The following is a 101,262-nucleotide window of genomic DNA, read 5'->3' as shown; positions in this document are numbered from 1 at the left end:
CGGCGTCGGCCGTCCGAAATAATAGCCCTGGAAGCGGTTGCAGCCCGCCGCCTTGGCCAGCGCGAATTCTTCCGCGGCCTCACCACCGGCCAGAAGCTGACCGCCGGCGCCGTGGGCTTGGGTGCGGCCGCGCTGGCGACCAAGGTGGCGCTGCCGGCTGTCCTGCAGAAGAAGGAAGCCACGCTCGCCAAGCAGAACCCCGGCGGCCTGCCAGTGAAGCCAGGGCGGGGCAGCCGGCAGCCAGGCGGTTCCACGCCGCTGTCGAAGCCATTGCCTGCCGACAGGCTGACAGGTCATGCCTTGCCCGGCGCCGACGGCAAGACGCTCCCGCTCGTCAATGGCAGGCCGGTGCTGAATGGACAGAATCTGCCCAACCCGAACCTGCCAAACAACAAATCCAGGAAGCTCTTGAACAAGCAGGGCACGGCAGGTGGAAACGCCGTGACCGGCAACGCTGTGGTGAATGGACAGAACCTGCCCAACAACCCGAACCTGCCCAACAGCAAGTCCAGGAAGCTCTTGAACAAGCAGGGCACGGCGGGTGGAAACGCCGTAGCCGGCAACCCTGCGGTTAATGGGCAAAACCGGGCCAATGGGCAGGGCCAGAACAGTACTGGCCAGAACGAAACAGGCAAGAATGGCAAGTTCCGCAGGGTCCCGGGTGCCAATGGCACGCCTGTGGCGAATGGGACGAACAACCCCTCGGCGCTCAAGGGCCAGAATTCAGGCCAGACCTCGCCCAACGGCAAGTTCAGGAAGCTTCACAATCAGAGCGGTGGCCAGACGAATGGCCAGGCCAATGGGGCTCAGGTCGATGGCAGCGGTCCCAAATTCCACAGGCTGCCCGCCAACGGAAGCGGTGGTGGCGACGTCCAGCAGAAATTCAAGGTCAACAATGGCAATCCGCAGCTGAAGGTGCAGGGTCAGCCCAGGCCGCAGAGGCCGGAGTTCCACGCCCAGCCGAAGCAGCAGATGCAACCGCAGGCACAGTCACGGCTGCCGCAGCAGCAGATGCAAGAGATGCGCCGGCAGCCGCAAGCGCAGCCAAGGCCGCCGAAGCAGCAGATGCAAGAGGTGCACCGGCAGCCGCAGGCGCAGCCAAGGCCGCAGCAGCCGCCAGCTGTCAAGAAGCCGTCTTGCGGGCACCCTAATGAGCCTGCTTGCAAGCAATAGTGCATATGGTCCAGAGGGGGCCCGGCTTGGGTCGCGACAGGCATAAGACAAGGCTCGAAACGCCTCGCCGGTCGCGTTGTGTGAGATGACACGGGCTGTGCCGGGCTGGCAGCAAACATGGTGAGGCCACGGCGGCAACCCGCGAACAGATCACATCTGCGTGGTTGGCCGCTGCCAAGATTGCGCAGTGCCCCGGCTCGCTGTTACCCAATCAGTGCAGGGGGTCAAAAAAGGAGTGAGCATAATGAGGATTGCAAGCGTTCTGACATCTGTCGCCCTGGCAGGGTTCATTGCGACGGGAGCCGCCGCGGCGACGAAAGCGGCGACCACGACGGCGCCGGCCACCACTACGACGGCGCCCATGAAGAAGGCTGCGCCTGCCATGACGCCGCAGCAAACGGCGATTTCGAAGCAATGTTCCGCGCTTGCAGATACCAAGAAGCTGCACGGAAAGGCGCGCGCGAAGTTCCGGGCCGACTGCAAAAAGAACGGCGGCAAAGCCAGCTGATCTTCGGCTGTCCGCGGCGTGTTATGCTGCCAACTGCCCTGCTTGGAGAGGCTGGCAGCAATTCTGGAGGTGAAGCGGTTCTCTGTCCTGGACCACTTCAAACCTGAACCACTTCAAAAGCCGCAGAGGAGGCGATAGTACCGGAACAAGCCGGGCCTCAAACCCGGGTGCCGCCCACCGTCATCTGGTTCATGCGCAGATGCGGCTGACCGACGCCGACCGGAACCCCCTGGCCAGCCTTGCCGCACATGCCGATGCCATTGTCGAGCGTCATGTCGTTGCCGACCATCGAAACGCGATGCATGGCATCGGGCCCGTTGCCGATCAGCATCGCGCCCTTGATCGGCTGCGTCACCTTGCCGTTCTCGATCATGTAGGCCTCGGTGCAGCCGAACACGAACTTGCCTGAAGTGATGTCGACCTGACCGCCGCCGAAGGAGACGGCGTAGATGCCGTTCTTGACCGATGCGATGATCTCGTCCGGATCCATGTCGCCTGCCGTCATGTAGGTGTTGGTCATGCGCGGCATCGGCTGGTGCGCATAGCCTTCGCGCCGGCCGTTGCCGGTGGCCTTCATGCCCATCAGCCGTGCGTTCTGCCGGTCCTGCATGTAGCCGACCAGCTTGCCGTCCTCGATCAGCACGTTGCGGGCCGACGGCGTGCCTTCGTCGTCGACGGTGAGCGAACCGCGCCGCTCGGGGATGGTGCCGTCGTCAACCACGGTGACGCCCTTGGCGGCGACCTGCTGTCCCATCAGGCCGGCGAAGGCCGAGGTTTTCTTGCGATTGAAATCGCCTTCCAGCCCGTGCCCGACAGCCTCATGCAGCATGACGCCCGGCCAGCCGCTGGACAGCACGATGTCGAACGTGCCGGCCGGGGCAGGAACCGCCGCGAGATTGACCAGAGCCTGCCGGAGCGCCTCCCTTGCGGCATGCTTCCAACTGTCCTCAATCAGGAAATCGCCAAAGGCCTTGCGCCCACCCATGCCGTAGGAGCCGCTTTCCTGGCGGTCGCCATCTCCGACCACGACGGAGACGTTGATACGGACCAGAGGCCTGATATCGCGAACCATCTGGCCGTCGGCGCGCACGATCTCAACATGCTGCCAGGACGCGGCGAGCGAGGCGGTCACCTGGCGCACGCGCGGATCCTCCGCGCGCAGCCAGGCATCGATTTCCTGCAGCAGCTTCGCCTTGGCCTCGAAGGAAGGCGAGGGGATCGGGTTCTCGTCGCCATAGAGATGGCGGTTGGTGCGGGCGGGCGCGGCGGCAAGTGTCCCGGAATAGCCACCCTTGACGGTCGAGACGGCATTGGCCGCGCGCAGCAGCGAGGCCTCGGACAGGTCGCTCGAATGGGCATAGCCGCTGGCTTCGCCGGCGACGGCGCGAAGACCAAACCCCTGATCCGTATTGAAGTTGGCGGTCTTGAGCCGGCCATTGTCGAACATCAGCGCTTCGCTTTCGCTGTATTCGAGAAACAGCTCGCCGTCGTCGGCGCCATTGATGGTGTCGGCGACGATCTGCTTGATGCGATCATCTGAAATGTCGAATTGGCCGATCAGGCTGTTCATGGCGTCCATCCGTGGAAAGAATTGTTTCCACGATGTAGGCGCGAAGATGCGCCTGCACAATCTGCAATGAAGATCGGGCTCGACGAATGGCAGCGGCCAGCCGACCCAAGTCAGGCTTCGGTGCGGCAAAATCGCGTCAGGACCGGGCTTTGCGCCAGGGGCGGAATCAGGGCAGCGCCGCGAACCCTTCGGCAAAACCCTTCAGGTCGACGGGAATGCCGATGCCTTCTTCCGGCGTCTGGAAGACGATGAACGTTGCCGACGTGCCGGTCTTCAGCGTGTCGAGCAGCGGCTTTTCGAGGATGACCTCGGCGTAGCATCCATCCTGGAAACAGCGCACGAAATAGGCGCGGCCAATGTCCTTGCCGTCGACATTGAGGCCGAGCCCGTTGGGCAACAGCACGCCGAGCGGCGCCAGCACGCGCAGAATCTCGGCCTTGTTGTCGGCGGTGCGCAGCACGACGACCGACAGTCCCATCTCCGGACGGTCCTCGGCAACGACGTTCTGCATCATCACGCATTGTTCCGAGGTGGCGCCGGCGGGCGTGTCGCAGATGATCGACCAGGCGCCATGCGTCGAGCGCACCGTGCCGCTCGGCTGGGCGGCATTGGCCTGACCGGCCACGAACAGACCGGCCGCGGACAGGGCGGCAACAAGCATGGCCTTGACCAAAGGGCTCGAAAGCCCCGGTCTCGTATGCCCCAGTCTTGTGTGCCCCAGTCTTGGGTGCCCAAGTCTTGAAAGCCAAGAGTTCATGACGGCTCCATTGCGAATCACGGCACTTTAAGCCGCGCCAATGCCAAGTAAAGGACGAGACCGCGGCCGAACTGTCCCGATACAGGCAATAGAGCGCTTTTTCCTGCCAAATTCGCCTGAATTACGACGCTTCGCGCGCCCGGCCGGCATGAGGCAGCGGCCTGCCGGACATACGCGATTCGCCGCCATTGCCGCCGCCCCGGAAGAGCCGTGCCGGCTTGCGCGCAAAAATGCCGCACAGTTTCCTCCGCTCCTTTCTTGCGGAGGGAAAAAGAGTATGGTTTGAACCACCTTGAGACTGTCCGGGATTCCCGTCCCGGCATTGTTCGTTATTCTTGCGGGCACAGCCGTGAGAGACTGGGAGACGAAGAGGGCGATGAGAAAATTCCTAGCAAGCACCGGTGCTGCTGCCACGTTCCTCGCCTGCGGATCCGCTCATGCGGACCAGCCCAAGGCGTGGGAGACGGGCTTCCAGGCGCCTGCGACCGACATGATGCGGCAGATCGAGTGGTTTGGAAACTACACGATGTGGTTCATCATCCCGATCACCGTCCTGGTGCTGTTCCTCCTTATCTATTGCATCGTGAAATTCCGCGCGAGCGTGAACCCGATTCCGTCCAAGACCAGCCATAACACGCTGATCGAGGTCATCTGGACCGTCGGCCCCGTCGTGGTCCTGCTTTGTCTCGCCATTCCCTCGTTTCAGCTTCTGACCGCGCAGTATACGCCGCCGGAGGAGGCCAAGCTGACCGTGAAGGCGACCGGCAACCAGTGGAACTGGGACTACGAATATCAGACCGACAACACGCTCGCCTTCAATTCGGCCATCCTCCAGGACGGCGACCGCGCCAAAGCCGGCAAGGAAGACCGCACGGTTTATCCGCGTCTGCTCGCCGTCGACAATGAACTGGTGGTGCCGGTCAACACGATGACCCGCGTGCTCGTCACCGCGACCGACGTGATCCATTCCTTTGCCATGCCTTCCTTCGGCATCAAGATCGACGCCATTCCCGGTCGCACCAACGAGACCTGGTTCAAGGCGGAGAAGGAAGGCCTCTATTATGGCCAGTGCTCGCAGCTCTGCGGCAAGGATCACGCCTTCATGCCGATCGCCATTCGTGTCGTCTCGGACGCGCAGTTCAAGACCTGGCTGGCTGCGGCCAAGACCGATCTGCCCGGCGCCAACAAGACGCTGATGGCCGAGGTCGATGGCCAGAACAAGGTAGCGGCCGCCGGCAATTGATGCCGCGGCCAGGAAAGATCAGGGAACGGAGCGGAACATGGCAGACGCTGCAGCTCACGACGGGCACGACCACAAGCCTTATCACGGTTGGGTGCGCTGGGTTTATTCGACCAACCACAAGGACATCGGTACGCTCTACCTGATCTTCGCGATCATAGCCGGCATCATCGGTGGCGCACTGTCGGTTGCCATCCGCATGGAACTGCAGGAGCCGGGCATCCAGATCTTCAGCGGTCTTGCGCAGATGGTCTACGGCATGAACGGTGATGCGGCGATCGATGGCGGCAAGAGCATGTACAACGCCTTTGCCACCGCGCATGCGCTGATCATGATCTTCTTCATGGTCATGCCGGCGCTGATCGGCGGTTTCGCCAACTGGATGGTGCCGATCATGATCGGTGCTCCCGACATGGCGTTCCCGCGCATGAACAACATCTCTTTCTGGCTGCTGCCGCCTGCCTTCATCCTGCTGCTCACCTCGATGTTCATGCCGAGCGCGCCGGGCGCCTACGGCGTCGGCGGCGGCTGGACGCTCTATCCGCCGCTTTCGACCTCGGGCCAGCCTGGACCGGCGATGGATCTGGCGATCCTGTCGATCCACATCGCCGGCGCGTCCTCGATTCTCGGTGCCATCAACTTCATCACCACTATCTTCAATATGCGCGCTCCCGGCATGACGCTGCACAAGATGCCGCTGTTTGCATGGTCGGTGCTGGTCACTGCCTTCCTGCTCCTGCTGTCCCTGCCGGTTCTGGCCGGCGGCATCACCATGCTGCTCACCGACCGCAATTTCGGCACCACCTTCTTCGCTCCCGATGGTGGGGGCGATCCGATCCTGTTCCAGCACCTGTTCTGGTTCTTCGGCCATCCGGAAGTGTACATCCTGATCCTGCCGGGTTTCGGCATCATCAGCCATATCGTGTCGACCTTCTCGAGGAAGCCGGTGTTCGGCTATCTCGGCATGGCTTACGCCATGGTCGCGATCGGCGCCGTCGGCTTCATCGTCTGGGCGCACCACATGTACACGACCGGCCTGTCGCTCGACACGCAGCGGTACTTCGTCTTTGCCACCATGGTCATCGCGGTGCCGACGGGCGTGAAGATCTTCTCCTGGATCGCGACGATGTGGGGCGGTTCGATCTCGTTCAAGCCGCCGATGCTGTGGGCGCTGGGCTTCATCTTCCTGTTCACCATCGGTGGCGTCACCGGCGTGCAGCTGGCCAATGCCGGCCTCGACCGCTCGCTGCATGACACCTATTTCGTCATCGCCCACTTCCACTACGTGCTGTCGCTGGGCGCGGTGTTCGCCATCTTCGCCGGCTGGTACTACTGGTTCCCGAAGATGACCGGCTACATGTACTCGCCGGTCATCGCCAACACCCATTTCTGGGTGATGTTCGTCGGCGTGAACCTGATCTTCTTCCCGCAGCACTTCCTCGGCCTCGCCGGCATGCCGCGCCGCACCATCGACTATCCGGACGCGTTTGCGGGCTGGAATATGGTGTCGTCCTACGGTTCGTACATTTCGGCCGTCGGTGTCGCGATCTTCCTCTATGGCGTGTTCGAAGCCTTCCAGAAGAAGCGGATCGCCGGTGCCAACCCATGGGGTGAGGGTGCCACCACGCTCGAATGGCAGCTACCTTCGCCGCCGCCGTTCCACCAGTGGGAGCAGCTGCCGAAGATCAAGTAAGGCGGCAGCCCCGGAATCGAAACCGCCGGTTAACCGGCGGTTTCGGCCAAAACGGATGGAATTGAGTACGCATGGCCCTAGTCGACGAAACCAGCATTGACGAAGCGGGCTTCCGCATGTCGGAAGCCACGGCGGGCGATTTCTTCGCCCTGCTGAAGCCGCGCGTCATGTCGCTGGTGGTGTTCACCGCCTTTGTCGGGTTGGTCGCGGCGCCCGTGACCATCAACCCGCTGCTTGCGGTGATCGCCATCCTGTCGATCGCCATCGGTGCCGGCGCCTCGGGCGCGCTCAACATGTGGTACGACGCCGACATCGACGCGGTGATGACCAGGACGGCCAGCCGTCCGGTGCCGTCCGGCCGCATCCAGCCACACGAGGCGCTGAGCTTCGGCCTGGTGTTGTCGGTGCTGTCGGTGATGACGCTCGGCGTGCTGGTGAACTGGCTGTCGGCGGCGCTGCTGGCCTTCACTATCTTCTTCTATGCCGTCGTCTACACGATGTGGCTGAAGCGCTGGACGCCGCAGAACATTGTCATCGGCGGCGCGGCGGGTGCGATCCCGCCGGTCATTGGCTGGGCCGCCGTGACCGGGTCGGTCAGCTTCGAAAGCATCATCCTGTTCCTGATCATCTTCCTGTGGACGCCGCCGCATTTCTGGGCGCTCGCGCTGTTCAAGTCCGAGGACTATGGGCGCGCCGGCATCCCTATGATGCCGAACGTCGCCGGCCATGCATCGACCCGCCGCCAGATTTTCGCCTACGCGTTGGTGCTGGCCCCGGTCGGTGTGCTGCCCTGGCTGCTCGGCTATACGACACCGATCTATGGCGTGGCCGCGCTGCTGCTGGGCGCAGGCTTTGTCTGGTATGCCTGGAAAGTGCTTGGCATGCCCGACAGCGATCGCGCGATGAAGCCGGCCAAGGCGTTGTTCGCCTATTCGCTGCTCTATCTCTTCGCCATTTTCGCCGTCTATCTCGCCGACAGCGTCATCGGGCGTCTACTCGCGGCTGGTGGAGCATGAGCATGGCCGAAGACAAGCTCGAAACGGTCACCTTGACCGAGCGTCAGAAAAAGGCTCAGCGCAGCCGTTCCATCGCCATCGGCGTGGCGCTCGCGGTGCTGGTCGTCATTTTCTACATCGCGACGATCGTGAAGTTCGGCCACAATTTGTCGGGCACGATGTGATGAGCATCGAGTTGCCCAAAAAGACGGCCGGGAAAAACAGCAACCGCATTGTCGCGGTTGTCTGCCTAGCCTTCTTCACCGGCATGATCGGCATGGCCTATGCGGCCGTGCCGCTCTACAAGATGTTCTGCCAGGCGACTGGTTATGGCGGCACGACGCAACGGGTCGAGAAACAGTATGCCGGCCGCGTGCTCGACCGTGAGATCACGGTCCGCTTCGACGCCAATATCGCCGGCGTGCCCTGGGAGTTCCAGCCGGTCCAGCGCTCGATGACCATGAAGATCGGGGAGACGGTCCAGGCGCATTATCGGGCGACCAACAAGTTCGACCGCCCCGTCACCGGCCGCGCCACCTTCAACGTGCAGCCGGAACTGGCAGGGCCCTATTTCAACAAGGTCGAGTGCTTCTGCTTCACTGATACGTCGCTGAAGCCCGGCGAGACGCTTGACATGCCGGTCCTCTTCTACGTGGACCCCGATATCGTGAATGTGCCGGAACTGAAGGACGTGAAGACGATCACTCTGTCCTATACGATGTTCCCGGTCGAGAAGAACAAGCCGGTCGCCTCCTCGGAGCCGGCCCAGGGCAATAGCAAGACAATTTCAAATACCGAAGGAAATCTCGGGGGTTGATATGGCAGACGCACACGCAAAACCACACCACGACTACCATCTCGTCGACCCGAGCCCGTGGCCTTTCCTGGGATCGGTCGGCGCGCTGGTCACCGCTTTCGGTGGTGTCTGCCTCATGGAGTACCTGAAGGGCGGCTCCGTCCCGATCTTCGGCTTCAACATCGCAAATCCGTGGCTGTTCTTCATCGGCATCGTGATCGTGCTCTACACCATGTTCGCCTGGTGGTCGGACACGATCAAGGAAGCGCATGAGGGCCATCACACGCGCGTCGTGTCGCTGCACCTGCGCTACGGCATGATCATGTTCATCGCTTCGGAGGTGATGTTCTTCGTCGCCTGGTTCTGGGCCTATTTCGATGCCAGCCTTTTTGCCGGCGAGGCGCAGAACTACGCGCGCCACACCTTTACCGGTGGCGTCTGGCCGCCGAAGGGCATGGAGGTTCTCGATCCCTTCCATCTGCCGCTCTACAACACCGTCATCCTGCTGCTGTCGGGCACCACGGTCACCTGGGCGCACCATTCGCTGCTTCACGGCGACCGCAAGGGGTTGATCAACGGTCTGGTGCTGACCGTCGGCCTCGGCATGCTCTTCACCATGGTGCAGGCCTACGAGTACATGCACGCTCCGTTCGGCTTCAAGGATTCCATCTACGGCGCCACCTTCTTCATGGCGACCGGCTTCCATGGTTTCCATGTCATCATCGGCACCATTTTCCTGCTGGTCTGCCTGATCCGGGCAATGAGGGGCGACTTCACCCCCAAGCAGCATTTCGGCTTCGAAGCGGCCGCCTGGTACTGGCACTTCGTCGACGTGGTCTGGCTGTTCCTGTTCGCCTCGATCTACGTCTGGGGATCGGTCGGCGCGGTGATCGAAGGCCACTGATCCAGGCCTGAGGATTTAGATTTCGGGAAGGCGGCCGCGGCGACGTGGCCGCCTTCTCCTTTTCGGCGCAATGTTTCGGCTGGTGGGGGTGGCTGCTTCAATTGGTCGACTGGACCGACGGCTGCATTGCCGTTAGGGATTCCGACATGGACGAAATCTGGGCGATGGTGGCCGATGGGACACCAATCGAGATCGAGAAGTAACCATGGGTGACGATAAGGCGATCTGGCCTCCGATCGATCCGATTTCGGCCGGCCTGCACGGCCGCTGTCCCCGCTGCGGCGAAGGACGGCTGTTTTCGGGCTTCCTCACCGTCGGAAAACGCTGCGCCAATTGCGGCCTCGACTATTCCTATGCTGACGCCGGCGACGGGCCCGCGGTCTTCGTCATCCTGATCATCGGCTTCATCATCGTCGGCTTGGCGCTTTGGGTCGAAGTGACGCTGAGCCCGCCGCTCTGGCTACATCTGCTTATCTGGATCCCACTAGCCCTGGTGCTGTGCCTGACTGCGCTCCGATTGATCAAGGGCGTCCTGCTCACCCTGCAATATGCCAACAAGGCGGCCGAAGGCCGGCTGGACCGCGGCGAATGAGCGAGGCATCCGTCAAAGTCGGTAGCCGTTCGCGGCCGCGATCGGCATTGCTGCTCGGCCTTGGCCTTGCGCTGCTGCTCATCCTGCTGGCGCTCGGCACCTGGCAGGTGCAGCGCCTGCACTGGAAGGAAGGCCTTCTGCAGACCATCGACCAGCGCACCCACTCCGCGCCGCTGCCGCTGGCCGATGTCGAGAAGGAATTCGCCTCGACCGGCGACGTCGACTACACGCCGGTGACGGTTTCCGGCACTTTCCTGCATTCCGGCGAACGGCATTTCTACACGACCTGGGAAGGCGACGCCGGCTTCAACGTCTACACCCCGCTCGCCCTCGACGATGGCCGCTTCGTCCTGGTCAATCGCGGCTTCGTACCCTACGACCTCAAGGACGCCGCCAAGCGCGCCCAGGGACAGGTGACGGGCAGGGTCACCATCACCGGGCTCGCCCGCAATCCGCTGCCGGGAAAGCCCTCGATGATGCTTCCCGACAATGACGTGGCGAAGAACATTTTTTACTGGAAGGATCGGGACGTGATGGCGGCGAGCGCCGGTCTGCTGGCCGGGTTCAAGCTGGTGCCGATCTTCATCGATGCCGACAAGACGCCGAATCCCGGCGGCCTGCCGATCGGCGGCGTTACCATCATCGATCTGCCGAACAGCCATCTGCAATATGCTGTCACCTGGTATGGGCTTGCTGCCGCGCTCGCTGTCGTGCTCGTCCTGCGGCTTCGCCGTCCCGCGAAGGACGGCTGAACGCGACCGCCCCCCTTTCTACCGATGCTCTTGACAGGGTAGGGGTAGGCACCTCATTTCGGCGCTGACGAACCGGCCAGGAATTTAATGCTTCAGACAATCGCCAAACCTCCTCTGACGATCCGGCTCTGCCAGCCGCGCGGTTTCTGCGCCGGCGTCGACCGCGCCATCCAGATCGTCGTGTTGGCGCTGAAGAAATACGGCGCACCGGTCTATGTTCGCCACGAGATCGTCCACAACCGCTATGTTGTCGAGGGCCTGCAAAGCCTTGGCGCCGTCTTTATCGAGGAGCTTTCCGAAATCCCGGCCGAACACCGGCAGTCGCCGGTCGTCTTCTCCGCGCATGGCGTGCCGAAATCGGTGCCGGCGGATGCCCAGGCGCGCAATCTGTTCTATCTCGACGCCACCTGTCCGCTGGTCTCGAAAGTGCACAAGCAGGCGATGCGCCATCAGCGGCTTGGCCGCCACGTGCTGTTGATCGGCCATGCCGGACATCCCGAGGTGATCGGCACCATGGGACAGTTGCCGGAGGGCGCGGTAACGCTGATCGAGACCGAGGCCGACGCCGCCGGGCTTGAGCCCGCCGATCCGCGCGCGCTCGGCTTCGTCACCCAGACCACCCTGTCGGTCGAGGACACCGCCGGTATCATCCGCGCCCTGCAGGACCGTTTTCCAGACCTGCAGGCGCCGGCGGCGGAATCGATCTGCTATGCCACCACCAACCGCCAGGAGGCGGTGAAGGAAACAGCGGCCGGCGCCGATCTCTATCTGATCGTCGGCGCCCCCAATTCCTCCAATTCGCGCCGCCTTGTCGAAGTGGCGGAGCGTGCCGGCGCCTCGATGTCGCTTCTCGTGCAGCGCGCCGCCGAAATTCCGTGGAATGACATCGGCAACATTTCTACACTCGGCCTGTCGGCAGGGGCATCGGCGCCGGAGATCATCGTCGACGAGATCATCGACGCGTTCCGCCAGCGTTTCGATGTCACCATCGATCTGGCCATCACGGCCACAGAAACAGAGGATTTTCCGGTCATGCGGGTATTGCGCGATGTCGAACTGACGCCGGCTGACATGGCCTTCGTCAACGGAGCCGCGTAAGGCACATGGCGGTCTATACCGACGTTGCGGAGGGCGAACTCGGCGCTTTCCTGAAGCACTATCCAGTCGGCGATCTCCTGTCCTACAAGGGCATCGCAGAGGGCACGGAAAACTCGAACTTCCTGCTGCACACCTCGACCGGCTCCTACATCCTGACGCTCTACGAGAAGCGCGTGGAGAAGGCGGATCTGCCGTTCTTCCTTGGGCTGATGGGCCACCTCGCCAACAAGGGGGTGTCCTGTCCGCTGCCGGTGACCGCGCATGACGGCAGCGTCATCGGCACGCTGGCCGGCCGTCCGGCCGTCATCATCACGTTCCTCGAAGGGCTTTCGCTGCGCCGGCCGATGGCAACGCACTGCGCCGAAGTCGGCAAGGCGCTGGCCGCCCTGCACCTTGCCGGCGCTGATTTTCCGATGACCCGCCCCAACGCTCTTGCCATAGACGGCTGGCGCAAGCTTTGGGACGCGTCCCGCGACAGGGCCGACGAAGTCGAGCCGGGACTGGCGGCCGAGGTGGATGCCGACTTCGCCGATTTCGATCGCAACTGGCCGAAAGACCTTCCTAAAGGCATCATCCATGCCGATCTTTTCCCCGACAATGTCTTCTTCCTCGGCGAAAAGCTCTCCGGCCTGATCGACTTCTATTTCGCTTGCGACGACCTCTACGCCTATGACGTCGCCACCTGCCTCAACGCCTGGTGCTTCGAGAAGGACTTTTCCTTCAATCTCACCAAGGGCAAGGCACTGCTCGAGAGCTACCAAAGCGTGCGGCCCCTGAGCGCCGAGGAGAAGGCGGCGCTGCCGATGCTGGCACGCGGTTCAGCGCTGCGCTTCATGCTGACCCGCCTCTATGACTGGCTGACCGTTCCCAACGGCGGGCTGGTGATGAAGCGCGATCCGACGGAATATATCCGCAGGATGCGGTTCCACCGGGCAATCAAATCTCCTTCGGAATATGGATTGGCATGAGCAAACAGGTTGAGATCTTCACTGACGGCGCCTGCTCGGGCAATCCTGGCCCTGGCGGCTGGGGCGCCATCCTGCGCTTCAACGGCACCACCAAGGAGCTCTCCGGCGGCGAGGCCGAGACGACCAACAACCGCATGGAATTGCTGGCGGCCATCTCTGCCCTGAACGCGCTCAAGGAGCCTTGCACCGTCGAGCTTCATACCGACAGCAAATATGTCATGGACGGCATTTCCAAGTGGATCCATGGCTGGAAGAAGAACGGCTGGAGGACCGCCGACAAGAAGCCGGTCAAGAACGGTGAGCTGTGGCAGGCACTGGACGACGCCAACAGACGCCACAAGGTCACCTGGAACTGGGTCAGGGGCCATGCCGGCCACGCCGAGAACGAGCGCGCCGACGAATTGGCAAGGGAAGGCATGGCGCCGTTCAAGAAGGGCTCCTTCAAGCCAGCGGTTTCAGCGCCAAAGCCGGATGTCCAGGCAAAACAGCCGCCGACGACGAAGGCACGTCGCTCGACGCAGAGCTATTGAGTTCCAGCCTTGGGGCTTCCGATCGACGGGAGCCCTCTGCCATGCCGACTCTTGCTGCTTGCGCTGAGCGGCAAGCAGATAAGCCGCGACAGGGATCAGCCGCCTGGCGGCGGCAACCACTTCGCCTTCGATATCGCCACGCGTCGCGTTCTCTACGGATGGCGGCCGATCGACAGTCTGGAGCAGCTCTAAGCCCTCAGCGGATCAGTAGCGCGGTGCCCCAAAGCCCAAGCGCGAACACCGTGTGCGAGACCAGGTTGAGCGCCCGGATCTGCATCGGGTTGGGCCGTTTCGATGCTGCCCATCCGGCGCCCATGCCGGGCGCCAGCAGGAACCAGCCGGCGCCGACGGTGACGATGCCAAGAATGAAGGCTGGCAGGAAGGTCGGCGCGGTAAGCCAGCCTGCTCCAGCCACGACGACCAGGATGATGCCGTAGACAATGCCGACGAAGTAATGAAAGGCCCAGCCCAGCGCCACTTCATGTGCATAGGGCGCCGCATCGCCGATATCGTCGTGAAAGACCTTGTCGCCGAGGTGCCGGACCCAGCGGCCAACCGGTCCCCAGTTCGGCCGTGGCTGGCCAAATGCCTTGTGGAGGAAGAGCGCCCAGATATCCATCAGCACGGTGGCGCCGATGCCGATCGCGATGGCGCGCCAGAAGATGTCAAGCATCGTTGGGATCCCCGAAAGCCGGCAGTTCTGGAGCGCAAGTGGTTGTCGGGCAAGCAGCGGCCATTGCGGTCTCGCCCGATGCGACCGTTGAAGCTCAGAGCTGTCCGAGAATATGAGCGGCGCCGGATTCGTCGACGCCCGGCTTGGTCTCGACATTGAGCGCGGTGACCTTGCCGTCGTCGATGATCATTGAAAACCGCTTCGAGCGCAGCCCCATGCCGCCCGCCGAAAGGTCATTGTCGAGGCCGACCGCCTTGGCGAAATCGCCATTGCCGTCGGCGAGGAACAGGATCTTGCCCTCACCGCCGGTGAAGCGCGCCCAGGCGCCCATGACATGGACGTCGTTGACCGAAACGACGGCGATGGTGTCGACGCCACGCGCCAGGATGGCGTCATGGTTTTCGAGATAGCCGGGCAAATGGTTGTTGCTGCAGGTCGGCGTGAAGGCACCGGGAACGCCGAACAGAACCACCTTTTTCCCCGGGAAAATCTCGGCCGACGTGATCGCCTTGGCGCCGTCGGTGGTCATCGTCTTGAAGGTCGCTTCGGGCAGCATGTCGCCGACGGAAATGGTCATGAGTTCCTCGCTTGGGGATGGGAAGCATGCTTGCGTAGCGAACTCAGCGGCTTCCCGCAACCGCAGCATCAAGGGAAAGGTAGCAGCCCTTCGACGGCCCCCGCCGAACTCGTCAGCGTGTAATGCAGCCCGCCATCCGTGGGCGTCGTCGAGGGGCGGTCGAGGATCGGCACGGTGAAGATCAGCTTGCCGTCCTTTTCCCGGCGGGAAGGGGGGCCGAACATGTAGTCCCGCTCGCTGGCGACAAAGAAATCCGCTGCCTCCGGGGCACCGGGAAAGCTCGCCTCGACAACCAGCGTCTCGTGATCGCCCGGCAGCACAGTGATGCCGAAGTCAGGCTTTGCCGGCGCCGGCAAAGCCGCGAAACTCGCCTTCACAAGGGCTGCATCGCCGGCATTGTCGGGATCCGAAGCGGGGTCGACGGTCAGCCGTGTCTGCACCGGGATGCAGATCGTTTCACAAATGCCGAGGAAGATGTCGGCGTCGATGACGGCCGGCTGGTTCGGCGTCGCCAGCGTGAATGTGACAGGCAGCGAAACTGGATAGTTGTAGCCGGCCCATTTGCCATAACCATCGTCGTGGCGTTGGGGTGGAGGAAACGAGAGCGAGGCATCGGCAATGTTGGTGCTGGCCGAGATATCGAGCTGCGGCGGCACGCCGGCGTCGCCTGGGTCGCGCCAGTAGGTCTTCCAGCCGGGCCTGAGCGCTATGTCGAGAACGCCCTGGATACGGCCGGCATCGTCCGGCTTGCCGCTCGTCACCAGCCGCACCTTGCCGCCTTCGCTGTTGTACCAGGCGGACGAGGAGGCGGAGGCGGGGACTACGGTCGCCGAACCGATGGCGGCGCCGAGCAGCAGGATTTTCAAGCTTTGCATGGCAATGATTTGATCGTCCGTTCGTGGCCGCGCAATGATTTCATGGCCCTGCCGATATCATATTTGCGTGACCTTCGCGGGCAAGCAACTGCTGGCTTGGCAACATGGGCTTTGGTCGAATCCGGCGCTGCGCATCTTTTCGGCGCCCGGGAAACACGTTACCCTCCTTGTCATGGATTTGTTACGCCACAAGAAGACAACCGCTGGCCGCGGTTTTCTCGATGATCAATTCCTGATTGCCATGCCCGGCATGAAGGACGATCGTTTCACGCGCTCTGTCATCTACATCTGCGCGCACAGCGATGAAGGCGCGATGGGCCTGATCATCAACCAGACCCAGCAGATGCTGTTCCCGGACCTTCTGGTGCAACTCGGCATCATGAACGAGCAGGAGGCGATCCGCCTGCCGGCGCAAGCGCGCGATTTCGTCGTCCGCAATGGCGGCCCTGTCGATCGCAGCCGGGGCTTCGTGCTGCATTCCGGCGACTATCGCGTGGAATCGTCGCTGACCGTTTCCGACGACATCTGCCTGACCGCGACGGTCGACATATTGCGCGCCATCTCGTCCGGCCGCGGGCCCCGTCACGCGCTGATGGCGCTGGGTTATTCGGGCTGGGGCGCCGGCCAGCTGGAAACCGAGATCGCCGAGAATGGCTGGCTGACCTGCCCGGCCAGTCCCGAGCTGCTGTTCGACGCCGACATCGAGCGCAAATACGATCGGATACTCGCCTCGATCGGCATCGATCTCGCCCATCTCAGCCTCGCTGCCGGACACGCCTGAGCTTCTTCTCACGCCTGCGTCAACGGATACTGCTCTTTCAGCGTCCTCAGCACCTGGTCGCCGGGCATCGGCGCGCCGAACATGAAGCTCTGCACATATTCGCAGCCCATCTGGCGCAGTTCCAGCGCATCGCGCTCGTCGGCGATACCCTCGGCAACCACCGAAAGACCGAGCTCATGCGCCATGTTGACCATGGACTTGAGCAGCACGGCGCGCTTGGGCGTGTTGTCGTCGACAAAACTCTTGTCGATCTTGATCGTATCGAAAGGGAAACGCGTGAGGTAGGCGAGCGAGGAATAGCCGGTGCCGAAATCGTCCAGCGACAGGCCGATGCCGAGCTGCTTCAGCTTGGTCAGCACGTGGGCGGTCTGCTCGGGATTGTCCATTACCAGGGATTCGGTGAGCTCGAGCCGGAAGCAGCGCGGCTTCAGATTGGCCCGCGCGATGACGGAGCGGACATCGCTGACCAGGTCGCGGCGGATGAGCTGGCGGCTGGACAGGTTGACCGAAACCGACAGCGGCGCATCGCCGATCTGCTTTTGCCATCCGGCGAGATCCTCGGCGGCCTGCTGCATGGCGAACAGCCCAAGCTGCACGATTAGCCCGCAGCTTTCGGCGACCGGAATGAAATCGGCAGGCGGGATCATGCCGCGACGCGGATGGTCCCAGCGCAGCAACGCTTCGAAGCCGGCAACGCTGCCGTCTTCTAGGCGCACGATCGGCTGGTAGGCAAGCGTGAATTCGCGCCGTTCGATGGCGCGCCGCAAATCGGATTCAAACTGCAGCCGGTCGGTGCCGACGGTTCGGAAAGCCGGGCGGAACGGCTCGATCCTGTCGCCGCCGAAGCGCTTGGCCTGGTGCATGGCAAGCTCGGCGTCCTTGACCATGTCCTCGGCCGAGCTCTGGGCCGATGTCCAGGTGATCAGGCCGATCGAGGCGGTCAGCACGATCTCGCGCTTGGCAAAGGTGATCGGGTTGTTGATCGCATGCTTGATGGCATCCGCCACGCCGGCGATGCGGGCAGGGTCCTGCTCGGACAGCAGCATCAGCGCGAACTGGTCGCCGGCAAAGCGCGACAGCGAATCCTTCGGTTTCAGGAGCCGGTGCAGGCGCCGCGCTATGGTGAGGAGGATGGTGTCGCCGGCCGAGATGCCGAGCCCGTCATTGACCTGCTTGAAGCGGTCGATGTCGATGACGAACACGGTCGGACGCACCTTCTCTTCGGTGCGAGCGATCGAGATGATCGCCTCCAGCCGGTTCATGAACAATTCGCGGTTGGGCAGGCCGGTTAGATTGTCGTGCACGGCGTCGTGCAGCAGCCGCTCCTCGGACTTCTTCTGCTCGGTGACGTCGACCATGGTGCCGACGCAGCGGATGACCTCGCCGTCCGACCCGATCACCGGGCGGGCGCGCAAGGCAAACCAGTGATAGTGCCCGTCGGCGCCGCGCAGGCGGAAATTCTGTGCCACCCGGCCACGGCGGTGCTCCAGCACCACGTCGAGCGTCGTGCGGAACGTGTCGCGGTCATCGGCATGCAGCACCGGCAGCCAGTTGCGCGCCGCACCACCCAGGCTGTTGGGCGCCAGCCCGAGCTGGATGCTGACATCAGGCTTGGTGACGACGCGGTCGCGCAGCACGTCCCAATCCCACACTGTGTCGCCTGATCCCGCGACCGCCAGCGCCTGGCGTTCAAGATCGGAGAACAGGCCCTGGTGCAGGGCGCCGCCGGCAAAGGCGTGCTGCATGACGGTGAAGCCAATCAACAGGATGATGAGGATCAAGCCACCGCCGAGCGCCGGCTGGGCGATGTCGTTGTCCAGCATACCGGTGATCGCCATCCACGATCCACATAGCCACAACAGCACCATGACCCAACTGGGCACCAGCATGATGGCGCGGTCATAGCCGCGTATGCCGAGGAAGATGATCAGGCCCAGCCCTGTCAGCGCGGTGGCCGCGAAGGACAATCTGGCGATGCCGGCGGCGACCGCCGGGTCGACAATGGCGACGCCGGCGATCAGCAGCAGCCCCAGTATCCAGACCAGCGCGCCATAGCTGAAGTGGCCGTGCCATCGGTTGAGGTTGAGATAGGCGAACAGGAACACCACGAAGGTGCCCGCCAGCGCCACCTCCGTTCCCGCTCGCCACATCTGCTCATTGCCGGGCGAGATTTCGATGATCTTGTTGAGGAAACCGAAATCGACGCAGATATAGGCAAGCACCGCCCAGGCGAGCGCCGCCGTCGCTGGGAACATCGAGGTGCCCTTGACCACGAACAGGATGGTCAGGAACAGCGCCAGAAGGCCGGCAATGCCGATGACAATGCCGCGAAACAGCGTGTAGGAATTGACTGAGTCCTTGTAGGACTCCGGGTCCCACAGATAGACTTGGGGCAGCTTCGGCGAGGCGAGTTCGGCGATAAAGGTGATCACCGTGCCGGGATTCAGCGTTACCCGGAACACGTCGGCGTCGGGGCTGGTCTGGCGGTCTAGCGCGAAGCCTTCGCTGGGCGTGATGGCGGCGATGCGTGTCGAGCCGAGATCAGGCCAGAAGATGCCGGAATTCACCAGCCGGAAATGCGGCGCGACGATCAGCCGGTCAAGCTGCTGGTCGGTGGTGTTGGCGAGCGCGAAGACCGCCCAGTCGCCGGTCGAACGGGCATCGTTGGCCTCGACCTCGATGCGCCGCACGATGCCGTCCGGCCCGGGCGCGGTCGACACCTGGAAGTTCTCACCCTGGTTGCGGTAGATCTCGACAGCGCCTGAGAGGTCGAGCGCGACATCGTCGCGGGCAATCTTGATCGGTTCGACGGCAAAGGCCGACGAAGCCGCGCACAGCGTCAGGATTGCCGCGAGGACAAAGGCGAAGAGCGGCCCGTTTCGCAGGAAATTCGTCAAAAATCAGTCCTTCGTTCCAGCGCCCGGCGGATCGTCAGCGATCCGGGCGTAGAGGTAGTGGTCCTGCCAGGTGCCGTTGATCCTGAGATAGGATCGCAGAAGTCCTTCGCGCCGGAATCCGGCTTTTTCAAGCACGCGGATCGACCTGATATTGTCGGGAATACAGGCGGCTTCGATCCGGTGCAACCTCAGCGTATCGAAGGAGAAGCGGGCCACCACCTTGACCGCGTCGGTCATCAGGCCGCGGCCGCCGAAACGCTCGCCGATCCAGTAGCCGACATGGCCGCTTTGCGAGACACCGTGGCGTATGTTGCCGAGCGTGATGCCGCCCGCCAGCTTGCCGCTCGATTTCTCGAAGATGAAGAAGGCGATCGCGGTGCCCTGCGCATAGTCTTCGCGGTAGCGGCTGATGCGCAGGCGCCACGCCGTGCGGTCGAGCTCGTCAGGCGTCCAGCGTGGCTCCCACGGCTCCAGGAAGGTACGGCTTTCGCCGCGCAGCATCGACCATTCACGGTAGTCATTGGTGAATGGCACGCGCAATGTGACGAGATTGCCCTTTAGTGCCGGCAGGTCACGGCGAAAGAAAGGGAGCGCGAACACGGCGCTTGTGCGGACTTAGACGGCGAGCCTGCGGGCCGTGGTCTGCGTACCTGGAAGCGAATCGAGGATCGCCTCGTATGGTGCCAGCGTACCCACGGGCCCGACAGCGGTAAGCGTCGGCTTGGTCGAGAACATGCGCGCCGACAGGTCGGTCAACCTTTCGACCGTCAGTGCCGACAGCCGCTCCATCAGTTCTTCCTTGGCGATCGGGCGGCCGAACAAAAGCAGTTGGCGCGCGATCTGCGAGGCGCGGCTGGCCGGGCTTTCGGCGGACATGATCAGTCCGGCGCGATATTGCGCGCGCGCCCGGTCGAGTTCTTCCTGCAGGATGCTTTCGCCGGCCTTCTGCAGTTCGTCGATGATGACAGGCACCAGTTCGGCGATGTCGCTCTGGCCTGTCGCGGCATGGACGCCGAAAATGCCTGTGTCGGAAAAGCCCCAGTGGAAGGCATAGACGGAGTAACACAGGCCGCGCTTCTCGCGAACCTCCTGGAACAGGCGCGATGACATGCCGCCGCCGAGGATCATCGACAGCACCTGCGAGGCGTAGAAGTCGCGCACATGATAGGCGCGGCCCTCGAAGCCCAGCACGATCTGTGCGTCCATCAGGTCGCGGTCCTCGCGGAAGTCGCCGCCGACATACTGCGCGTATTGCGGGATGGTGCTGTCGGCCTTGCTGCGGAAGCCGCCGAGCTGCTTTTCGACCTCGCGCACGAATTTGTCATGCTTGATGTCGCCGGCAGCCACGATCACCATCCGCTCGGCGCCATATTGGCGCTCGATGAAATCGTGCAACTGCTTGGAGGTGAAGGATTTCACCGTTTCCGGCGTGCCCAGGATTGAGCGGCCGATGGTCTGGTGGCGAAAGGCTGTCTCAGTGAAACGGTCGAAGACGATATCGTCGGGCGTATCGTGTGCGGCGCCGATCTCCTGCAGGATGACATGCTGCTCGCGTTCGAGCTCCTGCGGGTCGAATTCGGATTCCTGCAGGATGTCGGCAAGGATGTCGACGGCCAGCGGCACATCGCCGGACAGCACCCTTGCGTAGTAGGAGGTGGTCTCGACGCTGGTGGCGGCGTTGATCTCGCCGCCGACGTCCTCGATTTCCGAGGCGATTTCGAAGGCGCTTCGCCGCTTCGTGCCCTTGAACGCCATGTGCTCGAGCAGATGGGCCATGCCATGCTCTTCGTCACGCTCATTGCGGGCGCCGGACTTGACCCAGGCACCAAGGGCAACCGATTCGATACTTGGAAGGGTTTCGGTGGCGACTGTCAGGCCGTTCGACAGACGGCTTACCTCAACACCCATATGGCTCTTACTCCCTAACGCGCCGCTCGCGCACGGCGGCCGACGTAATCTTCCACCATTTTCAAGTCGGATGGAAGTACCGTGTATTTTTCCTCAAATGTCATCAATCCGCCAAGCCAAGCGGGCAGGGCGGGCGAGACCCCGCTGGCGGCCTCGACGGCGGCAGGGAACTTTGCCGGGTGAGCGGTGCCCAGCACCACCATTGGCGTGGCACCTGCAGCCTTGCCCGACGCCACATGCACCGCTGCCGCCGTGTGCGGATCAAGCAGATAGTCGCTGCCCGCCAGCGTCGAGCGGATAGTGGCGGCGACCTCGTCCATTTCAGCGCGGCCGGCGTCGAATTCGGACCGCATCCTGGCGATTTCCGCCGCTTCGATGGTGAAGGCGCCCGATTGCTTGAGGCCTGCCATATAGCGCCGCACGGTCGCCGCGTCGCGGTTGGAGGCCTCGAACAACAGGCGTTCGAAATTCGACGATACCTGGATGTCCATCGACGGCGAGGTGGTGGCGAAGACGCCTTTGGTGCGGTATTCGCCGGTCGCGAAGGTGCGGGCGAGTATGTCGTTGTCGTTGGTGGCGATGACCAGCCGTTCGATCGGCAGGCCCATCTTCTTGGCGGCGTAGCCGGCGAAGATGTCGCCGAAATTGCCGGTCGGCACCGTGAACGATATCGGCCTATCCGGTGCGCCGAGAGACAGCGCCGAGGAGAAATAATAGACGATCTGGGCCATGATGCGCGCCCAGTTGATCGAATTGACCCCCGAAAGCGCCACCCGATCCCGGAAGGGGTGATCGTTGAACATGTCCTTGAGCAGGCCCTGGCAATCGTCGAAATTGCCCTCGATTGCCAGCGCGTGGACGTTTTCAGCCTTGGACGTCGTCATCTGCCGCTGCTGCACGGGCGAAACCCGGCCATGCGGGAAAAGGATGAAGATGTCAGTGCGGCTGCGTCCGGCAAAGGCGTCGATTGCCGCGCCGCCGGTATCGCCCGAAGTGGCGCCGACGATGGTGGCATGCCGGCCGCGTTCGGCAAGCACGTGGTCCATCAGCCGGGCGAGCAGCTGCATCGCCACGTCCTTGAACGCCAGCGTCGGTCCATGGAAGAGTTCGAGGACAAACGTGTTGGGCCCGGTCTGGACCAACGGACAGACAGCCTCGTGGCGGAAGGTGGCGTAGGCTTCGCGGACCAGGCGTTCGAAGACCGGCGCCGGGATGTCGCCGCCAAGGAAGGGCGACAGCACGCGGATGGCGAGGTCTGGATAGGCAAGGCCGCGCATGGCGCGGATCTCGGATGGCGAAAACTGGGGCCACTCGCGCGGTACGTAAAGCCCGCCATCGCGCGCCAGTCCCGCCAGCACCGCGTCAGAAAATCCAAGCGCGGGCGCTTCCCCGCGGGTACTCACATATTGCATGTCACAGATCCGTTGCCGCTTGGCTTTTCCGTTCACCACAAGGTGGTTAATTTCTGTGCTGGCTCAGTCGCATTTTTGCCGCGCGGTTGATATACGTCACCAGCTTTGCGAGAGGGAAGAGCAGTTTCATGGCGTTTCATACATTCGGCGGTCGCTTTGTGGCGGGTCTTGCGTTCACCGGCTTTATGCTCGCCGCCGCCGGTTGCCAATCAAGCGACAACGGCATCCTGAACCTTGGCTTCGGCAAGAAGGATCCGACAGCGCCACCGCCGCCGCAGGATCCCAAAATCCTGACCAGCCAATTGAACGCCTATTGCCCGAAGGTCACGCTGCGTGACGGAACGGCCTTCTTCAACACCTACGTCAAGGATGTGCAGAAGCCCAAGCCGAGGCTCAAGAAGACCGGTGATGCCGCGCAGGATGCCGCGGCCCAAGCCGCGGCTGACGCAGCAGCCGCCACACCGCCCGACGATTCGGCGAGGATCATTTACCAGGCGTCGATCAGCGACGTGACCCGCGATTGCAGCCGTGCCGACGGGCAACTGACTATGAAGATCGCGGTCGCCGGCAAGGTCGTTCCAGGACCGAAATTCGCGCCCGGCACCATCACCATGCCGATCCGCACCGCCGTGATGCACGGCACCGACGTGCTTTATTCGCAGATTCATCAGTATCAGGTCCAGGTGACCGATCCCTCGGTCGCCACCCAGTTCGTCTTTACCGATTCCAATATCGTGGTGCCCGCACCGACGGCGCCGGACTATCAGGCCTATGCCGGCTACGACGAAACCGCGCCGAAGGCGACGACGGACAAGCCGAAGAAGACCCACAGGAAGAAGGCCGCGGCGATAAACTAGACGTTGCTCAAGCGTCGGCCGACCATTCCGACAGCGCCGCGATCACGCTTTTCAGTTCCGCCCAGCGGCGGATGACCGTCTCGGCGCCGGCCTCCGTCAGCGCGTCGGCATGGCCGGGATAGGTGTGGCTGGCGCCGGTGAAGCCGATCACCCGCATGCCGGCCGTCCTGGCACCGGTGACGCCGTGCACGGAGTCCTCGATGACGAAGGTGTTGGCCGGCTTGGCGTTGAGTTTTTCAGCGGCGAACAGGAACACGTCCGGAGCCGGCTTGGTTTTGCCGGTGGGCGTTTCCAGCGCCGAGAAGATACGGCCGGCGAAAAACGGCAGCAGATGCACTTTCTCCAGCATGAAATCGATCCGCTCCGAGCGGGAGTTGGAGCAGATGCAGCGTTGCGCCGTGACGGAGGCGACCGCTTCGCGCACGCCTTCAATGGCACGCACGTCGCTGCGCAGTTTCCTGTCGACCAGGTCCTCTGCACGATCGATCAGCGACACCTGGAACGGGATCTTGGACTTCTCCTCTATCCGGATAAGGATGTCCTTGAACGTCAGGCCCGCATAGGTCTCGGCAATCTCTTCCGCCGAGATTTCGTATCCGGCCAGGGTTATCAGCTCAGCCTCGACCCGTGCGGCGATGATTTCGGAATCGACGAGAACGCCGTCGCAATCGAAGATGACAAGGTCTGGCTGGGGCATGGTGATCCGGAACAAGGAGGAGGAGGAATGGCCGCTCAGGGCTCAAGCGGCGCGGCATACACCAATGGGCCGGCCTTCGCAAACCTGACCGGCCATCCGGCGGGCCTTCACCGAATATTTACGCTGATCGGTAACCATAACGGGGAGTAAACAGTAACACGTGCCTTGGGTGTAAGAATGTCTGCCGTGCGTCTTCTCGACGAGCTTTCCCATGCTCCCCAGCAGTCCGAATGGCTGGACACGATCCTCAAGGGCGACTGCGTCGCAGCCCTCGACCGGCTGCCCGAAAAATCCGTTGACGTCATCTTCGCCGATCCGCCCTACAATCTGCAGCTCGACGGCGACCTGCACCGGCCCGACCAATCCAAAGTCGATGCGGTCGACGACGCCTGGGACCAGTTCGAGAGCTTCGAGGCCTACGACGCCTTCACCCGCGCCTGGCTGCTGGCGGCGCGCCGCGTGCTAAAGCCGAACGGCACCATCTGGGTCATCGGCTCCTATCACAACATCTTCCGCGTCGGCGCCAAGATGCAGGATCTGGGCTTCTGGATCCTCAACGACGTGGTCTGGCGCAAGACCAACCCGATGCCGAATTTCCGTGGCCGCCGCTTCCAGAACGCGCATGAGACCATGATCTGGGCCTCGCGCGACCAGAAGGGCAAGGGCTATACCTTCAACTACGAGGCGCTGAAGGCGTCCAACGACGATGTCCAGATGCGCTCCGACTGGTTGTTCCCGATCTGCACCGGCGCCGAGCGCTTGAAGAACGACAATGGCGACAAGCTGCACCCGACGCAGAAGCCGGAGGCCCTGCTCGCCCGCATCATGATGGCCTCGACCAAGCCCGGTGACATCGTGCTCGATCCCTTCTTCGGCTCCGGCACGACAGGTGCCGTGGCCAAGCGCCTCGGCCGTCATTTCGTCGGCATCGAGCGCGAACAGGCCTATATCGACGCCGCCAATGAACGCATCGACGCGGTGCGACCGCTGGAAGGAGCCGATCTCACGCTTCTCACCGGCAAGCGCGCCGAGCCGCGCGTGGCCTTCGTCAGCCTGATCGACACCGGGCTGATGGCGCCAGGCGTAACACTCTACGACGCCAAGAAGCGCTGGGCGGCCAAGGTGCGCGCCGACGGCACGGTGGCGATCGGCGACAGCGCCGGCTCGATCCACAAGATCGGCGCCGAGGTGCAGGGCCTGGACGCCTGCAACGGCTGGACCTTCTGGCACTACGAGCGCAGCGGCGGTCTCACCCCGATCGACGAACTGCGCCGCATCGCCCGTCTTGGCATGGAGCGGGCAGGGGGCTGACCCCCGCCGCGCTTCCGCGATGATTCAAAATCGGAACGGATCGCTGGAAGCGATTCAGATCACGCCTTTATTCCGTGGCGTTCAAGATCTGCTTGAAGCGTCTTGGCATCGGTGAACAGCACGGCTTGCCAGCCGGCCGCCCTGGCGCCGTCGACATTCTTCTGGCTGTCGTCGATGAACAGCGTCGCGGACGGTTCGAGGCCGAACGCAGCAACGTGATGGTCGTAAATATCACGATCCGGCTTGATCTTGCCGATCTCGCCGGAGATCGTCACACCACGTGGACGATCGAGGAAATCGAAGCGTTTGCGGGCTTCGGCCAAGGTGTCGGCGGCGAAGTTGGTCAGCATGGTCACGTCATGGCCGCTCTCGATCAGGCCGAGCATGATGGCGACGCTGTCGTCATAGGCATGCGGCACCATGTCGTGCCAATGCCTTCGGAAATTGCGGATGTTTTCCGCGTGATCGGGATGCTCGGCGATCAGCAGCGCCTCGGCCTCTTCCCAGGTCCGGCCGCGATCCTGCTCGACGTTCCAGTCATGCGTGCAGACATTGTCGAAGAACCATTTCCGCTCCGTCTCGTCGGGGATCAGCCGGCTGAACGGAATGCTGGGATCGTAGTGGAGCAACACTTTGCCGATGTCGAAAACGATGTGGCGGACTTCAGTCATGGGGCCTCGTTGCACTCAATGGTGACGGCTTTTTCGTCGCGCCGGGTATCGCAGCCTCGATTGCCTTTTTCATGACAGTCGGCAGGGCCTCGCCGGAAATCTCTCGGCCAGGCGACCAGAAATGCCCTTCCGGGGCATCACCTTTGATGTGGGCATGAAAGACGTCGAGTTCGAGAGCGAAATGGGTGAAGACATGTGTAATTGTTCCGGCCCGCCGCCATTCGCCGGGAAAGGGCGCCGCCGCCGGCGTGGTGGCTCCATCCACCCGTGCCGTCCAGGCGGTGGTCGGCACCTCGGTCATGCCGCCGAGCAAACCTTTCTCCGGCCGTTTGCGCAGGAGAATGGCGCCGTCCTCGCGCACGGCGACGAAAGCGGCGCCGCGCCGCAACGGCTTGTCTGCCTTCGGCAGGCGAACCGGGAAATGTTCAGGGTCGCCCGACAGGATCGCGGTGCAATCCTCGCGCAGTGGGCACAGCATGCAGCGCGGCCGGCGCGGCGCGCAGATCGTGGCGCCGAGATCCATCATCGCCTGGGCGAAGTCGCCCGGCCTTGCCGCCGGCATCATCCCCTCGACATGGGCGCGTATCTCGGCCTTGGCGTCGCTGAGCGGCATTGTGATCGAAAACAGCCGGGAAATGACACGCTCGATATTGCCGTCCACGACGGCCGCGGGACGGTCGAAAGCGATCGCCGTGATGGCCGCCGAGGTGTAGGCACCGATGCCGGGCAGGTCTCTCAAGGCGGCCTCGGTGTCGGGAAACCGGCCGCCCCGTGCCGCCACCAGATCGGCGCAGGCCTTGAGGTTGCGCGCGCGGGAATAGTAGCCGAGCCCCGCCCAGGCTTTCATCACGTCCTCGGTTGGCGCGGCGGCCAACGCCTCGACATCAGGCCATTTCTCGACAAAGGCGCGGAAATAGGATTTCACCGCCTCGACGGTGGTCTGCTGCAGCATGACTTCGGACAGCCAGATGCGGTAGGGGTCGGGCCGCACGCCGCGGGCATGGTCGCGCGGCGAAACCCGCCAGGGCAGCTCGCGATGATGCACGTCGTACCAGGCGAGCAGGCGCGACGCGGTATCGCCTGGCGTTGCCCCAGCGGTCTGGGCCTTGCGGGTCTGGTCTGCTGGTGCCATTGATCTTGTGTTGGCCTGGCCGATATCGGGTGAGGTCGTGGCTGGAGAACGCACATGGCAGGGAAAAGGCCCTTCGGCAATCCTGTTCCGGTGAGCGATCTTGCCACCGAGATCCTCGATCCGGTGCTGCGCAAGCGGGCAGGCATCTCGATTGGTCTCGTCCAGTCCTGGGAAGAGATCGCCGGCCCGCGCCTTGCCAGCCGCTCGCGGCCCGAGAAAATCCAGTGGCCGCGCCGCCTGCATGAAGATGATCCGTTCGAGCCGGCCGTGCTGGTCATCGCCTGCGAGGGCATGGCGGCGCTCCACCTGCAGCATGAGACGGGTGAGATCATCAACAGGGTCAACGCTTTTCTCGGCTTCAATGCCATTGGCCGCATCAGGATCGTGCAGAAGCCTGTAATATCAGGCAAAGTCCGGTCAAAGCCGGCCCTCAGGCCGCTGACCGAGGCCGAAAAAATGAAACTGTCCGATACTGTCGGGCTGATTGAAGATGACGGGCTGCGCGCCTCCCTGGAAAGGCTGGGTGCGACAATTCTTGGCGGGAGGAAAGTCTAGTTCCCACTGGAAAGAGTCACAGGTTTGTCGTTAATCTCGCGCATTCGTGATCACCCTTGTCAGGTTTCGCGATTGGATTGGGGACAGGGATGCCTTAATTCGCGCCAACTCTCGCTTTTTCGTGCTTTTGCATTGCAAAATCCAACCCTTGTCAGGTGATTCGTATGAGCCGTTCCTCGTTTGGCCCAAGCTTGTCTCGCAGAAACGTCCTGTCTTCGCTGGCCGCCATTCCGGCGGTCGCCCTGCTCGCCGCCTGCAGCGACTCCGGCGAACAAGCCAAGGCCGCGGATGTAAAGCCCGCCGATCCGGCCACTCCCGCGAAGCCTGCCACGCCGGCGGCGGTTCAGGTGCCGGAAGCACAGGGCACCGTCGACATGGCCGAATTGCTGAAGCCGGGCGCACTGCCCGACGAGCAGCTTGGCAAGGACGATGCGAAGGTCACCATCGTCGAATACGCTTCGATGACCTGCCCGCATTGCGCGCATTTCGCCGAAACGACCTTCCCGGAGCTGAAGACGAAGTATATCGACACCGGCAAGGCCCGCTACATCCTGCGCGAATTCCCCTTCGATCCGAGCGCGGAAGCCGGTTTCATGCTGGCGCGCTGCGCCAAGGACAACTATTTCCCGATGGTCGACGTGCTGTTCAAGCAGCAGGCCAACTGGGTTGGCGTGTCGAACACAAAGGATGCGCTGCTGCAAATCTCGAAGCTTGCCGGTTTTACACAGGAGTCCTTCGAGGCCTGCTTGACGGACCAGAAACTTCTGGACGATGTGAGATCGGTCCAGAAGCGTGGCGCCAATGAATTCAAGGTCGACTCGACACCGACCTTCTTCATCAACGGTAAGACCTACAAGGGGGCGATGTCGATTGAGGAAATGTCGGCCATCATCGACCCTCTGCTCTGACATCGGCTCAGCGCTGAGGCGGCAGCGTTTCGGCGCGGCCCGCCTTTATGAGGCGCGTGAATGAAGTTTTCGCGCCTTCGCCTGCTCGGTTTCAAGTCCTTCGTCGAACCCGGCGAGTTCGTGATCGAACGCGGCCTGACGGGTATTGTCGGGCCGAACGGTTGCGGCAAGTCGAACCTCGTCGAGGCGTTGCGCTGGGTGATGGGCGAAAGCTCCTACAAGAACATGCGCGCGTCCGGCATGGACGACGTGATCTTTTCCGGTTCGGGCACGCGGCCCGCACGCAACACCGCCGAAGTCACGCTGTTCCTCGACAACAGCGATCGCTCGGCGCCGGCCGCCTTCAACGATGCCGACGAGTTGCAGGTGTCACGCCGCATCGAACGCGAGGCAGGCTCCCTTTACCGGATCAACGGCAAGGAAGCGCGCGCCAAGGACGTGCAGCTTCTGTTTGCCGACCAGTCGACCGGCGCGCGCTCGCCGTCAATGGTCGGGCAGGGCCGTATCGGCGAATTGATCCAGGCCAAGCCGCAGGCGCGTCGCGCACTTCTCGAAGAGGCCGCCGGCATTTCCGGCCTGCATACCCGCCGTCACGAGGCGGAATTGCGGCTGAAGGCTGCGGAACAGAATCTCGAACGCCTGGACGATGTCGTCGGCGAACTGGAAAGCCAGATCGAGAGCCTGAAACGCCAGGCGCGCCAGGCTTCCCGCTTCAAGAACCTGTCGGCCGATATCCGCAAGGCCGAAGCGACGCTGCTGCATCTGCGCTGGACATTGGCCAAGACCCAGGAAGGCGAGGCGCGCTCGGCGCTGGCGAACGCCACGGCACTTGTCGGCGACCGCGCCGCCGCGCAGATGAACGCCGCCAAGGAACAAGGCATCAGCGCACATCGTCTGCCTGAGCTGCGCGACGCGGAGGCCGCCGCTGCCGCCGCCTTCCAGCGCTTGTCGATCGCCAGGTCGCAGATCGAGGAGGAAGCCGGCCGCATCCGCGCCCGCCAGACGGAGATCGAGCGCCGGTTGCAGCAGCTCGATGGCGACATCGCCCGCGAGGAGCGGATGGTGCGCGACAATGCCGATGTTCTCGAACGCCTGCGCACCGAAGAAGCCACGCTGAATTCCGAAAACGCCGGCGCCGCCGAGCGCGAGGCCACCACCCGCGCGGCATTCGAACAGGCGGCATCGACGCTTGCACGAAGCGAAGCCACGCTTGCCGCGCTGACCGCTGAACGGGCCGAAGCCGCCGCTTCGCGCCATCAGATCGAACGGACGCTGCGCGAAACCGCCGAGCGTCGCGACCGCTTTGCCCGCCAACTCGCCGAGGTGGACCGCGAATTGTCGGACATCCTCTCGAAGATAGCCGGCCTGCCGGATCCTGCCGAGAAGCGGATACTGGTCGAACAGGCCGTCGCGCTGCTTGAAGAATCCGAGGCCGCGGTGGCGCAGGCCGAGCAGTCGGTCATCGATGCCCGTGCCGCCGAAAGTGCCGCTCGCCCACCGTTGCAGGACGCAAGGGCGGAACTGGCGCGGATCGAGACCGAAGCCCGGACGCTGGCCAAGATTCTGAACGCGGCCAGCGGCGATCTCTTTCCTTCCGTGCTGGAGCAGATCAGCGTCGAGCGCGGCTTCGAGACGGCGCTGGGTGCGGCCCTTGGCGAAGACCTGGACGTGCCGCTCGACCGCAGCGCGCCGGCGCATTGGGGCGAAAGTCAGATCCAGCCTGGCGACGCTGCCCTGCCGGAAGGGACCAGAAGCCTCGCCAGCGTGGTTCGCGCCCCGGCGCAGCTTGCCCGCCGCCTGGCGCAGATCGGCATCGTCGAGGCCGCCGATGGCCGCCGGCTGCAGGCGCTGCTCGCGCCCGGCCAGAGACTGGTCAGCCGCGAAGGTGCGCTCTGGCGCTGGGACGGCCTCACCGCCAGCGCCGATGCGCCGACGGCCGCGGCGCAAAGGCTGGCGCAGAAGAACCGGCTTGCCGAACTCGATGCCGAGGCGGTGCAGGCGACGCTCACCCTGCGTCAGGCCGAGGAGGCGCTGGCGCAGGCTGAACAGGCGCTTCGCCAGGCAAGCGAGGCCGAGCGCAACATGCGTCAGGCCGGGCGCGACGCCCAGCACCGACTGGACGCCGCCCGCAATGCGCTGGTCCAAGCCGAGAAAGCCGGCGGCGAACTATCGAGCCGTCGCGCCGCTCTGGACGAGGCGCGTGCCCGCATCGTCGACAGCCATGAGGAGACCTCGGCGGCGTTCGTCGAGGCCGAAATGCTGCTGCAGGACGCGCCCGATCTTGGCGACCTGCAATTGCAGCTCGAACAGTCCTCGGCCAATGTCTCCCGCGACCGTGCCACGCTTGCCGACGCGCGCGCCGTCCATGAAGGGCTGCGGCGCGAAGCCGAAGCACGCACGCGCCGGCTCGATGCCATCGGCGCCGAACGCAGCAACTGGTTGGTGCGCGCCGAGAACGCCTCGACGCAGATCGCCTCACTCGGCGAACGCAAGGCCGAGGCCGAGGCCGAGCGCGAGCGATTGGCCGATGCACCAGACGAGATCGACGCCAAGCGGCGCGCCTTGCTGTCGCAGCTCACCGAGGCCGAGACCTTGCGCAAGGCTGCTGCCGACCGGCTGCAGGAAGCCGAGAACAGACAGGCCGAACTGGACAAGGCGGCCACATCAGCCATCCAGTCGCTGGCCGAGGCACGCGAGACCCGTGCCCGCGCCGAGGAGCGGCTGACGGCGGCCGACGAGCGCCGACTGGAGGTCGAGGCGCGCATCCAGGAAACGCTGAACATGCCGCCGCATCTCGTCATTCGCCATACCGGGCTGGAAGTCGACGATCCGATGCCTGAAATGGCCGACATTGAACGCCAGCTCGATCGGTTGAAGATCGAGCGCGAACGGCTCGGCGCCGTCAATTTGCGCGCCGAGGAAGAGCAGAAGGAGCTTTCCGACCGGCTGGAGACCATAGTTTCGGAGCGCGAGGACATCATCGAGGCGATCCGCAAGCTCAGACAAGCGATCCAGAGCCTCAACCGCGAGGGCCGCGAGCGGCTTCTCGCCGCTTTCGATGTGGTCAACAGCCACTTCCAGCGGCTGTTCTCGCATTTGTTCGGCGGCGGCACGGCGGAATTGCAGCTGATCGAATCCGAGGATCCGCTAGAGGCGGGGCTGGAAATCCTTGCCCGCCCGCCCGGCAAGAAGCCGCAGACCATGACGCTGCTGTCGGGCGGCGAGCAGGCGCTGACGGCGATGTCGCTGATTTTCGCCGTGTTCCTGACCAACCCGGCGCCGATCTGCGTGCTCGATGAAGTCGACGCGCCGCTCGACGACCACAATGTCGAACGCTTCTGCAATCTCATGGATGAGATGGCCAAGACCACCGAGACTCGCTTCGTCATCATCACCCACAATCCGATCACCATGGCACGCATGGACCGGCTGTTTGGTGTGACCATGGCCGAGCAGGGTGTCAGCCAGCTCGTTTCGGTGGACCTGCAGGCCGCTGAAGCCATGCGCGAGGCGAGCTGAGCCGCCGGCCATAGGTCTTGCGCGACGTGCCGGCTGGCCGGTCGGGGGCGCGGCTTGGTTCAGACATAGGTCTTCGGCTCGACAAGATTCTTCATCTGGCGAAGGTAGAAACAATAGAAGCCGAATGCCGCGGCGAACCACATGAAGGCCTCGCCCATGGCCAGCCGATTGTTCGAATTGCTGAGGATGGTGATGGCGAAGAAGACCAGCGTCGAGATGTAGCACGACCATGCGGCAGGAGCGATGAGCTTGGCCCGCATGGCCAGCAGGACCTGCCTGGACGACCACATGTAGAGAAAGGCATAGAACGCCAGCCCGACCAACCCATAGCGCACCGCTATCTCCAGATAGCCGTTGTGGAAGACGTTGAAGATGTCGGGATGATAGGTCCTGTTTTGCCATTCGGTGAGCCAGCTGGAACTGGCTCCGAAGATCGGGTGGCGTTTCAAGATCTCGATCGCGTCGGCCCACAGCATCAGCCGTTCCTTGGCCGCGGCCGGCACCGTATCGCTCGCGATGGCGTGGTCGAAGGCCGATAGCATGCCATGGCTCAAAACATCAGATACCAGGGTCCTGATGAAGACCATGGTATCGCCGGCGGTGGACCAGAAGATGTCGTATGTGGCGACAACGCCGGCGGCCACGATCGCCAGCACTCCGCCCGCTATCATCAGCTCGCGGCGATGGCCTCGTGCCAGGGTCATAAGCGCCAGCAGGAGCAGGACGGGCGCGAGCGCAAGCCAGACGCCCTTCGACCGCAACGCAATGATGTTGGCCAGGGCAAATACCAGGACAGCCGCCGACAGCGCCCAGTGCAGGCTCCTGGCAGTGGTGGTCAGATCCGTTCTTTGCGCCGTGTATGCCATGAACTGCAGCGTGCAGAGGAAGAGGAAACCGGCCGCCACAGACGCGTGAATGGAATTGTTGAAAAGCCGCGGTTCCGGTCTGATGCCGTGAAGGATCTCCGAATAGCCGGTACCCGCCGCCAGGGAGACGAGACTGAGGATCATGAACCAGAGGACGAGCCGCGCTGGCTGCCTGACGAACAGCAAGAGAGAGAAGCCGGTCGTCGCATAAAACGCCGGAAACAGGTAGATGCCTTCGGCGCTGCCCAACTGGCCGGTGCCGAAATAGACGATCGCCATCCGGATGAAGACATAGGCCGACCAGCCCAGGCATAGACAGCCGACCCATCCGATCAGCGGTTTGCCGTAGGTCCACAGGTCCATCCTGAGCCAACGGGCGGCTGCAACAGCGACGAGCGCCAGCCCTGCATAGCGATAGGTATCGGCCTCGCGCCAGGCCGAGGAGACCAAGGCGAGAATGGCGAGTGCCGCAAGTACCAGAATGAGGTTGTTGCGCGGCCAGTCGTCCCTGGCGTAGTCCGGGATCTCGCGCGGCAGGGGCGGTCGCAGCAGCGTGTGATGCAGGCGGCACAGCTGGTCCTTGGCCCGGAACACCGCGGCGCCCCAGCGGTGCGGCCAGGGAAACCGCGCGAATTTGTAGCTGCCGGAAGGGCCGGCTATGCCTGAGATAGCGCTGCTGGCGCCGAAGCCAAGCACGTTTTGGCGGACCGAATAGACTTTCAGGCCAGTATCCCAAAACCGTTCGAGTGCGACGTCCCACGGCACTTTCATCACCGCTAGCGCCGACAACAGGCCCTGGGCACCCTCCCGGGTCACCAGATAGGCGGCGGCCGAACCTTGCGGGCCATGCAGTGCCCGGCCGATCTCATCGCCTTCCGTCGTCACTACGGCGCGCATGAACAGGCTCATACGATGGTTAGTCAGCTTGATGACGTCGAAATCCGGCACCGCGGCGATGACGGCCTCGATGCGTCGTCTGGTGTCTTCGCCGAAGAGCACGTCGTCCTCGATGATCAGGCCGTAGGCACTGCCGCTTGCCAGGAGCGCTTCCAGCGCATGGATATGGCTGCGGTAACAGCCATACTCGCCGGGCAGGATGTCACGTCCGCTCAGTTTGCGCGCGGTTGGAAGATCGATCTCCGTCCAATCCTTTTCAGCCAAGACGCGGCCATCGACGGCGGCAATGCGCTGCAAGGTCAGGCCGGACGTTTCGGCGCTGGCGAGCAATTCGCGCCAGCGGCCGGTCTCGCGACCGAGGTTGATGGCGAAGATAGGAAGGTTCATTAAAATTTCGGCCGATCTTGTATGGAAAGAGGGAGATGTTCAAGGCGATACTGCTCAGACCATGTGCAAAGTAGCGCCCGATTTGCCGCGATTGCGTTGGTTCTACTGGATTTATGGCGTCGTGGAATTGTTAGCCAATCAGCTCAAGGGAAGATCGTGAAGATGCTCTGGGGTCCCCCTGCGTCCGGAACGGATCTTGATCGTCTGGCTGGGGCGCCAGGATTCGAACCTGGGAATGTCGGTACCAAAAACCGATGCCTTACCACTTGGCGACGCCCCAATAGCCATCAGAGTCGCTTGTGCGGCGCGTTATTAGCAGAGCAGCCGAAAAGCACAATGCTTATGAGCAATCGCGGGAACACTCAATCGACCAGCAGCGCGGTTGGCGCTAGGTGATCCACAAAACGGACTATTCGGACCACACGGCCAACTCATTGCCGGCCGGATCGACGAAATGAAAACGTCGGCCACCCGGAAACGGGAAGATCGGCTTGACGATCGTGCCGCCAGCGCTTTCGACAGCGCCGAGGGTTTCCTCCAGATTCTCGCTGCAGAGCACGGGCAGCGGCTTTGCCGATGCTTCCGCGGCATCGGCCTGAAAACCGCCGTCGAGGCCTTCGGCAAAGGCTGAGTAGGTCGGCCCGTAGTCGGTGAACGACCAGGCAAAGGCGGCACTGTAGAAAGCCTTCACCCGGTCCAGCGTGCCGCCGGTCGCCGGCATTTCCAGATAGTCGAGTTTTCCATTCTGTTTCATGAGGTACCTCTCGTTCCCTTTATGTTCTAGACGTCGAACCGTAAGGTGGCAAGTCTTTTTGCCGCATGCCTCGGAAGGGCTTTTCTTAATCGATTGTAGCGGCCAGCCGGCTTTTCCGGCGCTTGCCTTTCGCACTGCAGCATCATATCGCTCCAAAGTCGGACACGGGCGGAACTTTCCGTTTCGCCAATCTTTCCAATCTCCTGCAACCGGAGAGCAAAGCATGACCAAATGGGTTTTCACCTTTGGCGATGGTGCGGCGGAAGGCCGTGCCGGCGATAAGAATCTGCTGGGCGGCAAGGGCGCCAATCTGGCCGAGATGTGCAGCCTGGGCCTGCCGGTGCCGCCGGGCTTCACCATTACCACCGAGGTCTGCAACGCTTATTATGCGAACGGCCGCACCTATCCCGCGGGACTGGAAGCCAATGTCGCGGTCGCGCTCGATCATATCGGCCGGCTGACCGGCCGCCGCTTCGGCGATTCGTCAAAGCTGTTGCTGGTGTCGGTGCGCTCCGGGGCCCGCGCCTCGATGCCAGGCATGATGGACACCGTTCTCAATCTCGGCCTGAACGACGAGACGGTCGAGGCGCTGGCCACCGATTCCGGCGATGCGCGCTTCGCCTATGACAGCTACCGCCGCTTCATCCAGATGTATTCCGATGTCGTCATGGGCCTCGATCACGAGGTGTTCGAGGAGATACTGGAAGACCAGAAGGCTAGCCTCGGCCACGAGCTCGACACCGAACTGACGGCCATCGAATGGCAAGGCGTGATCGCGCTCTACAAGGCCAAGGTCGAGGAAGAACTCGGCAGGCCGTTCCCGCAGGACCCGCACGAACAGCTCTGGGGCGCCATTGGTGCTGTGTTTTCAAGCTGGATGAACAACCGCGCCATCACCTACCGGCGCCTGCACGACATCCCCGAAAGCTGGGGTACGGCGGTCAACGTCCAGGCCATGGTGTTCGGCAATATGGGCGAAACCTCCGCCACCGGTGTCGCGTTCACCCGCAATCCCTCGACCGGCGAGAAGCAGCTCTATGGCGAGTTCCTGGTGAACGCGCAGGGCGAGGATGTCGTCGCCGGCATCCGCACGCCGCAGAATATCACCGAGGCGGCCCGCATTGCCGCAGGCTCCGACAAGCCGTCGCTGCAGAAGCTGATGCCGGACGCCTTCCAGTCCTTCGTCACCATCTCCGACAGTCTGGAAAAGCACTACCGCGACATGCAGGACCTCGAATTCACCATCGAGCGCGGCAAGTTGTGGATGCTGCAGACCCGCTCCGGCAAGCGTACCGCCAAGGCCGCGCTCCGGATCGCTGTCGAGATGGCGAGGGACGGTCTGATCACGAAGGAGGAGGCCGTCGCGCGCATCGATCCTGCCTCGCTCGACCAGTTGCTGCACCCGACCATTGACCCGAAGGCCGCGCGCGATGTGATCGGCGTTGGCCTGCCGGCGTCGCCCGGAGCCGCCACCGGCGAGATCGTCTTTTCCTCCGGCGATGCCGAGGACCTCAAGACACAAGGGCGCAAGGCGATCCTGGTGCGCATCGAGACCAGTCCCGAAGATATCCACGGCATGCATGCCGCCGAGGGCATCCTGACCACGCGTGGCGGCATGACCAGCCATGCGGCGGTCGTGGCGCGCGGCATGGGCAAGCCCTGCGTCTCCGGAGCCGGCTCGCTCCGCGTCGACTACAAGGCCGGCACGCTGCTCTCGATGGGGCAGACCTTCCGCAAGGGCGATGTCATCACCATCGACGGCGGCAACGGGCAGGTGCTCAAGGGCGCCGTGGCGATGCTGCAGCCGGAATTGTCCGGTGATTTCGCCGCCATCATGGAATGGGCGGACGCGGCACGGCGCATGAAGGTGCGCACCAACGCCGAAACGCCGCTCGATGCCCGCATGGCCCGCTCCTTCGGCGCCGAGGGCATCGGGCTTTGCCGCACCGAACACATGTTCTTCGACGGCGCCCGCATCGTGGCCATGCGCGAGATGATCCTCGCCGACACCGAGAAGGACCGGCGCGCGGCCCTTGCCAAGCTTCTGCCCATGCAGCGCTCGGATTTCCTGGAGTTGTTCGAGATCATGGCCGGCCTGCCGGTGACGATCCGCTTGCTTGACCCGCCGCTGCACGAATTCCTGCCCAAGACCGAGGCCGAAATCGCCGAGGTCGCGTCCGTCATGAACGTATCGCCAGACAAGCTCCGGCAGCGCACCGAGGCCCTGCACGAATTCAACCCGATGCTCGGCCATCGCGGCTGCCGGCTGGCCGTCTCCTATCCCGAGATCGCCGAGATGCAGGCGCGCGCCATTTTCGAGGCGGCCGTCGAGGCCGGCAAGAAGGCCGGCGCGCTGGTGGTGCCTGAGATCATGGTGCCGCTGGTCGGCCTTGTGAAGGAACTCGATTACGTGAAGGCGCGCATCGATGCGGTCGCCAAAAGCGTCATGGACGAGAGCGGCGTCAAGATCGATTATCTCACGGGCACGATGATCGAACTGCCGCGCGCCGCGATCCGTGCGCATGTCATCGCCGAATCGGCCGAGTTCTTCTCCTTCGGCACCAACGACCTCACCCAGACCACCTTCGGCATCTCGCGCGACGATGCGGCTTCATTCCTGGAGACCTACCGCCAGAAGGGCATTATCGAGCAGGATCCGTTCGTCTCGCTCGATATCGACGGCGTCGGCGAACTGGTGCGCATGGCCGCGCAAAAGGGCAGGGCGACCCGGCCTCAGATCAAGCTCGGCATCTGCGGCGAACATGGCGGCGATCCAGCGTCGATCCGTTTCTGCGAGGAGGTTGGGCTCGACTACGTGTCGTGCTCGCCCTATCGCGTGCCGATCGCCAGGCTGGCCGCCGCGCAGGCTGCGGTGCAGGTGGCGAAGAAGGGGCGTGGCTAAGCCGGTCAGGCTCTATCAAAGCTTACGGTTTTGTATGAAAACTCACGCGAACGTGCTGACGGCATCGCGTAATCTCGACATTGTTCCTGCCCAATTTGCGGGCGGCCCGCCAATTGTCTTCGGAATCAGATGTTGCAGATCTCGCCCGTGCCGTTCCGCTCGATCCTGATCATTCAAACGAAGTTCATAGGTGACATCGTTCTTGCCTCGGCGCTGGCAAGGAACCTGCAACTCGAATTCCCGGATGCAAGGATCGTCTTCCTCTGTGAAGCGCAATTCGAGAACTTCGTGGTTGCGCATGGCATCGCCTCCGAGGTGGTCGCATTCAGGCGGTCCCGCATGCGCGGCACCACTCTGGAGCGCGTAAAGGAGCTTTACGCCACGGTGCGGGCGCTGCGTGGCTTCCGCTTCGACCTGACGATCGACCTGACCGATTCAAAAACCTCACGCATCATTAGTGGGCTCGTCACCGCAAAGACGCGCGTCGGCTACAATCCATCCGAAAGGCCGCTGCGGCTGCTGGAGAGGCAGCCTGCCAATGTGCTTGCCAAACCGTACGGGTTTGGCGGCCAGCATTTTGTCTATCGCTATCTTTCGCCGCTTGAAGCACTTGGGGTCGATCTGCGCGTGACCGTGCCAAGCATCCAGCCGCTGCCGTTCGAGACCGTGAAAGCCCTGACGCTTCTGGGCAAGCATCATCTTCACCCGAACGCCTTTGTCGCCGTCCATGCCGGCGCCAGTTTCAAGGGCCGGCAATGGCAGCCGGAACGGTTTGCCGAGGCGATCGACGAAATTGCAACCGACACCGGATTGGGCGTCGTCCTGGTGGGAGGGCCGGACGAACGCGAGACCGCCGCGCAGGTCCTGGCCAAGACCGCAACCCCGGTCGTCGATCTTGTCGGCACGCTGTCGCTCGAGAGCCTGATGGCGGTCCTGAAACAGGCCCGGCTGTTTCTCGGCAATGAGAGTGGCCCGATGCATATGGCAGCTGCCGCGGGCACGCCGGTTGTCGGGCTGTTCGGCCTGACGCATCCTTCGCGCTGGGGACCCGTCGGGGTGCCCAGCATCGCGCTTCGGCCGCCGATGCCGTGCGACTGCGTGGCCAAGGACTTGTGCCGCCGGACGGACCCCAGCAAGGCGTGTTGTGTCTGGCGCCTGGAGGTCAAGCCTGTCGTCGAAGCGGCCCGCGAGGTTCTCGCGCGCACCGAGATGAAGCGCGAAGGCGCTGTCTGAGCGGCTGTTTTCGGTAGGTTCGTTCACCAGGCTAGCGGTCAAATTGCCGCGCCAGGCATTTTTCTGCTACCCATCGTCCCGATTTCCGCCTTCATGCGGGTCTTGGGATACCGGCTTGAAATCGCCAGTCAGGAATTGGGTGTGATGCGTCAGCTGCAAGGACATCTCTGCACGATCGCCATGTCGTTGGCGGTCATATGCAGCGGCCATGCAACGCCGCTGGTCGAGCCCACGCTGCACATCAAGCCCGCGGTTAGCGGAGCGGGCCACGTCGCGCTCACGCTCGATGCCTGCGGCGGACAGACCGACACGCGGATTCTCTCGGCGCTGGTGGAAAACAAGATACCAGCCACCATTTTTGTCACCGGTATCTGGCTGAAGCGCAACGCTGCGGCCGTCGCCATCATGCGGGCACATCCGGACCTTTTCGAATTGGAAAATCACGGCGGGCGCCATATTCCGGCGGTCGACACGCCGCAGAAAATCTATGGCATACGCAGCGCCGGCAGCCCTGACGCGGTGCTCGCCGAGGTCGAATCGGGTGCCGCTGCTCTTGTCAGGACGGGTGAGCCGGCGCCGAAATGGTTCCGTGGCGCAACCGCCGAATACAGCCCCTCGGCCATCGCGATGATCCGCAAGCTCGGCTTCAAGATTGCCGGCTTCTCGATCAATGGCGATGGCGGCTCGCTGCTCGGCGCCAAGGAAGCCGCCAAGCGCATCGCCGCGGCCAAGGACGGCGACGTCATCATCGCCCACATCAACCAGCCGACCCACGCCGCCGGCGAGGGCGTGGTGCAGGGCCTCCTGGCCCTCAAGGACAGGGGCATGATCTTCGTGCGCCTCGACGATGCCGATGGCACAGGCGATCACGGCACCACCGACTGATTGCGCGTTGATATTAAGGTGATGCCGGCCTGCAAATGGCTGATGCGAAGTACTCAGCCCGGCTTGGCTTCGATGCTGACCTTGCTGGCGTAGAACGCGCCGTGGTCGCGGATATCGGTCATTTCGTCGAAAGGTTTCCGATAGGCCCACATCGCGTCCTTGCCCGCCTCGCCAGCCGGCAGCACGCTCCAATAGCTGGCATCGCCCTTGTAGGGGCAATGGGTCGAGTGTTCCGTGCCGCCCAATTTGTCGAAATCGATGTCGGCGAACGGAATGTAGAAGGCGGCCGGATAAGGCGCCTCGGTCAGCACCTTGGCCTTCGATGATGAAGCGATAACCGTATCGCCGACGCGCACCGTGACAGTGCCGACATAGGGCTCGATGGTGATGATCTTGTCGGGATTGCGCTGGAAGCCGGGTGCCGGGTTGGCGATCTTGTCCATGCTGGTTCCTCCTTGCCTGGCCTTAAGGTGTGGCGGACACAGCTGTTGCGCAAGGCCCCTTGGCATCGAACATGGCAGCCGCCAGCAGCCTAGGCGCGGCACACCAGCGCTGTCCGCTAAGGCTCAGGCGGCGGTTTTGAAGGCATCCAGCAGGCCGGCATAGGCGGCCGCGATGCCCGCCACCGGATTGCTGCTTCTCGAAACGGTCTCGACTTTCAGCGAGCCGCCGCCGGTCGGCAAGGTGAGCAGCAGGAACTGGCGATTGCCGCCGTCGCCGACGGATGCCGCCGCCACGTGCTGGCCTTCCCCTTCGTTCTGGACGCACATCTTGAACAGCAGCGTGCCGCCGACCGCTTCGAGCGCGCCGCCGACAACTTCAACAAATTCTTCTTCGGAAACAGTCTTTTCGTCTGGCACCAAATCGGCCAGGCTTTCCGCAAGTGTGCTCTCCAGGGCCTTGTCGTCAAGCTGCGCGTCCATGCGAACCTCTTTCAGCCGCCAATCGCACCCCTTTGCCCGTTAACGAAACTTAACGCGGACGATGGCCGGATTGTGGCGGATTTACTCGTGATTTCGTCCAATACGACGCCGTTTCCAACACGACGATTTTGACCCTCCTGCCATCTCGTCGGCATGAGCATTCAGGAGCCGAAGGCCCAAAACCCGTCAAAATTCAACCGGTTGCCGATTTTGCACGGGCTCAGAAAGTCGTCCGCCATGCAAGCGAGTGACTGGACAATCCTCCGGTTCGCTTCACAATGAACCAAAGCTACAATGCAAAAAACCTAGGGGAGGAACGAGATGCTGGGGCTGATGCAGGAATGGCCACTGCTGTGCCACAAGCTGATCGATAATGCTGAACGGCAGCATGGCGTGCGCGAGATCGTGTCGCGTTCGATCGAGGGGCCGATCGTGCGCACCACCTATGCCGACATCCATCGTCGTTCTCTTAAGGTGGCCCAGCGGCTGGAACGCGACGGTTATCGGTTGGGCGACCGCATCGCCACGCTGGCCTGGAACACCGCTCGCCATATCGAGGCCTGGTACGGCATCATGGGCATCGGCGCGATCTATCACACGCTCAATCCGCGCCTGTTTCCCGAGCAGATCGTCTGGATCATGAACCATGCCGAGGACAAGGCTGTCTTCGTCGACCTCACCTTCATACCGTTGCTCGAGAAGATCGTCGGCGCCATCAAATCGCTGAAAAAGGTGATCGTGCTCACCGATAATGCGCACCTGCCGAAAACCGCGTTGCCCAATGTCGTCGCTTACGAGGAGTGGCTCAACGAGGTCGATGGCGATTTCGCCTGGAAAACCTTCGACGAAGGTACTGCCGCGGGCATGTGCTACACATCTGGCACGACAGGCGATCCCAAGGGCGTTGTCTATAGTCACCGTTCGAACGTGCTGCACGCCATGATCGCGGCCATGCCCGATGCGATGGGCCTGTCGGCACGCGATACGATTCTGCCGGTGGTGCCGATGTTCCACGCCAATGCCTGGGGTCTCGGCCAGAGCGGGCCGATGATCGGCGCCAAGCTGGTCATGCCTGGCTGCAAGATGGACGGCGCCTCGATCTACGAATTGCTCGACACCGAGAAAGTGACCTTCAGCGCTGCCGTGCCGACGGTCTGGATGATGCTGCTGCAATATCTGGAAGAAACCGGCAGGAAGCTGCCTCATCTGAACAAGGTCGTCATCGGCGGCTCGTCCTGCCCGCGCGCGATCATGACGAAATTCCAGGACAATTTCGGTGTCCAGGTCATCCATGCCTGGGGCATGACCGAGATGTCGCCGCTCGGCACGCTGTGCACCTTGAAGCCCGAATATGTCGGCCTTGAGGGAGAAGCGCGGCTCGACATCCAGGGCAAGCAGGGCTATCCGCCCTTTGGCGTCGAAATGAAGGTGACCGACGACGAGAACAACCCGCTACCCTGGGATGGCAAGACCTTTGGTCGGTTGAAGGTGCGCGGTCCGGCTGTTGCCCGCGCCTATTATGGCGGCGCGGGCACGGAGCAATTCGACGAGGACGGCTGGTTCGATACGGGAGATGTCGCTCATATCGATGCCGGCGGCTATATGCAGATCACCGATCGCGCCAAGGACGTCATCAAGTCCGGCGGCGAATGGATCTCGACCATCGAACTCGAGAATCTGGCCGTCGGCCATCCGGACGTGGCGGAAGCGGCGGCCATCGGTGTTCATCATTCGAAATGGGGCGAGCGGCCCCTGCTGGTCGTCGTCGCCAAGCCGGGCAAGGAACCGACCAAGGCTGACATTCTCGGCTTCATGGATGGCAAGCTGGCCAAATGGTGGATGCCCGATGATGTCGCTTTCGTCGGCGAAATACCGCATACCGCCACCGGCAAGATCCAGAAGATCACCTTGCGCCAGCAGTTCAGGGATTACCGCTTGCCGACGGATTGAGGGGATGTTGCGTGTTTCGGCTTCAAGCCGTCGCAAAAAGGCACTAAACCTCCGTCCGGGTAGGGACAGCGCAGAGAACAATGGTTAGCATTCTGGAACGGCAAACGTCGAAGGCTGCCGGCTGGTCGCGGCGCACGGGCGCATTTTCAGCGGTGCTTTTGCTGACCGACTTCGTCGGCCATCGCTTCGGTCTCGTCGAGACGCCCGTATTCCTGTGGGTGCTGGGCATTGTCGCGCTGCTGGCGGCGCTGGCGCTGCTTTTTGCCGGGCTGGCCTTTTCCAGGCTATGGAATTTCGGCGACCGTGGCGGCCGCGATCTGACCGTTGGCGCCTTGCTGGCCCTGCTGGTGCTTACCCCGTATGGCGTCGCTGCCTACTGGGCGACGATCTATCCGCCGCTGAGGGACATCTCGACCGATTTCGACGATCCGCCCGCGCTCGATGTCACTGACCGCACGAAGGACATGAATGTGCTGTCTCCGTCCACGCCGGGCGAGCAGACGTTGCAGACCGACAGCTATCCACTGGTCAGCGCACGCAGCTATGACCTTCCGTTCGAGACCGTCGTCAATGCCGTCGAAACCGTGCTCGACCGGCGCGGCTGGGACCTTTCGCAACCCTATCCCGACCTCGCTGGGCAGAGAGAAGTGACCATTACCGCCGTCGCCTCGAGCTTCGCGCTCGGCCTCCCGGCTGATGTGGCGATCCGCGTGACCGATAACGGCGATATGATCATCGTCGACATGCGGTCGGCTTCGCGCTACGGCCGCCATGACCTTGGCGACAATGCCGCGCGCATCACCGAGTTCCTGGCGGAACTGGACCAGGAAGTCGCCGGACAGGTCGGGGCGGCGCCAGCCGAATAGTCATTTCCCAGCTGAACTGGCCAGCGAGAAACCGGTGAGGAGAGGCCGGGCCAGGTGCACCTATCGAGCTGGCGTGAAAATGCCGTCGATGGCGGGGGCGGCGTCTGTCGAGATCATGCCGCGCGCCACCAGATCCTCGAGATGGGCAAGCACGGACAGGCCGGCCGCACCGTGCAGCCGGGGATCGGTGTCCCGGTAGATCGCCTTGACCATGTCGGGAACCGTCCGGTCGCCGGCCCTGACCCGCTCCAGTATGGCCCGCTCGCGCATCTTGCGATGCGTCTTCAGTCCGCGCATGAAACTGCGCGGCGCCGTCACCGGCCCGCCATGGCCGGGCAGCAGCAGGTGGTCGTCGCGCCTGATTAGCTTGTCCAGCGATGCCATGTAGTCTGCCATAGCCCCGTCCGGTGGCGCGACGATGGACGTCGCCCATCCCATGACATGATCGGCCGAAAACAGGATTCCGGTTCCTTCCAGCGAGAACGCCGCGTGATTGGCGGTGTGGCCGGGGGTGAGAACCGTCCGGATCGCCCAGCCGTCGCCGGCGACGATCGCATCGTCCGGCAGCGGGATGTCGGGAAGGAAGGCCATGTCGGCGCTGGCATCGAGCGCATTGGTCTCGCCAATGTGCAACGGCCTTGCTGGCCGGTGCGGTCCCTCAGCGAGCACCGTGGCGCCGGTGCGCTCTTTCAGCCGGGCCGCCAGCGGAGAATGGTCGCGATGCGTGTGGCTGACGAAGATATGGCTGACCGGCCTGCCGGCGATCACGTCGAGCAGGGTCTGAAGATGCGCATCGTCATCGGGACCCGGATCGATCACCCCCAGCGTCTCGCGCCCCACGATATAGCTGTTGGTGCCATAAAAGGTGAAGGGGCTCGGGTTTCGGGCCGTGACGCGCTGCACGTCAGGCGCCACGTTCGCGCCCTGGCCGTAGTTGGGATCGAAGCTGGTATCGAATTTGAGGGCCATGTCGCCACATTGTTCCTGGAATGGCAAAAGCGATTGCCGCATAGCACGCAAGCCAATATAGGAAAACGCAAGAGCGCGATTGTTGGATCGCGGCAAATCGGATTGGGGAAGTGACCATGGCAACTGCAACGACGATGCGCCCGCTTGTTTCTCTGGCCTTGCCGCAGGAAGGCGCGGCGCGGCTGGCAACGCAGTTTTTCCTGGCGATCGCCGGAACGCTGCTGCTGACCCTGTCGGCCAAGACCAAGGTCATGCTGGGGCCTGTCGATATGTCGATGCAGACACTCGCCGTCTTCCTGATCGCCGCCGCCTTCGGCATGCGCCTAGGCGTCGCCACTCTCCTGCTCTACATGGCGGAAGGCGCGATGGGCTTCCCGGTCTTCCAGAGCACGCCGGAGAAAGGCATCGGCATTGCCTACATGCTCGGCTCCACCGGCGGCTATCTCGCTGGCTTCGTGGTCATGGCGGCGATTGTCGGCTGGGCCGCCGATCGCGGCTGGGACCGTCACCCGATCAAACTTTTCAACGCGATGCTGGTTGCCGAGGTGGTGATGATGGCGATGGGCTTTGCCTGGCTGGCGCTGCTCATCGGTCCGGAAAAATCCTGGCAGTTCGGCGTCGTGCCGTTCATCGTCGGCGACCTGATCAAGGTTGCGCTTGCGGCAAGCCTGGTGCCGGCCGCCTGGTCGCTGCTCAAGCGCTCCTGAGTTTAGCAAGAAGCTTGGGGTTGCATAGACGTCAGGGGGTCAAGTCCCGAGGACGGGCGGTTCGGAAGAAGGTTCTGGTCACAGGGTTGCGGGCTTCATAGGCTATCACGTCGCCAGGCTGCTCCTGGAACTCGGCGACGAGGCTGTCGGCCGACAGCATCAACCTTGCTACGATCCGGTTTCTTCACCGCGTATGGCTCTTGGGGCGTCCCGACATGGTGCCGTTCCAGTTCACGAGGAGCATCCAGGAGTGGCACCAGGCGTATTTTGGTAACGACTCTACGATATATGCGAGCACTGGCAGCTGCTTTTCAGGGTTCGTATGGCTACCGTCGCTGCCGGGGGATCTTGGCATGTCAAGGAGGGCTTCTTGAAAGGAATTATCCTTGCGGGAGGCAGTGGAACACGCCTTTATCCGCTGACGTTAGCTGTCTCGAAACAAATCCTTCCAGTATACGACAAGCCGATGATCTATTATCCGCTGAGCGTGCTGATGCTCGCGGAAATTCGTGAAATTCTGGTCATCTCGACGCCGCGGGATTTGCCCGTTTTCCGAGATTTACTCGGTGACGGATCGGAGTTTGGCCTGGATATCTCCTATGCTGAGCAGCCGCATCCCAATGGACTAGCGGAAGCGTTCATCATTGGCCGCGAGTTCATCGGCAAGGACAGTGTGTCGATGATCCTGGGCGACAACATCTATTTTGGCGACGGGCTGTCGCAGCTTTGCCGCGCCGCCGCTTCTCGCGACACGGGCGCTTCGGTGTTCGCCTACCGTGTGGATGATCCTGAACGGTATGGTGTCGTCTCCTTCGACAAGGCCACCGGAACGGCGCGCACGATCGAGGAAAAGCCGCAAAAGCCGAAATCCAACTGGGCCGTCACTGGGCTTTATTTTTACGACAACACTGTCGTCGACATCGCTTCGGCCATTCGGCCTTCGGCCCGCGGCGAGCTTGAGATCACGGCGGTCAACAACGCCTATCTCGATCGCGGCTTGCTGCATGTGCATCGACTGGGGCGCGGCTATGCCTGGCTCGACACCGGGACCCATGACAGTCTGAACGACGCTTCTTCCTTCGTACGCACGATCGAGCATCGCCAAGGCATCAAGGTCGCATGCCCGGAGGAGATCGCCTTCGAGCAGGGCTGGCTGACGGCCGAGCAGGTGCTGCAACGCGCCACCCGGTTGGGAAAGAATGAATATGCCGCCTATCTGCGCCGGCGTGTCGTCGAACTGTCGGAGGGCTGAGCGTTGGAGATCAGCTCCCTCGGCATCGAAGGCGTGCTGGAGATCATTCCAAAGCGGCATGGCGATGCGCGCGGTTTCTTTATGGAAACCTATAATGCCGACCGATTTGCGCAGGCTGGACTAAAACTGCATTTCGTGCAGGACAACCATTCCTACTCCGCCGCGGCGGGCGTCTTGCGCGGGCTCCATTATCAGCTCGCGCCCCGGACCCAGGATAAGTTGCTGCGTGTCATACGCGGTCGGATTCTGGACATTTGTGTCGACATTCGCCGAAGTTCGAAGACCTTTGGCGAATGGATCTCCCTGGAAGTGTCGGCCGAAAGGGGCAACCAGATCCTGGTGCCCAAGGGCTTCGCGCATGGCTTTGTGACGCTCGTGCCCGACACCGAGGTTCTGTATAAGGTGACCGACACCTACTCGCCGGAGCATGACCGGTCGATCCGTTTCGACGATCCCGCCATCGGCATCGAATGGCCCTCGTTACCTGGCGGTTTCCAGCTGTCGGACAAGGACCTCAAGGCGCCGCCGCTGGCCGCGGCGGAGGTGTTTGATTGATGAGCGTTGCCAAAGAGAATGCAGCCAGGAAGAGTGTGGCCCAAAGAGGGTGCTGCATGGGGATAGTTGTATGAACTTTCTGGTGACAGGCGGCGCCGGTTTCATCGGCTCGGCGGTATGCCGGCATCTGTGCGCCAATCCGGTCTACCGGGTGACCAATCTCGACAAGCTGACCTACGCCGGCAATCTGGCCTCGCTGCGGCCGATCGAGAATGCCCATAATTACAGCTTCGCTTATGCCGATATCTGCGACGAGAGGGCGGTGCTCGACATAATGCGCCGTGATGACGTCGATATCGTCATGAACCTGGCGGCCGAAAGCCATGTCGACCGCTCGATCGACGGGCCTGGCGCCTTCATCGAGACCAATATCGTCGGTACCTACAAGATGCTCAATGCCGCGCTCGAATACTGGCGCGGCCTTTCCGACGACAGGAAAAGCCGCTTCCGCTTCCATCATGTCTCGACCGACGAGGTGTTCGGCGACCTGCCTTTCGATGGCGGCATGTTCGTCGAGGAGACACCTTATGCGCCGTCCTCGCCCTATTCCGCCTCGAAGGCGGCCTCCGACCATCTGGTGCGGGCATGGCACGAGACCTACGGCCTGCCAGTCGTGCTCTCCAACTGTTCTAACAATTACGGCCCCTACCATTTTCCCGAGAAGCTTATTCCGCTCGTCATCCTCAACGGGCTCGACGAGAAGCCGCTGCCGGTCTACGGCGCCGGTGCCAATGTGCGCGACTGGCTGTTCGTCGAGGATCACGCGCGGGCCCTGGAACTCATCGCTACGAAAGGGCTTGCCGGCGAGAGCTACAATGTCGGCGGCAATTCGGAACGCACGAACCTCTCCGTCGTCCAGACGATCTGCGATCTGCTCGACATCAGGCGTCCCAGGGCCGAGGGCCGGCGCTATCGCGAACTGATCTCCTTCGTCACCGACCGTCCTGGCCATGACCGCCGCTACGCCATCGATGCCTCCAAGATCGGCCGCGAGCTCGGCTGGGCGCCCAGGGAAAACTTCGAGAGCGGCCTGGCTCGAACCGTGGACTGGTTCCTCGACAACAGATGGTGGTGGGGACCGATCCGCGAGCAACGCTATGCCGGCGAAAGATTGGGCGAAGCCCGCAAGGTGGGCACGTGAGGCTCGTTGTCACCGGACGCGACGGCCAGGTCGCGGCAAGCCTTCTGGAGGCCGGCCATGGAAATGCCGGCGTTGAGGTCGTCGCCATCGGCCGTCCCGAACTCGACCTGACAAGACCCCACACCGTCATCGACGCCATCGCGGTTGCGAAGCCGGATATCGTCGTGTCGGCCGCTGCGTACACGGCCGTGGATCAGGCCGAGGACGAGCCAGATCTGGCCTTTGCGGTCAACGCGACCGGTGCCGGTAAGGTGGCTGAAGCGGCAGCGCGGCTCGGCGTTCCCGTCATCCATCTTTCGACCGATTATGTCTTCGACGGCAGTGCTCCCGACGCCTATGTCGAGGCCGACGCGACGGCGCCGCTCGGTGTCTATGGTGCTTCCAAGCTCGCCGGCGAGCAGGCGGTGGCCGCCGCCGGTCCGCGCCATGTGATCCTGCGCACCGCCTGGGTCTACAGCCCGTTCGGCAGGAATTTCGTGAAAACCATGCTGCGGCTGGCCGCCGACCGCGACGAGATTTCCGTGGTGGCCGATCAATGGGGAAATCCCACCTGCGCGTTCGATATCGCCGACGCGATCCTGCATGCGGCGGCCACGCTGCGGCGCGACAAGAGCTTCACCGCGTTCGGCATCTATCATCTGGCCGGCTCGGGCGAGATCAGCTGGAGCGGTTTTGCCCGTCATATCCTGGACACAAGCCGAAAGCTTGGTGGACCCTATGCACGGGTGCGCGACATTGCCGCCAAGGACTATCCGACCAAGGCACGCCGCCCCGCCAATTCACGGCTGTCGAGCGCGAAGTTCGCTTCCACCTTCGGGTGGAACGCACCTGACTGGCGACAGTCGACGGAAGCCGTGGTCGGTCAGCTCCTAAGCGGGAAGGCCCGGCCGGATGACCGGGCGCCTTTGAGTACCGCCCACATCCGCTGAGCCCACAATTCGAAGCCGAGCTTTATCGTGACATTCAGCGTCGACGGCTGTCGAGTTGATGATAGAGATCGGCATACGCCCTTCCCATCCTGTCCGCCGTAAAAAGGCTGATATAGCGATCTCGGGCGGCTCGCCCCCATTTCGCTGCTTCAGCCGGCGAATCGACGAACCGCTCCATCGCTTCGTCAGTCGTTCTGGATCGGAAAGGCGGAACGACCAGCCCGGTCTCGCCAGCCTTGTTCACATAACTTGTTCCCGTCCCGACTTCGCACGAAATCATCGGCTTGCCGCACATGGCTGCCTCGGCCAGCGATAGGCCGTAGGCTTCCGACCTCTGGTTTGAAGGAAAAATGAATCCAAGGCAGTTGTGGAGGAGCGCCATTCCTGCTGGTGGTCAGCCAGCCACACATTCGCGTTCTCGTGATGCAGGAAAAACTACATCCGTCCGTAAGCGTCGTCGAACCTGACGATATCGTCCTCGCCGAGATAGTCGCCGCTTTGCACCTCAATGATCACCAGGTCAATTCTGCCCGGATTTTCCAGCCGATGTTTGTGGCCGGAGGGAATGTAGGTCGACTCGTTGGTGGCCAGGAACAATTCCTGATCGCCGTTGACTATTTTCGCGGAGCCGCTGACCACCACCCAGTGCTCCGAGCGATGATAGTGCATCTGCAGGCTCAGACGCCGGCCAGGCTTCACCTCGATCCGCTTGATCTTGAAGCGCTCGCCTTCCTCCAGAACCGTATAGGTACCCCACGGGCGGTGAACCGTGCTGTGAAGCAAATGCGCTTGGTGACCAGAAGCCTTGAGGCCCTCGAACAGCTTCTTGACGTCCTGGACGCGGTCGCGGGACGCCACAAGCAGCGCGTCCGGGGAATCCACGATCACCAGATCGCTGACGCCGACCGTGCCGATGACGCGCTTGTCCGAACTCACATAGCTGCCGGTCGTGTCGACCATGTGGACGTCGCCGCGTATCCTGTTCCCGCTTTCGTCGGGAGCGATCAAATCGGCCATTGCGTTCCAGGATCCGATGTCGTTCCAATCCATGTCGCAGGGAATCATGGCAAGATTGCTCGTTTTCTCCATGACCGCGCGATCGATCGAGATCCGCGGGGCGGAGCCAAAATACTCCGGCGCGAGTTCGATTTTGGCAAAGCCTTCGCCTTCGCTGAAGCGGCCGTTCTCATAGCTGTCGGAAACAGCCTGGATCACGGCGGGGCAATGCAAAGTCATTTCGTCGAGCATGATCTGCGCGCTGAAGCAGAAGATGCCGCCATTCCAGAAGAAGCGTTTGGATGCGACATAGGCCTTGGCCGTCTCGAGATCCGGTTTTTCAACGAAACGGACGACTTTCTCGCCATCCGCCTCGATGTAGCCGAATGCCGTGTCCGGTCTGGTCGGGCTGATGCCCAATGTCGCGATCCGCCCGAGTTTTGCATGTTCGATGGCCCGGCCCATGACGCTCAGAAAGGCAGGCAGGTTGCCGATCATGTGATCCGCCGGGAAGATGCATAGAATCGCATCGGGACCGTGCGTTGCCTTCGCATGGATGACAGCGGCCGCCACGGCGGCGGCCGTATCCCGGCCTTCGGGCTCAAGCAGAAACGTGCGTGGCAGTATCACCGCATCCAGTTCGTCGAAACCGTCCTTCGTCAGGAAGAGGTGTTCCCCGGACGTGACCACAACGAGTTCCACGACGCCTTTCATCGAAGCGGCGCGCAACACGGTGTGCTGAATAAGAGAATGCCCGTCTGCCACTTTGAGGAAAGGCTTGGGGTGCGATTGCCTCGATGCGGGCCATAGCCGCGATCCGGCTCCACCACTGATGATGACGGGAACCACTTTCATGACACAGCCTCTGTTTCGTTTTTCGATGTGATTGCCCGCGCCCTCTCAAGCGTCAGCGCCACGATCGCTGTTGCCCTTTCATGATTTTCAGCCTCCGAATAGCAGCGGAGCTCCGGCGCGTTGCCGGACGGCCGCAGATGGATGATCTCGCCGGTCTGCATTCGTGCTCTGAGGCCGTCAGTCTCGTCGACTTCGGCAACAGTCCCGAAAGGGGCGAGGAATTGCTGCAGTGCATGCCGATCCGCGAGCCGACGCATCAGGCCGTGCGAACTGTCCACCGGGAAGTTCTCGAGGCGTTCGCTGGCGCATGCCGGAAGCTTCCAGAACTCGCGCTGATGCGACAGCGTATTTCCTGTCGATGCGACCAGGCCGAGGACGGCGAGGATAGGGAGCAACGAATCGCGTGTCGGCAACGCCGTCAAAGTTTTTCCATGCAGGATACAATCCGACCCCAGGAGAACGCCGCCATTGGCCTCGAAGCCGATGACGATACGGCCGGCACAGTATGACGCTTCCATGGCTTCAATGACGAAGGGGGACCCGACCCTTGTTCTCACGACCTCGAAACCGAAGGCGTTCGAAATGCCCGAATTGGAGGTCACCGGCGTCACGACAATGTCTGCCCGCAAGAACAAGGCGGTGGCGAGGCCGATCAGGTCGCCGCGAAAGAGATCGCCGTTCTCGTCGGTGATGAGCGGACGATCGGCATCGGCATCCGTCGAAACGACGGCGTCGAGTTTGAATTCTCGAGTCCAGCCTTTGAATTTTGCCAGTGTGGCGGCGCTCACGGCTTCGGTGTCGACGGGAACGAACGCATCGGATTTCCCGACGGGCGTCACACTGGCGCCCAGGGATTGGAGAATCTCGACCAGCAGATCCGCCGCGACCGAACTGTGCTGATAAACACCAACCCTCATGCCTGAAAGGGAGCTAGCCTCCAATATGTCTTCGGCGCGCCTGCGATAGGCGGCGATCGCCTGATCGTGGTGTGCCGGAAAAGCCGTTCCCATTGGAGGCGGCGGGCAATAGGAATCCGACCGTTCAGCGGCATAATGTGCCATGGCGGCCTCGTCGGCCTTGCTGATCTCGCCATGCGGGCTATAGAATTTGATGCCGTTGCGATCCGCTGGAATGTGCGAACCCGTCACCATCAACGCCGCCAGCCCATGTTGCCGGCCACACAGTGCCAAAGCTGGTGTTGGAATGGCGCCGCAATCGATGGGTTGCAGTCCGCTTGCCGCCAGGGCCGCCATGCAGTTGGTGGCGATAGTGGGGCTGCTGTCGCGCAGGTCGCGACCTACCAGCACCCTGGCCTTCGGCTGTATTCCGCCGGCGGCCAGGCGCCATGCGAAAGCCTCGGTATAAAGTCCGCTCGGTTTGCCGACCAGTTCCGAAGCCAAGCCTCGAAGGCCACTCGATCCAAATTTCATCACTTCGCTTTGGCTGGTGAGAGGGAAGGCCGTCATATTGCAGTAGGCTCCTCTGTCAACCACAAATCGCTTGGCCAGCGCGTAGTGGATTCTGGGCACCTTCAAAATAGTGCATCCGCAACGGTTCGAATATTGGCTGGAGGCTGCATTAAGCCGAACGAATGTGCATAGACAAGCCACAATTGCCTATGGCGATGGTGGCCTTCAGTCTTGCGGCCAGTCTGCAGAATTACCTTGGATCGCCCGTCAAATGTTTACAAGCGAGAGCTACTTTTGCGAATGCTGTTGAACGACGTCTTGACCGGCGAACCGGGCCCAATCGAATGACCTATAAAAAAATCTCTGGCGATGACCTCAAGTCCACGCTATGCGATGGGGCGGCGGGGGGCCGAAGACTTGGCTAAGAACAGGTGGCTGATGACGGATGGTATTCGATCTGGCTCCGCTTTAGTGTCAAAGTCTTCGCGCAGGTTATTCCGAAAGCGGCTGGGCATGAGACTTAACCCATTGCGGATAGTGAGTGTTTGAAAATCTGGTCGGCGCCGACGCATCGTGGCAGGCCAGGGTCTCGCGGCTTGGCCGCCTGCTCAAGGGTGAGGTTGCCGGCTCTATTCCGCTTTCGTCCTGGGGCGCATCTGAACATCCAACAGTTCACGGCGCGCTTGGTCGAGAAGCGAGCCCGTGCTACGTCGGCCGAATTGACAGGCTTCGTCCGCGGTGTTGTCGGACGGAGCTTTGTCAGGGAGCATGATCGGTCGTTCATGAAGACAGCCAAGAAAATCTTCGATCTTGCCGGTGCGGCGTTGCTGCTGGTGGCCACATCTCCTGTTCTATTGCTTGCTGTCGTTGCCGTTCGGGCATCGTCACCGGGGCCGGTGATTTTTTCCCAAACGCGGGTAGGCCGCGACGGTGCGCCTTTTCGCTGTCACAAGTTGAGGACGATGTATCTCGGCACGCTGTCCTTGCCTTCGCATGAGGCGCCTGTGAGCGCCGTAACATCGGTCGGAAAGGTCCTTCGGAAGTTCAAGCTCGATGAGTTGCCGCAGTTCTGGAACGTTCTGAAGGGCGAGATGAGCCTGGTCGGGCCGCGTCCCTGCCTGCCGACCCAAACGGAATTGATCGAGTGCCGCCGGCGCTTGGGCGTTCTTGCGGCACGTCCAGGCATAACCGGTCTGGCACAGATCAGGGGCATCGACATGTCCACCCCGCAGCTCCTTGCCGAAACCGACGCAACCTATCTCCGGACGGCGTCGCTCTGGCTCGATCTGCGAATCCTGCTTGGAACGCTCTATCGCGGTTGAACAGACCACGATCCCAAAAAGTGGACGCCGGTTTTTGGAAAAGATCGTAGTCAGGCAAAAAGACCACGCTCCCAAAAGCGGGCGCCGGTTTGGATCAGGGATTAAAGAAGTCGGGATTTTTCCAACCGCGCTATTGCGGCCAACCGCTCCAGCGTGTGGGTTTCCGGCAGCCAGCCTTCTGATACGAGCAGGGAAGGGTCGCATATCTGCGTCGCGGTCATGCTATCCCATAACGGGCGCTTGCGTGCGAGGATCGCGGCTGCCCGGAGCGGTCCGGCCTGCACGGCCATCAGGCGCGTCGGCCTTCCGAAGCCGCTGCGAAAGGCGCCGACGATGGCCGCGACCGAAACCGGGGGCACATCGCTGGCGATGTAGATCGGGCGAAGCGGCTCCGGACGGTTCAGCAGATGCCATACGGCTCCTGCCGCCGACAGCGATGACAGCAGCGAGCGTTTCCCGGTCAGCGCGCCTGTCGGCAGCGGCAGGGCCGTATCGGCCAGGCGCATCAGCGTCGCCAGATTTCCTCTCATGCCGGCTCCATAGACCGGAGGCAACCGCAACACGGTGGCATCGGAACGGCCGTGCGAGGCATAGGCGTCCAGTATCCTGATCTCCGCTTCGCGCTTCGAGCGCCCATAGGCGCATTGCGGGTCGGGCATCGTATTCTCATTGATCGTTGCGCTGACACGTGCGCCAATCACGGCCCGGATCGAGGAGAGAAGGATGAAGCGTCCGCTTGCCTGCGTGGCGGCGGCATAGGCCAACCGTGCGCTCAATTCCGCATTGGCTGCCTTGAAATCGGCCTCGGTGGTACTGCCTTCATCATTGTTCAGGCCCGCGCAGTGGACGACATCCGTAACATCCCGGGTCAACGCCAGGAAGGCCGCGGCCGGCGCATCGAAACCCGGCATCAGCATCGCGCCGGACCCTGGATCAAGTCCCTCCGGTTGGCGCGAGGCGAGGCGAAGCTCGACGCCGGCCTCACGAAGCCGATGGACCACCTGGCGGCCGATGAAGCCTGTCGCGCCCGTGACCAGGACTTTCATCGACTTGCCCGGAACGGCCATTGGGCGGCGGATGGAGGCGCCTGCTCTTCCATCGCCGGCGGAGGGATTTGTTTTTCAGTCAGGGGCGGGCGTGTCTGCTCTTCCGCCAATGGGGCCTGGCGTCCGCACGCAAGGTAGGTTCCCGACAACAGGAAGACCATCAGCGCCATCATCGCTCGATCGATATTGAAGCGTCTTTTCTTGAAGGCGATCAACAGGACGGACCACAGGCCGCCGCCATTGAACACGAAGCTCACCACCGATCCCAGAACCGGTGGAAAAAAGAAGCAAATAATGGAGAAGTAGATATTGACCCGTGAAGGCGTCAGTCGCTGCCTTATAGACAAAAGCTGGTTCAAGTTGCGGGCTCGCTATTATCGAGAAGCTTTATGCGGCACATCTTTTTAGTGGACCCGAATGTGCTCGCCTCGAAATTGTCCACGCCTCACGACGCATGTTGCCCGCCTCCGGCTGGTATAGCGGCTGGGCTCGCTTTTCGATAGTGCGTCGGATTGATTGCCACTGAAAATTGACGGCCGGGCCGGCAGATCAGGGAGGGCTCAAGGAGCGCTGCCGTCGCGTTCTCCCGAGCAATATTTTTCCCGCATCTTGCCGACCGGAGGCATTGCGAACGGAAATTTCCGGGTTCTGGCGAAAGCATGGAAAATTCATTCCCGAACTGGCCGCTGCCGGGCTCGTCTTGCATTGTTCTGGGGCGCGCCGATCTGCTAGAACGCCCGCACGAAACACTTTGTCCAGAAGCGAAGCTTGAACCGGGCGCGAAAAGGCTCGATGGTTTGAGGTCTTCTGTCGCAAGGCATGAGAGAACGCTCACAGTCTATGACAATAGCGCTTACGCATCTGCAGCGGCTTGAAGCTGAGTCCATCCATATATTCCGCGAAGTTGCGGCCGCCTTCGCCAAGCCGGTCATGCTTTATTCGGTCGGCAAGGATTCATCCGTGCTGATGCATCTAGCGATGAAGGCGTTTTATCCCGCCAAGCCACCATTCCCCTTTCTTCACGTCGATACCACCTGGAAATTCCGCGAGATGATCGCCTTTCGCGATCAGATGGCGCAGAAGCTGGGCTTCGACCTGCTGGTCCATGTCAACGAAGACGGCGTGCGCGACAACATAAATCCGTTCGATCACGGTTCGAACACCCATACCCATGTCATGAAGACCGTGGCGCTGCGCCAGGCGCTCGACAAATACGGTTTCGATGCCGCCTTCGGCGGTGCCCGCCGCGACGAGGAAAAGTCGCGCGCCAAGGAGCGCATCTTCTCGTTCCGCAATGCCCAGCATGTCTGGGATCCGAAGAACCAGCGGCCCGAAATGTGGAAGATATTCAACACCCGCATCGCCTCGGGTGAATCGATCCGCGTCTTTCCGCTGTCGAACTGGACCGAGCTCGATATCTGGCAGTACATCCTGCAGGAGAACATCCCGATCGTGCCGCTCTATTTCGCCAAGCAACGGCCGGTGGTGGAACGCGACGGCATGCTGATCCTCAAGGACGACGAGCGCATGAAACTGCGTCCCGGCGAGATCGTGGAGGACCGGCTCGTGCGTTTCCGCACTTTGGGCTGCTATCCGTTGACCGGCGCCATCGAATCCGATGCCGACACGCTCGAAGCCATCGTTGGTGAGATGCTGACCGCACGCACTTCCGAACGCCAGGGTCGCCTGATCGACCGTGATGAGGCGGGTTCCATGGAAAAGAAGAAGCGCGAGGGGTATTTCTGACCATGCGCCACATCATGGCCAAGAGCCTCGCCCCCACCGACAGCGTTCGCGATTACCTTGCGGCGCAAGAAAAGAAGTCGCTGCTGCGCTTCCTCACCTGCGGTTCGGTCGATGACGGCAAGTCGACGCTGATCGGTCGCCTTTTGTCTGATACCAAGCAGATTTTCGAGGATCAGCTCGCCGCGCTCGAGCGCGATTCGCGCAAGCATGGCACCACCGGCGACGACATCGACTTCGCACTGCTGGTCGATGGTCTCGAGGCTGAACGCGAGCAAGGCATCACCATCGACGTCGCCTATCGTTTCTTTGCCACGCCCAGGCGCAAGTTCATCGTCGCAGACACGCCCGGCCACGAACAATATACGCGCAACATGGCGACAGGCGCTTCGACCGCCGACCTGGCGATCGTGCTGATCGATGCGCGACAAGGGGTGTTGCGCCAAACCAGGCGCCATTCGATCATCGCCTCGTTGCTCGGCATCCGCCACATCGTGCTTGCCGTCAACAAGATCGATCTCGTCGATTTCGACCAGTTGATCTTCGACCGGATCGTCGAAGACTACCGGCAGTTCTCACGCGATCTCGGCTTCCAGACCATCGTGCCGATCCCGATGTCGGCTCGCTACGGGGGCAATGTCAGCAGCCGCTCTGAAAACATGAAATGGTATTCCGGCCCGACGCTGGTCGAGCACCTCGAGGCCGTCTCGGTCGAGGAGGCGACCGTCGAACTGCCGTTCCGTTTCCCGGTCCAGTACGTCAATCGCCCCAATCTCGACTTCCGTGGTTTTGCCGGCACGATTGCTTCAGGTTCGGTCTCGCAGGGCGATGAGATCGTCGTCGCCAAATCCGGCAAATCCTCGCATGTCAAGCGCATCGTCGCTCATGGCGGCGATCTCAAACAGGCGGTCGCCGGTCAAGCCATCACGCTTGTTCTTGAGGACGAGGTCGAGATTTCCAGAGGCAACATGCTGGTTTCGCCGGCAGCCAGGCCGCAGGTCGCCGATCAGTTCGCCGCCAACATCGTCTGGTTTGACGAGCATGCGCTGCTGCCGGGCCGCTCCTACATCCTGCGCACCGAAACCGACCAGACCAGCGCCACTGTCACCGACCTGAAATACCGCATCAACGTCAACGACTTCGCCCATGAGGCGGCCAAGTCGCTTGAGATGAATGAAGTCGGCATCTGCAACATCTCGACGCGGGCGCCGATTGCCTTCGATCCTTTCGCCGAGAACCGCACCACCGGCGCCTTCATCCTGATCGATCGCATCAGCAACGCCACCGTCGGTGCCGGCATGATCGTGCACTCGCTGCGCCGTGCTGAAAACATCCACTGGCAATCGCTCGATGTCGGCAAGCGCGTGCGTGCCGACATGAAGAACCAGCGGCCTGCTGTGTTCTGGTTCACCGGGCTTTCGGGCTCCGGCAAATCGACCATCGCCAACCTGTTCGAGAAGAAGCTGTTCGCCACCGGCCGGCACACCTATATCCTGGATGGCGACAATGTCCGTCACGGTCTCAACCGCGATCTCGGCTTTACCGATGCCGACCGCGTCGAGAACATCCGCCGCGTCGCCGAAGTGGCCAGGCTGATGGCTGATGCCGGATTGATCGTCATTGTCTCCTTCATTTCGCCGTTCAGCGCCGAGCGGCGAATGGCGCGCGAGCTGATGGCCGATGGCGAGTTCATCGAAGTGTTTGTCGACACACCCTTCGAGGAATGCGCCAGGCGGGATCCAAAGGGCCTCTACGCCCGTGCGCTGAATGGCGAGATCAAGAATTTCACCGGTGTCGATTCGCCATACGAGGCGCCGGAAAAACCGGAAATCCATCTGAAGACGCTCGGCAAATCGGCGGAAGAGATGGTAGATGCCCTGGAACACTGGCTGAATGAGCGTGACATTGCCGAAGATCAATACGACAACGGCGGCGGCATCTGACGACAGGTCGATGCTCGAAATCTTCGAGCATCTGGCGCTGGCGGCTGGACGCGAGGTCATGCGTGTGTTTCACGCCGGTTGCGCGGTGGACCGGAAATCGGACTCCTCGCCGGTGACCGAGGCCGATCGCGAAAGCGAGAAGATCATTCTCGCCGGCCTGCGCGCCGCATTCCCCGACATTCCGTGCGTGGCTGAAGAGGAAGCGGCCGCCGGCGTCATGCCTGCCGATCTTGGCAAGGCCTTCTTCCTCATCGATCCGCTCGACGGCACCAAGGAATTCGTCAATCGCCGCACCGACTTCACCGTCAACATCGCGCTTGTCCGTCGTGGCGTGCCGGAAGTCGGCGTCGTCTTCGCCCCCTGCAGCGGCCGTTTCTTTTCCGGCCGGCCGGGCAGGGCGGAAGCTCTCGAAATCGATGGCGACTTCCAGATCGTCGCTCGCCGGCCGATTTCGGTGAGAACGGCCGCGGCCCCGCTGGCGGTGGTGGCCAGCCGCTCCCACAACACGCCGGAAACCGAAGCCTATATTCGCGACCTCGGTGCCGCCGAGATCGTTTCGGTCGGATCTTCCTTGAAATTCTGCCTTCTCGCCAGTGCCGAGGCGGATGTCTATCCGCGTTTCGGCCGCACCATGGAATGGGACACCGCTGCAGGCGACGCCGTGCTTCGCGCGGCGGGCGGCACGACGTGCACACTGGACGGCAAGCCTCTGGCCTATGGCAAACGCGATCAGGTCGACGACGAGGATTTCGCCAATCCGCATTTCATCGCCAGCGGCAGGGCAGGGACCAGCCCCGCCTGTGACTAACGGTTACTCGGCCGCGGCCTGCGCCGAGTTCGAACCGATATAGTTGCGGATCGTCTCTATGATTCGGTCCTGGTCGGCTTCGCTCAAATAGGGGTGCATCGGCAGGCACAGGATACGCTTCGGCAATTCCTCCGAAACGGCAAGACGCGTCGGCGTGCGCGGATAGTCGCGATAGGCGACCTGCTCATGCAGCGGCTTGACGTAGTAGATGACCGACGGGATGCCCTTTTCGCTCAGATGCGCCTTCAGCCCGTCGCGCTTCGGGGTTTCGATGGCGTACTGCGCCCACGCCGAGCGGCTGCCGTCGAGATTGCGGGCGGCGGTGACAATGTCGCCGAGGCCTTCGGCATAGCGATTTGCCACAATTTGGCGCGCGACCATTTCATCTTCCAGAATGGCCAGCTTCTCGATAAGGATCGCCGCCTGCAGCGTGTCGAGGCGAGAATTGATACCGACACGGACGTTGTCATATTGCGTCTCGCCCTTGCCGTGGAAGGCAAAGGAACGCAGCTTGTCGGCCAGTGCGTCGTCGTTGGTGAACATCGCGCCGCCGTCGCCATAGCAGCCAAGCGGCTTGGCTGGATAGAAGCTGGTCGAGCCGACATGTCCGAAGGCACCGCACATCTTGCCGTCAAGCGACCCGCCCATCGACTGGGCGGCGTCCTCGATCACCATCAAGCCTTCGCGGTTGGCGATGGCCATTATGGCTTCGTAGTCGGCGGCTAGGCCGAACAGGTCAACCGGGATGATCGCCTTCGGTTTCAGCCGGCCTTCCTTCTTGATCATCGCGATCGCGGCTTCGAGGCTGGCGATGTCGATGTTGTAGGTCTTGGCGTCAACGTCGACGAACACAGGCTCCGCCTTGGCCAGCGCCACCACTTCAGCCGTGGCGGCGAAAGTGAAGCTCGGCACGAATACGGCATCGCCCGGACCGATGCCAGCGGCAAACAGCGGCAGCAGCAGCGCGTCGGTGCCGTTGGCGCAGGCCACGACATGCTTGGTGCCAATATAGGCGGCAAGCTTCTTCTCGAACTCCGCGACCTGGGGGCCGAGAATGTAGCGGCCGTCCTCGACGACATGGTCGATCGCGGCTTTCAGCCGGTCGCGGATTCGTTCGCGCTGCGCGCCAAGATCGATGAACTGCATGTCGGCCTCAAAGCTGCCAATAAACCGGCCTGCTGGTAACAGACTTGGCACGGCTGAAAAAGCCGGCCGAGGGCAAGGCGAATTGCGCCAGTGTCGCAGCTCGTTACCGCCTTTTGCCGGCGCATAACGCCCAAAAGCCGGAAATCCGGCCTTCATGGCGCATTTGGAGCGTCCTCCGTCGCGCTTTTCCAGCCTATGGAAACATAAAGTGATCGGCTGGGGGCGTATCAGCCGATCTCGTGCCGCCAGGGTGGATTGGCGCCGGCGCGCGACACTGTCACCGCCGCCGCCTTGGCGCCGAGCGACAGTGCCTTGCGGATGGCGTCTTGTGGAAGCTCGCCTATGGCCGCCTTTGACAGCAATCCCTGCTCGTGTAGGGAGGCGAGAATGCCGGCGTTGAATGTGTCGCCGGCGCCGACCGTATCGACCACCGTGACCCTCTCCGGCATCACGGTGACGGCATGATCCCTGCTGTAGCCGACGGCGCCTTCGCTGCCATGCGTGACGACGATGAGCTTCGGTCCGCGATCGAGCCAGTTGCGCACGACGTCTTCATGCGAACCGGCTTCGCCGAACCAATGGAGGTCTTCGTCCGAGAGCTTTACGATGTCGGCCATCGCCATCATGGCGCGGATACGTCTGAGGTGCTTGGCCTTGTCCGGGATGAAATTAGGCCGGATGTTGGGGTCGAGCATCATGACGCGATGGCCATGCTCGCGCTTCATGAATTCCTCATAGGCGGATCCAGCAGGCTCCGAGATCAGGCTGATGGCGCCGAACAGCATCGCCTCGATCTCGGACCCGAGCTGCGGCAGGTCGTCGATGGTCAGCATGCGCCCGGCGGTGTTCTCGTCATAGAAGGTGTAGGTCGCCTGGCCATTGTTCAGTTTTACGAAGGCCAGCGTCGTCGGTCTCGGCGACGTGTGGGCATAGGTGGAACTGACCTTGCTCGCTCCCAGCGCGTCCCGGAATTGGCCGCCGAAAAGATCCGATGACAGGCCAGAGAAGAAGCCGGCCGGCGCACCGAGCCGGCCAAGCGCGATCGCAGTGTTGAACACCGCACCGCCGACATAGGGAGCAAAGGCCGGCTCCCCTTCCGTCGTGGTGCGCGGCAGCATGTCGATCAGGGCTTCGCCGCAGCAGAGGATCATGGCTTCTTGGTCTCCGGCGGATAGATCACGCCCTTACGGATGATGATGTTGGCGTAAAGTCGCGGCTCGCTTGTCGCGACGATAGCGTGCGCCGATTTGACCCGTGCATAGAAGTCGGCGCCGGCCAGCGCAACCACCTTGCGGCCCGGCACGCGTTTGGCACAGATCGCCTCCATCTCATGATGGACGGGGTCGGCGAGTGACGGATCGCCCTTCACCGAGGCGCGAAACAACGCCTCCGGGACGACGTCGTCGACCGGCAGGATGCTCAGGATCGCGTCGAGCATCGGAATGAGGGGATGACCGTCGGCCCGGACGAGGCGTCTTGCCTGCTCCTCGGCCGGATAGTTTCCATCGACCAGGGCGATCTCGTCGCCATGCCCCATGGCGCGCAGGGTCGCCAGGAGTTCCGGACCGAGTAGCGCCGGTATTCCGATCAGCATTCAGGCGCTCCTGGAAATCGTGGTCGAACCGACGAGGAAACGCTCCGAAAGCGGCAGGCTGGCGCCACCAAGGGCCCGAGCGTGGATGCCGACTGTTCCCTCGCGGACGGCTGGAAGCCTCAATCCTTCGCCGTCAACGGTGCCGATGGCTTCGATGACGGCATCGACCAGCCGCCGCCGTACGGTGAGCGGCATCCAGCCGTCGATCACCGCCGCCTCGAAATCGATGACGGAAGAGGCCGCCACGATGGCGTAGGCCAGCGCCCGCGAGGCGCTGGCGATCCAATCGTCGAGCTCGACGCCGATCTCGCCCCAGTCTTCCGGAGACGTCCACAGATGTGAAGCTTCGACACCGCGGGCGTTGAGCGCCTTTTCCAGCATGGTGATCGATGCGATGTCGATCAACTGGGTTGGCTTGCCCTCGGGGCCTGGCACCGGCATGGAGCCCAGCGCGCCGGCATTGCCGGTAGGGCCACCATAGAGGCGTCCATTCAGCACGATGCCGCCGCCGGCAAAGGCGCCGATATAGAAATAGACGAAGTCGCGGGCGGCTCCTGCCTGGCCGAAGACGAGTTCGGCGCCGCAAGCCGAGGTGGCGTCGTTTTGAAGGTAGACGGGAAATTCGCACTGCAACTGGATCTCGGCCCTGATGTCGCGGTGGCGCCATTCATCCATCACGTCCCGGGGCGCGTTGGCCCTATCGGCCCAGTTCCACAATTCGAACGGCATGGCGATGCCGAGCCCGGCAATGCGCTTGTTCTGAGCCGGGCTGAGTTCTGCGCGCATCTTTTCCATGCCCGAGGTGACGAATTCCACTGTCTCGCGCGGCGCCGGGTAGCGGTAGGAGTGCTGCAACATCGAACGGACATTGCCGAGGAAATCAATCAGCACGAGTTCGGCGCTGCGCCGGCCGATCTTCAGGCCTATGAAATACGCACCTTCCGGATTGAGCGCCATCGGAATGGACGGTTGGCCGATCTTGCCGCGCAACGGCGCCTGACGCACGAGAAGATTGTCGTCTTCAAGTTCCCGCATGATGACTGAAACGGTCTGAGCCGAAAGTCCGGTCATACGGGCGATGTCGGATTTGGCGAGGCTGCCATGCTGGCGCACCAGCGAAAGCACGAGCCGCTCATTGTGGTCCCGCATCCCGCTCTGATTGGTGCCTCGGTGAAGCCGACTCTCGGCTGCCTCGGGCGAACCGTGCCTCGCACTGCCGGTCTCCACCCTGGTCCTCCCGTTAATTCCCCTCGGGGCTTTGGGCCAGAATGAGCGGTCAAGGCAAGTGTGTCAATAATAAATAAGAGTGATTTAATTATTGACAGCCAGCGCGGTCTGGTGTCTGCTAAAGCCGGCATCCACGCTGGGATGGTTTGTTTGGATGCTTGTATGGATGCCGGTTGGCCGGCACCCGAAATGGTTCCACTGGGAGGACAATCGTGACCGACAAAAGAGTATTGAAAGCAACAGTTTTTGCCGCCGCCGCGCTCGGCGTGATGGCGTTTGCACCGGCCGCGTTCGCTGCCAATGTCAGCGCTTGCCTGATCACCAAGACCGACACCAATCCCTTCTTTGTCAAGATGAAGGAAGGCGCCACGGCGAAGGCCAAGGAAATCGGCGTCGATCTCAAAGCCTATGCCGGCAAGGCCGAAGGCGACAATGAAGGCCAGGTCGCGGCGATCGAATCCTGCATCGCCGATGGCGCCAAGGGTATTCTGATCACCGCCACCGACACGGCCGCTATCGTGCCGGCGGTCAAGAAGGCGCGAGACGCCGGACTTCTCGTGATCGCGCTGGACACGCAGCTTGAGCCCGCCGATGCCGCGGATGCGACGTTTGCAACCGACAATTTCAAAGCCGGCGAACTCATCGGCTCATGGGCAAAAGCGACTTTGGGCGATAAGGCCAAGGATGCCCATATCGCCTATATGGACCTGATAGCCAGCCAGCCATCGGTCGACGTGCAGCGTGACCAGGGCTTCATGAAGGGCTTCGGTATCGACGTCAACGATCCCAAGAAGATCGGTGACGAAAAGGATCCGCGCAATGTCTGCCACGATCTATCTGGCGGCAATGAGGATGGCGGCCATACCGCCATGGAGAACTGCCTGCAGAAAGACCCGAACATCAACGTCGTCTATACCATCAATGAACCCGCCGCCGCGGGCGCCTACCAGGCGTTGAAGGCGGTTGGCAAGGAGAAGGACGTGTTGATCGTTTCGATCGACGGCGGCTGCCCGGGCGTCAAGAATGTGGCGGAAGGTATTATCGGCGCCACCTCCCAGCAATATCCCTTGCTGATGGCCTCGCTTGGCATCGAGGCGATCAAGGCTTTCGCCGACACCGGCAAGAAGCCTGAACCGTCGCCCGGCTTGAACTTCTACAATACCGGTGTGACGCTGATCACCGACAAGCCCGCTGCCGGCGTCGATTCCATCGACACCAAGGCAGGTCTCGCCAAGTGTTGGGGTTGATTTGATCGCCTGATCGGCTCATTTTCGAAAAAACCATAAGAAAAAATAGTGTGGGGCGGCTCCTGCCGCTCCACACATAAGGCGGGGAGGCCGAGTTGAGCATCGAGACAACCAAAGTCAGCGGACCACAGGAGTTCGAAAAGGCGTTGGCCGCAAGCGACGGCAGCGTCGCTTCCTTCGACACGCATTCGCGCACCCCGCTGGAAAGCATCCAGCACAGGCTCCACAAAAGCCCGGCAATGGTGCCCCTGATCATCCTCGTGCTTTCGGTGATCCTGTTCGGCGTCGTTGTCGGTGGCCGCTTCTTCTCCCCCTTCACGCTGACGCTGATCCTGCAGCAGGTGGCGATAACCGGTATGGTCGGCATCGCCCAGACGTTGGTGGTGCTGACCGCCGGCATCGACCTGTCGGTTGGTGCCATCATGGTCCTGAGTTCTGTCGTCATGGGCCAGTTTGCCATGCACTACGGTGTCCCGGCACCCGTGGCCGTCGCCGTCGGGCTGCTTGTCGGCGCGCTTTGCGGCCTGGTCAATGGCGTCCTCATTGCCAGGGTGAAACTGCCGCCCTTCATCGTGACGCTCGGCACCTGGTCGATCTACGCTGCCATCAACTTCATCTATTCGGGCAACGAGACCATCCGCAGCCAGGACCTCGAGGCAACGGCGCCATTGCTGCAATTCTTCGGCAACTCGTTCAAGGTCGGCGGCGCCGTCTTCACCTACGGCGTGCTTCTGATGCTGATCATGGCGGCGATCGCCTGGTACGTGCTCAACCAGACTGCCTGGGGTCGCCATGTCTATGCGGTGGGTGACGACCCGGAGGCAGCCGAACTGTCGGGTGTCCGTGTCGACCGGATGCTGCTCGTGGTCTACACGCTGACGGGCATCATTTGCGCCATTGCCGGCTGGGCGCTGATCGGGCGCATCGGCTCGGTCTCGCCTCAGGCCGGCCAGTTCGAGAACATCAATTCGATCACGGCCGTGGTGATCGGCGGTACCTCGCTGTTTGGCGGACGCGGCTCCATCCTCGGCACCATCTTCGGTGCTCTGATCGTCGGCGTGTTCGCACTGGGATTGCGGTTGTGGGGAACGGATCCCCAATGGACGCAATTGTCGGTCGGCGCCCTTATCATCGTCGCGGTCGGCATCGACCAATGGATCAGGAAGATCTCGGCATGACCCAGGCTCAGGAACCCATCCTCACCGCGCGCGGCCTGACCAAGCGTTACGGTCGCGTCACTGCCCTCGACAGCGCCGACTTCGATCTCTACCCCGGAGAAATCCTCGCCGTGATCGGCGACAACGGCGCCGGCAAGTCATCTCTCATCAAGGCCATTTCCGGTGCGGTGGCGCCGGATGAGGGAGAGATCCGGCTCGAGGGCAAACCGATTGCCTTCAAGTCGCCGATGGAAGCCCGCGAAGCGGGTATCGAAACCGTCTACCAGAACCTGGCTCTGTCGCCGGCACTGTCCATCGCCGACAACATGTTTCTTGGCCGCGAAATCCGCAAGCCGGGTTTCCTTGGCCGATGGCTTCGCATGCTCGACCGTCCGGTGATGGAAAAGCGCGCGCGTGACAAACTGACCGAACTCGGTCTGATGACGATCCAGAACATCAGCCAGGCGGTGGAGACGCTGTCTGGCGGCCAACGTCAGGGCGTTGCCGTGGCACGCGCCGCCGCCTTCGGCTCGAAGATGGTCATCATGGACGAGCCGACCGCGGCGCTCGGTGTCAAGGAGAGCCGCCGCGTGCTCGAACTGATCCTCGACGTCAAGAAACGCGGCCTTCCGATCGTGCTCATTTCACACAATATGCCGCATGTCTTCGAGGTCGCCGACCGTATCCACATCCATCGGCTGGGCCGTCGCCTGGCCGTCATCGACCCCAAACAATACACGATGTCCGATGCGGTAGCCTTCATGACCGGGGCCAAGGCACCGCCGGAGGTCCTGGCGGCCTGATCTTGCCAATTGCCGCAGGGGCATTCAACCCGGCAATGGTTTAAATCGATTGAAGACATGCTGCAATGCACTAAGATAGGCTGGGAGAAACTGTGAAAGCCGGTATGATCAGGCCAACTGAACGAGAGGCGATATGACATCCGCCATGACGATCGAAGCCCCCGCTCTCGACAATCCCGATCCCAGAACGCTCGCCGAAGAAGTCTTGATGTCCCTCAAATACAGGGTCGGCAAGGACACCACAGTCGCGACCCAGTACGACTGGCTGACCGCCTCGATCAAGGTCGTGCGCGACCGCATCGTCGACCACTGGATGCAGGCGACGAAAGAGGCCTACGACCAGCGGGAAAAGCGCGTCTACTACCTGTCGCTGGAGTTCCTTATCGGCCGCCTGATGCGCGACGCCTTTTCCAATCTCGGCCTGATGGAGAACATGCGCGAGGCACTGACCTCGCTCGGCGTCGACCTCGACGTGATTGCGGCGTTGGAGCCGGATGCGGCGCTCGGCAATGGCGGCCTTGGCCGGCTCGCCGCCTGCTTCATGGAAAGCATGGCCACGGTCGACATTCCCGCGCATGGCTACGGCATCCGCTACGCCAACGGCATGTTCCGCCAGGAGATACACGATGGCTGGCAGGTCGAGCTGCCCGAGACCTGGCTCGACCACGGCAACCCCTGGGAATTCGAGCGGCGCGAACGCTCCTTCGAGGTCGGCTTCGGCGGTTCGGTGGAATCCATCACCACCAAGGACGGTCGGCTCGAACGCCATGTCTGGAAGCCGACCGAGCACGTGCTCGCCGTCGCCTACGACACGCCCGTGGTCGGCTGGCGGGGAAACCGCGTCAACACGTTGCGGCTGTGGTCGGGCATGCCGGTCGATCCGATCCTGCTCGACAAGTTCAATGCCGGCGATCACATCGGCGCGCTCGCCGAAAGCAACAAGGCCGACGCTTTGTCGCGCGTGCTCTATCCCGCCGATTCCCACAAGGCCGGGCAGGAGCTCAGGCTGCGGCAGGAGTATTTCTTCTCGACCGCCTCGCTGCAGGACATCGTGCAGCGGCATCTGAGCCAGTATGGCGACCTGAAGTCACTGCCCGACAAGGCGGCGATCCACCTCAACGACACCCACCCGGCGATCGCGGTGCCTGAGCTGATGCGGCTCCTGATGGATGTCCACGGCATGGACTTCGACCTTGCCTGGGACATCACCAAGCGCACCTTCGGCTACACCAACCACACGCTGCTGCCGGAGGCGCTGGAGAGCTGGCCGGTGCCGCTGTTCGAGCGGCTTTTGCCGCGCCACATGCAGATCGTTTATGCCATCAACGCCGAGATGTTGCTCGAAGCCCGCGCGACCAACCAATTTTCGGGCGAGCAGATCAGCCGCATCTCGCTGATCCAGGAGAATGGCGACCGCCGCGTGCGCATGGGCAACCTGGCCTTTGTCGGCTCGCACTCGATCAACGGCGTCTCGGCGCTGCATACCGAGTTGATGAAGGAAACGGTCTTCGCCGATCTCCACAGGCTCTACCCTGATCGCATCAACAACAAGACCAACGGCATCACGCCGCGGCGCTGGTTGATCCAGTGCAATCCCGGGCTGACATCGCTCGCCCGCGAAACGATCGGTGACCGTTTTCTCGACGACATAGATGCCATCAAAGGGCTCGAGGCCTTTGCCGACGACAGCGCGTTTCGCGACAAATTCGCCGCCGTCAAGCGGCAGAACAAGGTGCGGCTGGCCAATCTCGTCGCCGATCGGCTCGGCATCAAGGTCGATCCCTCGGCACTGTTCGACATCCAGGTCAAGCGCATCCACGAATACAAGCGCCAGCTTCTGAACATCCTCGAGGCGATCGCGCTCTTCGACCAGATCCGCTCGCATCCCGAGCGCGACTGGATGCCACGCGTGAAATTCTTCGGCGGCAAGGCCGCGCCCAGCTATCACAACGCCAAGCTGATCATCAAACTCGCCAACGACGTCGCCAGGGTCATCAATCGCGATCCGGCCGTTCGTGGTTTGCTGAAGGTGGTGTTCGTGCCGAACTACAATGTCAGCCTGGCCGAGATCATGATGCCGGCGGCCGACCTGTCCGAGCAGATTTCGACCGCGGGCATGGAAGCGTCGGGCACTGGCAACATGAAGTTCGCGCTCAACGGCGCGCTGACCATCGGTACGCTCGATGGCGCCAATGTCGAGATCAAGGAGTGCGTCGGCGACGACAACATCTTCATCTTCGGCCTCACCACGGCAGAGGTCGCCGAGCGACGTAACAATGGCTACAACCCGCGCGGCATCATCGAGGCTTCCTCCGAACTGGCGCAGGCGGTCGCGGCCGTCTCGTCGGGCGTCTTCTCGCCCGATGATCCCAATCGCTACCGCGATCTCATCAACGGTCTCTACGACAGCGACTGGTTCATGGTCGCGGCGGATTTCGACGCCTATGCCGCTTGCCAGCGCGACGTCGATGCGGTCTGGCGCAACAGCCCCGATTGGAACGCCCGGGCAATCCGTAACGTCGCGCGCATGGGCTGGTTCTCATCCGATCGCACCATCCGCCAATACGCGAAAGAAATCTGGAACGTGCCTGTCTGATGTGATTGCATGAGACTACGAACAATGTGGTCCGGGATGTGAGTTGAGTGCCGAACTCACGTCACCGGAAGACAAAAACATGGTGCCCTGGGAGGGACACTGCCTGATGAGGAAGCCGAGCGCGACCGCTGCGACAAGCGGGCCGGACGGACTGGCGCCAGCCGGCGATGTTGCGGCGATTGTCGCCGGCACGCATGGCGATCCGTTTGCGGTGCTTGGTGTCCATGAGATCGGCAAGGGCCTGTTTGCCCGCTGCTTCGTCCCGCATGCAGAACTCGTCACCGCCTACACGCTGACCGGCATCAAGGCAGGCGAACTGTCCAGGCGAGACGATGCCGGCTTCTTCGAGGGCAAGCTGTCGATCAAGAAGCGGCAGCCGCTGCGCTATCACGCCAGGAACGCCGGCGGCGACTGGTGGCTGACCGATCCCTATTCGTTCGGCCCGGTGCTGGGGCCGATGGACGACTATTATATCGCCGAGGGGTCGCATCTCAGGCTGTTCGACAAGCTTGGCGCGCATATCATCGAGCACGAGGGCGCCACCGGGGTGCACTTCGCCGTCTGGGCTCCAAACGCTCGGCGCGTGTCGGTGGTCGGCGATTTCAACGACTGGGACGGCCGCCGGCATTCGATGCGCGACCGTCGCGACACCGGCATCTGGGAGGTGTTCATTCCCGATATCGGCGCCGGGCGACCCTACAAATACGAGATCATCGGGCCCGATGGCGTGCGGTTGCCGCTCAAGGCCGACCCGTTCGCCTTCAAGTCCGAACTGCGCCCGGCGACGGCGTCGGTGACCGCGGTGGCGCCGTCGCATTCATGGGGTGACGAGGCGCACCGCACTTTCTGGCGCAATGCCGATCCGCGCCGTGAAGCGATCTCGATCTATGAGGTCCATGCCGGCTCCTGGCAGCGTCGCGACGACGGCACGTTCCTGTCATGGGATGAATTGGCCGACCGGCTGATCCCCTATGTGGTCGAGACCGGCTTCACCCATATCGAGTTCATGCCGATCTCCGAACATCCCTATGATCCGTCCTGGGGCTATCAGACGACTGGCCTCTACGCGCCGTCGGCGCGTTTTGGCGATCCGGACGGCTTTGCCCGCTTCGTCGATGGCGCCCACCGCGCCGGCGTCGGCGTGATCCTCGACTGGGTGCCGGCGCATTTCCCTGTCGACGAGCACGGCCTGGTCCATTTCGACGGCACCGCGCTCTATGAGCATGCCGACCCGCGCAAGGGCTTTCATCCCGACTGGAACACCGCGATCTACAATTTCGGCCGTCGCGAGGTGATATCGTTCCTGGTCAACAACGCGCTGTTCTGGGCCGAAAAATACCATGTCGACGGCCTGCGCGTCGATGCGGTCGCCTCGATGCTCTACCTCGACTATTCGCGCAAGCAGGGCGAATGGATCCCCAACGAGAAGGGCGGCCGCGAGAACCTGGAGGCGGTCAGCTTCCTGCAGAAGATGAACAAGGAGCTCTACGGCCACCATCCCGGCGTCATGACCATCGCCGAGGAATCGACCTCATGGCCGAAGGTCTCGGCGCCGGTCCATGAGGGCGGGCTGGGCTTCGGCTTCAAGTGGAACATGGGCTTCATGCACGACACGCTGGAGTATTTTTCCAAGGAGCCGATTTTCCGCAAGCACCACCACAACGACCTGACCTTCGGCCTGGTCTATGCCTTCTCGGAAAATTTCGTGCTGCCGCTCTCGCATGACGAGGTCGTGCATGGCAAAGGCACGCTCTTGGGCAAGATGGCCGGCGACGACTGGCAGAAATTCGCGACCTTGCGCGCCTACTATGGTTTCATGTGGGGCTATCCCGGCAAGAAGCTCTTGTTCATGGGTCAGGAATTCGCGCAGCGCCGCGAATGGAGCGAGGCGCGCGCGCTCGACTGGAACCTGCTGGATTTCCGCCCGCATCGCGGCGTCTGGCAGACGGTGCGCGATCTCAACTATCTCTACCGTTCACGACCGGCGCTGCATGGCCGGGACTGCGAGCCGGAGGGCTTTTCCTGGCTGATCGTCGACGACAGCCAGAATTCGGTTTTTGCCTGGGCACGCAACGCGCCTGACGGCAACCCGGTGGCTGTCATCTCCAACTTCACGCCGGTGCCGCGTGACAATTATCGCGTGCCGCTGCCGAAGGCCGGCAAGTGGCGCGAGATCATCAACACCGACGCTTCCGAATATGGCGGCTCCGGCATGGGCAATGGCGGCATGGTCGTCGCCGGCGGGGAGGGGGCTGGCGTGTCGGCGACGATGCTTTTGCCGCCGCTGTCGACGATCATGCTCGAACATGTTCCAGACTGAGTAAACGGGGAGGGTAAAACATGGCAGAAACGAAACGGACCCAGCCGCTGGCTCGCGACGCGATGGCCTACGTGTTGGCTGGCGGACGTGGCAGCCGTCTCAAGGAACTGACCGACCGGCGCGCCAAGCCGGCGGTCTATTTCGGCGGCAAGACGCGCATCATCGACTTCGCGCTCTCCAACGCGCTCAACTCCGGCATTCGCCGCCTCGGCGTGGCCACGCAGTACAAGGCCCATTCGCTGATCCGCCACCTGCAGCGGGGCTGGAACTTCCTGCGGCCCGAACGAAACGAGAGTTTCGACATCCTGCCGGCGAGCCAGCGCGTGTCGGAAACGCAATGGTATGAGGGCACGGCTGACGCCGTCTACCAGAACATCGACATCATCGAGGCCTACGGGCCCGAATACATGGTCATTCTCGCCGGCGACCACATCTACAAGATGGACTATGAGATGATGCTGCGCCAGCACGTCGACGCCAATGCCGACGTCACCGTCGGCTGCCTCGAAGTGCCGCGTATGGAAGCGACCGGTTTCGGCGTCATGCATGTCGACGCCAAGGACAACATCATCGCCTTCGTAGAAAAGCCCGCTGATCCGCCGGGCATTCCCGGTAACCCTGAATTCGCCCTGGCCTCGATGGGCATCTACGTCTTCAACACCAAGTTCCTGATGGAGCAGCTGCGCCGCGACGCCGCCGAGCCGGGTTCGAGCCGCGACTTCGGCAAGGACATCATCCCCTATATCGTTGAGCACGGTAAGGCGATCGCGCACCGCTTCACCAAGTCGTGCGTGCGCTCGACCGCCGAGAACGAAGCCTACTGGCGCGATGTGGGAACGGTCGACGCCTATTGGGAAGCCAATATCGACCTGACCGACGTGACGCCGGAGCTCGACCTCTACGATCGCGACTGGCCGATCTGGACCTATGCCGAGTTGAAGCCGCCGGCAAAATTCGTCCATGACGAGGACGGCAGGCGCGGTTCGGCCGTGTCGTCGCTGGTCTCGGGCGATTGCATCGTCTCCGGCGCGTCGCTGAAGAAAAGCCTGATCTTCACCGGCGCGCGCATCAACTCCTATTCGACGTTGGAAGAGGTCGTCATGCTGCCCGACGTTCATGTCGGCCGGAACGCAAAGTTGAAGCGCGTCGTCATCGACCACGGTGTAAGGATACCGGAGGGGCTGGTGGTCGGCGAGGATCCCGTGCTCGACGCCAAGCGCTTCCGCGTCTCGGAAAAGGGCATCTGCCTGATCACGCAGGACATGATCAACAAACTGGGGCTCTAGAGAAATTCCAGGAAAAGTGTGAAACGGTTTTCCGCCCTGATTGCTTGGAAACCCGGAATTTTGCTTGGAAACGAAGAGTTGGACAGGATCGGAAAGACGCATGCAGGTTCTGTCGGTCACGCCCGAGATCTTTCCGCTGATCAAGACCGGCGGGCTTGCCGACGTGACCGGCGCGCTGCCCATCGCGCTGGCGGCCAAGGGCGTGACCATGCGCACGCTCATTCCAGGCTTTCCCGCGGTGATGGAAGCCTTCAAGAAACGTAAGGCCGTTTACCAATATCCGCTGCTGCAGGGCGGCAAGGCTTCGGTGCATGCCGTCCAACTCGCAGGGCTCGATCTTTTCGTGCTCGACGCGCCGCACCTGTTCGACCGTCCCGGCGGTCCCTACGGCAACGCCTCGGGCGCGGACTGGCCGGACAATTGGCGGCGCTTCGCGGCGCTGAGCCAAGCCGGCGCCGATATCGCCGGTGGCGCCATCTCCGGTTACCTGCCCGACATCGTCCATGCCCATGACTGGCAGTCGGCGATGACGCTTGCCTATATGCGCTACGGCAAGGCGGTCGGCACGCCGTCGATGATAACCGTGCACAATCTCGCCTTCCAGGGGCAGTTCGGCGCCGGCATTTTCGGGGAACTTGGCTTGCCGGCAGCGGCGATGGCACTTGACGGCGTCGAATATTATGGCGGCGTCGGCTTCCTCAAGGCCGGCCTGCAGGCCGCCTGGGCGATCACCACGGTGAGCCCGACCTATGCGCAGGAGATCCGCTCGCCGGAGTTCGGCATGGGCCTCGACGGTCTGATCAACATGCGCTCCAGCGATCTCTACGGCATCGTCAACGGCATCGACACCGCGATCTGGAACCCGGAAACCGACAAGCATCTGGTATCGGATTATACGGCTGGAACGCTCGAGGCGCGCGCGCCCAACAGAGCCGCCGTCGAGGAGCGGTTTGGCCTCGATCGCGACGACAGCCCGATCGTCTGCGTCGTCAGCCGACTGACCTGGCAGAAGGGCATGGACATATTGGCGACGGTGGTCGACGGCATCGTCGCGACCGGCGCGCGGCTGGCCGTACTGGGCTCAGGCGATGCCGGTCTCGAAGGCGCTCTGCTTGCCGCCGCGGCGCGCCACCGCGGCCGTATCGGCGTGGTCGTCGGCTATGACGAAGGGCTGTCGCACACCATGCAGGGCGGCTGCGATGCCATCATCATTCCATCGCGCTTCGAGCCCTGCGGACTGACGCAGCTCTACGGCCTGCGCTATGGCTGTGTGCCCGTGGTCGCCCGCACCGGCGGTCTCGCCGACACCATCATCGATGCCAATGAAGCTGCGATGGCTGCCGGCGTGGCGACCGGGTTCCAGTTTGCTCCCAACAATGGCGGCGCGATGCTGCACGCCATCCGCCGCCTGGCGGACGCCCACGCCAATCCCGCGGCTTTCGAAACCATCCAGCGCCAAGGCATGAAGAGCGATGTGTCATGGGATCGAAGCGCGGAAAAATACGTTGAACTCTATCGCCTTCTGCTTTCGAAAAGGGTTGCTTGAAGCATGATACGTACCGTCCCCACCAAACCCTATTCCGACCAGAAACCCGGCACGTCGGGCCTGCGCAAGAAGGTGCCTGTCTTCCAGCAGGAGCACTATGCCGAGAACTTCATCCAGTCGATCTTCGACGCGCTCGACGGCTTCAAGGGCAAGACCCTGGTGATCGGCGGCGATGGCCGCTATTACAACCGCGAGGTCATTCAGAAGGCCATCGCCATGGCCGCCGCCAACGGCTTCGGCAAGGTGATGGTCGGGCAGGGCGGCATATTGTCGACGCCGGCCGCCTCGCATGTCATCCGCAAATACAAGACCTTCGGCGGCATCATCCTGTCGGCCAGCCACAATCCCGGCGGCCCGCATGAGGATTTCGGCATCAAGTACAATGCCGGCAATGGCGGTCCGGCGCCGGAAAAGCTGACCGACGCCATCTTCGAAAAGACCAAGGCGATATCGAGCTTCAAGATCGCCGACATCGATACGATCGACATCGACACGATCGGCACGGTCACGGCCGCCGGCATGACGGTCGAGATCATCGATCCTGTCACCGACTATGCCGAGTTGATGGAAAGCCTCTTCGACTTCGACGCGCTGCGCAAACTGTTCAAGTCGGGCTTCCGCATGCGTTTCGACGCCATGCATGCGGTGACGGGCCCCTATGCCAAGGAGATCCTCGAACACAGGCTCGGCGCGCCCAACGGCACCTGCCGCAACTTCAAGCCGCTTCCGGATTTCGGCGGCCACCACCCGGACCCGAACCTCGTCCATGCCAAGCATCTCTATGATGAGATGATGGGACCGGACGCGCCCGATTTCGGTGCCGCTTCCGATGGCGACGGCGACCGTAACCTGATCATCGGGAAGGGCATTTTCGTCACCCCGTCCGATTCGGTGGCGATGCTGGCCGCCAACGCCCGCCTGGCGCCGGGCTATAAGGACGGGCTGAAGGGCATCGCCCGTTCGATGCCGACCAGTGGCGCGGCCGATCGCGTCGCCCACAAGCTCGGCATCGGCATCTATGAGACGCCGACCGGTTGGAAGTTCTTTGGCAATCTGCTCGATGCCGGCATGGCGACGATCTGCGGCGAGGAGAGTGCCGGGACCGGCTCCAACCATGTCCGTGAAAAGGACGGCCTATGGGCGGTGCTGTTGTGGCTCAACATCCTTGCCGCGCGCGGCGAGAGCTGCAAGCAGATCGTCACCGAGCACTGGGCGACTTATGGGCGCAACTACTATTCGCGCCACGATTATGAGGAGGTCGAGAGCGACCGGGCCAACGCGCTGGTCGACGAACTGCGCGCCAAGCTCGCTTCGCTGCCCGGCACCAGCGTGCGTGGCCTGAAGATCGCCAATGCCGACGACTTCGCCTATCACGACCCGGTCGATGGCTCGACCAGCGAGCACCAGGGCATCAGGGTGCTGTTCGAAAGCGGCTCCCGCGTCGTCTTCCGGCTTTCCGGCACCGGTACCTCGGGCGCGACGATCCGCGTCTACATCGAGCGCTACGAGCCGGACAAGGCGAGGCACGACCTTGACACGCAGGTCGCGCTCGCCGACCTCATCGCCGCCGCCGACGACATCGCCGGGATCAAGAGCCACACCGGCCGCAACAAGCCGAGCGTGATTACTTGAGGGTGCCGCTACGCGCCCATAGCTCTCGCAAAGCGCCAGGTGAGACAATGACGGGCGTAGGGCGCTATACCCCCCTCTGGCCTGCCGGCCATCTCCCCCTCAAGGGGGGAGATTGGCGGTTTCAGTGTCTCGTTCCTCCTGCTGCGTTGGCCGTTGTTGAAAGCAGTGCGGCAGTGCGATCTCCCCCCTTGAGGGGGAGATGTCCGGCAGGGCAGAGGGGGGTGTCTCGCGCTAACCTGAGCTATATTTTCCAGTGACCCAGCTTGGCGCAACCGTCACCCGCGACGGCATCCGCTTCGCCGCATGGTCTTCATCGGCCCGCCGCCTCTGGGTTTCGATCTTTGACGACCGGGGAAACCGTGAACTCGACCGGCTGGAACTGAAGCCGGAAGACGAGGGGGTCCATGCGCTCCTTGTCTCTGGCGTTGCCGCGGGCACGCGCTACGGCTTCCGTGCCGATGGCGACTATGCGCCAGAGCGGGGGCTTTGGTTCGACCCTGACAAGCTGCTGACCGATCCCTATGCTGTCGAGATCGACCGACCCTATGCCTATCACTGGCGGCTTGCAGCGCGGCGCAACGAAGGCGCCGACACCGCGCCGCTGATGCCCAAGACCGTGGCGAAGGCCTTGCCCACGGCTATGCCCATCCTGCCGCCGCTGTTTCGTCCGGGTGGCCTGATCTACGAAGTGCCGGTGCGCGCCTTCACCAAGCTGCACCCTGAGGTGCCGGAGGCGCAGCGCGGCACCGTCGCGGCGCTCGCCCACCCGGCTGTCATCGAACATCTGCAAAGGCTTGGCGTCTCAGCCGTCGAACTGATGCCGGTGACGGCGTCGATCGATGAGCGGCATCTGCCGCCGCTGGGCCTCAGCAACGCCTGGGGCTACAACCCCGTGACCTTCATGGCGCTCGACCCGCGCCTGGCGCCCGGCGGCCTTGCGGAATTGCGCGACACCGTCGCGGCGCTGCGTCAGGCCGGCATCGGCACCATTCTCGACCTCGTCTTCAACCATACGGGCGAAAGCGACAGGCTGGGGCCGACGCTGTCGCTGCGCGGCCTCGACAATCAGGCTTATTACCGGCATCAGCCGGATGGCAGGCTGGTCAACGACACCGGCACCGGCAACACGGTTGCGTGCGACCGTCCGGTCGTGCGGCAGATGGTGCTCGACACGCTTCGCCATTTTGTCCGCCACGCCGGCGTCGATGGTTTTCGCTTCGACCTGGCGCCGGTGCTGGGGCGCGTCGACGGCGCGTTCGATCCCGCATCGCCGTTGCTCGGGGCGATCGCCGGAGATCCCGTCCTGGCCGATCGCGTGCTGGTCGCCGAACCCTGGGACATCGGTCCCGACGGCTACCAGCTCGGCAATTTTCCGGCGCGCTATCTGGAATGGAACGATCGTTATCGCGACGATGTCAGGCGCTTCTGGCGTGGCGATGCCGGTGCGGTTGGACCGCTGGCGACGCGGCTTGCCGGCTCGTCCGATATTTTTGGCAGGACCGGCCAGCCAACCAGCCGCACGGTCAATTTCATCGCCGCCCATGACGGCATGACACTGGCCGACATCGTCGCCTATGAGCGAAAGCACAACGCAGCCAATGGCGAGCAGAACCGCGACGGCCACAACGACAACCTGTCCTGGAACAATGGCGTCGAAGGCGAGACCGACGATACGGCGATCACCAGGGCGCGCTTCGACGATCAGTGCGCGCTGCTTGCCACGCTTTTTGCGTCGCGCGGCACCATCATGCTCACCGCCGGCGACGAATTCGGCCGCACCCAGAAGGGTAACAACAATGCCTACGCGCAGGACAACGCCATCACCTGGCTCGACTGGGCAGGCCGCGACCAGGCGCTGGAGCAATACACCTCGGCGCTCGCGGCGCTGCGCCGAACTGTCCCGGCGTTGTCGGACACGCATTTCCTGACAGGAGAGCTGGCTGGTGCTTCAGGCGTTCCCGACGTCGCCTGGCTGACCGAAACCGGTGTGGCGCTTGCCGAGGCGGATTGGAGCGATCCCGCCCGACACCGCCTCGTCATGCTGCTGGGCGATCCCGAGGGCGGCCGCTTTGCCGTCATGGTCAACGGCGATCGCCGCCAATGCGTCTTCACCTTGCCTGCGCGCGACGGGTTCCAATGGCTGCCGGCGATGGAAACGCAGACGATTGACCTCGCGCGGCCGCTGCCGGGCCGCGGCGTCGGTTTCATGATTGAGCGTCGGACCGTAATGGGCCGCGCCGGGAAGGGTTCGTGATGGCCGACAACAATGCCGGGCAGAGGGCCGAATGGTGGCGGGGCTGCGTCATCTATCAGGTTTATCCGCGCTCCTTCCAGGACACGACCGGTGACGGCAGCGGCGATCTCAGGGGCATCACGGCGAGGCTTGCCCATATCGCCTCGCTCGGTGTCGATGCCGTCTGGCTATCACCCTTCTTCAAGTCGCCGATGGCCGACATGGGCTATGACGTATCGGACTATCGCGACGTCGATCCGATGTTCGGCACGCTGGACGATTTCGATGCGCTGGTTGCCGAGGCGCACCGGTTGGGCCTGAAGATCATCATCGATCAGGTGCTGTCGCACTCATCCGACAGGCACGAATGGTTTGTCGAAAGCCGAGCCAGCCGCGACAATCCCAAGGCAGACTGGTACGTCTGGGCCGATACGAAACCCGATGGCAACGCGCCCAACAACTGGCTGTCCGTCTTCGGCGGGCCGGCCTGGGAGTGGGATTCGACCCGCCGGCAATATTACATGCACAATTTCCTCGCCTCGCAGCCCGACCTGAATTTCCACAATCCGGATGTCCAGGATGCGCTTTTGGACACGGTGCGCTTCTGGCTGGAGCGTGGCGTCGACGGCTTCCGGCTGGATACGGTCAACTACTATGTCCATGACCGCTGGCTGCGCAGCAACCCGCCTCTGGCGTCGAGCGTCGCCGGCACCAATGGCGAGACCAACACCTATCTCTATCAGGAGCATCTGTTCGACAAGTCGCAGCCGGAAAACCTTGCCTTCCTGAGGCGCTTTAGGGCGCTGCTCGACGAGTATCAGGACCGCGCCGCTGTCGGTGAAATCGGCGATGAAGGACGCTCGCTGCAGACGCTGGCCGCCTACACGTCCGGCCGCGACAAGCTGCAGATGTGCTACACTTTCGACCTGCTCGGTCCGCAGTTTTCGGCCGCGCATGTGCGCGGCTGTGTCGAGGCTTTTGAAAGCGCGGTGGCCGATGGCTGGGTCTGCTGGGCGTTCTCGAACCATGATGTGGTGCGCCATGTCAGCCGCTGGACGCGACCGGACGGCGATTCCGACACGGTGGCCAGGTTCTCGATCCTGTTGCTGTGCAGCCTGCGCGGTTCGATCTGCCTCTACCAGGGAGAGGAACTCGGGCTCGATGAGGCGGAGCTTGCCTATGAGGATCTGCGCGATCCCGTTGGCATCCGCTTCTGGCCCGGTGCCAAGGGCAGGGATGGTTGTCGCACGCCGATGGTCTGGGAGGCTGGCGCCGACAATGCTGGTTTCTCCACTGGCAAGCCCTGGTTGCCGGTGCCGGCAAGCCATCGTGCCCGTGCGGTCGATGTGCAGAACGGCGAGGAGCAATCGGTGCTGTCCGCCTACCGGTCAGCGCTCGCCTTGCGCAAGCGGCATCCGGCGCTGGCCGGCGGTTCAATCCGCTTTCTTGACGCCGAGGGCGACGTGCTCGCCTTCATCCGCGAAGGCGGCGAGGAGAGATTGCTCTGTGTCTTCAATTTCGCCGGGGAGCAGGCGAATTGGCCGGTGCCGTCGGATATTGGAACTGTTGCGGCTGTCTTGGGCGGCACCACTAACGTTGACGACAACGCGCTCGCGCTGCCGGCGCTCGGTTGCTTCCTCGGTCGGCTCGACTGATTGCGGTTCGACCGCCCTTCAAGCGACCTGCTTGGCCGCGAAAGCTCTATTGAACGAGCACCGCCCGCCCGCAGGTCGCTCCGGTGACGCGCACGTCGGCCTGGCCGACACCGACACCCAGTGCCGAAAGCACATTGTAGAGCAGGTCGTCGACCGGCGCCGTTACGGTGTTGAGCAGGCCCACCACCGCAGGTTTGACCGTTCCGATCAGTGCGGTCGCATCGATCCCGAGACCAAGCAGATTGGCGGAAAGCGACAGGTTGTTGACCAGTGAGGTGGTGAGCGACTGCGAGATGTTGCGCGTCGAAACGGTCTTGATCGTCTTGTTGGCGATGTCGGTCGCGTTGAAGGTCAGGGTCTGCGGGCTGTTGTTGGTGATCGCGGTCGCGGCCGACCCCACCACCTGGATCGCCGGTATCAACAGCAGCTTCACATCGGCGATGTCCGCATCCGTGAAGGTCTGCGGATGGCTGAAGTCAGCGAAACCAGAGGGGTTGTTGCTGTTGGCCAGGTTCAACTGGGCAATGCCAGGGTGTGCGGCGATGGAGACGTTGATGCTGGAAGGCCCTGTCGGACAGGTGATATCGGTCAGCTTGGCTTCGGCATAGGCGACTTCCACATTGAGCGGCAGATTGACGGCGACCAGGTTGATGCCGCCGGCGAGGCCGGGCGTGCCGATGCCGACGGAGGCCGTGAGTTTGATGCGCGTCTGGGCGGTCCGTACGACAGTGCCGATGCCGCCGACCGCGAGCCAGGGCGAGGATTGCGCCGGCTCCCCAATGGCAATGCTGAGCTTGGTGGAGAGCAGCCCCGGTATGGTGGCGCCGAGATCGACCGCGGCCTGGTTGGTGCCGTTCGCGAGTACGGCCGCGGCGGTCAGCATTCCCATGGCGCTTGCGTCGATCCCAAGGCCGGACGGCTGTTGCCCGAGGCCGAGGCTGCCGACGGAACCAAGGTCGACAAGGCTGCTGAGCGGGATCTTGACGGTACCGGTCGATTTGGAGGCGATGATCTGCAACGCGACCTTGGCGGTATTGCCGAGGCCAGGAACATTGGCCATGGCGGTGGCGATCTGGCCGACGGTCGCTTTCGAGGCCAGGACGTCGGAGTAGGTGCCGGCCGTGATGTTCAGTTGTGTGGCGAGCGCACTGACGAAGGAAAGCACGCTGACATCGGCCGAAATCAGCCCATTATAGTCCATGACGCTGAGCGAGATGTTGCCGCCGAGAAGTCCGCTCAAAAGAGCGTTGAGGATGCCGCCGTTGACGCTGAGCAGTCGGGATCCGACCGAGAATGTCGCCTGCGGCGTCATACTGGCGGTGGCTTGGGTGCCGATGACCGGAGTGGGCAAAAGCGAGCTGGCGAAGTAGCGGGCGGGGATTTTCGTCAACGTGACGTGCACTGCATTATAGGGTGTCACGCCGGCCTGGAAGCGCTGGCCGACATTGGCGGTCGACGAGGCATATCGGCCTTGCGTGACCGTCACCACTGTCTTATCGACAGCCGGGGGGATAGTCTGGCCCGAAGCTTGAACGACGATACCTGGCATGCCGTTGTCGGTGAGCGTGGTGACGACCGCCGTGTTGACATTGTTGATGTTCGAGGCGGCGGTGATCGCCGCCAGGTCGACCATCGCTTGGGCTTGCCGGCGCTCGGTGTAGATTGAGGCCTCATCGATGGCCACCGCGGCCAGCGCCAGCGCGACCGGTGCGCTCAATGCCGTCATGACGGCGAAGTTCGCCTTCTTGTCGGCAAGCATATGCTGGGAAAGCCGCACCACCTTCGTGCGCCGACGCAACGGCATTCAGATACCCCCAACCCTGATCGTTGACTGGCGCGTGATCGTGGTCCCCGGCATGGCTATGCCCGGGAAGAGATTCCAGATCGGCAGGTTGCGTGCATCGTACTGGATGGACACCACGAACTGGCTCCCGTCGGCGGTGCTGTCGTTGGCCTGGTAGGTCAGCTTGCTGGCATCGACGAAGGGATAGCCGCCGGCATTGTTTGTCAGGAAGCTCGCCACGAGCGTCTGCCGCTCGGTCTGGTTCAACCCGGCGATGGCCGTCCGGGCGGCGTCTGCCGTGATCTGCTGGATTGAGTTGGCGGCGCCAAAATAGATGCCATATGCAACCATCCCGAGTAGGAGAAGGATGAAGAGCGGTGATAGCACAGCGAACTCGACTGCCGAGGTCCCCGAAGCATCTGTTCGGAACTCGCGCCATCTGACCTTGGAAACAAGCTTCTCAACCATGGTGCCGAGCATGCCAAATTTCGCATGCAGAAAGCGAAAACTCAGGGTACAACCGGCGGCTGCGCACGATTGAAAAAGCCATTTCTAATTTAGCGGTTGCTTCTGTGATTGCGGGGATTGACTTAGGGTCAATCAGTACTCGGTTGAAAAGAGCTTACCTCCTGTCTAGTCTCCTGCCACCAGCTGCCGGAGGGAACCGGCGGCACGCTCAAAGGAGCCAGGCATCGGTTCCGGGGCGTCAACACACGAAAAGGCGCGCGACGGCAGCGCCGATAGGGAGAACTTCATGCTGAAAAATATGCTGAAGGCGACAGTTTTCGCCACGACCATGGCAGTGACCGCCGGCACGTTCTACACGCCGGCATTCGCCGAAATTGTCTACAACCGAGGCACCGCTGCCGAATCCGAATCCGTCGACCCGCACAAGACCTCTACGGTCTACGAAGCCAATGTCTTGCGCGACCTGTTCCAGGGCCTCGTCATGCAGGATGAGAAGGCCAATGTCATCCCAGGCGCCGCCGAGAGCTGGACGGTATCGGATGACGGCACCGTCTACACCTTCAAGCTGCGCAAGGACGGCATGTGGTCGGATGGCAGCCCGGTGACTGCCGAGGACTTCGTCTATGCCTTCCGCAGGCTGGAGGATCCGGCCACCGGCGCCGAATATGCTTCCATGCTCTATCCCATCAAGAATGCCGAGGAGGTCAACACCAAGAAGGGCAAGCCTGAGGATATGGGCGCCAAGGCGATTGACGCAAATACGCTGGAAGTGACGCTGAAGGCGCCGACGCCCTACTTCCTGGAGATGCTGACCCACCAGGCGACCTATCCGGTCAGCAAGGCCTCCATCGAAAAGCTCGGCGCCGACTGGATCAAGCCGGGCAAGCTGGTGTCGAACGGCGCCTACACGCTGGCGGAATGGGTCCCTAACGACCACATGAAGCTGGTCAAGAATCCGAAATTCTGGGACGCGGGCAGCGTCAAGATCGACGTCGTCAACTACATTCCGACCGAAGACCGTTCTTCGGCGATGAAGCGCTTCGAGGCTGGCGAACTCGACAGCTACGACGATCTGCCGACCGAACAGCTCGCCGACTTGAAAACCAAGTTCGGCGACCAGATCCATGTCGGGCCGTATCTCGGCACCTACTATTATGCGATCAAGACCGACAAGGCGCCGTGGAACAACCCCGAGCTGCGCAACGCCATCTCGATGGCGATCGACCGTGACTTCATCGCCGAAAAGGTCTGGCAGAATTCGATGCTGCCCGGCTATTCGATGGTGCCTCCCGGCATTGAGGGCTACACGCCGGCAATGGCCAAATATGCCGACATGCCCCAGATCGATCGTGAGGACGCGGCCAAGAAAATCCTCGAGAAGCTCGGCTATACGCCCGAACATCCGCTGAAGATGGAGATCCGCTACAACACCTCGGAGAACCACAAGAACACTGCCGTCGCCATTCAGGAGCAGTTGAAGCCCCTCGGCGTCGACGTCACCTTGCTCAACACCGACACCAAGACCCACTATTCCTTCCTGGAGCAGAAGGGCGATTACGACGTGGCGCGCGCCGCCTGGATCGCCGACTACAAGGATCCGGAAACCTTCCTCGGCATCTCGCGCAAGGCGAGCGGCAACAACTATTCGAGCTACAACAGCCCGCAATACGAGGCTGCCATGGACAAGGCAGCCGCTGCCGGCGGCAAGCCTGAAGAACGCATGAAGGATCTCGCTGAAGCCGAGCGCATCCTGGTCGACGACGTCGGCCAGATTCCGCTGCTCTACTATAGCTACCACGACATCGTTTCCACGAAGCTGCACGGCTTTGTCGACAATGTGATGGACGTTCACCCGTCCCGCTTCATCAGCAAGGACTGACCTCCCAGGCAAACCCGCCGCGCCCTTGAGTGGCGCGGCGGTGCTGGTTTGCCATCGCATCGGCCCGGGAACCGGAATCGCTTTTCGGAAAGTTCGGTGCGTAGATTTGAAAGCCGGAGTACAATCGTCCCGTTGGACGGATGTGTTCCGGATCAAGCGGGGCACCGATGCTGCGATATGTATTCCGGCGGCTCTTGACCGCCATTCCGACGCTGTTCGTTATCGTGACGATGGCGTTCTTTCTGATGCGGGTTGCGCCGGGCGGGCCATTCAACCAGGAGCGGGGACTGAGCCCCGAGATCAGGGCTAACCTTGAAGCCCAGTATGGTCTCAACGACCCGCTCTGGCTGCAATATGCGCATTATCTCGGCAATCTGCTGCGCGGTAATTTCGGCCCGAGCTACAACATGCCGGACTTCACCGTCACCGAATTGTTTGCCAAGGGCCTGCCCATTTCCGTCCAGCTCGGTGCTTCGGCGCTGATCCTGGCGCTGCTGCTCGGCAGCCTGCTCGGTACCATTGCCGCGCTCAACCAGAACAAGCTTGGCGACTATGCGGTGATTGCGCTGGCGACAGCCGGCAGCACCATTCCGACCTTCGTCATCGCGCCGGTGGTCCAGCTCCTGTTCGGGCTGACCTGGAAGCTGTTGCCGATCGGCGGGTGGGGCGATGGCGCCTTCATCAACAAGGTCGGCCCGGTGCTGACGCTTGCCTTGCCGCAGATTGCCATCGTTGCCCGCCTCATGCGCGGTTCGATGATTGAATCGCTGCGGTCCCACCATATCCGAACCGCCCGCGCGCTCGGCCTTTCCGACTGGTCGGTTGTGGTCAAGCACGCGCTGCGCGGTGCCATCCTGCCGATCGTCTCCTTCACCGGTCCGGCGGCGGCAGCGCTGCTGACCGGCTCGGTCATTGTCGAGACCATCTTCTCCATTCCCGGCGTCGGCCGTTATTTCGTCGATGCCGCGCTCAACCGCGACTACACGCTGGTGATGGGGACGGTGGTGGTGATCGCCATCTTCACCATCGTCTTCAACCTGATCGTCGATGTCATGTACGCGGTCGTCGACCCAAGGGTGCGCTATGACTGACATCGCAGCCACAGCTCCCGTCGTGGTCGGCCGCTCGCTCTGGGGCGATGCCTGGGCGCGCCTGAAGGCCAATCGCGCCGCCATGCTCAGCCTCTACTACCTCGTTTTTATCGCCGCCATCAGCGTGTTCGGCCCTTGGTTCGTGCCGCACCAGTATACGACCATCTATGCCGACTATGTGCGCACGCCGCCGAGTCTTACGGCCTACCCGAAGGCCGATATGATCGAGACGGCCCTCAACGACGCGATCAAGCGCATGCGGGTCGACATCAAGGAATGGAAGCAGGATGGGGAGCGCGTCACGGTCACCGTCACCTCCACCAAGCCGATCGATGATCGCAACATCCGCTACCTCGACCGCTCCGATGCCTTCGACGACACAAAGATCGAGAGCAAGTCGCCCGACGGGCTCGAAGTGGTGATGAGCACGTCGGTGAAGCAGCAATATTTCCTGTTCGGCACCGACAATACCGGCCGCGATCTTCTCTCGCGCACACTGATGGCCGGCCGCATATCGCTGGCCATCGGCCTGCTTGCTGGTGTCGTGGCGGTGGTGATCGGGGTGGTTTACGGCGCCACGGCCGGCTTTGCAGGGGGCAAGGTCGACGAGGTCATGATGCGCATCGTCGACGTGCTCTATTCCTTGCCATTCATTTTCTTCGTCATCATGCTGGTCGTGTTCTTCGGTCGCAATTTCGTGCTGATGTTCCTGGCGGTCGGTGCGGTGCTGTGGCTCGATATGGCACGCATCGTGCGTGGCCAGGCATTGTCGATCCGACGTCAGGAATATGTCCAGGCGGCGGAGGCGATGGGCGTCGGCCACCGCGGCATCCTGCTACGCCATGTCATCCCCAATCTGCTTGGTCCGGTGGTGATCTACATGACGCTGCTGGTGCCACAGGTCATTATCCTGGAAAGCTTCCTGTCATTCCTCGGCCTTGGCATCCAGGAGCCGATGACCAGCTGGGGCGTGCTGATCTCGGTCGGTGCCAAGAACATCGGCACCGCCAACTGGCTGCTCATGTTCCCCGCCTTCTTCCTCGTCTCGACGCTGTTCGCCCTGAATTTCGTCGGCGACGGCCTGCGCGACGCGCTCGACCCAAGGGATCGATAAAGATGGGGATCGCTGAGATGGCCGCTCCTGAAACGATCCTCAGCGTCAAGGACCTGCGCGTCCGCTTTCGCACGCTGGATGGCGCCGTCGAGGCGGTGAAGGGCATCAACATTCATGTCAACGCGGGTGAGACCGTTGCCGTGGTCGGCGAATCCGGCTCCGGGAAAAGCCAGACCATGATGGCGGCGATGAGCTTGCTGGCCTCCAATGGCGAGGCGTCAGGCAGTGTCGACTATCGCGGACGCAACCTGCTGACACTGAGCAAATCCGAGCTGAACAAGGTCAGGGGCCGCAAGATCAGCATGATCTTCCAGGAGCCGATGACCTCGCTCGATCCGCTCTATTCGATCGGCAACCAGCTGATCGAGCCGATCCGGCGGCATCGGGGCCTGAATGCCGCGGAGGCGCATGAGGAGGCGCTGAAGCTGCTGCGGCTGGTGCATATTCCGGATCCCGAGCGGCGGATGAAATCCTATCCGCACGAAATGTCCGGTGGTCAGCGCCAGCGCGTGATGATCGCCATGGCGCTCGCCAACGACCCCGACATATTGATCGCCGACGAGCCGACGACGGCCCTCGACGTGACCATCCAGGCACAGATACTGATGCTTCTGGCCGAGTTGCAGCGCAAGCTTGGCATGGCGATCGTCTTCATCACCCATGACCTTGGCATCGTCCGGCGCTTCGCCGACCGGGTCTATGTCATGCGCCAGGGCGAGGTTGTCGAGGAAGGCGAGGCGGAGGCGATCTTCGTCAACCCGCAGCATGCCTATACCAAGATGCTGCTGGCGGCCGAACCGACAGGCACCAAGGCGCCTCCGCCCGCCAATGCGCCGGTGGTCCTTGAAGGCAGGAATGTCGAGGTCACATTCAAGATCGGCGGCGGGTTTCTGGCTGGTGAACCGCTGATGCTGCGTGCGGTCGACCACATTTCGATCCGGCTGCAACGCAACCAGACCATCGGCATCGTCGGTGAATCCGGCTCGGGCAAATCGACGCTCGGCCGCGCCTTGCTGCGGCTGCTGCCGAGCGATGGTTTGATCCGTTTTGGCGATCGCGACATTTCCACCGCCGACAGGCAGGCGATGCGGCCGCTGCGGCGTCAGATGCAACTCGTTTTCCAGGATCCATTCGGCTCGCTATCGCCGCGCATGACGGTCGGCCAGGTCATTACCGAAGGGCTGCTGGTGCATGAGCCGAACCTTTCGGGCAAACAGCGCGACCAGCGCGCGGTCGAGGCCTTGCGCGAGGTCGGCCTCGATCCGAACGCCCGCAACCGCTACCCGCATGAATTCTCTGGCGGGCAGCGGCAACGCATCGCCATTGCCCGCGCCATGATCCTGAAGCCCAAAATGGTCGTACTGGATGAACCGACCTCGGCGCTCGATCGCTCGGTGCAGAAACAGATCGTCGAACTATTGCGCAAGCTGCAGGCGGACCATGAACTGTCCTACCTGTTCATCAGCCACGATCTCGCCGTGGTGCGCGCCATGGCCGACTACATCATCGTCATGAAGCAAGGCAAGATCGTCGAAGAAGGGCCGACCGAGGCGATCTTCGGCAATCCGCAAGCGCCCTACACGCAGACGCTGATGAACGCCGCGATTGATGTCACACGGTTCCGGTTGAGTGCGTGAGACTTCGCGCCAGGTGAAGGCAATCATCACGGCTGTGCGCTCAGCCAGCTGACCTATGGCACCTGCGCGCCCGCGCAGCGACAATGGCATCATGTTGCTGCTTCAGCCGTTCGATCCTGGCCGTCTCGCGGTTGGCGATCGCCGTCTTCACGCGCGAGCCACCCAAAAGCCAGCGTGGGACACTGCTGTTGGCGACCTTGCCGCGCGTGATCGCGGTTTGCGAGATCGCGCTGGCGGTGCTTCCCAGCGCGCTGTTGAGTTCGGTGCAGCTCATGCTGTCGTATTTCGCTGGGTTGCCGGTCCCGCCGATCGACGAGCAGCCAGTAGCAAGAAGCACCGCAACCAAAACAGTCGGTGCCGATGCTGCCGTTGAAGCCAAGTTCATGTCCGCATCCGGCTCGCCGTCTTACCGGCCCCTCATATCCATCGAACTACCTAGGGCCGATGCCCATTTCGTCAAAGCTCTGCGCCCCGCCAGGCATGGTTGCCGTCCGCTCCGGCCGTGATATGTGAACCGTCGACCCACGGTGGCTACCGGGCCGATGCATCAATTTTTTTGGAGATTCTCATGCCGCCTCGGCGACGAAGCTGTCCAGGGGCGCGCAACCGCCGAGCACGGCCTGGGCGATGTCGGTCTCGGTTTCATCGACATGCGCCGTCACCAAAACAATCCCCTCGGCTGCGCTCCGATCATCCGGCCTTTTGGCAGTCGGGACGAATGCTCCAAGCAGCGCGCCAGCGCCACCGCCGCAGAGCGCGCCAATCATTGCAGTTGCAGATAATCCGGCCGGAAGCGAACTGACGCCGTAGACGGCGACAGCACTCAGGCAAGCCAGCACCCCGGCGACAGCGCCAAGGATGACGGCCGGCGTCCTTAGGATCCCGATCTCGTCGTGGTAGGGGCCGATAATGGCAATGCGTACGCAAGGAATGCCCGCCGCCACCAGATCGCCGGCGACCCGTGCCGCTTCGCCATGGGAATCAAAAAGCCTGCTGATTGTCTGCATGGTCTCAGGGCGTTCCCTTATCGGCCAGCGTGTCGGTAACGAAAGAAGCCGCAATCAGATCGTCGCCATCGATCCGGCCGTGGCCGTCCTCGATCACGGCTGCGACCTTCTGGAAGGTCCTCATTTCACCTTCGGTAATCCGGGCCTCCCGCATCCTGTTTCTGAGCCCGGCCACGCGCATTCCCAAGGTATGGGATCTCGCAGTCTCACGGTTCGACATGTTCATCCAATTCCGCTCTTCTGATCGTGTGATCGTGTCCGCGCCCACCAACGAACTGGGACGGAGTGCAAATGTTCCCGGGGCTGGGCTTCGGTCGGTTGGTAGCAGGACCTAAGTCTGACCGCAAAACCCTATGGCCCCGTCAGGCGCACCGCCCGGAACAGCCACCGGTTGCCCTCGTTGTCCGCTGCAGAATCGTCGGAGGAAGCTGATCAGAAAAGTGTTGGCGCGTTGTTGCTCGCACCGGTCTTCGCAATGGCCATCACCGCCATGGTGATTGGCATAGTCCTCGGCTGACCGTCCAGGCACAGCTCCGCACCCGAGGGCGACGAAAGCTGGCGAAATGCGACAGAAGTGCTGCCATTGCCGCTTGCAGGAATGAAGTGTGGCGGCTATAAGCCCGCGGTCTGGTCACGGAGTGTAGCGCAGTCTGGTAGCGCACCTCGTTCGGGACGAGGGGGTCGCAGGTTCAAATCCTGCCACTCCGACCAGAAAGAACAAGCACTTAGGCATCCCGAGACTGCCTACCCCACAGAAAAAACGGAAAGGCATCTAGGCCGCTTGATGCAGCCTGGCAAGCGCACAATTGTTGAAGTGGCTTGCTAGCCTATAGGTGGGCTTCTTCGGAACCTCCATTAAGCCACATCAACGGCAGACGGTGCCTGCTTCTTCAGCGCCGCTACGGCTGCGAGAACGTTTATTCCGATTTCGCTAAATGATGATGTATAGGGGCATGCCAACCATGACTATGAGGTGATCGTCCAAGAAATCCAATCCTGGCGAAGCGCTGAGTATCGGAGAAGCCTCAAAGGCAATTGGCACATACTTTAGTCGTCGACGGGCCCCGCGCCGCCCCATCGCTCCGCTTCCGCCCCGGGTGAAACTGTAGCCCGCCAATCCGCCTATGATGCGGTGGGCGGCTCTCCGCCCCTTGCCTATAGGCGCGGGGTAGAGCTGGAGCGGAGGTGCCGTGGGCGTTGCTACGACACATCATCGATCTCGATCGACTTAGAAAATCGTCTTCGATGGGAGCTACACCGGCAAGCTCGCTGATCTCAAACGTGCGGACGGCTCTCAGCATCACCGGCATAGGAGCCAAAATCTGACGGCCTCCTTCCGAGCTGCTCTCCTGCAACACTAAGGTATCGCCAACACCATCGTGCAATAGATTTGATGAAGCGACCGGCTGATGTTTGTGGCCAAGCATGTAGTGAACGCGGAAGGGTGTTCAGGTCAATCAAGGCCGGAAAGCCGCTCTCGACCTGAGCGACCGCCTCACTCCCGGAGCGCATCGCGGCTGGCCACAGCCCGACAGGATCAGGCTTTGCGGGGCAGTGGGCTAGCTATGAACTTCGATCGAACTATTGGCGAGATTGCGGAATCCAAATCAACTCAACCGATGCCGCAAGGGCGCCGGATAAGCCAATTCATCAGCAGAATGAACCAAACGCTAGGAGGATACTTATGAGCACGTCCGCAACACCGATGACTTCGTCCGCCAGCGTCTACGTTACCTCCGCGTTCTGGGAGCGCATGTGGCGCACGAGCGGCATTCAGTCCGTCGGCCTCTTCATCATCGCTTATGCGATCTATGGGCACCAGCCGCAGGTCGCCGCGTCGACCGATACACTCGTCTCATTCTACGATGGGGATCGCACATGGATCCTGATCGCTGCGATCTTCTCGGGCTTGGCCGTACTCAATCTTCTATGGTTCGCGGCAGCGTTGAGGAATACCTTGGCGGATGCGGGACAAGATGGCTGGGGCGCAGCAGCAACCGCCGCCAGCGCAACGCTCGGAGCACTGTTGCTGCTCCAGGTAACGGTGGGTGCATCACTCGCTTACTCGATCGCCGGTTCGCCAGATCGAGCACTCGTATCCGGACTGAACGGATTCTCTTGGGCTCTCGGCGTGCTGACTTCATTCCCACGTGCGATGTTGATCATGTCTGGTGCGTTCGGCCTTTGGCGGGCCAGGCTGATTTCCAATGCGCTCTTTGCAACCGGTGTAGCAGCTGTCGTGCTCGGGTTACTGGGCGGCACCACCTGGTTGAGCGACGGAATCTGGGCTCCCGACGGCGCATATTCGCGGTACGTTTCTCCCATCCTCCTTTTCGCATGGGTTCTTGTCGTGAGCCGGGTTCTCTTGAGCCGAGCACCCGCGACGCGTGTCGGGTGGTAATCAGGATTCAGCCACACTCGGGTATCAGTCAGCTCGGTGCAGTGGGATCGGGCGCTACGATCCCGAACATTTTCTTCGCCCCCTATTACCTGGACGACCGAAAGCGACGAATCTCAATCGCGCGTGTCGATGACCGCCTCTACGCGTTCGACGACCTTTGCACATGCGCCCACGAATGCATGCCCGCTCTCGGGTGGGTCACTTGGCCGGGGCTGGCGATCATGTGCCAGTGCCACGGGTCCCGGTTTGACATCACGACTGGAGCCGTCATCCACGGCCCGGCGACCAGGCCGCTAAATGTTTATGACGTGCGGGAAGTCGAAGGCGGCATTCAAATTCACCAGTCAATGAGGATCGTCGCCACAAGACCAGCACGACCGCTGTTGCGGTCGAACAATGAGCCGATTTTTCTTTGAACCTGAGGTAAGCCAGATGACGAAACATACACATGACACTCCGATCCTCGTGACCGGAGCAGCCGGCGCTGTTGGCGGCATCGGCCGCAACCTCACCGAACTCCTGCTCGCGAGAAGGCACAAGGTGCGCGCCTTGGTTCGGCGTGAGGACGAGCGCGCCGAAGCGCTTCGGCGGCTTGGCGCCGAGGTCGTACAAGGCGATCTGACGGACCTTGCCTCGATGCACCGCGCCATCGAAGGTTGCCAGCGCATCTATTTTGGAATGTCTACCTCGGCGGCCTACCTGGAAGCCACGGTCAACACCGCCGCAGTGGCGCGCCACCACGGCGTCGAGGCCTTTGTGAACATGTCACAAATGACGGTCTCGCAGATGGGCATCAACGAGACCACTGACAGCCCGCAGCACAAGCTGCACTGGCTGTCGGAGCAGGCCCTGTCCTGGTCTGGGCTGCCGGTCGTCACCGTACGGCCGACGGTCTTCCTCGAGGGCTTCTTTCTTCAACTCGTTGCCCCCGGCGTGAAAGCCTCCGACGCGTTGGCGCTGCCCCTGGGGAGCGGCAAGACCTCACCGATTTCAGCAGTCGACGTAGCGCGTGCGGTCGCGGCGATCCTCGACGAACCCGCACCGCATATCGGACAGATCTATGATCTGACAGGGTCGGAATCGGCCGATCTGGACCACTATGCGCGCGTGTTCTCCGAAGCGCTCGGCAGGCCGATCGCATATCGGGACGTCCCACTCCCGGCGTGGAGCGAGGGCCTTCGGCAGGCGAAGTATCCAGAGCACGTAGTCCGCCATCTCTCCGCCATGGCCGAGTTGACCAAGCAGGGGCGTTATGACCGCATGACGGACACTCTGCGCAAACTTACCGGCGAAGCACCGACGAATATGCGTGACTTCGTGACGCTCCACGCCCCTGAGTTCAAGCAGCGCGAACCGGAGCATTCGTAGGGGTTGGCTATCATTTCCCGGCGCAAGAATCGGCCGGACACGCAAATTACTCGCCTGAGCGACGTCAAACATGAAGACGAAACAGGATAACCCGATCCTCGTGAAATTCGTCCACACCGCCTGGACAAAGGAACATCATGGTTGAGCAGCGTGACATTAGATTTCCGGTAGAAGGCGGGGACTTCCTACGTGGCTGGCTCTTCTTGCCGCCAAAGGGAGCGGGGCCATTGCCCGCGATCTCCATGGCTCACGGCTATGCGGGGATCAAGGAGCATGGGCTTGCGCGGTTCGCCCAGGCCTTCGCAGAGGCAGGCTTCGTCGTACTTGTCCATGACCACCGTAATTTCGGGGCGAGCGATGGTGCCATTCGTCACGACATCGATCCCTGGCGCCAGATTGCCGACTGGCGGCGCGCGATCTCTTTTCTGGAATCGTTGCCGGAAATCGATGCGGCGAGGATCGGGATTTGGGGCACCAGCTACGCCGGTGGCCATGTGCTGGTGCTAGGAGCGACCGACCGGCGCGTTCGGGCTATTGTCTCCCAGGTGCCAACCATCAGCGGCTACGAACAAGGGCTGCGCCGTGTAGCGCCAGATATGGTTGCCGCGTTGGAGCGCCTGTTTGACGAAGACGAGCGTGCACAGCTTCGCGGCGAGCAGCCGCGGCGCCAGCAAGTGGTCAATGCAGACCCGTCGATTCCGGCATCCTATCGGGCCGGCGACGCGATCGCATTCTATCTCCAGCCGTTGCCGCCGGGCGCCTGGAAGAACGAGGTCACCGTCAGATCAGGCCGCCTCGCGAGAATGTACGAACCCGGGCATTGGATCGCCTGCGTCTCGCCGACACCATTACTGATGATAGTCGCTCTGGCTGACAACATTACCCTGACAGACATTCAGTTGCGTGCCTATGAGCAGGCGCTGGAGCCCAAGAAGCTCGTGACCGTTCAAGGTGGGCACTTTGATCCTTACCTGGAGCAGTTCCCAAATGCCTGCGCCGCCGCCCTAGCGTGGTTCAGTCAGCATCTGGCCCCTGCCAAATCATGAATAGTGCCGCCTCTAAACCGAAAGGGCAAACCGGTGTCGAAACCTCTCCAATGGAAGCTGTTCATTCAGAAGCGCGCGAGCGCAACCCAAGGTGTCCCGCCCGGCAAGGATAACCTCAAGTGGGTGGCTAATACGACCACGTTGATCTTTGGCGAGCGAGAGGCCTTGCTGGTCGATACGTTTCTGTCCGATGCCCAGACGGCTGAGTTGGCCGACTCGATCAACGCCACTGGCAGGCGCTTATCTGCCATTTACATCACTCATGCTCATCCAGATCATTTCTTCGGTCTGAAACTTCTACGCGATCGGTTTCCGGAGGCGCGGGCAATCGCGTTGCCGCAAGTGGTGGAAACTATGCACAAGACGCTCACAGCCGACTCAGTCGAAAACTGGCGGACCCGATTCCCGGGACAGGTCCCCGCCAGTCTTGTGGCCGCCGAGCCACTCGAAGGTGGCACTTTCACCCTCGAAGGGAACGAGATCATCGCGGTCGACATAGGGCACACGGATACTGATCACACGACTTGCCTTTATGTGCCATCGATCAGCCTTGTGGTCGCCGGTGACGCTATATACAACGAAACGCATCCCTATCTAGTCGAGTCCGACGGACAAGGCCTTGCTGATTGGCTCGCAGCCATCGACAAGGTCGAATCGCTGAATCCGCAGGCTGTCGTCGTCGGCCACGGTCCACTCGATCCAGATAACTCGCCGCGGCACATTCAACAAACGCGCCGCTATATCCAAGACTTCATTCGGCTTGACGACGAGACTGCAACGGCACGCGAACTCTACGACCGCATGCTTGCGCTGTACCCGGACCGCATCAATCCAGGATCACTTTGGGGGAGCGCCAACGCGGCCAAACCCCGGAGCAATTGAAGGGCAATGAAAAACCGTTGCTTGGTTTCGTTCTCAACACCATCGACAAACATGTCGAAGGGCTTTTGAAAACCCGGTCAGGGCCATTGAGGCTCGACACGGCTACGCATGCGGCGCGAACAACTCCGAGAGCCGGCCGCCGCACAGCATCAGCTCCGGCGACCGATTTTATCCCAGGAGGCGGCTATGAACTTTGAATTTGAGTTTACGCTCTCTGTCCCGCTTAACGCTCCGATAGACATTGGTCCTGGTCCGTTCGGAATGCGAAGATACTTCGAGATCAGTGACGGCACCATTGTGGGCAAGAAGCTAAATGGGAAGATTTTACCTGGCGGTGGAGATTGGGCTCTAATTGGCCCAGACGGGTTCTTCCGTCTCGACGTGCGCACTCAGTTGGTCACCAACGACGGCGCTTTCATCTATTTGTATTACCCCGGTTTGATCGAACTTAACGAGACGGTCACTCGGGCACTGGCGACAGGCGGCAGTACCGAATACGGCGACCATTATCTGCGAAGCACACCGCGATTTGAAACGGGCGATCCGCGATACGCGTGGCTCAATCAGAGCCTTTTCGTAGCAGAGGGGCGGTTGAGTGCTGGTGCCCTTGAGTACAAGATCTATCGCGTGGCCTAGTTTGTGGTGCATCTCGCCAATGTCTGCCGTGATCCCCCGGTCCGGGGCTGCTGTCGAATATGCCTTGTAGTAGCGCCGCTTTGAGTAAAAGCTTACGCTACGCCGATCGCACTCGCTGGCAACGTGAACTGAAAGATCACACCTTGGGGCTCTGCGGTAACTAGGCCGAACTGCAAGCCGCGATTCTTCGAGTGGGACCTCCAGCTTCGACCGCAAAGGTGGCGCCCACCTTATTTCCTTGGTGAAAACAAGGGCTAAGAGGTCTTGCTTCGCCGCTAACATCGGCTGGCCTGCTGTTCTTCATCACCTGCGCGGCATGCCACCCAAAGTCGCCTCGGCTTTTGCGAGAAGGACAAAGGCGGCGTAGCACCGCTCAATACGGGCTCGCCACATCTCCCATTTCGACATAGACAGCCTTCAGCTGCGAATAAAGCGCCAGTGCCGCCAGCGAGTTCTCGCGGCCGATGCCGGACTGCTTGAAGCCGCCGAAAGGAATTTCCACCGGCGTCAGATTGTAGGCATTGATCCAGCAGGTGCCGGCCTGAAGCTCGGCGATGACGCGATGGGCGCGCGGCAGGTCGCGCGTGAACACGCCCGCGGCGAGGCCGAATTCGGTGTCGTTGGCACGGTCGATCACCTCGTCCTCGCCATCGAATTTCAGCACGCTCATCACAGGCCCGAAGATTTCCTCGCGCGCGATGCGCATCGTGTCGGTGACACCCGTAAATACCGTCGGCTCGACAAAGAAGCCGCCCTGGAAGCCTTGCAAGGAAGGCACGTTGCCGCCGCAGGCGAGTGTTGCGCCGTCCTGCTTGCCGGCCTCGATATAGCCGACCACCTTCTCATGCTGCGCCCTGGATACCAGCGGACCCATCTGGGTCTCGGGGTCGAGCGGATCGCCGATACGAATCTTCTTCGTCCGCTCGACCAATCGTTCGACGAAGCGGTCATGAATGCCGCTTTGCACGAAGACTCGCGTGCCGTTGGAGCAGATCTGGCCGGTCGAATAGAAATTGCCGAGCATGGCGCCGCCGATGGCGTTCTCGATGTCGGCGTCGTCGAAGACGATCAGCGGCGACTTCCCCCCAAGCTCCATCGTCGCGTGCTTCATCTTCGAACCGGCTGATGACAACACCTTTCGGCCGGTCGGCACCGAGCCCGTCACCGAGACCTTGGCGACGATATCGTGGCCGACGAGCCCGGCGCCGACGTCGCCATAGCCCTGCACCACATTGAACAGCCCATCGGGCAGGCCGGCCTCGCTGTAGATCTCGGCCAGCGCCAACGCCGAAAGAGGGGTGTTCTCCGACGGCTTGAACACCATGGCGTTGCCCATGGCCAGCGCCGGCGCCGATTTCCAGCCGGCGATCTGGATCGGGTAGTTCCAGGCGCCGATGCCGACGCAGACGCCGAGCGCCTCGCGCCGCGTATAGGCAAAGGGACCGCCAAGATCGACGGCCTCACCATTATAGGCGGCGACCGCGCCGCCGAAATATTCAAGGCAGTCCGCCGCCGAAGGCGCGTCCGCCACAAGCGTCTCCTGGATCGCCTTCCCGGTGTCCAACGTTTCGATGCGGGCGAGATCTGCGTTGCGGGCGCGCAAAATGTCGGCGGCGCGGCGCAGGATGCGGCCGCGCTCGACCGGCTTCAGCCGCGCCCAGGCCGGCTGTGCGGCCCGTGCGGCCTCGATCGCAAGTTCCAGCACGTTCGGCGTCGCCGAACGCAGCATCGCGATGGTCTCGCCCGTTGCCGGATAGATGACCGGCAACGGCGCGCCCTGCTCGTCGTCGATATAGCGTCCGTTGACATAGTGCGATGCCGTGGGCTGGGCGCGCATGGGAGTCTCCACATTGTCTTCGCCGCAGCGCCGCGCGTCCTCCTGGACGCGCAAAGGACGCTGCAGCACCTTATTTCTGCGCATGAACTTTCCAGAAATCGAATCCGATTTCGGGATCATGCGCCGGAGGAATGTCCCGGGATCATGCTCTATCTGTCCGACACCTGCCAGCGCGGATTGATCCATGGCTCCTGGTTGGAGGGCGCCAGCGGCGTGCGGCCGAGAATGTGGTCGGAGGCCTTCTCGCCGGTCATGATCGACGGCGCGTTGAGGTTGCCGTTGGTGACACGCGGGAAGATCGAGGAATCGGCGACGCGCAAGCCCTCGACACCGATGACCCGGCATTCCGGATCGACGACACTCATTGCGTCGTCGGCTCGCCCCATCTTGCAGGTGCCGCACGGGTGATAGGCGCTCTCGGCATGGTCGCGGATGAAGACATCGAGTTCGTCGTCCGACTGCACATGGCTGCCCGGCGAGATTTCCTCACCGCGATAGGCGTCGAACGCCGACTGGCCGAAGATCTGTCGCGTCAGCCGGATGCAGTGACGGAACTCCGCCCAGTCGTCCGGGTGCGACATGTAGTTGAAGTGGATCACCGGCTTCGATTTTGGATCCGGCGAGCGCAGCGTCACCGAGCCGCGTGATTTCGACCGCATTGGTCCGACATGGGCCTGGAAGCCATGCGACTTCGCCGCCGCCTTGCCGTCGTAACGAACCGCCGCCGGGATGAAGTGGTACTGGATATCGGGGTAGTCGACGCCGGCGCGCGAGCGCACGAATGCCGCCGCCTCGAAATGGTTGGTGGCGCCGAGGCCTGATTTGAAGAACAGCCACTGCGCCCCGATCATCGCCTTGGAGAACGGGTTGAGCACCGAATTCAGCGTGATCGGCTTGGTCGATTCCTGCTGGATGTAGAGCTCCAGATGATCCTGCAGGTTGCGGCCGACGCCGGGCCGGTCGGCCACGACGGCAATGCCGTTTTCGCGTAGATGCTCGGCCGGGCCGATGCCGGACAGCATCAGGATCTTGGGCGAGTTGATCGACGAGGCGGCGACGATCACCTCACGTCGCGCCTTAACGACCTGAATCTGCTTGTGAGCCTCGATCTCGACGCCGATGGCGCGTTGATTCTCGATGATCACCCGCCGGGCAAAACCTTTGACCAGACTCACGTTTTTACGCCTGAGCGCCGGCTTCAGATAGGCTGATGCCGCCGACCAGCGCCGACCGCCCAGAATGGTCTGCTCCATCGCGCCGAAGCCTTCCTGCTTGGCACCATTATAGTCGTCGGTCAGTTCGAACCCGGCCTGACGGCCCGCCTCGACGAAGGCACCATAGAGCGGATTGCGCCGCGAGCCGCGCTGCACATGCAGCGGCCCACCATGTCCGCGCCAGCCGTCCTCGCCTCCGTCGGAATCTTCCATGCGCTTGAAATAGGGAAGCACGTCGGCAAAGCCCCAGCCGGCCGCCCCCTGTTCGGCCCAATGATCGAAGTCGCGGGCATGGCCGCGCACATAGACCATTCCGTTGATAGAGGACGAACCGCCGATCACCTTGCCGCGCGGCGTCGCCAGCACACGGCCGCCGAGATGGGATTCAGGTTCGCTGGCGAAGCCCCAGTCATAGAGGCTCATGTTGAGCGGGATCGACAGCGCCGACGGCATCTGGATCAGCGGCCCGATATCGCTGCCGCCGAATTCGATGACGATGACCGAATGCTTGCCGTCTTCCGACAGGCGATAGGCCATGGCCGAGCCGGCGGAGCCGGAGCCGATGATGACGAAATCCGCTTCAAGCATGGTTCATGTCAGCCCATTATTCATATGCGTGATGAAATCGGCGAGCGAGACGTTGCCGCCGGTTGCGACCACAAGAACGGTCTTGCCCTTCACATCCACCTTGCCGCCGAGCAGTGCGGCCAGCGATGCCGCGCCTGACGGCTCCAGCACCAGCTTCATCCGCTCGAAGGCGATCCGCATTGCCTGCCGCACCGATTGATCGTCCACCGTGATGCCCCGCACGCCCGCGGTCTTGACCGCCGCGAAGGGCGCATCGCCTGGGCGTCGCGACATAAGCCCGTCGCAGATCGATTTCGGCCCGATCGGCATCGTCTCGATGCTGCCATGCGCCAGGGAGGCACCCATGCCGTTGAATCCTTCCGGCTCGACGCCGATGATCTCGGTAGCCGGCGACAAATAGTGGAAGGCAAGCGAAACGCCGCCGATCAGCCCGCCACCGCCGACCGAGCAGAACAACAGATCGGCGCTGGCATCCTTGGCGGCAAGCTGGTCGAGCGCCTCGAGGCCAGCGCCCGCCTGGCCGGCGACGATCTCGGGATCGTCGAACGGATGCAGGAGAGCCACGCCTTCGGTCTCGGCGATTTCGCGCGCCTTGGCGGCGGCGACCTCCTCACGGGCGCGCTCGCCATGGTCGGTGAGCACGACTCGCGCGCCGTAACCCGCCGTGGCGTCACGCTTGGCGGCCGGCGCGTCGATCGGCATGACGATGGTGACGGGAATGCCGAGCGCCTGGCCAGCGGCGGCCAGCCCCTGCGCGAAATTGCCGGAAGAATAGGCGACGACGCCCCTCTTCGCCTCGTCGGCCGAAAGCCGCTTCAGCCGCCAATAGGCGCCGCGTATCTTGAAGGATCCGGCCCATTGCAGCGATTCCGGTTTAACGAAGACACGGGCCGCACCTGTCTCGCGCGCCAGTGCCACCGATTCCATCAGCGGCGTGATCTGCGTCGCCCGGGAGGTGACGGCATAGGCCTGCTTGAGATGGTCGAGGGTAGGAACGAGAAGGTCTGCCATCATTCGCCTCGCGGAAACCGTTTCTGCTCTTCGAGCACGTTGAGATCCATGTGGTTGCGCATGTAACGTTCCGACGCCTTTTGCAGCGGCTGGAATTCCCAGGGGTAGTGCGTGCCATTGCGCAGCGCCGGATAGACCACCCAGCGCCGCGCCTGGCTGGCGCGCACGGCGGCATCGAAAGCCACCATGTCCCAGCGCGCGCGGACTTTTTCCATGAACGCCGCCGCCAGATCGGCATGCGCCGGATCGGCGGCGAGATTGGTCAATTCATGTGGATCGGATTCGATATCATAGAGTTGGGGCGGATCGATCTCGCAATGGACGAACTTGTAACGGCCATCGCGGATCGCCACCAACGGCGCGTTGGAGCCTTCGGCGGCGTATTCCATCAGCACTGGTGCGGTGCGCTGCTTGCCATCCAGCAGCGGCAGCAGCGACTGGCCATCGGTCCATGGCGCGATCGCGCTCATGTCGATGCCGGCGAGGTCGCAGAGCGTCGGCGTCACATCGAGATTGGAGACCGGCGTGTCGATCCGGCCGGCCGGCACGCCCTTGCCCGCGATCATCAGCGGCACCCGCGCCGAGCCCTCGAAGAAGCACATCTTGAACCACAGCCCGCGCTCGCCGAGCATATCGCCGTGGTCCGAGCAGAACAGGATGATTGTGTCGTCGAGCATGCGCGTACGCTCGAGCACCGACAGCAGCTCGCCGACCTTGTCGTCGAGATAGGAGATGTTGGCGAAGTAGCCGCGACGGGAGCGGCGGATCTGCTCGGCAGTGATGTCGAAACTGTCGTAGTCGCAGGCTTTATACAGCCGCTTCGAATGCGGATCCTGGCTGTCATAGGGAATGAAGCCCACTTCGGGCTCGAGCGCCGGGCAATCTTCGTAGAGATCCCAATATTGCCGCCGTGCCACATAGGGATCGTGCGGATGGGTGAAGGAAACCGTCAGGCACCAGGGCCGGTGCGCGGCGCCGTCGGAGACGCGCGCGAAATCATAGAGCTTCTGCACCGCATGGAAGGCGACCTCGTCGTCATACTCCATCTGGTTCGAGATCTCGGCGACGCCGGCACCGGTCACCGAGCCCAGATTGTGGTACCACCAGTCGATCCGCTCGCCGGGCTTGCGATAGTCCGGCGTCCAGCCGAAATCAGCCGGGTAGATATCGG

General features: G+C 62.4%; 85 protein-coding genes, 2 tRNA genes and 4 pseudogenes. 55 read left to right on the top strand and 36 right to left on the bottom strand.

Translation table 11 applies throughout. From position 1 onward, the window contains the following. Positions 1-1,173: pseudogene (locus FJ934_RS13380) on the top strand (hypothetical protein); the annotation flags it as partial. Positions 1,174-1,417: 244 nt separating this feature from the next. Continuing rightward, positions 1,418-1,681 carry a hypothetical protein gene (locus FJ934_RS13375; protein WP_140610084.1) on the top strand — a complete coding sequence of 88 codons (264 nt, stop codon included), beginning with the start codon at positions 1,418-1,420 and terminating at the stop codon, positions 1,679-1,681. Between the two features lie 157 nt (positions 1,682-1,838). On the opposite strand, the gene tldD is transcribed toward FJ934_RS13375, so the two are convergent. After that, complete coding sequence (gene tldD / locus FJ934_RS13370; RefSeq protein ID WP_140610083.1) at positions 1,839-3,251, bottom strand: metalloprotease TldD; 1,413 nt, start codon at positions 3,249-3,251, stop codon at positions 1,839-1,841. Positions 3,252-3,417: 166 nt separating this feature from the next. After that, positions 3,418-4,008 carry an invasion associated locus B family protein gene (locus FJ934_RS13365; RefSeq protein WP_140610082.1) on the bottom strand — a complete coding sequence of 197 codons (591 nt, stop codon included), beginning with the start codon at positions 4,006-4,008 and terminating at the stop codon, positions 3,418-3,420. Between the two features lie 376 nt (positions 4,009-4,384). Between FJ934_RS13365 and coxB the strand changes: the two genes are divergently transcribed. The 13 genes and pseudogenes from coxB to FJ934_RS28365 form a co-directional block, all read left to right on the top strand. After that, on the top strand, positions 4,385-5,251 hold the full coding sequence (gene coxB, locus FJ934_RS13360; RefSeq protein WP_140610081.1) for a cytochrome c oxidase subunit II: 867 nt from the start codon (positions 4,385-4,387) through the stop codon (positions 5,249-5,251). 37 nt (positions 5,252-5,288) lie between these two features. Then, positions 5,289-6,941 carry a cytochrome c oxidase subunit I gene (gene ctaD / locus FJ934_RS13355; RefSeq protein WP_140610080.1) on the top strand — a complete coding sequence of 551 codons (1,653 nt, stop codon included), beginning with the start codon at positions 5,289-5,291 and terminating at the stop codon, positions 6,939-6,941. A gap of 71 nt (positions 6,942-7,012) precedes the next feature. Continuing rightward, positions 7,013-7,957, top strand: a complete 945-nt coding sequence (locus tag FJ934_RS13350) for a heme o synthase (protein WP_140610079.1) — start codon at positions 7,013-7,015, stop codon at positions 7,955-7,957. Positions 7,958-7,959: 2 nt separating this feature from the next. Further along, a complete protein-coding gene (locus tag FJ934_RS13345) occupies positions 7,960-8,121 on the top strand; it encodes a hypothetical protein (protein ID WP_140610078.1) in 162 nt (53 codons plus the stop codon). Beyond that, complete coding sequence (locus tag FJ934_RS13340; RefSeq protein WP_140610077.1) at positions 8,121-8,753, top strand: cytochrome c oxidase assembly protein; 633 nt, start codon at positions 8,121-8,123, stop codon at positions 8,751-8,753. The genes FJ934_RS13345 and FJ934_RS13340 overlap by 1 nt, the downstream gene beginning before the upstream one ends. Before the next feature lies 1 nt (position 8,754). Then, entirely contained in the window at positions 8,755-9,636 is an 882-nt protein-coding gene (locus FJ934_RS13335) for a cytochrome c oxidase subunit 3 (protein WP_140610076.1), read from the top strand. Positions 9,637-9,710: 74 nt separating this feature from the next. After that, positions 9,711-9,839, top strand: a pseudogene (locus tag FJ934_RS27990) (L,D-transpeptidase family protein); the annotation flags it as partial. Positions 9,840-9,841: 2 nt separating this feature from the next. After that, positions 9,842-10,228, top strand: a complete 387-nt coding sequence (locus tag FJ934_RS13330) for a DUF983 domain-containing protein (protein WP_140610075.1) — start codon at positions 9,842-9,844, stop codon at positions 10,226-10,228. Further along, complete coding sequence (locus FJ934_RS13325; protein ID WP_181165603.1) at positions 10,225-10,980, top strand: SURF1 family protein; 756 nt, start codon at positions 10,225-10,227, stop codon at positions 10,978-10,980. Before FJ934_RS13330 ends, FJ934_RS13325 begins: the two co-directional genes overlap by 4 nt. Before the next feature lie 87 nt (positions 10,981-11,067). Then, on the top strand, positions 11,068-12,078 hold the full coding sequence (gene ispH, locus FJ934_RS13320) for a 4-hydroxy-3-methylbut-2-enyl diphosphate reductase (protein WP_140610074.1): 1,011 nt from the start codon (positions 11,068-11,070) through the stop codon (positions 12,076-12,078). 5 nt (positions 12,079-12,083) lie between these two features. Then, positions 12,084-13,046, top strand: a complete 963-nt coding sequence (locus FJ934_RS13315) for a homoserine kinase (RefSeq protein WP_140610073.1) — start codon at positions 12,084-12,086, stop codon at positions 13,044-13,046. After that, positions 13,043-13,576, top strand: coding sequence for a ribonuclease HI (rnhA, locus tag FJ934_RS13310; RefSeq protein WP_140610072.1), 534 nt, complete (start codon positions 13,043-13,045; stop codon positions 13,574-13,576). The genes FJ934_RS13315 and rnhA overlap by 4 nt, the downstream gene beginning before the upstream one ends. A gap of 63 nt (positions 13,577-13,639) precedes the next feature. Further along, positions 13,640-13,768 (top strand): annotated as a pseudogene (locus FJ934_RS28365) (histidine phosphatase family protein); the annotation flags it as partial. Positions 13,769-13,772: 4 nt separating this feature from the next. Here FJ934_RS28365 and FJ934_RS13300 read toward each other — a convergent pair. The 3 genes from FJ934_RS13300 to FJ934_RS13290 all read right to left on the bottom strand — a co-directional run bounded on the left by FJ934_RS13300 (position 13,773) and on the right by FJ934_RS13290 (position 15,701). Next, entirely contained in the window at positions 13,773-14,249 is a 477-nt protein-coding gene (locus tag FJ934_RS13300) for a DUF2938 domain-containing protein (RefSeq protein ID WP_140610071.1), read from the bottom strand. Positions 14,250-14,343: 94 nt separating this feature from the next. Next, positions 14,344-14,826: a peroxiredoxin gene (locus FJ934_RS13295; RefSeq protein WP_140610070.1), complete on the bottom strand. Its 483-nt coding sequence runs from the start codon at positions 14,824-14,826 to the stop codon at positions 14,344-14,346. Between the two features lie 68 nt (positions 14,827-14,894). Continuing rightward, positions 14,895-15,701 carry a protein-disulfide reductase DsbD domain-containing protein gene (locus FJ934_RS13290; RefSeq protein ID WP_140610069.1) on the bottom strand — a complete coding sequence of 269 codons (807 nt, stop codon included), beginning with the start codon at positions 15,699-15,701 and terminating at the stop codon, positions 14,895-14,897. Between the two features lie 172 nt (positions 15,702-15,873). Between FJ934_RS13290 and FJ934_RS13285 the strand changes: the two genes are divergently transcribed. Continuing rightward, positions 15,874-16,482 carry a YqgE/AlgH family protein gene (locus FJ934_RS13285; protein WP_140610068.1) on the top strand — a complete coding sequence of 203 codons (609 nt, stop codon included), beginning with the start codon at positions 15,874-15,876 and terminating at the stop codon, positions 16,480-16,482. Between the two features lie 8 nt (positions 16,483-16,490). Here the strand turns inward: FJ934_RS13285 and FJ934_RS13280 are convergent, their stop codons facing one another. From FJ934_RS13280 to thrC, 4 genes are read right to left on the bottom strand one after another with little or no spacing between them, the layout of a single operon-like run. Beyond that, entirely contained in the window at positions 16,491-19,379 is a 2,889-nt protein-coding gene (locus FJ934_RS13280) for an EAL domain-containing protein (protein ID WP_140610067.1), read from the bottom strand. Between the two features lie 3 nt (positions 19,380-19,382). Next, positions 19,383-19,979, bottom strand: coding sequence for a GNAT family protein (locus tag FJ934_RS13275; protein WP_140610066.1), 597 nt, complete (start codon positions 19,977-19,979; stop codon positions 19,383-19,385). A gap of 15 nt (positions 19,980-19,994) precedes the next feature. Next, entirely contained in the window at positions 19,995-21,287 is a 1,293-nt protein-coding gene (locus tag FJ934_RS13270) for a pitrilysin family protein (RefSeq protein ID WP_140610065.1), read from the bottom strand. Positions 21,288-21,301: 14 nt separating this feature from the next. Continuing rightward, positions 21,302-22,699 (bottom strand): threonine synthase, encoded by a 1,398-nt coding sequence (thrC, locus tag FJ934_RS13265; protein ID WP_140610064.1) that lies wholly within the window; start codon positions 22,697-22,699, stop codon positions 21,302-21,304. Between the two features lie 128 nt (positions 22,700-22,827). On the opposite strand from thrC, the gene FJ934_RS13260 reads away from it, so the two are divergent. Then, positions 22,828-23,556, top strand: coding sequence for a hypothetical protein (locus FJ934_RS13260; RefSeq protein ID WP_140610063.1), 729 nt, complete (start codon positions 22,828-22,830; stop codon positions 23,554-23,556). A gap of 7 nt (positions 23,557-23,563) precedes the next feature. Here FJ934_RS13260 and FJ934_RS13255 read toward each other — a convergent pair whose 3' ends face one another. Further along, on the bottom strand, positions 23,564-24,253 hold the full coding sequence (locus FJ934_RS13255) for an HAD family phosphatase (protein ID WP_140610062.1): 690 nt from the start codon (positions 24,251-24,253) through the stop codon (positions 23,564-23,566). Positions 24,254-24,430: 177 nt separating this feature from the next. Between FJ934_RS13255 and FJ934_RS13250 the strand changes: the two genes are divergently transcribed. Beyond that, positions 24,431-25,564, top strand: coding sequence for a site-specific DNA-methyltransferase (locus tag FJ934_RS13250; protein WP_140610061.1), 1,134 nt, complete (start codon positions 24,431-24,433; stop codon positions 25,562-25,564). 59 nt (positions 25,565-25,623) lie between these two features. Here the strand turns inward: FJ934_RS13250 and FJ934_RS13245 are convergent, their stop codons facing one another. Together FJ934_RS13245 and mutY are read right to left on the bottom strand one after the other, a co-directional pair. Next, positions 25,624-26,235, bottom strand: a complete 612-nt coding sequence (locus FJ934_RS13245) for an HAD family phosphatase (RefSeq protein WP_140610060.1) — start codon at positions 26,233-26,235, stop codon at positions 25,624-25,626. After that, positions 26,228-27,367, bottom strand: a complete 1,140-nt coding sequence (gene mutY / locus FJ934_RS13240; protein ID WP_140610059.1) for an A/G-specific adenine glycosylase — start codon at positions 27,365-27,367, stop codon at positions 26,228-26,230. Before mutY ends, FJ934_RS13245 begins: the two co-directional genes overlap by 8 nt. 54 nt (positions 27,368-27,421) lie before the next feature. Between mutY and FJ934_RS13235 the strand changes: the two genes are divergently transcribed. The 3 genes from FJ934_RS13235 (at position 27,422) to smc (ending at position 32,349) form a co-directional block, all read left to right on the top strand. Continuing rightward, on the top strand, positions 27,422-27,922 hold the full coding sequence (locus tag FJ934_RS13235) for a DUF721 domain-containing protein (protein ID WP_140610058.1): 501 nt from the start codon (positions 27,422-27,424) through the stop codon (positions 27,920-27,922). Positions 27,923-28,086: 164 nt separating this feature from the next. Next, entirely contained in the window at positions 28,087-28,830 is a 744-nt protein-coding gene (locus FJ934_RS13230; RefSeq protein WP_140610057.1) for a DsbA family protein, read from the top strand. A gap of 60 nt (positions 28,831-28,890) precedes the next feature. Continuing rightward, positions 28,891-32,349, top strand: coding sequence for a chromosome segregation protein SMC (gene smc, locus FJ934_RS13225; RefSeq protein ID WP_140610056.1), 3,459 nt, complete (start codon positions 28,891-28,893; stop codon positions 32,347-32,349). Between the two features lie 59 nt (positions 32,350-32,408). On the opposite strand, the gene FJ934_RS13220 is transcribed toward smc, so the two are convergent. The 3 genes from FJ934_RS13220 to FJ934_RS13210 form a co-directional block, all read right to left on the bottom strand. Then, a complete protein-coding gene (locus FJ934_RS13220) occupies positions 32,409-34,499 on the bottom strand; it encodes an O-antigen ligase family protein (RefSeq protein WP_140610055.1) in 2,091 nt (696 codons plus the stop codon). A 205-nt stretch (positions 34,500-34,704) separates the two neighbouring features. Next, positions 34,705-34,779: transfer RNA gene (locus FJ934_RS13215), tRNA-Gln, on the bottom strand. Between the two features lie 129 nt (positions 34,780-34,908). Next, positions 34,909-35,253 carry a VOC family protein gene (locus tag FJ934_RS13210; RefSeq protein WP_140610054.1) on the bottom strand — a complete coding sequence of 115 codons (345 nt, stop codon included), beginning with the start codon at positions 35,251-35,253 and terminating at the stop codon, positions 34,909-34,911. A gap of 223 nt (positions 35,254-35,476) precedes the next feature. Here FJ934_RS13210 and ppdK point away from each other — a divergent pair, with 223 nt between their 5' ends. From ppdK to FJ934_RS13195, 3 genes are all read left to right on the top strand, one after another. Beyond that, a complete protein-coding gene (gene ppdK / locus FJ934_RS13205) occupies positions 35,477-38,155 on the top strand; it encodes a pyruvate, phosphate dikinase (protein ID WP_140610053.1) in 2,679 nt (892 codons plus the stop codon). A gap of 129 nt (positions 38,156-38,284) precedes the next feature. After that, positions 38,285-39,388, top strand: a complete 1,104-nt coding sequence (locus FJ934_RS13200) for a glycosyltransferase family 9 protein (protein ID WP_140610052.1) — start codon at positions 38,285-38,287, stop codon at positions 39,386-39,388. A gap of 144 nt (positions 39,389-39,532) precedes the next feature. After that, positions 39,533-40,273: a polysaccharide deacetylase family protein gene (locus FJ934_RS13195; RefSeq protein ID WP_140610051.1), complete on the top strand. Its 741-nt coding sequence runs from the start codon at positions 39,533-39,535 to the stop codon at positions 40,271-40,273. A gap of 53 nt (positions 40,274-40,326) precedes the next feature. Here the strand turns inward: FJ934_RS13195 and FJ934_RS13190 are convergent, their stop codons facing one another. Together FJ934_RS13190 and FJ934_RS13185 are read right to left on the bottom strand one after the other, a co-directional pair. After that, the gene (locus tag FJ934_RS13190) at positions 40,327-40,716 is read right to left on the bottom strand and encodes a DUF427 domain-containing protein (protein ID WP_140610050.1); all 390 of its coding nucleotides are present in this window, start codon (positions 40,714-40,716) and stop codon (positions 40,327-40,329) included. A 123-nt stretch (positions 40,717-40,839) separates the two neighbouring features. Continuing rightward, positions 40,840-41,196, bottom strand: coding sequence for a hypothetical protein (locus tag FJ934_RS13185; RefSeq protein WP_140610049.1), 357 nt, complete (start codon positions 41,194-41,196; stop codon positions 40,840-40,842). A 321-nt stretch (positions 41,197-41,517) separates the two neighbouring features. On the opposite strand from FJ934_RS13185, the gene FJ934_RS13180 reads away from it, so the two are divergent. Then, on the top strand, positions 41,518-43,146 hold the full coding sequence (locus tag FJ934_RS13180) for a fatty-acid--CoA ligase (protein ID WP_140610048.1): 1,629 nt from the start codon (positions 41,518-41,520) through the stop codon (positions 43,144-43,146). An 80-nt stretch (positions 43,147-43,226) separates the two neighbouring features. After that, entirely contained in the window at positions 43,227-44,012 is a 786-nt protein-coding gene (locus FJ934_RS13175; RefSeq protein WP_140610047.1) for a DUF1499 domain-containing protein, read from the top strand. A 60-nt stretch (positions 44,013-44,072) separates the two neighbouring features. On the opposite strand, the gene FJ934_RS13170 is transcribed toward FJ934_RS13175, so the two are convergent. After that, positions 44,073-44,981 carry an MBL fold metallo-hydrolase gene (locus tag FJ934_RS13170; RefSeq protein WP_140610046.1) on the bottom strand — a complete coding sequence of 303 codons (909 nt, stop codon included), beginning with the start codon at positions 44,979-44,981 and terminating at the stop codon, positions 44,073-44,075. A gap of 116 nt (positions 44,982-45,097) precedes the next feature. On the opposite strand from FJ934_RS13170, the gene FJ934_RS13165 reads away from it, so the two are divergent. The 5 genes from FJ934_RS13165 to rfbD all read left to right on the top strand — a co-directional run bounded on the left by FJ934_RS13165 (position 45,098) and on the right by rfbD (position 49,565). Next, positions 45,098-45,688, top strand: coding sequence for a biotin transporter BioY (locus FJ934_RS13165; protein ID WP_140610045.1), 591 nt, complete (start codon positions 45,098-45,100; stop codon positions 45,686-45,688). A 370-nt stretch (positions 45,689-46,058) separates the two neighbouring features. Beyond that, positions 46,059-46,940 carry a glucose-1-phosphate thymidylyltransferase RfbA gene (gene rfbA / locus FJ934_RS13160; RefSeq protein WP_140610091.1) on the top strand — a complete coding sequence of 294 codons (882 nt, stop codon included), beginning with the start codon at positions 46,059-46,061 and terminating at the stop codon, positions 46,938-46,940. 3 nt (positions 46,941-46,943) lie between these two features. After that, positions 46,944-47,495: a dTDP-4-dehydrorhamnose 3,5-epimerase gene (gene rfbC / locus FJ934_RS13155; protein ID WP_140610044.1), complete on the top strand. Its 552-nt coding sequence runs from the start codon at positions 46,944-46,946 to the stop codon at positions 47,493-47,495. Between the two features lie 70 nt (positions 47,496-47,565). Further along, positions 47,566-48,636: a dTDP-glucose 4,6-dehydratase gene (gene rfbB, locus FJ934_RS13150; protein WP_140610043.1), complete on the top strand. Its 1,071-nt coding sequence runs from the start codon at positions 47,566-47,568 to the stop codon at positions 48,634-48,636. Further along, complete coding sequence (gene rfbD / locus FJ934_RS13145; protein WP_140610042.1) at positions 48,633-49,565, top strand: dTDP-4-dehydrorhamnose reductase; 933 nt, start codon at positions 48,633-48,635, stop codon at positions 49,563-49,565. Before rfbB ends, rfbD begins: the two co-directional genes overlap by 4 nt. Positions 49,566-49,599: 34 nt before the next feature. On the opposite strand, the gene FJ934_RS13140 is transcribed toward rfbD, so the two are convergent. Genes FJ934_RS13140 through FJ934_RS13130 form a run of 3 tightly spaced genes read right to left on the bottom strand, consistent with a single transcriptional unit; the run spans position 49,600 to position 52,882 of the window. Next, positions 49,600-49,947: a glycosyltransferase gene (locus FJ934_RS13140; protein WP_226890578.1), complete on the bottom strand. Its 348-nt coding sequence runs from the start codon at positions 49,945-49,947 to the stop codon at positions 49,600-49,602. Between the two features lie 53 nt (positions 49,948-50,000). Beyond that, positions 50,001-51,416, bottom strand: coding sequence for a mannose-1-phosphate guanylyltransferase/mannose-6-phosphate isomerase (locus tag FJ934_RS13135; RefSeq protein WP_140610041.1), 1,416 nt, complete (start codon positions 51,414-51,416; stop codon positions 50,001-50,003). After that, positions 51,413-52,882: a phosphomannomutase gene (locus FJ934_RS13130; RefSeq protein ID WP_140610040.1), complete on the bottom strand. Its 1,470-nt coding sequence runs from the start codon at positions 52,880-52,882 to the stop codon at positions 51,413-51,415. The genes FJ934_RS13135 and FJ934_RS13130 overlap by 4 nt, the downstream gene beginning before the upstream one ends. A gap of 725 nt (positions 52,883-53,607) precedes the next feature. On the opposite strand from FJ934_RS13130, the gene FJ934_RS13120 reads away from it, so the two are divergent. Then, complete coding sequence (locus FJ934_RS13120; protein ID WP_140610038.1) at positions 53,608-54,147, top strand: sugar transferase; 540 nt, start codon at positions 53,608-53,610, stop codon at positions 54,145-54,147. Positions 54,148-54,248: 101 nt separating this feature from the next. Here FJ934_RS13120 and FJ934_RS13115 read toward each other — a convergent pair whose 3' ends face one another. Together FJ934_RS13115 and FJ934_RS13110 are read right to left on the bottom strand one after the other, a co-directional pair. Then, positions 54,249-55,193, bottom strand: coding sequence for an NAD-dependent epimerase/dehydratase family protein (locus FJ934_RS13115; protein ID WP_140610037.1), 945 nt, complete (start codon positions 55,191-55,193; stop codon positions 54,249-54,251). A 161-nt stretch (positions 55,194-55,354) separates the two neighbouring features. Continuing rightward, a pseudogene (locus tag FJ934_RS13110) lies at positions 55,355-55,552 on the bottom strand (O-antigen ligase family protein); the annotation flags it as partial. A 481-nt stretch (positions 55,553-56,033) separates the two neighbouring features. Here FJ934_RS13110 and cysD point away from each other — a divergent pair. The 3 genes from cysD to cysQ are packed head-to-tail and all read left to right on the top strand — an operon-like array spanning position 56,034 to position 59,687. Further along, entirely contained in the window at positions 56,034-56,939 is a 906-nt protein-coding gene (cysD, locus tag FJ934_RS13105) for a sulfate adenylyltransferase subunit CysD (protein WP_140610036.1), read from the top strand. Between the two features lie 2 nt (positions 56,940-56,941). Then, positions 56,942-58,879 (top strand): sulfate adenylyltransferase subunit CysN, encoded by a 1,938-nt coding sequence (gene cysN / locus FJ934_RS13100; protein ID WP_181165602.1) that lies wholly within the window; start codon positions 56,942-56,944, stop codon positions 58,877-58,879. Between the two features lie 10 nt (positions 58,880-58,889). Then, entirely contained in the window at positions 58,890-59,687 is a 798-nt protein-coding gene (cysQ, locus tag FJ934_RS13095; RefSeq protein ID WP_181165606.1) for a 3'(2'),5'-bisphosphate nucleotidase CysQ, read from the top strand. Positions 59,688-59,690: 3 nt separating this feature from the next. Here cysQ and FJ934_RS13090 read toward each other — a convergent pair whose 3' ends face one another. The 4 genes from FJ934_RS13090 to FJ934_RS13075 form a co-directional block, all read right to left on the bottom strand. Beyond that, entirely contained in the window at positions 59,691-60,833 is a 1,143-nt protein-coding gene (locus FJ934_RS13090; RefSeq protein ID WP_140610034.1) for a DegT/DnrJ/EryC1/StrS aminotransferase family protein, read from the bottom strand. Between the two features lie 227 nt (positions 60,834-61,060). Then, complete coding sequence (locus FJ934_RS13085) at positions 61,061-61,984, bottom strand: carbohydrate kinase (protein ID WP_140610033.1); 924 nt, start codon at positions 61,982-61,984, stop codon at positions 61,061-61,063. Then, positions 61,981-62,427: an RbsD/FucU domain-containing protein gene (locus tag FJ934_RS13080; protein ID WP_140610032.1), complete on the bottom strand. Its 447-nt coding sequence runs from the start codon at positions 62,425-62,427 to the stop codon at positions 61,981-61,983. The genes FJ934_RS13085 and FJ934_RS13080 overlap by 4 nt, the downstream gene beginning before the upstream one ends. Further along, complete coding sequence (locus FJ934_RS13075) at positions 62,428-63,654, bottom strand: ROK family transcriptional regulator (protein WP_140610031.1); 1,227 nt, start codon at positions 63,652-63,654, stop codon at positions 62,428-62,430. A gap of 269 nt (positions 63,655-63,923) precedes the next feature. On the opposite strand from FJ934_RS13075, the gene FJ934_RS13070 reads away from it, so the two are divergent. From FJ934_RS13070 to FJ934_RS13020, 10 genes are all read left to right on the top strand, one after another. Beyond that, a complete protein-coding gene (locus FJ934_RS13070) occupies positions 63,924-64,901 on the top strand; it encodes a sugar ABC transporter substrate-binding protein (RefSeq protein ID WP_181165605.1) in 978 nt (325 codons plus the stop codon). A 95-nt stretch (positions 64,902-64,996) separates the two neighbouring features. Continuing rightward, complete coding sequence (locus FJ934_RS13065; RefSeq protein WP_140610030.1) at positions 64,997-66,079, top strand: ABC transporter permease; 1,083 nt, start codon at positions 64,997-64,999, stop codon at positions 66,077-66,079. Continuing rightward, on the top strand, positions 66,055-66,861 hold the full coding sequence (locus FJ934_RS13060) for an ATP-binding cassette domain-containing protein (RefSeq protein WP_181165601.1): 807 nt from the start codon (positions 66,055-66,057) through the stop codon (positions 66,859-66,861). Before FJ934_RS13065 ends, FJ934_RS13060 begins: the two co-directional genes overlap by 25 nt. A 133-nt stretch (positions 66,862-66,994) precedes the next feature. Then, complete coding sequence (locus tag FJ934_RS13055; RefSeq protein ID WP_140610028.1) at positions 66,995-69,457, top strand: glycogen/starch/alpha-glucan phosphorylase; 2,463 nt, start codon at positions 66,995-66,997, stop codon at positions 69,455-69,457. A 106-nt stretch (positions 69,458-69,563) separates the two neighbouring features. Continuing rightward, entirely contained in the window at positions 69,564-71,777 is a 2,214-nt protein-coding gene (gene glgB / locus FJ934_RS13050; protein ID WP_140610027.1) for a 1,4-alpha-glucan branching protein GlgB, read from the top strand. Positions 71,778-71,797: 20 nt separating this feature from the next. After that, complete coding sequence (gene glgC / locus FJ934_RS13045) at positions 71,798-73,063, top strand: glucose-1-phosphate adenylyltransferase (protein WP_140610026.1); 1,266 nt, start codon at positions 71,798-71,800, stop codon at positions 73,061-73,063. A 100-nt stretch (positions 73,064-73,163) separates the two neighbouring features. Further along, the gene (gene glgA / locus FJ934_RS13040; RefSeq protein WP_140610025.1) at positions 73,164-74,609 is read left to right on the top strand and encodes a glycogen synthase GlgA; all 1,446 of its coding nucleotides are present in this window, start codon (positions 73,164-73,166) and stop codon (positions 74,607-74,609) included. Positions 74,610-74,612: 3 nt separating this feature from the next. Further along, on the top strand, positions 74,613-76,241 hold the full coding sequence (locus tag FJ934_RS13035; protein ID WP_140610024.1) for an alpha-D-glucose phosphate-specific phosphoglucomutase: 1,629 nt from the start codon (positions 74,613-74,615) through the stop codon (positions 76,239-76,241). A gap of 253 nt (positions 76,242-76,494) precedes the next feature. Then, entirely contained in the window at positions 76,495-78,495 is a 2,001-nt protein-coding gene (gene glgX / locus FJ934_RS13025; protein ID WP_140610023.1) for a glycogen debranching protein GlgX, read from the top strand. Continuing rightward, on the top strand, positions 78,495-80,129 hold the full coding sequence (locus FJ934_RS13020; RefSeq protein ID WP_140610022.1) for an alpha-glucosidase family protein: 1,635 nt from the start codon (positions 78,495-78,497) through the stop codon (positions 80,127-80,129). The genes glgX and FJ934_RS13020 overlap by 1 nt, the downstream gene beginning before the upstream one ends. 46 nt (positions 80,130-80,175) lie before the next feature. On the opposite strand, the gene FJ934_RS13015 is transcribed toward FJ934_RS13020, so the two are convergent. After that, on the bottom strand, positions 80,176-81,933 hold the full coding sequence (locus tag FJ934_RS13015) for a TadG family pilus assembly protein (RefSeq protein WP_140610021.1): 1,758 nt from the start codon (positions 81,931-81,933) through the stop codon (positions 80,176-80,178). Then, the gene (locus tag FJ934_RS13010) at positions 81,934-82,380 is read right to left on the bottom strand and encodes a TadE/TadG family type IV pilus assembly protein (RefSeq protein WP_140610088.1); all 447 of its coding nucleotides are present in this window, start codon (positions 82,378-82,380) and stop codon (positions 81,934-81,936) included. It abuts the gene before it with no gap. Between the two features lie 286 nt (positions 82,381-82,666). Between FJ934_RS13010 and FJ934_RS13005 the strand changes: the two genes are divergently transcribed. The 4 genes from FJ934_RS13005 (at position 82,667) to FJ934_RS12990 (ending at position 88,101) form a co-directional block, all read left to right on the top strand. Then, positions 82,667-84,259: a peptide ABC transporter substrate-binding protein gene (locus FJ934_RS13005; protein ID WP_140610020.1), complete on the top strand. Its 1,593-nt coding sequence runs from the start codon at positions 82,667-82,669 to the stop codon at positions 84,257-84,259. 167 nt (positions 84,260-84,426) lie between these two features. Next, positions 84,427-85,350 carry an ABC transporter permease subunit gene (locus FJ934_RS13000; protein ID WP_140610019.1) on the top strand — a complete coding sequence of 308 codons (924 nt, stop codon included), beginning with the start codon at positions 84,427-84,429 and terminating at the stop codon, positions 85,348-85,350. Beyond that, entirely contained in the window at positions 85,343-86,464 is a 1,122-nt protein-coding gene (locus FJ934_RS12995) for an ABC transporter permease subunit (protein ID WP_140610018.1), read from the top strand. The genes FJ934_RS13000 and FJ934_RS12995 overlap by 8 nt, the downstream gene beginning before the upstream one ends. A 17-nt stretch (positions 86,465-86,481) precedes the next feature. After that, the gene (locus FJ934_RS12990) at positions 86,482-88,101 is read left to right on the top strand and encodes an ABC transporter ATP-binding protein (RefSeq protein ID WP_140610017.1); all 1,620 of its coding nucleotides are present in this window, start codon (positions 86,482-86,484) and stop codon (positions 88,099-88,101) included. 40 nt (positions 88,102-88,141) lie between these two features. Here FJ934_RS12990 and FJ934_RS12985 read toward each other — a convergent pair whose 3' ends face one another. The 3 genes from FJ934_RS12985 to FJ934_RS12975 form a co-directional block, all read right to left on the bottom strand. Then, the gene (locus FJ934_RS12985) at positions 88,142-88,486 is read right to left on the bottom strand and encodes a hypothetical protein (protein ID WP_140610016.1); all 345 of its coding nucleotides are present in this window, start codon (positions 88,484-88,486) and stop codon (positions 88,142-88,144) included. 181 nt (positions 88,487-88,667) lie between these two features. Next, the gene (locus FJ934_RS12980; protein WP_140610015.1) at positions 88,668-89,108 is read right to left on the bottom strand and encodes a hypothetical protein; all 441 of its coding nucleotides are present in this window, start codon (positions 89,106-89,108) and stop codon (positions 88,668-88,670) included. Positions 89,109-89,112: 4 nt separating this feature from the next. After that, complete coding sequence (locus tag FJ934_RS12975; RefSeq protein ID WP_140610087.1) at positions 89,113-89,328, bottom strand: hypothetical protein; 216 nt, start codon at positions 89,326-89,328, stop codon at positions 89,113-89,115. A 414-nt stretch (positions 89,329-89,742) separates the two neighbouring features. On the opposite strand from FJ934_RS12975, the gene FJ934_RS12970 reads away from it, so the two are divergent. The 6 genes from FJ934_RS12970 (at position 89,743) to FJ934_RS12945 (ending at position 95,441) form a co-directional block, all read left to right on the top strand. Beyond that, positions 89,743-89,819: transfer RNA gene (locus FJ934_RS12970), tRNA-Pro, on the top strand. 973 nt (positions 89,820-90,792) lie between these two features. Then, entirely contained in the window at positions 90,793-91,509 is a 717-nt protein-coding gene (locus tag FJ934_RS27985; RefSeq protein WP_181165600.1) for a hypothetical protein, read from the top strand. Positions 91,510-91,905: 396 nt separating this feature from the next. Beyond that, a complete protein-coding gene (locus tag FJ934_RS12960) occupies positions 91,906-92,877 on the top strand; it encodes an NAD(P)H-binding protein (protein ID WP_246671503.1) in 972 nt (323 codons plus the stop codon). Positions 92,878-93,014: 137 nt separating this feature from the next. After that, a complete protein-coding gene (locus FJ934_RS12955; protein WP_140610013.1) occupies positions 93,015-93,923 on the top strand; it encodes an alpha/beta fold hydrolase in 909 nt (302 codons plus the stop codon). Between the two features lie 33 nt (positions 93,924-93,956). Beyond that, a complete protein-coding gene (locus tag FJ934_RS12950; protein ID WP_140610012.1) occupies positions 93,957-94,805 on the top strand; it encodes an MBL fold metallo-hydrolase in 849 nt (282 codons plus the stop codon). Between the two features lie 186 nt (positions 94,806-94,991). After that, on the top strand, positions 94,992-95,441 hold the full coding sequence (locus FJ934_RS12945) for a DUF3237 domain-containing protein (protein WP_140610011.1): 450 nt from the start codon (positions 94,992-94,994) through the stop codon (positions 95,439-95,441). A gap of 373 nt (positions 95,442-95,814) precedes the next feature. On the opposite strand, the gene betB is transcribed toward FJ934_RS12945, so the two are convergent. The 4 genes from betB to betC all read right to left on the bottom strand — a co-directional run. After that, on the bottom strand, positions 95,815-97,278 hold the full coding sequence (gene betB, locus FJ934_RS12940) for a betaine-aldehyde dehydrogenase (protein ID WP_140610085.1): 1,464 nt from the start codon (positions 97,276-97,278) through the stop codon (positions 95,815-95,817). Positions 97,279-97,427: 149 nt separating this feature from the next. After that, on the bottom strand, positions 97,428-99,080 hold the full coding sequence (gene betA, locus FJ934_RS12935; RefSeq protein WP_140610010.1) for a choline dehydrogenase: 1,653 nt from the start codon (positions 99,078-99,080) through the stop codon (positions 97,428-97,430). Between the two features lie 3 nt (positions 99,081-99,083). After that, complete coding sequence (locus FJ934_RS12930) at positions 99,084-100,094, bottom strand: threonine/serine dehydratase (protein WP_181165598.1); 1,011 nt, start codon at positions 100,092-100,094, stop codon at positions 99,084-99,086. Continuing rightward, positions 100,091-101,262, bottom strand: a 1,172-nt coding sequence (betC, locus tag FJ934_RS12925; RefSeq protein ID WP_140610008.1) for a choline-sulfatase, incomplete at its 5' end; no start/stop codon positions are given. The genes betC and FJ934_RS12930, both read right to left, overlap by 4 nt.

Origin of the sequence: Mesorhizobium sp. B2-4-12 (assembly GCF_006441575.1) — a bacterium.
Lineage (GTDB): Bacteria > Pseudomonadota > Alphaproteobacteria > Rhizobiales > Rhizobiaceae > Mesorhizobium.
Note: the sequence above shows the minus strand (reverse complement) of the source record. Positions and strands in the feature narration are given on the sequence as shown.

Bases quoted from the DNA above. Each gene is read 5' to 3' on its own strand.
- FJ934_RS13375 (WP_140610084.1), top strand. From the start codon at position 1,418: ATGAGGATTGCAAGCGTTCTGACATCTGTCGCCCTGGCAGGGTTCATT.
- tldD (WP_140610083.1), bottom strand. From the start codon at position 3,251: ATGAACAGCCTGATCGGCCAATTCGACATTTCAGATGATCGCATCAAG.
- FJ934_RS13365 (WP_140610082.1), bottom strand. From the start codon at position 4,008: ATGAACTCTTGGCTTTCAAGACTTGGGCACCCAAGACTGGGGCACACA.
- coxB (WP_140610081.1), top strand. From the start codon at position 4,385: ATGAGAAAATTCCTAGCAAGCACCGGTGCTGCTGCCACGTTCCTCGCC.
- ctaD (WP_140610080.1), top strand. From the start codon at position 5,289: ATGGCAGACGCTGCAGCTCACGACGGGCACGACCACAAGCCTTATCAC.
- FJ934_RS13350 (WP_140610079.1), top strand. From the start codon at position 7,013: ATGGCCCTAGTCGACGAAACCAGCATTGACGAAGCGGGCTTCCGCATG.
- FJ934_RS13345 (WP_140610078.1), top strand. From the start codon at position 7,960: ATGGCCGAAGACAAGCTCGAAACGGTCACCTTGACCGAGCGTCAGAAA.
- FJ934_RS13340 (WP_140610077.1), top strand. From the start codon at position 8,121: ATGAGCATCGAGTTGCCCAAAAAGACGGCCGGGAAAAACAGCAACCGC.
- FJ934_RS13335 (WP_140610076.1), top strand. From the start codon at position 8,755: ATGGCAGACGCACACGCAAAACCACACCACGACTACCATCTCGTCGAC.
- FJ934_RS13330 (WP_140610075.1), top strand. From the start codon at position 9,842: ATGGGTGACGATAAGGCGATCTGGCCTCCGATCGATCCGATTTCGGCC.
- FJ934_RS13325 (WP_181165603.1), top strand. From the start codon at position 10,225: ATGAGCGAGGCATCCGTCAAAGTCGGTAGCCGTTCGCGGCCGCGATCG.
- ispH (WP_140610074.1), top strand. From the start codon at position 11,068: ATGCTTCAGACAATCGCCAAACCTCCTCTGACGATCCGGCTCTGCCAG.
- FJ934_RS13315 (WP_140610073.1), top strand. From the start codon at position 12,084: ATGGCGGTCTATACCGACGTTGCGGAGGGCGAACTCGGCGCTTTCCTG.
- rnhA (WP_140610072.1), top strand. From the start codon at position 13,043: ATGAGCAAACAGGTTGAGATCTTCACTGACGGCGCCTGCTCGGGCAAT.
- FJ934_RS13300 (WP_140610071.1), bottom strand. From the start codon at position 14,249: ATGCTTGACATCTTCTGGCGCGCCATCGCGATCGGCATCGGCGCCACC.
- FJ934_RS13295 (WP_140610070.1), bottom strand. From the start codon at position 14,826: ATGACCATTTCCGTCGGCGACATGCTGCCCGAAGCGACCTTCAAGACG.
- FJ934_RS13290 (WP_140610069.1), bottom strand. From the start codon at position 15,701: ATGCAAAGCTTGAAAATCCTGCTGCTCGGCGCCGCCATCGGTTCGGCG.
- FJ934_RS13285 (WP_140610068.1), top strand. From the start codon at position 15,874: ATGGATTTGTTACGCCACAAGAAGACAACCGCTGGCCGCGGTTTTCTC.
- FJ934_RS13270 (WP_140610065.1), bottom strand. From the start codon at position 21,287: ATGGGTGTTGAGGTAAGCCGTCTGTCGAACGGCCTGACAGTCGCCACC.
- thrC (WP_140610064.1), bottom strand. From the start codon at position 22,699: ATGCAATATGTGAGTACCCGCGGGGAAGCGCCCGCGCTTGGATTTTCT.
- FJ934_RS13260 (WP_140610063.1), top strand. From the start codon at position 22,828: ATGGCGTTTCATACATTCGGCGGTCGCTTTGTGGCGGGTCTTGCGTTC.
- FJ934_RS13255 (WP_140610062.1), bottom strand. From the start codon at position 24,253: ATGCCCCAGCCAGACCTTGTCATCTTCGATTGCGACGGCGTTCTCGTC.
- FJ934_RS13250 (WP_140610061.1), top strand. From the start codon at position 24,431: ATGTCTGCCGTGCGTCTTCTCGACGAGCTTTCCCATGCTCCCCAGCAG.
- FJ934_RS13245 (WP_140610060.1), bottom strand. From the start codon at position 26,235: ATGACTGAAGTCCGCCACATCGTTTTCGACATCGGCAAAGTGTTGCTC.
- mutY (WP_140610059.1), bottom strand. From the start codon at position 27,367: ATGGCACCAGCAGACCAGACCCGCAAGGCCCAGACCGCTGGGGCAACG.
- FJ934_RS13235 (WP_140610058.1), top strand. From the start codon at position 27,422: ATGGCAGGGAAAAGGCCCTTCGGCAATCCTGTTCCGGTGAGCGATCTT.
- FJ934_RS13230 (WP_140610057.1), top strand. From the start codon at position 28,087: ATGAGCCGTTCCTCGTTTGGCCCAAGCTTGTCTCGCAGAAACGTCCTG.
- smc (WP_140610056.1), top strand. From the start codon at position 28,891: ATGAAGTTTTCGCGCCTTCGCCTGCTCGGTTTCAAGTCCTTCGTCGAA.
- FJ934_RS13220 (WP_140610055.1), bottom strand. From the start codon at position 34,499: ATGAACCTTCCTATCTTCGCCATCAACCTCGGTCGCGAGACCGGCCGC.
- FJ934_RS13210 (WP_140610054.1), bottom strand. From the start codon at position 35,253: ATGAAACAGAATGGAAAACTCGACTATCTGGAAATGCCGGCGACCGGC.
- ppdK (WP_140610053.1), top strand. From the start codon at position 35,477: ATGACCAAATGGGTTTTCACCTTTGGCGATGGTGCGGCGGAAGGCCGT.
- FJ934_RS13200 (WP_140610052.1), top strand. From the start codon at position 38,285: ATGTTGCAGATCTCGCCCGTGCCGTTCCGCTCGATCCTGATCATTCAA.
- FJ934_RS13195 (WP_140610051.1), top strand. From the start codon at position 39,533: ATGCGTCAGCTGCAAGGACATCTCTGCACGATCGCCATGTCGTTGGCG.
- FJ934_RS13190 (WP_140610050.1), bottom strand. From the start codon at position 40,716: ATGGACAAGATCGCCAACCCGGCACCCGGCTTCCAGCGCAATCCCGAC.
- FJ934_RS13185 (WP_140610049.1), bottom strand. From the start codon at position 41,196: ATGGACGCGCAGCTTGACGACAAGGCCCTGGAGAGCACACTTGCGGAA.
- FJ934_RS13180 (WP_140610048.1), top strand. From the start codon at position 41,518: ATGCTGGGGCTGATGCAGGAATGGCCACTGCTGTGCCACAAGCTGATC.
- FJ934_RS13175 (WP_140610047.1), top strand. From the start codon at position 43,227: ATGGTTAGCATTCTGGAACGGCAAACGTCGAAGGCTGCCGGCTGGTCG.
- FJ934_RS13170 (WP_140610046.1), bottom strand. From the start codon at position 44,981: ATGGCCCTCAAATTCGATACCAGCTTCGATCCCAACTACGGCCAGGGC.
- FJ934_RS13165 (WP_140610045.1), top strand. From the start codon at position 45,098: ATGGCAACTGCAACGACGATGCGCCCGCTTGTTTCTCTGGCCTTGCCG.
- rfbB (WP_140610043.1), top strand. From the start codon at position 47,566: ATGAACTTTCTGGTGACAGGCGGCGCCGGTTTCATCGGCTCGGCGGTA.
- FJ934_RS13140 (WP_226890578.1), bottom strand. From the start codon at position 49,947: ATGGCGCTCCTCCACAACTGCCTTGGATTCATTTTTCCTTCAAACCAG.
- FJ934_RS13135 (WP_140610041.1), bottom strand. From the start codon at position 51,416: ATGAAAGTGGTTCCCGTCATCATCAGTGGTGGAGCCGGATCGCGGCTA.
- FJ934_RS13130 (WP_140610040.1), bottom strand. From the start codon at position 52,882: ATGACGGCCTTCCCTCTCACCAGCCAAAGCGAAGTGATGAAATTTGGA.
- FJ934_RS13120 (WP_140610038.1), top strand. From the start codon at position 53,608: ATGAAGACAGCCAAGAAAATCTTCGATCTTGCCGGTGCGGCGTTGCTG.
- FJ934_RS13115 (WP_140610037.1), bottom strand. From the start codon at position 55,193: ATGAAAGTCCTGGTCACGGGCGCGACAGGCTTCATCGGCCGCCAGGTG.
- cysD (WP_140610036.1), top strand. From the start codon at position 56,034: ATGACAATAGCGCTTACGCATCTGCAGCGGCTTGAAGCTGAGTCCATC.
- cysN (WP_181165602.1), top strand. From the start codon at position 56,942: ATGCGCCACATCATGGCCAAGAGCCTCGCCCCCACCGACAGCGTTCGC.
- cysQ (WP_181165606.1), top strand. From the start codon at position 58,890: ATGCTCGAAATCTTCGAGCATCTGGCGCTGGCGGCTGGACGCGAGGTC.
- FJ934_RS13090 (WP_140610034.1), bottom strand. From the start codon at position 60,833: ATGCAGTTCATCGATCTTGGCGCGCAGCGCGAACGAATCCGCGACCGG.
- FJ934_RS13085 (WP_140610033.1), bottom strand. From the start codon at position 61,984: ATGATCCTCTGCTGCGGCGAAGCCCTGATCGACATGCTGCCGCGCACC.
- FJ934_RS13080 (WP_140610032.1), bottom strand. From the start codon at position 62,427: ATGCTGATCGGAATACCGGCGCTACTCGGTCCGGAACTCCTGGCGACC.
- FJ934_RS13070 (WP_181165605.1), top strand. From the start codon at position 63,924: ATGGCGTTTGCACCGGCCGCGTTCGCTGCCAATGTCAGCGCTTGCCTG.
- FJ934_RS13060 (WP_181165601.1), top strand. From the start codon at position 66,055: ATGGATCAGGAAGATCTCGGCATGACCCAGGCTCAGGAACCCATCCTC.
- FJ934_RS13055 (WP_140610028.1), top strand. From the start codon at position 66,995: ATGACATCCGCCATGACGATCGAAGCCCCCGCTCTCGACAATCCCGAT.
- glgB (WP_140610027.1), top strand. From the start codon at position 69,564: ATGAGGAAGCCGAGCGCGACCGCTGCGACAAGCGGGCCGGACGGACTG.
- glgC (WP_140610026.1), top strand. From the start codon at position 71,798: ATGGCAGAAACGAAACGGACCCAGCCGCTGGCTCGCGACGCGATGGCC.
- glgA (WP_140610025.1), top strand. From the start codon at position 73,164: ATGCAGGTTCTGTCGGTCACGCCCGAGATCTTTCCGCTGATCAAGACC.
- FJ934_RS13035 (WP_140610024.1), top strand. From the start codon at position 74,613: ATGATACGTACCGTCCCCACCAAACCCTATTCCGACCAGAAACCCGGC.
- FJ934_RS13020 (WP_140610022.1), top strand. From the start codon at position 78,495: ATGGCCGACAACAATGCCGGGCAGAGGGCCGAATGGTGGCGGGGCTGC.
- FJ934_RS13015 (WP_140610021.1), bottom strand. From the start codon at position 81,933: ATGCCGTTGCGTCGGCGCACGAAGGTGGTGCGGCTTTCCCAGCATATG.
- FJ934_RS13010 (WP_140610088.1), bottom strand. From the start codon at position 82,380: ATGGTTGAGAAGCTTGTTTCCAAGGTCAGATGGCGCGAGTTCCGAACA.
- FJ934_RS13005 (WP_140610020.1), top strand. From the start codon at position 82,667: ATGCTGAAAAATATGCTGAAGGCGACAGTTTTCGCCACGACCATGGCA.
- FJ934_RS13000 (WP_140610019.1), top strand. From the start codon at position 84,427: ATGCTGCGATATGTATTCCGGCGGCTCTTGACCGCCATTCCGACGCTG.
- FJ934_RS12995 (WP_140610018.1), top strand. From the start codon at position 85,343: ATGACTGACATCGCAGCCACAGCTCCCGTCGTGGTCGGCCGCTCGCTC.
- FJ934_RS12990 (WP_140610017.1), top strand. From the start codon at position 86,482: ATGGCCGCTCCTGAAACGATCCTCAGCGTCAAGGACCTGCGCGTCCGC.
- FJ934_RS12985 (WP_140610016.1), bottom strand. From the start codon at position 88,486: ATGAACTTGGCTTCAACGGCAGCATCGGCACCGACTGTTTTGGTTGCG.
- FJ934_RS12980 (WP_140610015.1), bottom strand. From the start codon at position 89,108: ATGCAGACAATCAGCAGGCTTTTTGATTCCCATGGCGAAGCGGCACGG.
- FJ934_RS12975 (WP_140610087.1), bottom strand. From the start codon at position 89,328: ATGTCGAACCGTGAGACTGCGAGATCCCATACCTTGGGAATGCGCGTG.
- FJ934_RS27985 (WP_181165600.1), top strand. From the start codon at position 90,793: ATGAGCACGTCCGCAACACCGATGACTTCGTCCGCCAGCGTCTACGTT.
- FJ934_RS12960 (WP_246671503.1), top strand. From the start codon at position 91,906: ATGAGCCGATTTTTCTTTGAACCTGAGGTAAGCCAGATGACGAAACAT.
- FJ934_RS12955 (WP_140610013.1), top strand. From the start codon at position 93,015: ATGGTTGAGCAGCGTGACATTAGATTTCCGGTAGAAGGCGGGGACTTC.
- FJ934_RS12945 (WP_140610011.1), top strand. From the start codon at position 94,992: ATGAACTTTGAATTTGAGTTTACGCTCTCTGTCCCGCTTAACGCTCCG.
- betB (WP_140610085.1), bottom strand. From the start codon at position 97,278: ATGCGCGCCCAGCCCACGGCATCGCACTATGTCAACGGACGCTATATC.
- betA (WP_140610010.1), bottom strand. From the start codon at position 99,080: ATGCTTGAAGCGGATTTCGTCATCATCGGCTCCGGCTCCGCCGGCTCG.
- FJ934_RS12930 (WP_181165598.1), bottom strand. From the start codon at position 100,094: ATGATGGCAGACCTTCTCGTTCCTACCCTCGACCATCTCAAGCAGGCC.